Below are 98,883 nucleotides of genomic sequence, written 5' to 3' on the forward strand. Positions count from 1 at the left end.
GAAGCACATATTTAGTGGTAGTTTGAGTCAGTTTGCGCAGCGAACCTTCCTGCTGATCAAACAGGTCAGTCCCAACCGCCTGATAGGCAGATTGAAACTGTTTGAAATCACCGCCGAGGTTGTCTTGCATGATTTTGACCAGCTCTGCAGTCTTGCCATCGGACTCCTGAAAAATCTTGGTCAAGCGGTCGAGCTTACCGGATGCCGCGCCTTCCATCAGCACGGCGGCAGAAGATGAGGCTTCCTCGCCGAAAATGGTTTTCATGTACTCCGCGCGCTGGGCGGTGCCGAGCTTGTTTTTATCAAAACTCTTTTGCATTTCTTTGAGAATGGTAAACAACGGGCGCATATTGCCTTTGCGGTCTGCGGTTTTAACCCCTAACTCGCCGAGCGCATCATGGGCTTTACCAACCGGTGCCTGTAGTCGGGTGATAACCGCACGGCTTCCCGTTCCCGCCATTGAGCCGGTAATTTTCGCATCTGCTAACGCTCCCGCCATCGCGGCGGTTTCTTCAACGCTGATACCGGCATTTTTTGCCACCGGTGCGGCATAGGTCAGCGTGTCGCTTAAGCCCTCAAAGTTGGCAGCGGTTTTGTTCATCGCCGCCGAGATAACATCACCAATGTGCGCGGTTTTGTCGTTACTTATACCAAACGCAGACTTAACCCCCATCAACAAGGTGGCGTTTTCTTCCATGCTCTTTTTATTAGCAAGCGACATATTCAGCGTGACCGGCGTTGCGGCCAGAATGCCTTCTTTGTCTGCGCCAGATTTGGCGATAATGATTTGAGCGGCGGCGGCATCATCAGCAGAAGCAGCGGTGGTGTCACCGAGCTGGCGCGCCTGCGTACGCAGTGCTTGCATATCGGCGCTGGATTTCTCCAGACCAAGTACCGCCTGTAACTCAGAGTTTTTCTGTGCAAAATCAAAACCGGGCTTCAAGATAGCCGCACCCGCTACCACGCCAGCGGTCGCCATACCGACACCGGCAGCCCCTGCTCCAGCAAGATTTCCAGCCAGCGCTTTACCCCCCTGATAACGCTGATTAATACGATTGAGTTTGGCCTGTTGCTGGCTGTTGCGAGCAAGTGCCTCGCGCTGACGGTTAAGGCTGGCTGTAGTCTCATTAATCGATGCTTTAAGCCGACGCTCATCGTTCGACAAAGTACGAGTATTGATTCCCGCCTGTTGTAGTTCTTGGCGCTGGCGCTGCACCGATTGACGCAATCCGTTGTATTTGAGTTGCATCTCAGAGGCGACACGTTTAGCGGCTTCCATCGCCTGAGTCTGTGCGCGAGTCGGTCTTTCGGTATTTCTAAACTGTATAGCCAGCTCGGCGGCTTCCTGCTTGGCTTTCTGCAACGCTTGGCTTGTCACCGCTAGCTGTGCGCTCGTTTTACGAAAACCCTCAATGCGCCCGGATTGGGTACTTAACTCTTTGAGGGTTTTCTGCGTAGTGCGAATATCACCAGACAGGGATTTACTCGCTGCCTGAATCGCTTTAAACGGGCGGCTAGCTCGATCAACGACGTTGAGAAGCACCTGCAACTTTAGATTATTGCTCATCAGTGTTTCCGCTTCGTTGTAGCGCTTTATCACGCCAGAGAATGAGTTCGGACAAACTCAGAGAATAAAGCTCTGATGGCGGCCAGTGGAAAATCACCGCGATATCCGCCATCAAATCATCGACCGACAAACGCGGTGGAAAGGTTAACGTTCCGAGCTCGGCGACAAAAAACCAATTACCTTACTCGCCAGCAAAATCATGTCGGGTAACTCCAAATTAACCACTTCGCTCTCGGTTAATGACGGATATGTCATGCGCGGCAACACCTTAATCAACGCGTTAACCTCTGAGGTTGCTACATCCTGCAAACTCACCCCGCGCAAAGTGCCGGTGTTAGGTTTAATCAGAGTGATAGTTTCAATCAGGGTGTCGCCGCGCTTAATGGGGTTTTCCAGCGTAACTACATTTTCGTTTTCGATATTCACTTTTTCTGTTGCTCTGCTTTTAGTTCTAGCCATGATTTTTCTCTCAAAAATAGGGATTGACCGGCCAGCGATTTATCTGACCGGAGATAGCATTACAGACCGATGTTTTTGCGGTGCTGCTCCAGACGATCGACGCCGTTGACCTTCTCAATCATGTTGACGACGTCAATCTCAATCAGCTCTTTGCCATCAAGGGTCATTTTGTAGTAGGTGCATTGAGTCGAGATTTTTGTTTCGGTGTTCTCGCCTTGCTTGTTATCACCGCCGTCAATTTCTTTGTGACGGCCACGCATTACAATTTCTACCGCCACCGTCTCGCCGGTGTCGTCGCGCTGGTAGGAACCAGCAAAGCGCAATGGAACATCTGACGCACCCGGCGTCGCGTACTGCGCCCAAATAGCTTCATCCGGCAGACCGCCGACCGTCCACTCCATTGAGAGCGCATCATCATCCAGCCCTAAATCCACCGGAGCGGAGCCGTTCATCCCACCGCCGCGATAATTTTCCAGCTTGCGAGTCAGCTTAGGCAACGTCACCGAGCTGACTACGCCCATGTAGCTCAAGCCGTCGTTAAACAGGTTGAGGTATTTCAGTTTGCGCGGTAATGCCATGATGTTTCGGTTCCTTAGCTGTTGGCCGTCGAGCCTAAGCTCACCAAATATTTATCGGTGATACGCTGGCGCAGAGTGAGGTCTTCCAACGGTGGTACTGGCGTATAGTCGTAATCTAAAAATAGCTTTCCGGCTTTCAACGTGTCTTTGTCGTTGGCGCTGTCGTCGTACCAGCAATCGCCGTCAATAATCAGCCCGGCAGATTTCATTTCGCGAAACTTGGCTTTGATGCCGCCAATCAGGTCACGCACCAGCGACGGTGTCACCGGGCGGTCAACCGCCCACAGGTGCGCTTCGGCGATAGTGTCGGCCAGCACCTGCGCGGTACGGGCGTAGTTCTCAAAGGCAAACAGCGGGTCGTCCGAACAGGTGCGGGAACCCCAGAATTTAAAGCCGTCTTTACGGATTAAAGTGGTTACGCAGGCTTGGTTAAGCAGGTCGGCGTCGGTGCCGACGGTCTGCAAATCCCAGTAGACGCTGGCCGAGACACCGCTGACGCCGTTCACCCCGACGTTAGACAGGGTTTTGTGCCAACCGATCTGTTGGTCAATCTTGGCGCGCAGCCCCAAGGCACGGGCGGTAGCGTAGGCAATATCGCTGCTGTTGGCGGTGGTATTCCAACTGATAAAATCCGGCCAAATCAGCATCAGTTCACGCTGGCTAAAATTCTCCCGGTACTGAATCGCTTCGGACACGTTCTTGCAGCCAAAGGCGCTGATATAACCGAATGCGCGTAACTGCTGGCAGACAGTCGCCAGTGCCGCGGCAACAGGCAGATTATCCAGTCCCGGCACGCCGAGAATACGTGGTCGGACGCCGGTCACGGTCTGGGCGTCTAACAGGGCTTTCATGCCGGTATAGCGGCCGTTTTCGTCTGCCCCGCCGATAATATTTGATGTGGTTTCGGCCTCATCTTTACCCGTGGCTACACGCACCACAATGGTGACCGGCTTGGTCTGCTCGGCAATGGCTAACAGCGACGCCGCTAATGTGCCTTTTTTCCCGGCTTTCCCAGCGGCGGCTAGCACGTCAGTAATCAGTACTGGCACGTTAAGCGGAAAGGTTTTGGCATCCGCATCAGGTGCGGTGCAGACCATGCCGACAACGGCGGTTGAAACGGTGGAAATAACGCGTGTGCCTTCGTTGATTTCGAGGACACGGACGCCGTGGTGATAATCACCCATGGGGTAACTCTCCGTTGGTGGTTGGTAGAGAGTATGTTGACGGTTTAGCGCGCGGGGGGCATCTGATGAGCGTTCGGAGAGAAACGAAACAACAACGCCCTGTAAAAGGGCGCATATAAAAAGGACATTATCGGTCGGCAGCCACCAGTATCGCCGAAACCTCATTAGACAGCGTAGTCATATCCGCCAGTACGCCGGTGACGCCTTCCGGCTTGACCATGTACGGCAGTACCAGACTGCCATTTTTTACCGCGCTATCAACGCTTGCCAGTGTATCCGCGACGGGCTGCGCCGCCGCTTTAATGTCCGCAAGGGTTTTGGCCTGTGCGATAGACACCGCAAGCTGTGAGACATTCACCAGTATCAGGCTCAGCACATCAGCCAAAACGCCCTCCCGCGAACGGGTATCCGCTATCGTCTCAATCTGCTGACGTACCAACATTCGCACCCGCACCGCGTCCTGAGACTCCAGCCCCCGGCTGGTAACGACATAACCGCCGCTGCGATCAGAGTGCGGCATCATTTCTTTATTGCTTAACGTATTCATTTTTACACCTTTATTGTGTTCTGATGGCTTCGCCGAGGCCGAGATTAAACAGTTGCGGACAACGATGGTCAGGGTTCCATCTGCCCGGGATGATCTGCGGTAAGGCAAGATAAAGTACATCTCCCACCGCAGGATTACCCGCTACCCCAATATCCACATGGCTGTAGTTCCCGGCGGCATTACCACTGAATAAGTGATGAGTATGTTGGTGCCAACGGCCTTTAACCTCGTTGTGGCACCAAGACCAGTCAGCGCCACCGATAATCTTGTAATACAGCACAAAACTCATAAAACAGCCGGTCGGAATATGCTGGCTTGGAATATGGAAAGCGTAAGGGCCAAATCCGTCGATAGTCTTTTTGATGGTGACTTTCATAATGTTGAATGCACCGTGAAAATGGAGCCGATCCATTCCCATGTACTGCAATAATTCGCGCACAATCGGCGCACGGGTTTCCGGCGCTACCCCAGAAGCGACGGGGATCATTTCAATGTCGAACTTATCCCAGAAATGACCGCCGGCATGTAATCCCATACCCACCGGCAACTGTTGCGGTGGTATTCCGGCCAAATCGTTCAGGGCGGCGTTTTTATTAACGGCCAAGGCTGAATGCTCGTGTACCTGCAAATACTGGTCATGAGGGTTAGTGCTGCGAACGTGATCGGATAATGCCGTGACCGAAGCATTAGCCGCAGCCTTAACCGCTCTCGGCGTCGCCGCCTCGGTTTCACTGTTGCTGTCGGTGGCATTGCTCAGGGTGACAAAGCCTTTTTCTGTCTGGCTGGCATCCGGGTGATTACGGGATTTTGCATGGTCAGCCAGTACGTTATCTGCGTACTGCTTAACTTCAATCACCTTATCATCGACATATTTACGTGTAGCCAGTACCACCGAGGGATCGATTTTCAGGGTGACGGCTTCGGTGCTGCTGACAATCAAAATCATCCGAATGGTTTGAGTGCGGCCACTGCCTTCCTGTAGTTGCGGTTTGTAGGTTTCGGCGCAGTTGGCAATGGCGACCAAATCCCCGGCGCTGTCGTACAGGCCGATTTCACGGATCCACCAACCGCCCTCATTCTCCGGGATAACCTGCTCGGCAATAATCTGGCTGGTATTGACCGGGTCAATGCTCAAGGCATTCAGCGCTGCCCGGCGTTTCTCGCCGATAAGCTGGGTTTGTGCTGGATTGGGCGCGGGTAAAGCACCGCCTCCGTCGCCCACGGCCATTTGGGTGATGTCTAATCGGGTGCCGAGCGCGGTGGCGTTCGCCAGTTTGGCCGCCCCGACGTGGGTCAGAAGTGCATAGAATCTAGCGGTCATGGTTCACGCTCATCTCATCAATCATATGAATGGTGCCGCCGGTGTATTCGCTGCCGGTGACGGTGATAACTTCGGGTAAATAGGGGTAAACGGTCAGCTCGTCGCCGCTGTAACAACCCGCACCAACGTAAAACTGGCCGCTGCTGTCCAGATTTATCGACAGGCCAATCAGGTGACGGCTGGCCGGTTTGGCGTCGTCAATCAGGCGCTCCAGTTCGCGGTACATGTCTTCGGTAATACCGGTTTCCAGCACGCCGACATCCAGGCGAAAAGTGCCGGGGATGTCGCCGGTTTTCCACCACTCCAGCACCTTAATCAGATAGCCCAGCGGCTCGACCACGCGACGAATGGCGCTAACAGTGCCTTTGTGGCGGTGAACAAAATGCGCATTCGCCACGACGTTACGCTTTGCCGCTTCCGGCCAGCTCTCATCCCAACGGTCGACAGAAAACGCCCACGCCAAATAAGGCAACAGATTCAATGGGCAGGTTTGCGGATTCCAGAGCTGGCGCAAGGGTATTGGCGTGCGTTCAATCGCGGCGCAGGCTTTGGCGGCAGCGATTTCTAGGAGAGAAGAACCGACCGGCAATAGACGGTTATCACTCATCGGAGCCACCCACTTTCAGCGTATAAGCGGTGCAACTGGAGGCTTGTGATTCACTTAGCACGATATCGGCCAGCGGCTGCGCTAGCTCGACACGCTGTACCCCTTCCACATGTAACGCGGCATAGATAGCGGACAGGCGAATATCCCGCCCGAGCCGGTGTTGGGCGCTAATGTAGGCTTTGAGCTTGGCCTCGGCGGCTTGCCTAATCGGTTCCGCTTCGGGGCTGGGGTAGAGAAATAATGAGGCATCGATTCGGTAAGGGATAATCTCGGCAGATTGCACCGTTACCCGATCGGCTACCGGACGCACCGCCTCAGCATTGAGCGCAGCGGCCACAATCTGGATCAGTTCTTCATTGGCGGTTCCGTCATTTTCGCGGGACAACACCGACACCGTCACACAGGCCGGTGACGGGCTAATCACCGACACATCAGCGACCCGACCGTCAGCACTGCGACCATGAAATTGATAAGCCCCGGCAGAACCGGCCACGCTTAATCCCTCGAAGGCTTGTTGAATTCGAACGCGGAAATCACTATCAGATTCCATCACGGCGGCTACCGGCGGTAACGCACTACTATCGGCAGGGACAATAACCAAACGGGAAACCGTGTAATTTGCGCCGAGCTGATCGAGGTCAGCACCAGTGGAATAAGCCAGCATGTTGGCTCGCGCAGCTTCATTCACCCGCTGACGCCACATCACCTCACGGTAAGCGCTTTCTTCCAGCAACTTTGTCAGCGGCTCAGATTCGAGCTGTAAGGTACGCGCCACCGCTGCGCGCTGACTTTCATCACACAGCGACAACAGCGTCGCCTTGCGCTCGGACAAAATACTTTCGTAATCCAGCAACTCAACCACATCGGGGGCGGGTAACTGGCTCAGGTCAATGGTTGCCATGGGATTAGCTCACTGGAACGTTAAGGGAAAAAGTACCGCCGGTGTCGCTCAGCTGGCCGGTGATATCGACAACCATTTCACCGTTGAATCGGTTATCGAAGGTAATGGCCGTTAGCCTGACACGCGGCTCCCACTTCAAAATCGCCATATAACAAGCAGCCATAATTTGCAGATTGAGAGCGGCGTTTTGCGGTTGATCAATCAACGCGGACAGGAGCGAACCATATTCGCGGCGCATGACTCTAGTGCCGACAGGAGTGATTAGAATGTCGCGCACGCTTTGCCTGATATGGCCGACGTCGTCGAGCTGCGTCCCCGAATTGCGATTCATGCCTGAATATCGAGATGTCATTTTGTCCCCTCCGTTCGACTGCCACCGCGCTGAACGCCGCCGTGATCGTGGCTATCCAACTGCACGTTATTAGATTTAAACGTCCCGCCGCTGTGCTCAATGTTGCCCTTCATTACGCCACCTTTTTGTACCTCCAGCGTTGCCGTGGTCAGCTTGTTGGTGCAAACCACCTCGGGCGTATCAAGGGTGATTTTTTTGCTGGCAGTAACGGTGACTGACGGCGAGGTGACAACCACAGAAACCGACGCACTCACCTCGGCGGTTTTAATTCCGCTAACAATTAGCGCGCTGGTATCCGGCTCATACTCAATAACCGCCCCATCAGGAAAAGTGACGTGATAGGCATCAGGTGAGCTGGATGGCGGCGGGAAATCATCACAATGAATTCCAGGCAGCACAAAAGCGGTATCTAACTCACCGCCAACCGCCAGTAATAACACCTGCTCACCCACCGATGGAGCCCACCAGTCACGCGAACGGCCAGCGCGACGTGTCAGCCAGTTAAGCCAACCGGTTTTAATCTCACCGGTTTCAACGCGACATAAGGCTCCATCGGTATCGACTTCGGAAACGACACCGGTGCGGATAAGGTTGCGCAGTAAGCGCTGAATTTCAGAAAGTTGGGATTGTGTGCTCATGAGGGAAGGATGCCGCCAATAGAAACAGGCAGCAATTAGTGACCGTTTTATGTTGGATGAAACAACATACTGAATTACTCTTATAAAAAACCAATGTAATAGGGATGTAACATATGCTCGAATTATCCGTTGAATTATATAAGCTAATATTGATTATTTTAACCGCACTGTTTTTAACAATTAGATTCGGAGGGATTTCTTTCTTCTTCAGGCTTTTCACTCGAGTTTTCAATTTATCTTACTACAATAGTAAATTAAAAAAATCCGAGAGCATTGCATATGACCTACAACTCTTTAAAGTATTGGATGGTGCTAACGTTAGAAATATTAATGATGCAAATTTGATTAGAAATGAAATGAATCTCGGTAAGATACAAAGGACTGGATTGTTTTTTACATCCATTTTCGGATACATAGGGGATAGAAAGCGTTCGCGTTCATTTTTTGCATTTTTCATATGCGCTATAATTATATTTTCTACTTTTTCTTTTTACTCTATTTATACAACATCTTCTTATAAGATTGGGTATTACCGTATTAATCCCGTTAGTAATAATGAATTTGTATCTTTAGAACACATAACAGACAAAAATGAAAATTTTTTTATGACCAAGAGCGGCTGTAAAAGGTATCAAGCTGGTGGATATCATAACACCATCAGAGCTAAAAGTTGCTCCTATCTATTGGATTCGGAGAAAGAAGAGAATTTATGGTTGTCTAAGCAAATAGAAAAAAATGACTTGGAATATCGGATTTTTTATTGGGGTGGAGTTTTTTATTTATTAGTCTCCCTCTATTTCCTAATCGGATTATTTAACTTCTATCAACTCAATAAGTATATATTAAAGATAAAAGAAGAAAAATTATAAAAAAAACCACAAAACTGACAACTACGCAATCATCTAACACGTTGATATTATTTATAAAAATTCATTTTATTAGATTAATATCGCCATTACAGAGATCAATTAAATGGTGAGGAACGCGGTCATAACCTCCTCAACGATATGCTTATCTGCCGGGCTTAGCCCTAATAATGGACGCTCGTCGTATTTCACCAGCTTACCTTTTGGATGAGGTCTATCCATTAAGCCATATTGATGAACACGCACCATACGCCGCACACCGGTAGTAAACGCAATTAACGCGGCGTTTGGCGTGCCTGCGGCATCCATAAATTTATTAGTACTCAATTTAATAAACATGGCTCGGCGCACACGGCCATTTTTACTTCGGGCAGTTTGGCGCTTTCTAGCAGAGTACGGCATCCCATCGGGGGTCTGCTGGCGTTTGATGCGTTGCTGCTGACTGGTTCGCAAACGCTTTGCTACCTCAAAGGCTATTTTTCGCCGCTGCGGAGGGGTCAAATTAGCGATAAGCCCAGCGAGCCTGTCCTCACAAAGTTTAAGCTCACTCATCCCAATGACTCACTAATTCACCGTTGATATAAAGTTCCGTCGGACGCTCCACCCACTGTGGAATTGGCGGTTCTTCCAGATGATTTACATGCAATGCTTTACCAACCTGTTTGACGATCACCCGTTCAGTGAGTCTGAGACTAAAACTGATATCAATACTGCCGTTATTATTCAGGTCAGCAAAATGGGTGAAGCCGTTCTGTTTGCCTTCATCGGTGGTCATTATGTCCGGCTGGTTTTCTCTCAGCCACGCATTTATCGGCACAATAAGTAAATCCAGATCGCTATGCCAATCGGTCACAATCAGGTTCAGCGTGTACTGATGTTCGAACGACAAAGACGCGGCCAACGTGGTCGCTATCGTACCGTTATCAATAAATATACGTAGCATATCCGGGTTATTACGCAGCACTGGCGCGGCCTTTTCTAACGCACTACGCAGGCTTTTCGGCTTTAACATCCGGTGACTCCTGACACTGTTTGAGGGTTTCAACTTGTAGCGCACAACTCACCAGTGCGCGCTCCAATTGGCGATTATCTTCACTCAGATCGCCGTTAGTTTTGGGTTGGCTGGACGGTATCGGACAACTTGTCACCTTCGGACAACCAACGTAAATAATCGGCTGGATTGTCGAATCCAGGGCGCGTGTGCAACCGGGCAATATCGTCAGGCAAAAGAGACTGATACCAACGGCGCAAAGTTTCATTTTCATTGAGTAACCTTGTAATTCGTTGATTACGGTGTTGGTCGAGTTGCTGGGCAGCGACAAGCTGCTGACGCAATGCAACCTGTGCCAGCTCGTTACGCTTGGCGCTTTCAGCTAACGCGTTGAGCTGGTTTCTTACGGTACTGAGATCTTTTTTCTGCGTGGCGATGGTCTGGTTAGCCGTGCTAAGTCCATGCGATAGCTCGCTATTCTCGCGACTCATCCACCACAGCCCGATCGCGGCCAGTAACAGCAAAACAAACAGCGTTTTCATTGAATCCCCTTAATGCAGTGAGCCAGCTCGGCGGCGCGGCGATTATTCACACCGCGATTCCATACGCCGTTAACGTATGACCAACGAGGTAATTGCTGACAGGCTTCACGCCACTGTTGCCGCTTGATAAAGGTTGCCAGCGTTGAACGGCAAGCCGCTCCAGTACCGACGTTAAACGCAAAACTGACCACTGCGTCATACACCGGCGGCGGCATAGCAACCGGCATACACTGATCGACGCGCCGCTCTACCAAAATGACGTCGGCCACTAGATTGGCGGCAGCCTGCCGTTCTGATATGGCATTAGCCGGTTTGACGCCTGCGGTGTGACCGATGCCTGACGTCCATACTCCCGCGCTGCACTGGTAAGGTTCCAGGCGACACCCTTCCAGATTGGCAATCAACGCCAGCCCGTTCGCAGAGGTTTTTATTTGCTGATAATTAGGCAGTAATGCCGCCAGCGCTAACACTACGGCGACACTGCAACGCTTAACGATTGAGTTCATCAAACACCTTCCTATCGAGGGCTACGCGCTCTAGAAGACGGTAACTTTTGCGGCGGTAGTACCAATTGACAAAGAAGGTGCCGACCGCCACGGCGGCACCAATAAGCAAGGCAATATCTTGCGGCGTTAGCGCGCCAATACATGCCAGCACCGCCGCGACAAGGTAGGCGATGGCCGAGCTGATTCGCTCCATACTCAGTCCCATAAATTGACAGTCTCCCGTTGGGGCGCGGTGTTAATAGCAGGAAGTTCGATAGCGGTACCGTAGGGTAAAACGGCACCGAAATCGGCTAACCCTGGATTGGCTACGAGTACCACCTCAACCACGCTCTCAGTACGGCCATAATGCCGAAAACAGAGTGCGTCGAGCGTGTCCCCTTGCGAGGCGATAACTATCATCAGATTTGCCCGATGATGGCGCGTGGACGACCTTGCAACCGACTGACCGCCCAACGAGCATCACGCCACAAGGTATCGGCGGTGCTCTCAGTTGCATCGGCTTTTTTGTCACCTTTGGCGCTGGCATCGTAGCCGCGATAGCGCTCGTAAACGCTAGCACTGGCAAAAGCCGACACGGCGCGCAAGTAGTGAAAACACTTCTCGCTTTCGCCGTCGATTCTCTCGGCAGGAACCTCAGCCAAGCAGGAAAAACCAGCCGCAATATTGCGCTCGCGGAACAGATATAACTCGGCGTTGGTTTCAGCGATCCCCATGCGAATCGCTTCCCGCAGGCGTTCAGGCGTCACCACATACTCAAGCCGCATCAGCTCACGAATGCGCACCGGGTCGATATCCGGCCAAAAATAAGTATTTTTTATGACAGGTTCGCGCTGTTCTGACACTGGAATAACGATCCCCGGTTTATTGGTACTGCTTTCTGGCGCAGGGATAATGATTGTCGTCATGACAAATCCTTGTAATGGGTGGGCGGTGAACGCAGAGAGCCAACAAGGCAAAGCCTGTTTTATCTGCGTGCCGCCCGGCGCGGGGCGCGTTCTGTTAACGGCTGGCGGTTGGCGCAGCCTTTTTCCGCAAGCGAGTAGCCGGTTTAGCCGGTGTTCGCACACGCTTAGTTGTCTTGGGTTTAGCTACGGGTTTTGGCAGCACTGGCGGCGCAGTGGCAGCTTTGAGAGCACCCTCTAACCGCTCAATGTCTTTCTTCACCCCAGCCAGCCGATCGAGTTGCATCGCTCGTTTGAGATGCGCCAATGCCTGCACTAACTGGCCGATATCACGCAGCACCAGACCGGTGATTTTGTGGAGTTTGGCGCGGACTTTGTCTGGCATATCTGCGGCGTCGGTCAGTGCCATGGTTTCCAGTAGAAGCGATACTTCAACCGGTTCACCGGCGGTACGTAAGCGGTCGGCAGCGATAGCCACATCTTCAGCTAGAAAATAGGCCGTAGGTCGGTTGTGTTTCGTCGGCATGGCAAGACGATGTTTTAAGGCATAACGAGCAATATCCAGCGCACCGGCTATGTCACCGGCGTCGAGCTTCCACACCATCACCGTCATCAATACCGCATCCTGTGCGCCACGACCTTCGGCCAATACACCGGCCACCCATGGCGCGTACTCCGGTAACATCCCACGTTTAATCACCGCCTTGCGCTCAACGGAACGCACGCCCTTTAAGGTGCGCATATCGCCGGATAATCTCATCAGCATCAGCTCGTAGCCGGTGGCATGGCGCAACGCGGTGTTCCCGCGCTGCGCTTCCTCCTCCGCTGACACCCGCATCATGTGACGCTGTGCAGGGCTAGCCATGACTTATGCCTCCGTTTTCTCGTCTACGTTTGGGTCAGATACCGGTGCCGAGGCTTGCGCAGGTTCTTCTGGCTTTTTGAAGGTACCCACTTCGATATTTTCAATCAGGCAGGCGCAGCCGTAATCCTCGACCACAAAGTCAATTTTTAGCGACTCATAGTTTTCGACACGGTCGCGCTTGGCGTTCTCTTCGATATGACGACGGTGGGCACTGTCCATGATGTAGATAGACAGGTTATCCAGACGGGTGATCATGATGGCATCCGCAGGGAAGTACGGCACGCGAACCGCTGGTAAGTTACCGATACGCTTTTGGCTGATAATCACATCTGCCGCCATAGCTTCGGTGTTAGCCTGCTCCTGATTCACTAGCGGGAAATACTTATCTGCCAGCAACTGACGACCGCAGATAACCACAAGGTCGGGATCTTCCTGATGCCACGGTTCAATCATGCTGTTGGTAGCATCCATCACCACCGCATCAAGATTGACATAATCGCCGTTTTTACCGATGCGAATGACGTCCGAGACCGTGCCATCTTCGTGGGTGTAACTATCCATCACGCGTTTAGGTGCTTCATTACGCAACTTTTGCAACCAGCCGACCGCCACGTCCTGCAACATCGGGTTTTTACTGCGATCGGACTTAGGCGCTCGCGCAATACCATTAAACCCGGTCATGATGTAATCCAACGCCTGCCGCTTAGCGATGGCATCACGTAAACGGATTTGGAAATCCTGATAACGCGCCCACAGGTCAAGAGTGTTGTAGCGAATATGGAAATCGAAATTGACCTGTTCGCAGGTGTATTTACGCGATTCCAGCGCGGCAAAATCAGCGGTTTCACGCTCGCCGCCATTATCTGTGTCGGCAGTGCTGGCGATCGAACCAGTGACACCGAGGCCAATCTTTTCGCCGGTCTGCTCATCCACTGGCACCATATTGATACGAGTCAGAAAATCAGAGGTCTCCTGTACCGTAGTGATCAGGGTTTGCGTCACGGACGGTTCAACGGTGAATTTTTTATCAATATCACCGACGTCAATGCTGTTCAGCATCGCGACTTGAGTCAGGAAGGCGTTAAATTTAAAGCGGGTATTCGGGCGCATAGTCTCTCTCAATCAAATAGGATTTGGTTGGTGCGCCACGGCGCACCGGTTAACAGGCACGCGATTAACAATTGGTTTGGTATGTCTCTTCACCATTGCCACCATTGGCCGCCGGGCGGCGCTGTTGGCTAAAACTTTCAGTCGTGCCTAGCTGTTCTTTCAGGGTTGAAAACTCTTGTTTGTCAGAGAGCGCCTGCGTGGTCAGGTACTGGATTTTTTTCTCGAGGGTGGAAAAACGCTGTTCGGTACTTTCACCGTTGCTCTGTAGCAGTTCAGACACGGCGGTTACCGCCTCATGCACATCGTTAAAACGCGCATCATCGCTGGCCTGTTTGCGGCTAAAGATGTTTTTGACCTTATCGGTCAGGCTGTTAAGTAAAGTGTCGGGGACGTCTTCGAACTCCAGCGCGGCCAGCGTGGCGACAGAAAACACGTCGTCAGGGTGATCTTTCTTACCGGCGAATGGGTTCACTTTGGCCTTAGCGCTAAACTCCAGCATTTCAGTGCCGAGGCTGGCCGGATCATCGGTCACCGCCAGACCAACGAGGTAGGATTTGCCGGTATTGGCAAAGTTGCGGCGAATTTCCATGGAGGTGTAAATCTTCTGACTGGCGGCCACCATATCGGTGAGTGGCGTAGTCGGGGTCAGTTTGGCAAACAACGCCAGCTTGCCGTTAAGAATAGAATCATCCTCAATCTGCTCGGCTTTTAGCTCCACCACATCACCCAGACGTTTAAAATCGCCATCAGGATATAAGCCCTTGATGTGCTCGAGGTTAATGCGAGCGCCATAAACGCGCGGATCAAAACTATCAGCCATTTGCTGAATGTCTTTGCCGTCAATTTCCCGACCGTCGCAGGTATCGCCCTCAACGCCAATGCGAAACCATTTCGATACTTTCTTTGCCATTTTTCAGGTGTCCTGAGTGGTGTTTAAGTTCGGGGCTAGTTTCCTCACCCTGACCTCACACCGCCATCAATCACCGTCTGACAACCGCCGACACAACAGCCGCCTAAGGCGCGTTATGCTTGGCTTGCGTAGCCTTGCCCTCATCAAGACTGCGAGAGGCAACCATGACTATTTCAACCGATATTTCTCTAATGCATGACCCGCGACGACAGGCCGCATTGCTTTATTGGCAAGGCTTTTCATCACGCCAAATCGCGGAAACTCTCAGTATCAAAAGACCCACCGTGGACAGTTGGAAACGCCGCGATAAATGGGATGATATTCATCCGATCTCACGGGTAGAAAATAGTATTGAATCCCGGCTGATTCAGTTGATTTCCAAGGCTAAAAAAGAGGGTAGTGATTACAAAGAAATCGACCTGTTAGGTCGCCAGATTGAACGCCTTGCGCGGGTTAACCGCTACAGCCAAACCGGCAACGAGGCCGATCTCAATCCCAATGTGCGCAACCGCAACAAGGGCGAGCGTAAAGCACCGAGAAAGAACACTTTCAGCGAGGAAGCCATCGCCGAACTCAAAGCGATTTTCTTCAAACAATCCTATGCCTATCAAAAGCATTGGTATGACATGGGCTTAAAACACCGTATCCGCGATATTCTTAAATCGCGCCAGATTGGGGCAACTTATTTCTTTTCCCGCGAGGCGTTACTCAAAGCGCTGGAAAGTGGCTGTAATCAAATTTTTCTTTCCGCCAGTAAAACCCAAGCCTATGTATTCCGTGAATACATCATCAACTTTGCTCGTGAGGTTGATGTCGAGCTGACTGGCGACCCTATTGTGCTCGGCAACAACGGCGCAAAATTGATTTTCCTCGGCACCAATTCCAACACTGCGCAGAGCCACAACGGCGATCTATATGTGGACGAATACTTCTGGATTCCCAACTTCCAAAAACTGCGCAAAGTGGCTTCGGGCATGGCCTCACAAAAACACCTACGCACCACTTATTTCTCGACACCGTCCAGTCTCGCCCACGGCGCGTATCCGTTCTGGTCAGGGGAGCTATTCAACAAAGGCCGTCAGGATAAAAGCGAATGTATTGAACTGGATGTCAGCCATCGCGCACTAGCCGCTGGTGCAGTGTGTGGCGATGGTCAGTGGCGACAAATTGTCACCATTGAGGACGCGTTCGCCGGGGGCTGTGACCGTTTCAATATTGATGAACTGAAACGTGAAAACAGCGCCGCCGACTTCCGCAATCTGTTCTTGTGTGAGTTTGTGGATGATAAAGCCTCGGTATTTCCGTTTGAGGAGCTGCAAGCCTGCATGGTCGATTCTTTGGTGGAATGGGAAGACTTCGCGCCGTTCTCCGACCGACCATTCAGCTATCGCCCGGTGTGGATCGGTTACGACCCATCGCACACCGGCGACAGTGCTGGCTGTGTAGTTATGGCTCCGCCATTGGTACCGGGCGGCAAGTTCCGCATTCTGGAGCGTCACCAATGGAAAGGCATGGACTTCGCCGATCAGGCCGAATCCATCAAAAAACTGACTGAAAAATATATCGTGGAATACATCGGGATCGACGCCACCGGCATCGGGCAAGGGGTTTATCAGTTGGTGCGTAATTTCTTCCCGGCAGCGCGAGAAATTCGCTATAGCGCCGAGGTAAAAACCAACATGGTACTGAAAGCGAAAGACCTGATCACCACCGGTCGCTTGGAATATGACATCAGCTATACCGACATTACGCTGTCGTTTATGGCAATCCGCAAAACCATGACCGCCAGTGGCCGCAGCACCACCTATGAGGCCAGTCGTAGCGAGGAAGTCAGCCACGCCGATATCGCTTGGGCAGCGATGCACGCCATGATTAACGAACCTCTCACCGCTGGAAACGGCAACGTTACCCCATCCATTCTGGAATTTAACTGATGAGCAAACGCAAAGGCCAGCGCGCCAAAGCGGTAACCATGACGCAAAAGCCTAACCAGGCGATGCAGGCATTTACCTTCGGCGAGCCCTCAGCGGTATTGGATCGCCGCGACATTCTCGACTATACCGAATGTATTGGTAACGGCAGATGGATAGAGCCGCCGATCAGCTTTGCCGGTCTGGCAAAAAGCCTGCGCGCCGCCGTTCACCACAGCTCACCGATTTACGTAAAGCGCAATATTCTTGCCAGTACCTTTATCCCACATCCGCTATTGAGTCAGCAGGTGTTTAGCCGCTATGTATTGGACTATCTAGTCTTTGGTAATGCGTTCTTAGAAAAACGGTTTAATCAGTTAGGGGATATTTTGCGACTTGAATGCTCACCAGCGAAATATACCCGCCGAGGCGTTGAGGAGGAGGTTTATTGGTTCGTGCAATCCTTCAAAGAACCGCACCGCTTTGCACCGCGTTCAGTGTTCCATTTGATTGAACCGGATATCAATCAGGAACTGTACGGCCTGCCAGAATATATAAGCTCGCTTAACTCGGCGTGGCTCAATGAATCGGCGACGCTGTTCCGCCGCAAGTATTACCAGAATGGCGCACACGCTGGTTACATCATGTATGTCACTGACGCAGCGCAAAGTAATACCGATGTTGAGGCACTGCGGGAAGCGATGCGCAGCTCGAAAGGATTGGGGAATTTTAAGAACCTGTTTTTCTACGCTCCTAATGGTAAGCCAGACGGGATCAAGATTGTGCCGCTCAGTGAGGTGGCGACGAAAGACGATTTCTTTAACATCAAGAACGCCACCCGCGACGACCTGCTCAGTGCGCACCGCGTGCCGCCGCAGATGATGGGCGTGCTCCCCAACAATACCGGCGGATTCGGTGACGTAGTCAAAGCCGCGCAGGTGTTTGTGCGTAACGAACTGACGCCACTACAGGAACGGATCAAAGAGGTTAACGACGGGATAGGTCAGGAGGTAGTACGCTTTAAGCCTTACGAACTGCCGAAAAACAAGTAACCCATCAAGCTAAACCATCGCCGCCGCTTGGCGGCATTTTTATACCTGCGATACGCGCCCCGCAGGTGACAGCAGGCCACCGAGGCACAAAGACACATCAACATTCATCCGCACGCGCATATCAGCACCACAACGCCCTCAGACGATCTGCGAATACACCAATAACACCGCCAGCGCGCAATGCTATCCCCGCCACGCCTGCCCGCTTTATGGGGCGGTTTTAATGCAGGTGCCTGACCACGCTGGAGCAGCGCCAACACTGATGCCACAAGCCCAAAAGAATTATAAATTTTGCATGCTATCCGATTCACATATATGCGTACAATCCCATAGCATCACGATTAGGGAAATAATACGAGTATGAACTGTATTAAGGTCTTCGATTGAAGATCCTATTTGTGGCAGTAAATAACACTACTTTGCTTTGTAAGCATACAAAATTAATTTACTGAAAAATTTCAACTTCATAACTGATGAGAAGATACTGCCAATGCTATTTCTAATTTCGTCCCCTCTATCAATTCCTCATATATAACAAGATCATTAATTATAAGACTTAAAAGACCTTTATCTATCGCTCCATCAGCTACCCATACTGCAATGTTTTCCATTTCTCTAATAAAAAATTTTACGCAATGACCAAACCCATTAATCTCAAGAAAATATGTAGATAGAGCTATTCCAGCGCGTTTATTTCCATCACTGAATGCATGAAACTTATTAATTGAAAAAAATAAATGACTCAGTTTATCAATGAAATCAGGATAGTACATATCGTTTTGTATATGATCTAAAACACTTTCTAATATCCCTTTATCACGTATACCATGCAGCCCACCAGAATTATCTATAATCCAAGCGTGCACCGAAATAGCATGATCAATATCAAAATAATTGAATTGTATTTCACCCATAACTAGCGTTCCTTAAGTCTTTTGAAAACCGCTAGCGTTTCTGGATCATTCAATCTTTCTTCTAATGATTTACTTTTTTCACCCAAAAAACGCTCGAAATCGCCTGCGGGCACAGCTTTTACATACGCTTCAAGTTTTTCATGAAAAGCATCTCTAAAACACAGATCCCGGCTAGCCATTTTGGTTCTGACGTCTACCAACATTGGTTCGTAAAGTGGATGTCTTTCCATTTTCCCTAATATGGCTTCAGCTTCTTTATAGGTTAGCTTTCGTCCTAATTCATTGAATTTTACTTTTAGCTCATGAGCCAAACCGGCTTCAAAACTTGCAATTAGCGTAAGCACCTCTGAATACATGGTGCCTCTAATTTTATCGTTTTGATGCAGCTTCAAAACATTTCTATATTCGGTAGCATTTTCGTGGAAAATACTTTGGTAAATTTGGTTGGTGAGCCTTCCATACTTCCAGCCATTACCTTCCACGCACTCATCCAAAGCATCAGTAAACTTCTTACGATAGCTCTCTTCTTTGAATGCCGCGACTAAGTAATCTTCATCCCTCTGATTGATATACTTAGTATGTCCTCCAGAGCGTTCAGCCAAGGTATCGATTACAATATCTAACAAACGGGTTCGTATAGCTTTAGCCTGCTCACTCTCAACAAGTAGCATCGCAAGATTCAGAACAGCCCTAAATTTAAACACACCAAGTATTGAAGTTTTGGTACCCTCACCAATGAGGGTACCATCAACAACCTCTTTGAAATCTTTGAGATTTTTACCTTTAAGGAGCATATATCCGTTGTTTTTTAACTCATCACTATGGCTGGTTACATATCTCTCAATTGTCGCATCACTAATACCAAAAAGCTCAACTAGTTGATTTTTAGTGAATACTTTTTCACCATTGAATTCAATTCCACCCAACGCAAGATGTGTTTCTGCGTGTTTAAGTGCATAAGAGTTATTGAGGATGTTCTGTCGGTCGTGTACTGAGGTAGTCAGATCTTTAGCCATACCCATCGCCTTAAAAGGGAGCATATAGAATAAATGGTTTGTTACCCAAGAGTATCATCTATCTATACTTATTGAACCGATAAGGATCTTATTTGTCGTACAAAGATTTGATATTCTTCAAGTAACCCCAAAACAATATGCAAAAGTCGAATAATAAAGAATGCAACTGAATTCATTCACTTAATCCGGTATTCGCCACTCCCCAGAAAAACTTGCATCAGAAGACCTAGGGCCCGGCACAGCCTCATGAATCGATAGACGCACTGGTAAATTAAACGCGGAGCCGAATGCAATAGCATCTCCACGTGGAAGCCCCGAAATCTGTCTCAAAGTATGTTCGTTGCCATTTTCCATAGCATGTCTCAACGCCATAATATCTCTTTCATTAGTCAATCGTAAAGCCACCCAATTAGCGCACATTGCTAACACAGTTGAAGATAATTCCGACGGTCTTTGGGTACTAACAATTAATGAACATTTAAATTTCCGCCCCTCTTTTGCTAAACGCTCATAGGCTTTTACCTGAGCATCAATTTCAGAAAAGGGATCTCTAAGGTAATGATGGGCCTCTTCCAGTAGAAGGACTGTTGGAAATGACTTTTGCTGTCCACGCTTAAATAATACCTCCGCAAACATCTCTAGCAGGGCACTCAAAATCATTGGCGCATGATCTTGAGAAAGATTTTTTAGATTGACTATGTGTACATTCCATAAATTTTCAATACCTTTTTCTTTTCCGAAAAAATAATCAACTTCATCACCCATTGCTTTATCCCAGTGTTTGCCATCAGCTATTAAACTTTGCCCTCCCTTTATATCCACGATATTTTTAAATCGATTATCTTCTGATAACTGCTGAATTATCTTAACGAGCGGCAGGACATTCCCATAACTAAAGGCATCACGTTTACTTCCAACTCGATTACTATTTGAGGCAACACAACCAAACTCCGCAACTAAATTTGATAGCGCCTTAAAAGGAGGCCACCTATCCGTTTTTACAAGCTGTTTTCTTCTTAAAAGATCTAACCAAGAACCTAACTCTGACTGAGACTCTTCACGACAGTCATTAAAAATATCAAATTCTTCATCGCTCTTTTTTTTAAGAAAAATATGTCTCCCTTCATGATGTGTTCTATTTATTGCCTCAAGCGCACTTCGTAAAGAAGGTAATTGAGTTTTGTCACTAGGCCGAAGCATTTTTATAAGACCAGCAAACCCTAAAGCCTGATAAGGTATTTTCTTATAACTGAAGTAATTTTCAGAATAGGTTTCATCTTTAAGCTGCGGTGGAATTATCGGTGGTTCTTCTGTAGAAAGATCTCCTAAAATGGTATGTTTAACATTAGGCACACCTACAAATGCCTGAGCATACTCACCATTAACATCAAATATTACAATTCTTGATTTTGGATATTCTTTTGCTATTTCTCTTGTCAATAACGCATTGAAATTTGACTTTCCATAACCTGTACTTCCTAACACTGCTACATGCCTAGATAATAGTTTATCTATATTTACATTGATTCTCACACTTTCCGTTCTAGAATCTAAACCCAGCTCAACTGCATTTTTTGAGTCTTCATCACCAATACTATAGATTACATTAAGGAACTCACTAGATAATGGGACTGCTGAGGACCCTAGTGCTGGTAGTCTCCAATCTTCAGAAGTGAATACATATTTATCATCTACTCGTTGTATAAAGCCAATTGCATATGCGATAACTTGGCGCAGAGGCATATCAACTATATTTTGAGTTCCAACATTAGCTTTATGCGCTTTATCTGCCTCTAAAAATGCCATGTCAGTCACTCTTGCAATAACTAATATATTACCAGAGTCGAATCCTATTAGATCGCCGGGTTGAGTAACTGAGCTAATACCATCTCTATGAGATGCTAAACGACCTTGCAGTCCTTCATGAAGATTAACTCTTATTTTATCACCTTCTAAACCTACGACGTATCCAATTGCAGAAAGTTCTTTGAAATTAAAAAAACTCATTTTTTTTGCTCTTGTGTTAAATCAACAATGGCTTGAACCAAATCATCAACTCCATTTATTCTAGGGAATAACACCGGATAAGGCAGATCTTTTACAAAACTACTAAAGTATGCTCTCTCCCCACCACCAACAACAGTAATCTGCTTTAATGCCATATTCTTAATTCTTACTATAGTTTTCTCACCCTCAGATGCTATGTTTAATCCAACATTGGCTTCTGCTGATTCTAAGTTAGGATAATAAATTACAACATGTAGAGAAGGATTTAGTAATGCACCTAGGATTATTCTATTTATATGATAATCGCCGAATCCAAAACCATTGATAAAAATAGCAGTCTGTGGTTTTGATAAAAACTCACTAAATCTACGGAACATTTCCCCATAAACAAAACCTATAGTATGACTATATTTATTAGCTCCTGGATAAATTAAATATTGACCTAATTGTAATTCCTCTCCCTCGATCACCTTCTTTAAATAGCTATCATAAGCTTGAGACGCGCTAACTTCCGTAATAGATAAACTATCATCCTGATGCCATGTTAATGAGCCATGCAACTTGTAAAGGTAAGAATGATAATGACCAAATCTTGCCTCCCCCTTCGCATTAACATTTCTGAATGATAAATCAAAGTTCTGAGGATAAAACTGCCTAGTATGTAATCCAGAGAATCCATTAAATAATTGAACACCAATATCTTCAGCAGCCCATTCAAGAGCTAAATCATAGTTTGTTGTAAACAACGCTGGCGCTGATTGTCCTGGTTGTCTGTTAGACATTAATTTCGAAATCAATTCCTTATGGTCATTAAACTTATCATTTCGACCTTGATTTTTATCTGGGAAGTCATCCCCAGTAAGTAAAGCTGCTTTTGTAACTGCTTTATATAACTCTTTAAGGATAGAATTAAAATCATATATAACATCGTCTTGCTTTCTAGTTTTTGCGACAGAAAGAAATTTAGATGCCTCATCAATGAGTAGCTCAACATTAACCAAATCATTTTCTGACTCAAGTGGATCTACAAGATAATACGTATTAATTAACTTATTAACCTGTTCAGTATGATACTTTTTAAACTCCTGCCAAACTTTTTTCATCGTCCATCCGCCACAGCCTGTAGATGAACCGGCTCCTAATAGAACACCTACATTATCCAACTGGCATAATGAGTACACATGAGATTGATAATCTTTCTCATCTAAAGGGATTCCGCCTTGATAAATAGTCATTCGTTCCTGCTAATTTTCATGAACTCAGTGACATAAAAGATACTAATGTTTTCTGGAGAGGGCAAAGCTATAACTCACAAAAATCGAGATTGCTCCCTAATTCAGGATACGAAAGTTCTCTCCCCCAAAAACTCACTTTCCCCCCTCGCACCAAAACCTCCAGCTCCCACCTCTCAGCCACTATCCCTTGCTGTAACAGTTCCCGCCCAATTTGCCACGCCCTATCCTTTTCACGCTGGGTAAGCCGCTCTGATGGAGCACGATCGCGCGCTTTGCTTGGGTTATAGCTTTGTTGTTGTCGCTTTATGCTGGATGGCTGCGCTTTTATTGCATCCCTTAACGTCTTGGCAACGTCTGGCTCATCCCAGCCAACATCGCCGCTCTCTATCAGTTTTATCACCGCTGCGGCGTACTCAGACGGTGTAACTGGCGTTTCTATGTCATTACTGTGCAGAGCCTGCCCACAGTTATTGACAGGACTCCGAGGCGCGCCGGGGGCGCTTTTTAAAGTCAAAGAATCAAGGTCAACAGCCTTGCTCACAATGCGCCATTTCGTCTCGCGGGTTTTATGGATGTGATCGGCACCAAGGTGAGGGGCAAAAATACCAACGACCTTCTGCACTTCTTCGTCGTATTCATTGAGCTCTTCGGTAATCTCGCGCATGACACGCACCGTCTGTAAATCACGTGGCACATTGGCACCGCCTTGCGCAACGATATAAGTGGCAAAATCACCGGCATCGGCTGCGGCGCGTACCGCCTCAACTCTCTCGTCAAAACTTTCGGCCAGACTAATACCGCGCAGGCTTTGGCTACGGCACTCGCGATATGCGCCCATGGTTGGAACGCCAATGGGATGAAATTGTGGAATACGCCAGATAGACGCCCACGCAGTGACAGCGGCGGCGGCATCAGATAGTGGCTTGCCGGTTTCAAAATCCAGCTCACCCTCCAGCGCATAGCCGTCGATATTCTTGGCAATGTATTTCGCGATATATCCCGCCGCGCAGCCCTTATACATATGCTTGCACTGGAATCGGTTTTCTTCGGCACCGCGCTCGTCACCATCTTCTTTCAGCGCGTATTTACGCATTACGGCGATCACTTCCCGACGCTGTTTCGGATGGCAAAAAAGCAACATATGCCAGTGTGGTGTACCGTCGTGGTGAGGCTCCACAACGCGCATCCCATAAACTTTCAGTTCCCGATCTTTAAACGCGGTGCGCATTTTGCCCCAGATGCCACATAGATAACGCTGACCGTCTTTGGGTGAATACGCTTCGCCATCCCATTTATGGTTAAGCTGAACGCGCTTATCGGCCTTCTTACCGATTTTGCGCGTTGGGTGATATTTGGAAGGCGTGGTGATGGTGACAAATAGCCCACAATGATGCTGGCTTGCCGCAAAACCTTCGATCCCGGCGATATTACTCATCAACTCCATGCGGCGGATTTTTGGGTTAGAAACACTCGCCAACACTTTATCAATAAGGTCGAAACGCTCGCCGGTCTCGACGTTCTCCAGCTCTTGCGATTTCAGATACTCCAGATTAGCTAAACGGCGCGACTGAACATCCCGGATGGCGACTTTGCTGGCATATTCTGACCGCTGGAAATTAACCTCACCGGCTGCAATCAGTAACGCTTCACGCCATTGCATACGCAGCGCTTTAAGTTTACGTATCCACCACTCCTCGTTAACCAAACGCATGATGCTACGTAGCGCCTGTTGCTTATTCAGTTCACCCTTGCAATAACGCATCCAGTATTTAGGCGTAATATTGAATGACGACCGAGCAGCGCCTGCCACCAGACCGTAAATTTCAGCCTGTGCCTCATCGCTAAATAATAAATTTTTGTCGCCATCGTGTTCACTGACATATTGGTCACTGGCATGTTCATAAGCCGTAGACAGGATCGAGGAAATATTACCGGCCAATCTTTTGAGTTCTTTATCGTACAGCCCTGGTAAGCGTGAGTATTGGCTCGCCTCACCGATAAATAGTCCATAGGTATAACCGCTTAACTTCATTTCATACTTAGCGTTAATTTTGGTGATGCGCGGCCAGATACGCGGCATAAAAACGTTGAGCAAAAAACGATGAGCGGTCAGCAGCCCTGAGTTTTTTAATAAGTAGGCGTGTCGGCCAGAAAATATCCCGCCGAGAAAATGAGGAAGCGAGCTGATTTTACGCAAAGCATCTTGCCCCTGACGGTATTCATCACGGGTAAGAGGCTTTTCTTTGCCAATGGCTTCGCGGGGAGCATTCCAACTATAAGCGCCAACAAAGGGCGCAGGTTTTTCAGATATAAATGGTGGGGTGGATGTGGGGGCAACTCGCCCCCTGGTTGACTCATTCATTTAACGACTTTCGCCAAGATGTGAATGATGACCGTAATCATGAATAACGCCGCGCCACTTAAAAGTGCTTCGGCGGGTAAAATCCATAATGGCGCAGTTACCACCCACCACGACCAAGCGGCTAGAATACCGGTTAGCTTTAAGGTGATAAAAATAAGCGCCAGCACAGTAGTAAAAAAATTAAGCGGAGTAAATTTCATTGTTTTAGCCTGAATGGTGGGTTGAAAAAGCTTCCTGACAGAGCTTGCCAATACGCTCAATCTCAGCGACCAGCCCTGCGATACTGGTTGCCGTTGAATTGCGAATATGGTGATGCGCTAAACCTGTCACCAGTTGATTGACGGTTGGGTAATAACCGATAGGATCGAGCCAATCCTCACCAGCTCTTGCACCTGATTTAGCCACCTTCTTCTGATTTAAAATGAACTGATAGTTATCTGCGGTAACGACCCACTCTTTACCGATTGGAATGCGAACCATAATTAGCCTCTGAAATGTTTGCTTTGATGTTCGTGATCTAACTGACAGGAGATACAACGAATCACGCCCGGCATTGCGGCGCGACGTTGGGCGGAAATAGGCTGATCGCAATCCTCACAAATTGAGGCCGATACACTCGGTTTCATGCGCGCGGCGTTGATGCGGCGCGCTAATATGTCTTGCTGATGCTGTTGGATCGCATCCATTAAATCTGGCATGGTGTTGCCTCCATTTGGCTATCAAGCTGGATTAATGCCTTTTGGCTTAATTCATTAAAATGGTGGCTCTCACGCATCAACGCTGATGCCGTGGTGATGGTTTTTAAATACACACAGCGCTTTACGCACAGGCTGGTAATATCTGCGATTAAATTCAACGTCTCTGAATATACGGCGCGCGTCAGGTAATATGTTTTACCGCTTTCTTTATCTACTCGAATATCGGCCAGAATAAATGTGTCGTTTTCACCCTTCGCAACAGCAAACCAATTATTGATAAAAACCCATTTCAATTCCTTCTTCATTAATACACTCCCCCATTACTTAATCCTTGGTTATGCAGAGAAACCGACTCCTGAGTCAGTAATTCGATAAGCTCTACTTTCGATAATTCTTCTTTTTGTGCATGAACCAGTATTGAGTCCAGTCGTGATGAGAAACTGACAGCAGCATCTGCTTTAGCTTGGTTACGCGCCTTATTTAATAGCCGCTCTTGCATTTCTGCTTCGGCTCTACGGTGCATATCTTGGCCGACCGTTTTATACATGTGCATATAAACCTCAGGTAATAGAAAGCCCGACGCAGTAAAGCGCCTATTAAATAGCTAGGTTATTTAATTAGTGGAGATATTGCTCAGGCTTAACCGCCGTTAATATAGTTGGCGCATGTTTAAATAAACTGAGTAACTCTCGCAATGCACGGAATAGTTTTTCACGCCATAAACATGATTCATCATTTAAGCGCCAATAAGGCTGGTTAAATTCTTCTTCGGTTAATTCAGCATGAAGAAATAAAGTTTTACGCTGGCTAACAGTTAAGCGACCAACAAAAGCCGAGTCATCAATTCGCTCTTTACGACACTCTGCAAATGCTTCACTCAATTCGCCAATCGCGCAAACAATACGCTCACGGTCGCTATCGTTCATTTCCTGCAATTGCATCACCGCATGGCGTTGCTTTAAGTGCGCATGGAAACACATGGTCAGGCGCTCGCGCTCACTCATCCGATTATAAAAACCGCAGGTTTCATTCCAACGCGGCAAGGCTAAATGGTTGGCGATAGCGGTACGCAGCCCGGCGGGTAACTTGCGGGTAAGCTCTAAGGTCACAACTGTCATTTTCTTCCCCACACTTTTGAATGCTTAATCGCTTCGATAATGTTTGAACGGCGACGACGGATAATGATCCCTTTGCGGCCTTTTCCGTGGGTAATTCGAGTATCCAGACAACGAGCCGCCTGATGGTTACAGAGCAGCGGTGCGATTGATATTGGTTGTTGCATACACCCTCCTTATAAATCCATTGGTAACAGCCCACGTAGTAGACGGTTGCAAATAGATGCCGAGTTTTAGCCATGATCGGCACATGGTATTTTGTGGTAGGATCGGATCGCCAAAAACAATCAGCCACAAAAGAGGTAATAAATGAATAATAAAAAAGCTAATGAATTAATCACTTCTCTCGAAAAAGCATTAATATTAGCCGATGCAATTCCTTCAACTATCGAAAGTCGGGAGCTGGCAGATAAAGCTAATAGATTGTCAATTCAGTTAAGAGAAGTAATTCAATCAAAAATGCCGACCACACATAAAAGCTTTATTGATATAAACTAATTATCTAGGCTGTGCTGTGTGGCCTTTTCACTTCGGTATGGTCGCACAAGCACATTAAAGATATCGTCCCAATCATCTTTGCTTATTAATTTAATACCCAACTCACGCCCTTTTTCTTTTATGCATTGAGCCAATGCTAATCGATAGTCAGTACTCATGCCGATAGCTTTTACCTTTGCTCGCATATAGCCATCTTCAAGTAAATATTTCAAATCCAAACGAAGGATTTCTACTGACCCATCAGTACTGCGAAAAACTAAATCATCACCATCGATAAAAATAGGTTCACTTAGAAGCTCCTCAGTGGTTTCCCATTTCCTTGGGTTCTGAGGAACGGCTAGACTATTTGAGGGGGATCTTTTTCCCACATCGCCACGAAAAAGAATTACGGTTAGTTCACTTGATACCTGCTCCATATTTTCTCCTTATGCCACACGGCTTGATTTACTTATAGTGACTTAAAGCCCCATCCATAACAGCCATGCATCGCGCTGTTCAATTGGCCGATTATAGAAAGCCTCTCTCACTCCTCGGTTAAACTCAGGAATGTAAATCCACTTATCACCGGCACGCGCGTTTACCTTAGTTGGATCGCGTAACTCAATGAATGGCAACTTACTATTCTTAGTCATTTCTCTAATTGCGGTCTCTGGTTTCCCGATCAGTTCCGCAAACTTAGATTCATGAACTGCATCAAGCGGGTACCGAATCACATAATCTTCAACTTTCATCTGTGCTAACCTCTTTTGATCCAACCCTTTAGAAACCGTTTAAAAACGCTTATTGGGTGGTGTTTCACGACCTTAATTGCTCCTATATAGGATCAATAGAGGTAAATCTAACTCCTAAATAGGAACAGGTCAAATGAAATTGAGTGAAAAGATAAAAGCGATGCGTATTGCTGAGGGACTTAGTCAAAATCAGTTATGCGAAATTATTGGCTTACCCAGAAGCACCGTATCGAAGTATGAAAGTGGGTTATTCGAGCCCGGTGGTGCTGCATTGGTGAAATACACAACACACCCGCAGTTTGAAAAATATACCCTTTGGCTGATGACTGATAAAACCGCACCGGAAGCGGGGCAAATAGCACCGGCCATCGCACACAGTGGGCAAGAGAAAACCACCTCAGGCCGTTAAGGCAGGAGAACTGGTTAGATATTTGTTATCAATATGCAGACTGGCTGTGGTTTGAGGCAGGCTGTTACATCGGAGGGCTTCGCTATGGCGATTAAGAAGCTCGATGATGGTCGTTATGAAGTGGACATTAGACCTTGCGGACGCGAAGGACGTCGTATTCGTAAGAGATTTGAAAGAAAGGCGGAAGCTATCGCCTTTGAGCGATATGTCATCGTAAACGCCAGTAGAAAAGAATGGGCGAACAAGCGAACAGATCGCCGCAATTTGAGTCAGTTAGTCGAGGTTTGGTGGCTATACCACGGCCAGAATCTCAAGAATGGCGCGATTGAAAAACGTCACCTGATCAAAACCATATCAGCGATAGGTGACAAGACCGTAAATCAGCTCACTAAACGCGTATTAATGGAACATCGCAGCCTGCGCCTGACTAACGGCATTAGCGCAGCCACGATAAATCGCGATCTCTATCGGTTTTCAGGGATGTTTTCTGCACTGATAAAGCTCGAGGAGTTTGCAGGGCAGAACCCGTTACATGGTTTACCGCCATTAGCTGAAAAGAATCCGGGTATGACGTTCTTAGATTCGGATGAAATTAATCAGCTGTTGTCGGTGTTATCTGGAGACGAACGGCTTATTGCGCTGTTGTGTTTAAGCACTGGCGGTAGGTGGGGAGAAGTCAGTACATTAACCCCCGCTCAAGTCATGAATGGCCGCATCACATTTTTAGAAACTAAAAATGGCAAGAAACGCACAATTCCAATATCCGCAGAGTTGGAGAAAGAAGTGAAAGACAAAGCCAGTGGGAAACTCTTCGACGTGGATTACGTGAAGTTCTGTAAAACACTGCGAGATGTAAAACCAGACCTGCCACACGGTCAGGCCACCCATGTGTTACGTCACACTTTCGCCAGCCATTTTATGATGAACGGCGGGAACATCATTGCACTCCAGCAAATACTCGGACATGCCAACATTCAGCAAACAATGGCCTATGCGCATCTGGCGCCGGATTACCTGCAAAACGCCGTTATACTTAACCCATTAAAGGGGGGATTAGCGGCCGAAACGCGTCCACAAACTGTCCACATTTAATCACATTTGGAAATGACACCGCCCTTTGAGAAAATCGTAAGTGACTGTTTTTAAAGCTAGCGTTTCTCAATAGGCAAAAAAAAGCCCTCCATCATGGGGGGCTAAAAGACAGGGATGGTGTCTATGGCAAGGAAAACAGGGTATTACTGGGTAGTACCTTACGGTACTGGATAGTACTTTACTTCTGGGCAGAAGCCGGTTGTGCTGCTGGAGCCTGCTGCACTGTAGCCATCCGCTGTTTATGCATCTGGTTTAAGGCAGTTTTTTGCTCTGGCGTCAGCAGGTTGTACATTTGGTTGCGTACTTTGGCCATTTCGACCTGACGCTCAACTTGTTGTTTAGACATTTTTTCAGCCTGCGCTCGAACTGCGGCTTCATCAAATTTATCTGCGGTAATCAGACTATGCATTGCTTCCCGATCAGCGACAGGCATTGCCGTTTTAGTTCCGCGATGCTGACGCATCAGATCGCGCATCTGCTGACGCTGTTGCTCAGTCAGGTTCAAGCCTTCAAACATGTTATGGTGGCCGCGACCACCTTTCATCATTTTGCCGTCGAAGTCGTGACACCAGTTGCCAGCGGTTGCAACAGTATCAGCGGCAAATGCGGCGGTAGAGCCGAAGGCCAACATTGACGCTATAACTAACGTTGTTACTTTACGCATGATTAACTCCTGGATTCACTCTGCTATGCAATTCAATGTTAAGCAGTGTATAGGTCTGGCTGAAAACTAGCGTCAGTGCATGTAAAACTGAGGTCAGGGGATGTAAATCTAGGTAAAGTCATAGAATCGCGGCAATTGTTAACGTATTTTGCGTCTAGAGGTGAAATAACTATGCATAAAATTCTACTTGTTGATGACGATCGCGAACTAACTTCGCTATTGAAAGAATTACTTGAAATGGAAGGCTTCAACGTTGTTGTTGCCTATGACGGCGAGCAAGCGCTAAACCTGCTGGACAGTTCGATCGACCTGCTTTTGCTGGACATTATGATGCCGCGTAAAAACGGTATCGAAACCTTAAAAGAGCTACGTCAACATCACCAAACGCCGGTGATTATGCTGACCGCGCGCGGCAGTGAATTGGACCGGGTTCTGGGTCTGGAGTTAGGCGCAGATGACTATTTGGCCAAACCGTTTAACGATCGTGAATTGGTAGCACGCATACGCGCTATTTTGCGTCGTTCCAATTGGAGCGAACAGCAGCAGAATGTAGATCAAGGCGCACCAACGCTAGAAGTTGACTGCCTGCAACTGAATCCGGGTCGTCAGGAAGCCAGCTTTGAAGGTCAGGTACTAGATTTAACCGGCACAGAATTTACCTTGCTGTATTTACTCGCTCAGCATCTGGGCCAAGTGGTTTCGCGTGAACTTCTCAGCCAGGAAGTCTTGGGCAAACGACTGACGCCATTTGATCGCGCCATTGATATGCATATTTCCAACCTGCGTCGTAAGTTACCGGAACGTCAGGATGGTTTACCTTGGTTCAAGACCTTGCGTGGCCGCGGATATTTGATGGTATCTGAAACATGATCAACAGTTTGACGGCGCGAATCTTCGCTATTTTCTGGTTTACTCTAGCGCTAGTGCTCATGCTAGTGCTGATGGTGCCTAAGCTGGATTCGCGGCAGTTAACGCCGTTATTAGAAAATGAGCAGCGGCAGGGCGTCATGCTGGAACAGCATATTGAAGTTGAACTGGCCAACGATCCTGCCAATGATTTGATGTGGTGGCGGCGGCTGTATCGCGCCATTGAGAAATGGGCCCCCCCCGGCCAGCATCTGGTGTTAGTGACCAGCGAAGGCCGGGTGATTGGCGCTGAACGTCATGAAATGCAGATTGTACGTAACTTTATTGGCCAATCGGATAATGCCGATCAGCCGAAAAAGAAAAAGTATGGTCGATCAGAAATGGTCGGGCCATTTTCTATTCGTGATGGTGATGACAACTACCAACTCTATTTAATTCGACCAGCAAGTAGCCCACAGTCCGACTTTATCAACCTGATGTTTGATCGGCCGTTACTGTTACTGATTGCCACCATGTTGATCAGTGCGCCTCTGCTTCTCTGGCTGGCATGGAGCCTGGCTAAACCGGCTCGTAAACTGAAAAATGCCGCCGATGACGTGGCTCGCGGAAATCTGAAACAGCATCCTGAACTGGAATCCGGCCCGCAGGAATTCCTAGCCACGGGTGCCAGTTTCAACCAAATGATCAGTGCGTTGGAACGAATGGTTGCCGCACAACAGCGGTTGATTTCCGATATTTCCCATGAGCTTCGCACCCCGCTGACTCGCCTTCAGTTGGCGACAGCGTTGATGCGCCGTCGCCATGGAGAGGGAAAAGAGCTGGAACGCATTGAAACAGAAGCTCATCGGTTGGACAGTATGATCAATGATCTGCTAGTGCTTTCCCGTAACCAGCATAAGAATGAGCTAGCACGAGAGCCGATTAAAGCTAATGACCTTTGGTCTAACGTGCTGGAAAATGCGCAATTTGAAGCCGAACAGGTGGGTAAAACGCTGGAAATCTCTGCTCCACCGGGCCCTTGGACGCTATTTGGTAATCCGTCGGCGTTGGATAGCGCGTTGGAAAATATTGTTCGTAATGCTCTGCGGTATTCTCACCACCATATCGCAGTAGCGTTCCAAGCTGATAATCAAGGCGTAACCATCACTGTTGATGATGATGGCCCTGGCGTCAGCGCAGAAGACCGCGAACAGATTTTCCGTCCGTTCTACCGCACTGACGAAGCCCGCGACCGCGAATCCGGCGGTACAGGCCTAGGTTTAGCCATTGTTGAAAACGCCGTAAGCCAGCATCGTGGCTGGGTTAGGGCGGAAGATAGCCCGCTTGGCGGCCTGCGCTTGATTCTCTGGCTTCCTCTACACCCATTCAAAGCCTAGTCATTTGGCCGATCCCACAGGTTCGGCCAGATCGTCACATTTTCTCACTGGCCAAATCTGCCCATATCAACGGATGCCCACTGCACCAAATCGGAGTTTCTGGTATCCTGCGCCCCTCTTTACTGGGGGGCCTATGCTGAATATTGTTTTATTTGAACCGGAAATCCCACCGAACACCGGCAATATCATTCGTCTGTGCGCCAATACCGGCTGCCAGCTTCATTTGATCAAGCCCTTGGGCTTTACCTGGGATGACAAAAGGCTGCGCCGAGCGGGCCTCGATTATCATGAGTTTACGAATATTAAGCATCATCATGATTATCAGGCTTTTCTCGACAGCGAAAAACCCGAGCGCCTGTTCGCACTGACCACCAAAGGTACGCCAGCTCATAGTGCGGTGAGTTATCAGGATAAGGATTTTCTGTTATTTGGCCCAGAAACTCGCGGTTTACCTGCCAGTATTCTGGATGCGTTACCGGCACAGCAAAAAATCAGGATTCCAATGCAACCAGATAGCCGCAGTATGAATCTATCGAACGCAGTTTCTGTGGTGGTATATGAGGCATGGCGCCAGCTGGGATATAACGGCGCATTGGTGAAAGAGTAAGAAATTTGTCAGAAAGGGGCTCAGAGTGGCCCCGTTCGATTAATAGCAGGAATCAGATACCGTCGCCGTATTCAAAACCTTGGCTGACGCCGTTGAAGTGCTGGTCCATATCCAGGGAGGGTTTATCACTGTCCGGTTTACCCACGATCCGAGCCGGTACACCCGCCGCAGTGGTATGAGGCGGAACCGCTTGCAATACCACAGAACCCGCACCAATTTTAGCCCCTCGACCTACCTCAATATTGCCCAGAATTTTCGCCCCGGCACCAATCATCACGCCTTCGCGAATTTTAGGATGTCGATCGCCGCTGGTTTTACCGGTACCGCCCAAGGTGACGGATTGCAAAATAGAAACGTCATTTTCAACAACTGCCGTTTCACCAATCACAATACCTGTGGCGTGGTCCAGCATGATGCCGCAGCCAATGGTTGCCGCAGGGTGGATATCAACACCGAAAGCCACAGAGACTTGATTTTGCAGATAAATAGCCAGCGCTTTACGCTCTTGCGCCCATAACCAATGGCCAATTCGATAGGCTTGTAATGCGTGAAAACCTTTCAGATACAGCAGTGGCGTAGAGTATTTATCCACCGCAGGGTCACGCAAGCGCACAGCCAAAATATCGCGCGCGGCGGAAACAATCATATGGGGATCGCTGCGGTAAGCGTTTTCGACCACTTCCCGGATAGCAATAGCAGGCATTATGGGATCGGCTAATTTATTCGCCAGAATATAGCTTAGGGCACTGCCTAAATTCTCATGCTTTAGCAATGTCGCATGAAAAAAGCTGGCCAGCATGGGTTCACAATCAGCCAGCGCCCGCGCTTCTGATTTAATGCTGCTCCAGACCTGCTCTAATTCTTCTGACGACATGCCTTACTCTCCCTATGATACAAACAAGTCACCCCGAGGAAACCCCAAGGTGACTTAGTACGCATTGATCTAACGGGTTAAACGCCGCTTTTTTCGTCTTTTTTGGTGCGCCCTAATAAGGTCAGGGCAGCTTCGCGGGCATTTTTATGGCAGTACAGCACCTGATAGATCTGTTCGGTAATGGGCATTTCAACACCATACCGTTGCGCCAGAGCTAATACTTCCTTGGTATTTCGATAACCTTCGACAACCTGGCCAATCTTGTCCTGCGCTTCTTGAACCCCTGCGCCCTGGCCCAGCATGATACCGAATCTGCGGTTGCGAGATTGATTATCCGTGCAGGTTAGCACCAAATCACCCAGCCCCGCCATGCCCATAAAGGTGGAAGGATCGGCACCCAACGCGGAACCCAAACGGCTCATTTCGGCCAAACCACGGGTAATCAGCGCCGTTCGCGCATTCGCGCCAAAACCGATGCCGTCAGACATACCTGCACCAATGGCAATCACGTTTTTCACCGCGCCGCCGAGCTGCACGCCGATAAAATCTGGGTTGCTGTAAACCCGGAAACTTTTACCGCAGTGGAGCAGCGCTTGCAGGTCTTCGCTGAACTGAGCGTCCGTTGAAGCCAATGCAATCGCCGTGGGCATTCCTGCCGCCAGCTCTTTAGCAAAAGTCGGCCCGGAAACAACCGCCAGCGGAATTGTATCGCCGAGGATTTCCCGTGCTACATCCTGTAGCAAACGCCCGGTTTCAGCTTCCAACCCTTTGGTTGCCCAAACGATACGCGCATCGCTGCGTAAATGGGGTTTTAACTGATGTAAAACGTTGCCAAAAACGTGGCTCGGCACTACCACCAGAATATTACGACTGACCGCCAGTGCGCGGGACAAATCGGTTTCTAGCAATAATGTGTCGGGGAAAGGGACGTCCGGTAGAAAAGCCTGATTACAGCGAGCATCCTGCAACGCCTGAATGTGTTTGGGATCGTGTCCCCACAACACAACGGTGTGACCATTACGCGCTAACGTGATGGCTAATGCGGTGCCGTAAGATCCGGCACCGATTACAGTCATTGAAGCATCAGTGGTGTTCATCAGGCATCCTGACGTTGTTCGGCACCTTCGCCTTCAGTTTGAGCCTGCTGCTGCAAATAGTTCATGAACAGGGCATCAAAATTAACCGGTGCCAGATTCAGCTGAGGGAAAGTACCGCGGGAAACCAGGCTGGTGATACATTCACGGGCATACGGGAACAAAATGTTCGGGCAGTATGCGCCCAGGCAATGTGCCAATTGGGTGCCATCGATGCCAGCAATGGAGAAAATACCGCCTTGCTGAACTTCACACAAGAATGCAGTTTCTTCGCCCAGAGAGGCCGTTACTGTTACGCGCAGTACCACTTCATACACATCTTCAGCCAGCTGACTGGAAGCAGTATCAAGATCAAGTTTAACTTCTGGCTGCCAATCCTGCTGGAAAACCTGCGGTGCATTTGGCGCTTCGAAAGAGATATCCTTGGTATAAATACGTTGGATCTGGAAAGCCATCTCTGTGTTGTTTTGTTCTGACATGTGTAAAAGTACCCTTAGTTAGACATCCTTATTAAACAGCACTACCGCCGTGGGAATCCCCATCGACGAGTTTAAAGCAGTGGGTCAAGCCCACCGCGCGCATCCAGCGCATGTAAATCATCGCAGCCACCTATGTGCTGCCCATCAATAAATATCTGAGGTACGGTGGAACGTCCGCTGCGTTCAATCATAACTTCACGCGTCGCCATATCACCATCAATCGCGATTTCCTCGAACGCTGCACCTTTGCTGTTTAACAGCGCTTTTGCGCGAACGCAAAACGGGCAGGTCGCTTTGGTGTATATCTCAATTTTCGCCATTGACAAAACCTCAGTTATATTAATATTCCGTTGATAAAGCGATGGTTTTATTACTTACCACGTTTTATTTACCGCGAGCCAGAGGCAGATTTTCACCGCTCCAGCCAGAGATACCCTCTTTCAGAGTAAATACAGGTTCAAAACCGGCTTTGTTCAAATTTTCGGCAGACGTACGAGACGCAGTACCGTTAGCACAAACAACAATAATAGGCTGCGCTTTATGCTTTTCCAACTCGCCCAAGCTGCCGTTTTTAATTTCAGTCGGCGTTAGGTTAATGGAGCTGGCGATATGGCCCTTGCGGTAATCTTCGCGCGAACGGGTATCGACAACAACCGCATCTTCTTTGTTAATCAAACGCGTAGCTTCACCACGAGTGATTTCTTTTACTTTAGACAGGCTGCTTTTAAAGGTGGTGACGATCACGGCAACCAGCAAAGCCACCCAAGCCAGACTCAAAATAGGATGCTGGCTAATGAATTGCATAATTTCTTGCAACATAGGGGGAAAAACTCCCGTTAGTTAGGGGTCAATATTCAAGGTCACAGAGTATACCTGCGCGTTGCAGCAAATACAGCCAGTAAGCAAGTGGTATTGCAGAAACTGAGAGGGATCGCGGAAAGTTTTCATCATTTAAACCACCACAATCACGCCCATCCCACGCCAACCTTGATCTCTTTGGGCTATTTTTAACCTGCTTTGTAGTAAAATTACGAAAGCGATAAGTGTCAATAGCCATGAGCGACCCACGTATAACCCATGCCTATTAACACTTGGACTTATAAGAAAATGAGGTTAAGCAATGTCGAGCAATAAAAAACCATTAGTTCTGACTATTCTGGATGGCTATGGCCACCGTGAAGACCATCAGGATAACGCTATTTTGAATGCCAAAACGCCAGTGATGGACCGCTTGTGGCAGCAAAATCCGCACACGCTGATTGCTGCTTCCGGTCTGGACGTCGGGTTGCCAGACGGTCAGATGGGTAACTCTGAAGTTGGCCACGTCAATCTGGGCGCGGGTCGCATTGTTTATCAGGATTTAACCCGCCTAGATAAAGAGATCAAAGAGGGCGATTTCTTTGTTAACCCGACGCTGACCGCCGCCGTTGATAAAGCAGTAAAAGCTGGCAAAGCGGTACACATCATGGGCCTGCTATCCGCCGGTGGGGTTCACAGCCACGAAGCGCATATTCTGGCGATGGTCGAGCTGGCTGCCCAACGCGGTGCCGAGAAAATCTACCTGCACGCCTTCCTCGATGGCCGTGATACGCCGCCGCGTAGCGCCGAGTCCTCTTTGAAAATGTTTAGCGATAAATTTGCTGCATTAGGCAAAGGCCGTATCGCCTCCATTATTGGTCGTTACTACGCAATGGATCGCGATAACCGCTGGGATCGCGTCCAACTGGCTTATGACCTGCTAACTCAGGCCAAGGGCGAGTTTACCGCAGCCAACGCCATGCAGGGTTTGGCTGATGCCTATACCCGCGGCGAAAACGACGAATTTGTAAAACCGACGGTGATTCAAGCCGCTGGCGAACCCGATGCCGCTATGAATGATGGCGACGCGCTGATCTTTATGAACTTCCGCGCCGACCGCGCTCGTCAGATCACTCGCACCTTTATTAATCCAGACTTTGACGGCTTCAAGCGCGATAAAGTAGTTAACTTCGGCGATTTCGTGATGTTGACCGAGTATGCAGCCGATATCAATGCTGCCTGCGCTTATCCGCCAGCATCACTGGTTAATACCTTTGGCGAATGGTTAATGAAGCACGATAAAACCCAGTTACGCATTTCTGAAACTGAGAAATATGCTCACGTCACCTTCTTCTACAACGGCGGCGTTGAAGAACCATTTAAAGGTGAAGACCGTATTCTAGTGAATTCACCGAAAGTGGCGACTTATGATCTACAGCCAGAAATGAGTTCTGCCGAGCTGACCGAAAAACTGGTCGGGGCGATCGGCAGCGGTAAATACGATGTCATCATCTGTAACTATCCAAATGGCGATATGGTTGGTCATACCGGTGATTATGATGCGGCAGTAAAAGCGATCGAAACGCTGGATGGCTGTATTGCACAGGTTGTTGATGCAGTTAAAGCTGCTGACGGTCAGTTGCTGATTACCGCAGACCACGGCAACGCCGAGCAAATGCGCGATCCGGCGACAGGTCAGGCTCACACCGCCCACACCAGCCTGCCGGTTCCGCTGATTTACGTCGGCAATAAACCGGTTGCCGCGGTGGCTGGCGGTAAGCTTTCTGATATCGCGCCAACCATGCTGTCACTAATGGAAATGGAAATCCCGCAAGAGATGACTGGTAAGCCGCTGTTCATCGTGGAATAATCCTTTCTTATGAAGGATAAGGCGTTATTTGCACGTTTGATGGTGACTGAAAACGCAACCCCCGGCAGCAGCCAATCCCCAGTGGGCCTGCTGCCAACCCGGTTTACGCGTCGTCCGTTAGCCATACTGTACGCCAGCGTTTTTTGCGCTGGCGTCTTGCTATTGCCATTATCCAGCCAGGCTGCAGATGCTCCCGTTGCTGCAAAAACGGCCGATAACAAGAGCCAATTGAAAACTATTCAGCAAAATATTGCTGAAAAAGAGAAAAGCGTTCAGCAACAAAAACAGCAACGCAGCGCACTGCTCGATCAGCTGAAACAACAAGAAAATACTATTGCCCAAGCCAGCCGTAGCCTGCGCGACACCCAAGCCACTTTGACTGAGTTGGGTAAAGACGTCGCCAAGCTCAACGGCTCGATTGAAAAACTGCAAAGTCAGCAGTCACTCCAGCAAAATATTCTAGCTAAACAGTTGGATGCAGCCTTTAAACAAGGGCAGCACAGCGGATTGCAACTCATTCTTAGCGGTGAGGAAAGTCAGCGTAGCGAACGCATTCTGGCCTATTTCAGCTATCTGAATGAAGCCCGTCTCAAATCAATCAATACGTTAAAACAGACTCGAAGCGATCTCGCGGCGCAGAAAAAAACGCTGGTAGAAAAACAGCAACAGCAGAAATCCCTATTGAACGAACAACAGTCTCAGCAACAGAAGCTGGAACAGGCTCGTTCAGCACGTAAAAAAACGCTGATTTCTCTGGAAGCCTCGCTGGAAAAAGACCAGCAGGGTCTGGCGGAACTGAAACAGAATGAAACCCGTCTGCGCGATCAAATAGCCAAAGCAGAACGGGAAGCCAAAGCCCGCGCTGAACGAGAAGCCAAAGAGGCCGCGCGGGTTCGAGAGCAGATTAAGCTTAAAGAGCAACAAGCGAAGAAAACCGGCTCTAGCTATAAGCCGAGCGAAAGTGAGCGCTCTCTGATGGCACGTACCGGCGGTTTAGGTCGCCCAAGTGGGCAGGCTTTGTGGCCAGTACGCGGTAATGTTACACATAGATTTGGTGAAGCATTACAGGGAGAACTACGCTGGAAAGGTATGGTTATTTCCGCGCCAGAAGGCAGCGAAGTCAAAGCCATTGCCGATGGCCGCGTCCTGCTGGCCGACTGGTTACAGGGCTACGGTCTCGTCGTCGTCGTTGAACACGGTAAAGGCGATATGAGTTTGTATGGTTATAACCAAAGCGCGTTAGTCAGCGTTGGGACTCAGGTTAGAGCCGGCCAGCCGATTGCTCTGGTCGGTACCAGCGGGGGCCAGGGTGAGCCTTCTCTGTATTTCGAGATCCGTCGTCAGGGACAGGCGGTCAACCCACAACCCTGGTTAGGAAGATAGGGAATTGAATTAGGGAAAAAGCATTGCGCTATTTTAAAGCTCGCTCACTGTTTGTATTCGGCACTTTGCTGATAGCCTGCTCCGCGCAGGCAGGAAAATTATCTATTGTTATCGATGACTTCGGTTATCGCCCGCAGAACGAAAACAAAATTCTCCAGATGCCGTTACCGATCTCGGTGGCCATCTTGCCTAATGCTCCCCACGCCAAAGAAATGGCCATCAAAGCCCACAGCCAAGGGCGTGAGGTTCTTATCCATCTGCCGATGGCACCCTTGAGCAAGCAGCCATTAGAACGGGATACTTTGCAGCCTAATATGAGCAGCGAAGAAATTCAGCGCATTATTCGTCAGGCGGTAAACAACGTTCCTTACGCCGTAGGTATGAATAATCATATGGGTAGCGCAATGACTTCCAGCCTGTCCGGAATGCAAAAAGTCATGCAGGCGCTGGAACATTATCAGCTGTATTTTCTGGATAGCGTGACAATCGGCAATACTCAGGCCAGCCGGGCAGCGGAAGGCACTGGCGTTAAAGTCATAAAACGCAAAGTTTTTCTGGATGATGTGCAGAATGATGCGGCTATTCGTCAGCAGTTCAATCGCGCCATTCAGCTAGCGCGTAAAAATGGTTCGGCTATTGCCATCGGGCATCCTCATCCCTCTACCATTCGGGTATTGCAGCAGATGCTGCCGGAATTGCCGTCAGATATCGTATTGGTTCGCCCTAGTGCGTTACTGAATGAACCGGTGCAGCATAATTCAGGCACGCTGACGCCAGTCAAGCCGGTTAAACCACGCGATCCGTTTAAAGACAGCAGGTTAAAAGCCATTAAGCAATGTAAAATGAAAGCGGGACATACGCCAGAGAAAATCTACGCCGACGAGATGTTTAAAATTCTGGGGGAAAGTCTGATACAAAGCCCAGTGGCGACTTTCGTGCAGCAGCGCTGGCATTTCTGGTTTAACAAAACCAAATAAAACAATGCCGGGTCATCATGCCCGGCATTGTTTATCTACCTGATAGAATCTCAGTTAGCCGTTAATCCCAGCTCAATACGACTTTCCCTGATTGACCAGAGCGCATAGCGTCAAAGCCTTTCTGGAACTCATCGATAGAGAAACGGTGGGTAATGATTGGTGTTAAATCCAGACCAGACTGAATTAATGCAGCCATTTTGTACCAGGTTTCGAACATCTCGCGACCGTAGATACCTTTAATAAACAGCCCTTTAAAGATAACCTGATTCCAGTCGATAGACATATCGGATGGCGGTATCCCTAGCATGGCAATGCGGCCGCCGTGGTTCATCGCATTCAGCAAAGTACGGAAAGCTGGCGGCGCGCCGGACATTTCCAGACCCACATCAAAACCTTCGGTCATACCCAGATCAGTCATCACGTCGTTCAGGTTTTCTTTACTAACGTTTACCGCGCGAGTGACGCCCATTTTGCGCGCCAAATCGAGGCGATATTCATTCACGTCAGTAATAACCACGTTACGCGCACCGACATGTTTACACACCGCTGCGGCCATGATGCCAATAGGACCAGCGCCGGAAACCAGCACATCTTCCCCCACCAGATCGAAGGACAATGCAGTGTGAACCGCGTTACCAAACGGATCGAAAATGGCGGCCAGCTCATCGGGAATGTTGTCAGGAATTTTGAACGCATTGAAGGCAGGAATCACCAGATATTCAGCGAATGAACCCGGGCGGTTAACACCGACGCCAATGGTATTACGGCACAGGTGAGTGCGGCCTCCGCGACAGTTACGGCAATGTCCGCAGGTAATATGCCCTTCGCCAGAAACGCGATCGCCAATGGAAAAACCTTTAACTTCCTGACCGATAGCGACAATTTTACCGACGTATTCATGCCCTACAACCATAGGAACCGGGATAGTTTTTTGTGACCATTCATCCCAGTTATAAATATGCACATCCGTACCGCAAATCGCCGTTTTAGCGATTTTGATCATAATGTCATTGTGACCCAATTCAGGCTGAGGCACATCGGTCATCCAAATGCCTTCTTCCGCTTTCAGCTTAGATAGTGCTTTCATTGAAATTCCTTATGCAATAACGCCTAGTTGTTTACCAATGCGCACGAATGCATCGATGGTACGTTCAACCTGCTCAGTCGTGTGTTCAGCAGACATTTGGGTGCGAATCCGCGCCCGACCTTTCGGCACGACCGGATAAAAGAAACCGGTAACGTAAATACCTTCCTTCAGCAACGCGTTAGCAAATTCCTGCGCTAATTTAGCTTCGCCCAGCATTACCGGAATAATCGCATGGTCGGCTCCTGCCAACGTGAAACCAGCCGCCGTCATTTTTTCGCGGAATAGACGGGCGTTAGCCCACAGGCGTTCCCGCAGAGCATCCCCTTGTTCCAGCAGAGAAAGGACTTCAATGGACGCTGCAACAATCGCCGGAGCCAATGAGTTAGAGAACAGGTACGGACGTGAACGCTGGCGCAGCCATTCCACCACTTCTTTACGGCCTGCGGTATAGCCGCCGGATGCGCCGCCCAACGCTTTACCCAAAGTACCAGTGATAATATCAACACGACCCATCACTTCGCAGTATTCATGGGTGCCGCGCCCGTTGGCACCAACAAAGCCTACTGCGTGGGAATCATCAACCATCACCAGCGCTTTATATTGATCGGCCAAATCACAAACGCCTTTCAGGTTAGCAATCACGCCGTCCATAGAAAACACGCCATCAGTGGCGATCATGATATGACGAGCGCCGTCCGCTTTTGCCTGCTTCAGTTGGGTTTCCAGCTCAGCCATATCATTGTTAGCGTAGCGATAACGCTTGGCTTTACACAGACGCACGCCGTCAATAATTGACGCATGGTTTAACGCATCGGAAATAATGGCATCTTCCGGCCCCAACAGCGCTTCAAACAGCCCGCCGTTGGCATCAAAACAGGAAGAATAGAGAATGGCATCTTCCATCCCCAGGAAGCTGGCGATCTTCTGCTCCAGGTGCTTGTGGCTGTCCTGCGTACCGCAAATAAAGCGCACGGAGGCCATACCAAAACCGTGTGTGTCCATCCCTTTTTTCGCGGCAGCGATCAGCGCCGGATGGTTAGCCAGCCCCAGATAGTTATTAGCACAGAAATTGATTACATGACTTCCATCAGCTACAGCGATATCGACTTGCTGGGCGGAAGTGATAATCCGCTCTTCTTTATACAAACCTTCAGCACGGGTAGTAGCCAGTTGTTGTTCTAGTTGTTGATAGAAAGACGCGGGCATTCGGTTATCTCCAGATTTGGCAATTTCGCCTCACATTTTACTAAGTTGCTGGCTTACTGACGAGAAACCTTGTTAGAGAATGTAAGAAATGCAGCATATATCACGGGGAACTATCCTAAAGCCCCATACAAAAAGGGCGATTACCCCCCTTCCGGCTGTGCGCTTACGCATGAAATGTTATGATGGCACCAAATAATGTGTAGGGCATTGTGCCCAACCAAGCAGATTAATAAGGGTGAACCTGATGATTATCGTCACTGGCGGCGCCGGTTTTATTGGCAGCAACATCGTTAAGGCACTGAATGATATAGGATATAAAGATATTCTAGTGGTAGATAACCTGAAAGACGGCACTAAGTTCGTCAATCTGGTCGATCTGGACATCGCGGATTACATGGATAAAGAAGATTTTGTCGCTAGCATTGTTGCCGGTGATGATATGGGCGATATCGACGCCATCTTCCATGAAGGCGCTTGCTCCTCTACCACCGAGTGGGATGGCAAGTACATGATGGATAACAACTATCAGTACTCCAAAGACATTCTGCATTTCTGTCTGGATCGCGGTATTCCATTCCTGTATGCCTCTTCAGCTGCAACTTACGGTGGCCGAACCGATAATTTCATCGAAGATCGCCAATATGAGCAGCCACTGAACGTTTACGGCTACTCAAAATTCCTGTTCGATCAATATGTTCGTGAAATTCTGCCGCAGGCGGATTCACAAATTTGTGGCTTCCGCTATTTCAACGTCTACGGACCGCGCGAAGGCCATAAAGGCAGCATGGCGAGCGTTGCTTTCCACCTGAACAATCAAATCAACGCTGGTGAAGCACCTAAACTGTTCGCTGGCAGCGAGAACTTTAAACGCGATTTCATCTATGTCGGTGACGTAGCTGCGGTCAATCTGTGGTTCTGGCAGAACGGCGTTTCCGGTATTTTCAACTGCGGAACTGGCCGTGCCGAATCCTTCCAGGCAGTGGCGGACGCCGTGGTGGAATACCATCAGAGCGGGCCAGTGGAATACATTCCATTCCCGGAAAAACTGAAAGGTCGCTATCAGGCATTCACTCAGGCCGACCTGACCAACCTACGCGCAGCCGGTTATGACAAACCGTTCAAAACCGTCGCCGAAGGGGTAAAAGAGTATCTGGGCTGGTTAAATCGCCCTATTTAAGTCATTCGCTGCAAGGAATTGATAACGGTATGAGAATACTGGTCATCGGCCCTTCTTGGGTTGGCGATATGATGATGTCGCAAAGTTTGTACCGCACCCTGAAGGCCGAATATCCGGCAGCAGAGATTGATGTGATGGCACCCGCGTGGTGCCGTCCACTTCTGGCCAGAATGCCAGAGGTGCGCCGCGCTATCCCAATGCCGCTCGGTCACGGGGTATTTAATCTGGAAGGCCGTCGCCGTTTGGGTATCGCTTTGCGCGAGGAAGCCTATGATCGCGCCTATGTCTTACCCAATTCGTTCAAATCTGCGTTAATACCTTACTTTTCCGGTATTCGTCAGCGTACAGGCTGGCGCGGTGAAATGCGTTATTTCCTGCTCAACGATATGCGCATTCTGGATAAACAGGCTTTCCCGCTGATGGTTCAGCGTTATGTTGCGCTGGCTTACGATAAGTCGCGAATTACTTCCGAAGCCGATCTGCCGCAGCCCATTCTCTGGCCGCAGTTACAGGTGCAGGATGAAGAAATTGCGGAAACCACCGCCGCTTTTAATCTCAGCGATAATCGGCCAATCATCGGTTTTTGTCCCGGTGCCGAATTTGGCCCAGCCAAACGTTGGCCGCACTACCATTACGCCACTTTGGCACAAAAACTCATTGATGACGGTTATCAAATCACCCTGTTTGGTTCTGAAAAAGACCATAAAGCGGGAGAAGATATTCGTCAGGCACTTCAGGCAGAAAGTCGCGATTTCTGCCTGAATCTGGCTGGGCAAACGACGCTGGATCAAGCGGTAATACTGATTGCCGCCTGTAGCGCCGTGGTGAGCAACGATTCCGGCCTGATGCACGTTGCCGCCGCGTTGAACAAACCTTTGGTGGCCTTATATGGCCCAAGCAGCCCAGCCTTCACACCGCCACTTTCAGATAAAGCGACGGTTATTCGTTTGATTACCGGCTACCACAAAGTGCGCAAAGGAGATGCCGATCAAGGCTACCACCAAAGCCTGATCGACATTCAGCCAGAGCAGGTTTTGGCCGCACTACAGCTGCAGTTGGCAACACAGTCTTCAACGGTAAATGAGGCGCACTGATGCACGTATTGATCATTAAAACCTCATCGATGGGTGACGTTTTGCATACGTTACCCGCTCTGACCGATGCAATGAGCGCCATTCCCGGAATCCGTTTCGATTGGGTGGTAGAAGAAGGGTTTACTCAGATTCCCAGTTGGCATCCGGCGGTGGATAAAGTGATTCCGGTGGCCATTCGCCGCTGGCGCAAAAACTGGTTTGGTAGTGATACACGGCAAGAACGCTGTGACTTCAAACGAATCGTGCAAGAGCGCAGCTATGATTTGGTGATCGATGCTCAGGGCCTGATAAAAAGCGCGGCGCTCATCACCCGCATTGCCAAGGGCACCCGACACGGCCCAGATTGCAAAAGCGCCCGGGAACCCTTCGCCAGTTGGTTTTATAACTGCCGTCATGAAATAGACAAGCAGCTACATGCCGTTGAGCGTACTCGCCAGCTCTTTGCTAAAAGTCTGGGTTATACCAAGCCGGAAACCGTCGGTGATTACGCTATCGCTCAGCGTTTCCTCAGCCAGTTACCGCCAGACGCTGGGCAATATCTGGTTTTCCTACATGCGACGACCCGTGACAGTAAGCACTGGCCGGAAAGCCATTGGCGTCAGTTAATTCAGTTGGTTCAACCTACTGGGCTGAAAATTAAACTGCCGTGGGGCGCAGAGCATGAATATCAACGCGCAGTTCGTCTGGCCGATAATTTCCCTCACGTGGAAGTGCTGCCAAAACTGAGTTTACAGCAAGTTGCCGAGGTATTAGCCGGTGCCAAAGCTGTGGTTTCCGTTGATACCGGGCTAAGTCATCTAACGGCAGCGTTAGCGCGGCCTAACATCACGCTGTTTGGCCCAACCGATCCCGGATTAATTGGCGGTTATGGTGAAAATCAGGTATCCGTTATCTCTAAAGAGAAAAGCATGGATACCATTCAAGCCAAAATTATCATGGCAGAATTGGATAAAATCATCGTCTAAGTGACCGAATTCCCTCATCTGCGCAGCCTCTCTCGCTGCGCAGTTTTCTCTTAACTCTCACTGATTACCCTTTATCAGACGAATATTTTGCCGCTCGCTTCGCTGCGGAAAACATTAATAATATGCTGTTAGTTTTTACCGTGATAATTAACTATTACATGCATGAGAAAATGATATTTAAGTAAGAATAAGTCATTTATCCGCAGCGATATTCCGGCGATTAACGAAAGTAATTAAAGGAAATCTCTAATAAAGGCGATCATCTTCATAACGACCAATGGGTTAAGCAATGTCATGAAGCACTCAGATATTTTATCTCTCTGTAATACGGATATTTTCAGGTTAATAGATAAAAAATAATCACCAATAAACTTCTCACTCTTATATGCTGTTTTTCGCCTTTTTACTGTAATCAGTCTTATTCTCGATAAGATAAAAATACCCGTTCAAACCAGGGAACGGGTTCGGTTTTTATACTGATTAATATATGAGCGGGTAAAATAGATCGGCGCTAGCCACCATTGGACATTACATAACCGGAAGAGAGCCTTTCTTCAGCAGTTATGGTATTATTCTGAATAACTCATATAAATGAATTTGATAGAATGTTGCTGCGTTTATATCAGGTACTCCTCTACCTAATCCAACCTTTGATTTGGCTGCGATTGTTGCTACGTAGCCGTAAAGCCCCTGCTTACCGTAAGCGCTGGGGAGAACGTTATGGTTTCTGTGCCGGTAAAGTGGTCTCTGGCGGCATTATGCTGCATTCCGTTTCTGTCGGTGAAACTCTCGCGGCTATTCCGTTGGTTAGAGCTTTACGCCACCGCTATCCCTCATTGCCGATTACGGTAACGACCATGACGCCAACCGGTTCTGAGCGAGTGCAATCTGCCTTTGGCAAAGACGTTCATCACGTTTATCTCCCTTATGATCTTCCCGGTTCCGTAAATCGTTTTCTCGATCAGGTTAATCCTAAGCTGGTTATCATCATGGAAACCGAGCTATGGCCAAACCTGATTAATGCGCTGCACCACCGTAAAATTCCATTAGTTATCGCCAATGCGCGACTTTCTGCACGTTCAGCCGCAGGTTACAAAAAGATTGGCGGTTTTATTCGCAATATATTGCGACGTATCACGCTGATTGCCGCGCAGAATCAGGAAGATGGTGAGCGTTTTATCGAATTGGGTCTGAAACGATCTCAGTTGACCATTACTGGCAGCCTTAAGTTTGATATTTCGGTCACACCAGAACTGGCCGCACGAGCAATAACCCTACGCCGCCAGTGGGCTGCCCATCGCCCTGTGTGGATTGCAACCAGCACCCACGACGGCGAAGAAGCCATTTTGCTGGAAGCTCATCGTCAATTGTTATTACAGTATCCAACCCTATTATTGATTCTGGTGCCACGTCATCCAGAACGTTTCCCGAAAGCGATTGAACTGACCCAAAAGGCCGGATTCAGCTACACCTTACGCAGCGGTGGCGAAGTGCCATCCAGCAGCACTCAGGTGGTGATCGGCGATACCATGGGTGAACTTATGCTTTTATATGGAATTGCCGATATGGCATTTGTCGGCGGTAGCCTGATAGAACGCGGTGGGCACAACCCACTCGAAGCCGCTGCCCACGCGATTCCAGTGATGATGGGGCCACATACTTTCAATTTCAAAGATATCTGTGCCAAGCTTGAGCAGGCCGAAGGGCTCATCACCGTCACCGATGCAGCCTCGCTGGTGAAGGAAATTAGCGTACTGCTCACCGACGAAGATTGCCGCCTCTACTATGGCCGCCATGCGGTTGAGGTTCTGCATGAGAACCAAGGGGCATTGCAGCGATTATTGCATCTGTTGGAACCTTATTTGCCGCCGCGGAGCCACTAATGAGCGCCAAAAAACGTCTGTCTGTGGTGATGATCACCAAGAATGAAGCGGATCTGCTCCCAGAATGCCTGGACTCCATTTCCTGGGCTGATGAGGTTGTCGTTTTAGATTCTGGCAGTGAAGACGACACTTTGGATTTAGCTCGTCAATACGGCGCGCAGGTATACAGTAACGTTCAGTGGCAAGGTTTTGGCAAACAGCGGCAGCGAGCGCAGCAATACGCTACCGGTGACTACATTTTGATGATCGATGCCGATGAGCGCGTCACACCTGAATTAAAAGCCTCTATCGACGTGGTATTAGCGTCTCCGGATGATGATGCCGTGTATAGCTGCGGCCGCAGAAATCTGTTTTTGGGGCGTTTTATGCGCCATAGCGGCTGGTATCCGGATCGGGTGACGCGTCTGTATGCTCATCATCGATATCAATATAACGATAACCTGGTGCATGAATCTGTTGATGCCGGAAATGCGAAAGTTATTCCGCTGAAAGGGGATTTACTGCACTTAACCTGTCGTGATTTTTTTGCTTTTCAGCGTAAACAACTCAGCTACGCCGAGGCTTGGGCTACACAACGCCACCAACAAGGTAAAAGCTGTAGTTATTTCTCTATTCTTAGCCATACTCTCGGCGCTTTTTGCAAGACCTGGCTGTTCCGCGCCGGATTTTTGGATGGTAAACAAGGGTTATTGCTGGCCGTAGTTAATGCGCAATATACTTTCAATAAATACGCCGCCCTGTGGGCACTCAACCAAAAATAACGCAAAAGCGAGACGCCATGATCACCAGAGCCATTTATCCGGGCACCTTTGATCCTATGACCAACGGTCATCTGGATTTAGTCACTCGTGCGTCTTCCATGTTTGGCCATGTCATTTTGGCCATTGCCGATAGTTCACATAAAAAACCGATGTTCACACTGGATGAGCGCGTTGCATTAGCCAGCGAAGTGACAGCGCATTTGACCAACGTGGAAGTGATCGGTTTTAGCGAATTGATGGCAACCTTCGCCCAGCAGCATAAAGCGAATATTCTGGTTCGGGGTTTGCGCTCGGTATCGGATTTCGAATATGAATGGCAGTTAGCGAATATGAATCGTCATTTGATGCCTACGCTGGAAAGCGTATTTTTACTGCCATCAGAGAAATGGTCATTCATTTCCTCTTCGTTAGTAAAAGAAGTGGCGCGTCACGGCGGCGATATCACACCATTCCTTCCCGCGCCAATTACCAAGGCTTTACTGGATAAACTCTGAGTTTACCTCTGATTTAATGCTGGCAGTGACGGCAGAAAAACGTGCTGCGCTGCCCATGTTTCGCACTTTCAATCAGATGACCACAGCGCCTGCACGGCTCACCGGCTCGACCATAAACCTGTAATTCCTGCGCAAAGTACCCCGGTTTGCCATCCGACTGCAAAAAATCACGTAGCGTTGTGCCGCCCTGCTCGATAGCGCGCAGCAATACCATTTTGATAGTTGCAACTAATAATCCGACTTCTGCTTCAGTTAGCGAACCCGCTGGGCGATCGGGAGCAATACCGGCGACGAACAGCGATTCACTGGCATAGATATTCCCCACACCCACCACAACTTTATTATCCATAATCCACTGTTTAACCAAGGTTCGCTTATTGCGAGACAGGTTAAACAGGTAGGAAGCGCTAAATTCATCGCTTAACGGCTCAGGGCCGAGATGAGCCAGCACGTTGCTGGTTGCCAAATCCGAAGCCCATAGCCATGCACCAAAGCGGCGCGGGTCGGTATAGCGTAATATTTTGCCGTTACTGATCACCAAATCCACATGGTCATGTTTTTCTGCCTCGGTTTCCTCCGGCAAAATCCGCAAACTGCCTGACATACCCAAATGAATGATAATCCAGCCTTTTGGCAATTCCAGTAACAGATATTTGGCACGGCGTTGCACACTCAGTACAGGTTGATCGCTCAGAGCCAGTATTTCATCTGAAACCGGCCAGCGCAGACGGGAATTTCTGACGATGGCATATTGAATGCTGTGGCCGACCAGGTAGGGTTCAATCCCACGTCGACTGGTTTCAACTTCTGGTAATTCAGGCATTTAACCTCCGATTCAACGTGTTTACCGACCTTTATATAACAAAAAACCCGGCCGAAGCCGGGTTTTTTATTAATCCACTAAAATTATTTAATTTTAGCTTCTTTGTAGATCACGTGTTGACGGACAACTGGATCGAATTTCTTCAGTTCCAATTTTTCCGGCTTAGTACGCTTGTTCTTCGTGGTGGTATAGAAGTGACCAGTACCAGCAGAAGAAACCAGCTTGATCTTCTCGCGAACACCTTTAGCCATGATTCAGTTCCTTAATACTTCTCACCGCGGGCACGAAGTTCGGCCAAGACCGTTTCGATACCCTTCTTATCAATAACACGCATACCTTTAGCAGATACACGCAGAGTTACAAAGCGCTTCTCGCCCTCAACCCAAAAACGGTGAGAGTGCAGGTTCGGCAGAAAACGGCGTTTGGTCGCGTTCATTGCGTGGGAACGGTTGTTACCGCTCACCGGGCGCTTGCCAGTAACTTGGCAGACTCGGGACATGTCTATTCTCCAAAAATCAAATCAGCTCGAGCTTCGTATAGGGTATGGCCGCCTCGTCAGGCTTTAGAGCCCATCTCAGCAAATTCACTGAGAAGACTCAATGTCATCAGGTCAGAAACCCCTGTCACCAGGTATAAACCTGCTGAGATAGGCTCTTCACGCCAAACCCAAGATTCTCAAAGGTGGCGTAGTATACGCTCTGAAGCGTAAGTGCTCAAGTCCCGAACAGCTAAAGATCCCGAAAGGATCGAGAAAATATCTCTAAATCCAGCCTCGTTCAGCAAAAGAGACACATTCGCCACGGCCAACCACTAAATGGTCGAGCACCCTAATATCTAATAATGAGCAGGCTTTTACCACCTGCGCAGTGATTAAACGGTCGGCTTGGCTCGGTTCAGCCTTCCCCGACGGGTGATTATGCGCCAGAATCAACGCAACAGCATTAACCTTTAGCGCTTCACGCACAATTTCCCGTGGATGGACCTCTACGCTGGTGATGGTACCAGTAAACATCTCCTCATGGCGAATAACACGATGCTGGTTATCCAAAAACATCACTAAAAATATTTCCCGCTCACGTTCTGACAGCAAATTTTGCAGGTATTTTTGCGTCATTCGCGGATTTAACATCGCATTCTCTTTAGTCATATGGTCAGAAAAACATCTGGTGGCCAATTCGGAAATGGCATGAATCTGACTATATTTAGATTTTCCCATGCCTTTTTGTGCACAAAGCGTCGGATAATCCGCCGACATCAAACGATATAGAGAGCCAAATTCGGCAATTAGGTGCTCCGCCATCGCCATCACATGCAGACCCGGAATGCCCGTTCGTAAAAATATGGCCAGCAATTCAGCATCACTTAACGCCTCAGCGCCATACTTCAGTAATTTTTCTCTGGGTCCATCCCCTTTCAGCCATAGTTCCATCCTAGAACTCCCCTATTCTCAATGCCGGAGTATCATGCCATGGCCGGATTATCCTCACGACAAGCATCAATAAATCCTGCGTGACGCCACGCAAATTTCAGATTGATCGCTAACCTACGTTGCCCCCTATAGCAAAACTGCCGATGGGTTATGCTAAAATATCGCCTCTTTCGGCTTTCATTCGGACAATCATGATGACGGGACTTTCCGGCAAACATATTGTGCTCGGTATCAGTGGTGGCATAGCCGCCTACAAATGTCCCGAGCTAGTACGCCGCTTACGCGATAAAGGCGCAGACGTGCGGGTAGTGATGACAACGGCTGCCAAAGCCTTTATCACTCCGCTAACCTTGCAGGCCGTTTCGGGATATCCCGTCTCTGATGATTTGCTCGATCCTGCCGCAGAAGCCGCTATGGGCCATATCGAGCTGGGGAAATGGGCCGATCTGGTCATCATCGCTCCGGCCACCGCCGATTTACTGGCTAGAGTGGCTGCAGGCATGGCCAACGACCTGCTGACAACGCTTTGTCTGGCAACCGCAGCCCCAGTTGCCGCCGTTCCCGCAATGAATCAGCAGATGTACCGCGCGAGCGCTACACAGGCCAACCTGCAAACGCTGGGAAGCCGTGGCGTTTTGCTTTGGGGACCGGACAGCGGTAGTCAGGCCTGTGGCGATATCGGCCCTGGCCGCATGCTTGACCCATTGGAAATCGTGGCATTGGCGGAAAATCATTTTTCTGTAAAACAAGATCTGCAACATCTTCATGTCATGGTGACCGCCGGTCCTACTCGTGAAGCGCTGGATCCGGTACGTTTTATCAGTAACCACAGTTCAGGGAAAATGGGGTTCGCCATCGCTCAGGCGGCAGCGCAGCGCGGCGCTCACGTCACTTTAGTCGCTGGGCCGGTCAATCTGCCAACGCCTGCCGGAGTCACGCGCATTGATGTGATTAGCGCTCTTGAAATGCAAAGCGCCGTTCAGCAAGCCGCCCCTCATCAGAATATTTTTATTTCCTGTGCGGCCGTAGCGGATTACCGGGCGGAACAGGTTGCTGATGAAAAAATAAAAAAACAGGGTGATGAAATCACGCTGAAAATGGTGAAGAATCCAGATATTGTTGCTGGCGTCGCCGCAATGACGAAAAAACGTCCATTTGTCGTCGGGTTTGCTGCCGAAACCCAGAATGTGGAAGAATATGCGCGACAAAAACTGGTGCGGAAGAATCTGGACCTGATTTGCGCCAATGATGTTTCGCTCGCAGAGCATGGTTTTAATAGTGATACCAATGCATTGCACCTTTTTTGGCCGAACGGAGAGAAACGCTTGCCCCACAGCGATAAATCCCTGCTTGGTCAGCGTTTAATAGACGAGATTGTCAGCCGTTATGATGAAAAAAATCGACGTTAAAATTCTGAATCCACGTATTGGCACCGAATTTCCATTGCCGACCTACGCCACACCTGGCTCAGCTGGCTTGGATCTACGTGCCTGCCTGGATAGCGCAGTAGACCTGGCTCCGGGGCAAACGACTCTGCTGCCAACCGGTCTGGCTATCCACATTGGCGATACTGGTCTGGCGGCGGTAATTCTGCCGCGCTCAGGTTTAGGCCATAAGCACGGCGTGGTGTTAGGTAATCTGGTCGGCTTGATCGACTCCGATTATCAGGGGCAACTGATGGTTTCCGTGTGGAACCGTGGCCAGCAGTCTTTCACTATCGAACCGGGCGAACGTATTGCCCAGATGGTGTTTGTGCCTGTAGTACAAGCCGAGTTCAATCTGGTCGAAGATTTTGACCTCAGCGAACGCGGCACCGGTGGTTTTGGTCATTCTGGACGCCAATAACCTACCCTAAACCTCGATACCGTAAAAAAGCTATCACATAAGCCGCCTGGGCATTGTATCCAGCGCGGCCGGTGTTCAGGTTTTTGTTAATTAAGTCATTTTTAGCAAGGGTCTAATCGGACATGGCAGAGAAAGAAAATACGAAAAGGAATCGGCGCGAGGAAATATTGCAAGCTTTGGCGCAAATGCTGGAATCCAGCGATGGCAGCCAGCGGATCACCACCGCGAAGCTTGCCGCCAACGTTGGTGTTTCTGAGGCTGCGCTATATCGGCATTTCCCCAGCAAAACCAAGATGTTCGATAGCCTGATCGAGTTTATTGAAGATAGTCTTATGTCCCGCATTAATTTAATTCTGCAAGACGAAAAAGAAACTTTTAATCGTCTCAGGCTTATTCTATTGCTGGTTCTTGGGTTTGCCGAACGCAATCCAGGGCTAACCCGAATTATGACCGGACATGCTTTGATGTTTGAGCAGGATCGTTTACAGGGCCGGATTAATCAGCTATTTGAACGTATTGAAGCTCAGCTACGTCAGGTATTACGAGAAAGAAAGCTACGGGAAGGTCAGGGCTTTGCACATGATGAAACCCTGCTGGCGACGCAATTGCTGGCTTTTTGTGAAGGGATGCTGTCTCGCTTTGTTCGCTCCGAATTCCGCTATTTGCCAACGCAAGAGTTCGATGCCCGCTGGCCGCTAGTGATGGCGCAATTACAATAGGTGACGGCCAATAGTCAGTCACCGCAAAAAGTAAAAAGGGCCAATTGGCCCTTTCGTCTTTGCACTTTGTTTTCAGCAAAATGGCTTAAACGCCGTAATTCTCGCGATAAACACGAACCGCGGCCAGATGATCGGCCATTTCCGGTTTTTCTTCCAGATAGGTAATCAAATCATTCAAAGTCACGATAGAAATGACTTTGCAGTGATAATCCCGTTCCACTTCCTGAATAGCTGAAATTTCACCGCGGCCACGTTCCTGACGGTCTAACGAAATCATCACGCCCGCCAGAGAAGCGCCCTGCGCGCCGATAATCTCCATGGACTCACGAATAGCGGTACCCGCGGTAATCACATCATCAACCAGCATCACACGCCCTTGTAACGGGCTTCCCACCAGGCTGCCACCTTCACCGTGATCTTTCGCTTCCTTACGATTAAAGCAGTAAGGAACATCGCGCTGATGGTGTTCTGCCAATGCTACCGCCGTTGTGGTAGCAATAGGAATCCCCTTGTACGCAGGGCCAAACAGCAGATCAAACTCTACGCCACAATCCATCAGGGCTGCCGCATAAAAACGCCCCAATAACGCCAGATCCAGCCCGGTGTTAAACAGTCCTGCATTAAAGAAGTAAGGACTGATCCGCCCTGACTTCAGGGTAAACTCGCCGAACTTCAAAACCTGTTTGTTAAGCGCAAACTCAATAAAATCGCGCTGATAGGCTTTCATTGGTGTATCTCCTTTCCAGATTAGTGACTGCTGTGGTCAGTTACCGCATCTATCCTCGATAAAATGCTCTCAGGCAACCGGGTATAAAAAAGGCGACTATCAGGTCGCCTTTATAAAAATTATTGTTCCAACGCCGCTTTCTGCGCCTGGAAGATGGTTTCTATTCCTCCCCGCGCCAAAGCCAGCAACGCCAGCAACTCTTCATGGCTGAACGGTTCGCCTTCTGCGGTGCCTTGCACCTCAATCATTCGACCATCTTCCATCATCACCACGTTCATATCGGTTTCTGCTGCAGAATCTTCCACATATTCCAAATCGCACAGGGCCTCACCTTTTACGATACCGACAGAGACAGCGGCGACCAGCCCTTTCATCGGGTTAGCTTTCAGTTTACCTTTGGCAACCAATGCATTAAGCGCATCGGCCAGTGCCACACAGGCACCGGAGATAGACGCAGTACGAGTGCCACCGTCAGCCTGAATCACGTCGCAGTCTAAAGTGATGGTGAATTCACCCAGTTTTTTCAGATCTACCGCCGCACGCAGTGAGCGGGCGATCAGACGCTGGATTTCCAATGTACGACCACCCTGCTTGCCTTTAGCGGCTTCGCGCGGGTTACGGCTATGCGTTGCACGCGGCAACATACCGTATTCAGCGGTGATCCACCCTTGTCCCTGCCCTTTAAGAAAACGCGGTACGCCTTCTTCAACGGTCGCGGTGCACAATACTTTGGTATCGCCAAACTCAACCAACACGGAACCTTCAGCGTGTTTCGTGTAATTACGGGTCAGGGTTAATGGACGTACTTGTTCTAGTGCTCGGCCTGCTGGGCGCATGGGAATTCTCCGGCGTTAAATCGATATTGGTCGCGCATTATACGGCCTTAGTGATGTAATGCCTATCCTGCCTGAGGCTGCGAGGCTATAATCCCTGCATCTTTTCTTTGAAACGGGTACGCAACGATGATCCGCAGCATGACCGCCTACGCCCGGCGTGATATTAAGGGTGAATGGGGCAGCGCAGCCTGGGAGCTGCGTTCCGTTAACCAACGTTATCTAGAAACCTACATTCGCCTGCCAGAACAGTTCCGCAGTCTGGAACCGGTCATTCGCGAGCGTATTCGCTCCCGTCTGACTCGAGGCAAAATTGAATGCCATCTGCGCTTCGAGATGGATCCTACAGCACAAAGTTCACTGATCCTGAACGAAAAACTGGCTAAACAGCTGGTTGAAGCGGCGAACTGGGTCAAAATGCAAAGCGACGAAGGCGAAGTCAATCCGCTGGATGTGCTGCGCTGGCCGGGAGTGATGTCTGCTGAAGAACAGGATTTGGATGCTATTAGCACCGAACTGTTGCAAGCGCTGGATATTGCTCTCGATGACTTTATTGTTGCCCGCGAATCTGAAGGTGCAGCGCTGAAAGCCATGATTGAGCAGCGCCTGGATGGCGTAAGCGCGGAGGTGGTTAAAGTCCGAGCTCATATGCCAAACATCTTGCAGTGGCAGCGTGAGCGTCTGCTAAGCAAATTGGAAGAAGCACAGGTTCAACTGGAAAACACCCGTCTGGAGCAAGAGTTGGTGCTGATGGCGCAGCGTGTCGATGTCGCTGAAGAGCTGGATCGCCTGGAAGCTCACGTGAAAGAAACGCATAATATTCTAAAGAAGAAAGAGGCCGTTGGTCGCCGTCTTGATTTTATGATGCAAGAATTCAACCGTGAATCGAACACGCTAGCGTCAAAATCTATTAATGCGGAAGTCACCAATTCAGCAATTGAACTGAAAGTACTTATAGAGCAAATGCGCGAGCAGATTCAGAATATCGAGTAACTTCTCACCGCATGGCAAGATAATAGAAAGCCTCTAAAGCCCGTAATCTGGACTGACCCTATAAAAAGTTGGACAGTCCAGATTACGGGCTCATTAATATCCAGATTGACTTTATTCACCGATAAAACGTAAGTTCCAATTAAATACGCTGTAGTTAAACATGTAGCGTATGGCGACATACGTAATAATCAGGGTAGCGACGACAGCCTCAAAGGTAGCCAGATAATAAAGTTGGTAGCTGTAATCTTGTACTAATTCATACTTGCTCACCAAATCCGCTAATTTATATAACGCTGTCGCACCAATTGCCATTGGGAAGGTAAACGCAGCATAACCCGGGCTAAACGGCAATTTTAGTAAACGGAAGAATGACATGTAAATTACGCAGGTCATTAATATCGCAATACCGAACAGTAATGCACATACCAGTAAAGAAGGATTTGGCACTACGGTTAAATAACCTGCCAAACTAAGGCTCGCAGGAGCAGCCATAATCGCAATGGTTGGCTTCGCTGCATCCGGAACTTCGCGGCAGAACATAAAACGATAGATCATCAGCGGCAGCATACATGCGTAACTCAACATACCGATGACTAACAATAAATACGCAACACCCATAAAGGCCTGATTAGGCACCGCAACGTCAGCCACAATAATCCCAACGGGCGGAACAAACCAACTCGGCACCATATGATGCATTTCTATTTCTTGGATCCGATGATAAATAAATACCGCAAGAAAAATCAGGTGCACTACTACCGCCAGTGACCACAAGATCTCACCCGCCAACATACTCAAATTGCCCAAGGCTTTGGAAACCACCATACACCCCATGGTAAAGGTAGGAACCACGCTACCCACCACAGGATGTTTTAAATCTGATAATAAAACTCTGAAGTGAAAAATAAATTTACTGGCTACGGCAAGTAGCAGCACCGATGCGATTATCGCCCCGATATTTTGACCTAAACCGTTTAAGGGTAATGCATTTTCCAGGCACCAACCTATACTTGAAATACCCAGTGCCAGACCGGCGATAGGCGTCGGTAATCCTCTGATTTTCCTATGTATAATTTCTAACATGTTACCGCCAAAACCATAATCTACGTAAATGAATAGGGCAAATATAGATACTCACCTTTGTTTAGGATATCCTTTTTTTATTGACTTAGCGTTTAGAAGAAATAAACAAATGGATATCACGTTGAAGCAATTGAAAGTTTTCCTAGCGGTAGCGCAAAGCGGCAATTTAACGGTCGCAGCCTCCCAATTGTTTATGACGAAAGGAGCTGTCTCTCAAACCTTGGCTGAGTTAGAAAAACGTCTGGGCCAAACCCTATTCGATCGTCACCACGCTCGTATATTTATTAATCCGGAGGGGGAAAAATTAATCTCAGTGGCTGATGAGCTGCTTTCAAGAATGAAAGACATCAATACATTATTTTCCGACAGCGCCAGCGTTCACAATTTATTTTTGGGTTGTAGTAAAACCATTGGCAGCTATATTTTGCCTGCACTTTTAGGTGAGTTTAGAAATAGCTATAACTGGTTGCCTAAAATAGCTATTGAAAACACTAACGATATTCTGAGTAAGTTACTCAAATTTGAAGTAGATTTGGCTATTCTTGAGGGAAATATCAATAATAAAGATATCTTGTCTACCCCATGGTTAACAGATGAAATGGTCGTTATCGCAACCAAAGATCACCCTCTCGCATCCGAAAAATCAGTCCCGTTCTCAGTATTGAGTCAGCAGTCATGGATATTGCGTGAGCAAGGTTCGGGTAGCCGCAGTTATTTTGAAAATCATCTGGCACCATTGTTATCGCAGCCGAAGGTCATTTTATCTTTGGATACTTTCGATTCAATTTTATTTTCTGTTCAACAAAATTTGGGAATCACCTACGCTTCCCGGCTTATCATCCAAAATCCTTTTTTTCACGACCATTTCTCAGTAATCAAAACAGAAACCCGTTTTTTCCGCTCGATAAGCCTCTGCCACCATCGACAAAAATATCTATCTAATGGTGCTCAACAGTGGATCAATTTTCTGATTCATGCAGGTAAACGACTTGAGTTTGCACGAAATAATCAGATAGAGAATTGATTATTAGTTATGTCCAAAACTGGATATAAAATAGCAAAAAATATTACCTGTATTCTCAAAATTCATAGGCCAGATAAGGGATATCCCATCTTCGGTAAGTCAGTAATATTCGAATTCTTTGGAAGATCTCGGTCAATTAGTTTGTTTATAAAAGCAGCATAATTAATAAATCAGCAACAAAAAAATGAACCAGTAGTATCTATGGCTAAATTAATAATCTTAATCGATATTAAATTTATCTTTAAGCCAAAAAGATCGTAGAATAATCTATAGAGAACCAATGGAAAAACCTGTCAAAAAGGCGTGTTTCAAACGCTGATTTATTGCTCTTTATTGCATTAGGATTTTAGGTAACCAAATAAAAAATAATGTTTTTCTCCAAGTATTCCTCCCAATCAATCTGTGTCAGTCTACAAATCCGTAGGCCTAAAGGCAATTCGTTCATTTACGGCTACTATTTATGGTCAGGCAGAGTAAGAAATTAAATAAACATTTTATTGGCTTGAGCCTAATCATCCTGCACTACTATTAATCAGTACGGCAGATTATCACTATGACAGGGCATGTCTTGGCGAAATGTATCTTTTCATACAGGTTGCTGTATCCAAGATGCATATGAACTTTTCGGGGTATCTCTCATGTTCGTAGATCAAGACACATCGATCCTGGACACTTACTTTGGCACCCATAGCCCCTATTGGCGCTTGGCTTTTGATAGCCAAGCCTTGGAACTCTCCGCCGTAAAAGGCACGACCAATATTGCCGTTCCTCTTGATTCACTTCAAACAGCGAAAGTCCGCGCACTGACAGCCATTACTTCCAGCCTGGAAATCAGTATTTCTATCTATGGCAATCCAGTTCATTTGCATCTGGTAGGACGAAAAATTAATGACAAGGAATGGGGAGGAACAGCTTCAGCATATTCAGATACTGAAGCTGTCGCGCGCGATCTGGTGATGGGATTGTCCTTTGCCGAACAAGTCGTTTCCGAAGCTAACTCGGTTATTGTCATTCTGGATAAAAATGGCTCCGTACAACGCTTTAATCGTTTGAGTGAAGAATACACTGGCAAAAAAGAACAAGACGTCATCGGTAAGAATGTTTTTGAATTATTTATGACACAGAAAGAAGGCGCATCCTCGCGTAAAAACATTGAAGGTTTTTTTAAAAGAGGTGCTTCTTATGAAGTGGAACGCTGGGTTAACACGGTAAAAGGAAAACGCCTGTTTCTTTTTCGTAATAAATTCGTGCACAGCGGCAGCGGTAAAAACGAACTTTATTTAATCTGCTCAGGTACAGATATTACTAAAGAGAGACGAGCACAGGAACGCCTGCGTGTGCTGGCGAATACCGATATGATTACCGGTTTGCCTAACCGCCACGCTATTCATGAGCGAATCAACAGTGCGATTCAAACTCGCGGAGACGACGCCGTAGGGATTATTTATCTTGATCTGGATAACTTCAAAAGAGTTAACGACCACTATGGCCATATGTTTGGCGATCGGCTGCTAAAAGATGTGTCACTTTCGATATTGAGCTGCTTGAAAGAAGATGAAATGCTCGCCCGTTTGGGGGGAGATGAGTTTATCGTTCTTATTGAAGATACGACGCTTTCTGCCCTCGAAAATGCCGCCCAACGTATTCTCGACCAAATGCGAGCCCCCTTCCGTATCGGATTGATTGAAGTTTATACCGGATGTTCCATTGGGATTGCGTTATGCCCACAGCATGGCGAAACGCTGGAAAATATCATCCGCAGCGCGGATACCGCGATGTACACGGCAAAAGAACTTGGCAAACGGACTTATTCTGTCTTTTCTCCGGAAATGAATAAGAAAGTGTCTGAATACATTTGGCTGGATACCAATCTGCGTAAAGGCCTGGAACAACATCAGCTTGTCGTATTTTATCAGCCAAAAATCTCAACTCGAACCGGTAAAGTCCTCAGCGTAGAAGCATTAGTTCGCTGGCGATCAACCGAGCGGGGTTTAGTTCCACCGCAAGAGTTTATCTCATATGCGGAAGAATCCGGTTTGATTGCTCCTTTGGGTCAATGGGTATTACAAACGGCTATGCAGCAAGCCGTTGACTGGCAAAAGAAAGGCATATATTTAAGAATTGCAGTCAATGTTTCAGCCCGCCAGTTGGTGAATGAAGCGATTATTACCAGCTTTATTAAATCGCTGGAAACCTGTGAATTGACCTCCAGCTTAGTTGATGTCGAATTAACAGAAAGCTGTCTGATTGATGATGAAAATGCAGCGATTAACATTATCAAAAAGCTCAAAGAATTGGGTGCTGAAGTCCATCTGGATGATTTTGGTACCGGCTATTCTTCACTTTCCCAGTTAGCACGTATTCCTATTGATGCGATTAAATTAGATCAGAGCTTTGTGCGCGGAATAGATAAAAATCAGGTCGCGCAGTCTTTAGTTAAGGCAATCTCCGTTGTCGCCGAAACGCTCCAAATGCGAGTTATTGCAGAAGGCGTTGAAACAATAGAGGAAGAGAATTTCCTAGATTTGTTGAGCATAGATGAAAAGCAGGGATTTCTTTATGCCAAGCCAATGCCCGCAGAAGAACTGGAGCATTGGCTGAGCAAACATACCCCGCACTTTCCAAGTAATTTAACGGGAAAAACCTAACCTAAATCGCTTTTGGCATGGTGGATGTATGCCGATCCTGTAGCATGACCAGGCGTTCAATATAAGCCAGATCTTTAGCTTCGATGGAGAAAACAGAGTCCACCCAATCTTCGGTTATATCCATCAATTCTGAACGCGTCAGCTGCAAAACGCGTTGGCGTGTTCGTATCATTGCGCGCATACCGTTTAATTTTGGTCGAATAGTATCAATGAAGGTGCGAGTAGCCATATAAGCATCCCCCGGCTGAAATAATTTATCCACCAATCCGCGACTTTCATACCATTCTGCCGCATGTGATTCCCCGCTCCAGATAAGCTCCTCGGCAACACGCATACCGGCTTTTCTAGCCACCAGCGAGTATCCTCCCATGCCTGGGAACAGATTAAAGGCTATTTCCGGAAACCCCATTCGGGCAGTGGTCTGCGCTAAAACAAAGTGATGTGCCAGCGCAGCTTCAAAACCACCACCTAAAGCGCTACCTTCAATCATGGCGATTGAGATTGCTCCGGTATCAAACCCGCGGGAGGCGGAATGAACGCAATCCACGCAGGCTCTAGCGTAAGCCATTAATGTTTCACGCTTGCGGTTTTTTATCATCTGAGCAAAGAAACTTAAATCACCTCCAACATTAAACATATGTGGAACAACCGAACCTGTAACCCAGAAGTCGATAGGCAGTTTTGACTCTTTTGCTGCCTGCGCCAGTGTCATAATATTTTCAATTAACTCAAGGTTAAAACACGGACGTGGATTCGCTCGTAACAGCATCCACATGGTATTTCGCTCTTCTTCATAATAAGCAGAGACTTGCGATAGATGCCCAGCTTCGGTAAATGGGCGGCAGCTTGGGAGATTAATCATTTTCATATATTCCATCCAATAAGTGATTTCAACACAGGTAAGCCTCTCGGCTAATTCAGCTTGCTTGAGGTCGATTTCCCCTCAAATAAGGCAAGCAAATAAATAGTGAGTCACTGGATGAAAAAAGGGAGGATATATCGATATATAAAAGAATAATGGTCAGTTAGATACGACATTTAAATATAAAAACACAGTTTTAAAATCCACCCTCGGAAATTTTGTTGGCATTTTCTACATCGCAACAGGCTTTAATCGAATTAGTTTTATACTTCTTTGGCTTGTAAATTAATCTATTCAATCTAATAAAGCCCAACATTGAGGTTATTTTTATGTGAAAGTTATAAGACATTATGGATAGAATGCTGAAATATTTTCACTTAACGTTAAATGGGCTTTGTATGCTGCAAATACTACATTTTCTTTTGGCTTTGATAATCATCACGCTACTGGCCTTAGCCGCGAGCAATGATCGCAAGCAGATTCGCCTACGGTATATTCTTCAACTTTTAGCTATTGAAATTGCCTTTGCCTACTTTTTACTGCATTCCGACATTGGGCTTGGCGCGATTCAACACTTCGCTGGTTTCTTTGAAACGTTGATGAAATTTGCCGCAATTGGTACCAGCTTCGTATTTGGTAATATGAACGAACAAGGTCTCGCGTTTATATTTCTCAATGTTTTATGCCCGATTGTTTTTGTTTCAGCTTTAATAGGAATATTGCAACATTTCCGGATCTTGCCTTGGGTAATTCGCGGTATAGGTACGGTGCTTTCAAAAGTAAACGGTATGGGAAAGCTTGAATCTTTCAATGCTGTGAGCACCTTGGTTCTCGGCCAATCAGAAAACTTTATCGTCTATAAAGGCGTGATTGCCGATATTTCTCAGCGCCGTATGTATACGCTCGCCGCTACGGCCATGTCGACTGTTTCGATGTCAATCGTCAGCGCATATATGACAATGTTAGAGCCGAAGTTTGTTGTGGCAGCCTTAATACTCAACATGTTCAGCACATTCATTGTTCTTTCCATTATCAACCCTTACCCAACGGGCGATGAGCCTGAGATAAAATTAAATAAGCTACATGATGATCAAAGTTTCTTTGAGATGTTAGGGGAATACATCCTGGCTGGATTTAAAATCGCCATTATCATCGCCGCAATGCTGATTGGTTTTATTGCGCTAATCGCCGCTATTAATGCTTTGTTTACCAGCATATTTAGCGTTAGCTTCCAGGAGATTCTCGGCTATGTGTTCTACCCCCTTGCCTGGCTAATAGGTATTCCAGCGCCGGATGCGCTAAAGGCAGGCAGTATTATGGCGACCAAATTAGTGTCTAACGAATTCGTTGCCATGATCGAGCTTAAAAAAATAGCGATTGATATGTCCCCGCGTGGCCTAGGCATTCTATCGGTGTTTCTGGTCTCTTTTGCTAACTTTGCCTCAATCGGCATTATCGCCGGCGCGATTAAAGGGTTGAATGAAAAACAGGGCAATGTGGTTTCCCGTTTCGGGCTGAAGCTAGTTTATGGCTCTACATTGGTTAGTTTATTATCAGCAACAATCGCTGGTTTAGTGCTTTGATGAAACGGTTGGCCTTAGAGTGCAATGCCTGAAGGCCAGCCATCATTGAAGATTAAAAATCGACACAGACGGGCGCATCAATACGCATTACTGACTCTTGTGAAAACTGCGCCTTGTACTTATCTCTCAGCAAGTTAACCGCGAGATCACTGTCTTTGCTTTCGGCATGAATCAGCATCAGCGCTTTGCTATTTTCTTTTGCTACTATCCCGTCATGCCCCAGCCATTGCCCTTTGGCTTCAAACACGGTTAATCCGTCTTTAAATTTCGGAGTAACCTCTGAGTCAACAAATGATTGCCACTCAGCGGGAGCAATCACCGGGCCTTGCGGGCGATTCATACCGAAATAAAGCGTTGTTTGCACCATAGGAACACCCTGCTGACAAACAGAGGGAACAGCCTTTATCGTAGCCGAATTCGCCGCTGACTCAGGACGTATAACGCATCCGTTTAAAATAAACCCCGAAGCAATTATTCCTAGAATAAAGCCGGCACGCCGACATAAGTAATTTCTGCTGTTATCCATATAGATAGGATTCTCTTTAGAATAGAAAATGACGCTGCATGAAATTAGCATTTAGCGGCTAACTGCTGCAATGGCGAAATCATTACGCCATTACGCCATTACGCCATTACGCCATTACGCCATTACGCCATTACGCCATTACGCCATTACGCCATTACGCCATTACGCCATGCAGAGTTTAAATAATCTAACTCACTCATCAATAGAAATAATAACCAACCACTGTAATACATAGCATAAAACCCCACATCGGATTAATAAATCTAATGCAAAACATACAGGGTTAGAAAATCTCAGTCGCGTTTGAATTGTGCGGCCATTACCCTTGATCTTTTGCCGCCCCCTTGTGTGAAAGACTATGTTACTTAGCGTTCTCTATATTATTGGTATTACCGCAGAAGCTATGACCGGCGCGCTAGCAGCAGGCCGTCGCCAAATGGACATGTTTGGCGTCATTATTATCGCCTCCGCCACGGCAATTGGCGGTGGTTCAGTCAGGGATATGTTGTTAGGGCATTATCCGCTGGGTTGGGTCAAAAATCCTGAATACATCGTTATCGTTGCTATCGCCGCAATAGTAACCACCTGGGTAGCACCTCTGATGCGCCATTTACGTCACCTTTTCCTGGTACTTGATGCTATCGGCCTCATCGTTTTCTCAATTATCGGAGCACAAATTGCGTTAGATATGGGCCATAGCTCTATCATTGCCGCTATCGCTGCAGTCATTACCGGTGTCTTTGGTGGCGTACTTCGCGATATGCTTTGTAACTGTATTCCCTTAGTTTTTCAGAAAGAAATCTATGCTGGAGTATCCTTTGCCGCAGCATGGATTTATATCGCTCTACAGTACACGCCGCTTTCTCATAATTGGGTTGTCATCATTACATTGGTTACTGGCCTGACTGCCCGGCTGCTTGCTTTGCGTTACCGTTTAGGATTACCCGTCTTTAAATATGAGCATCAGGATCATTGATTCTCTGTAGCTGCTAGCGCTCTATAAATTCAAACCCCTTTATTTGATGGTGCGACAACGTAGCTACAAGTTGCCGCACCTCCGAATCAGCGGCAAATGCCATTATTTGTTTTACACGCTTCTTACCTATATTCGCCAAAGATAGCCATTCTTGGTTCGAGCGCCGTAATAAATCTGTCCAGCGTTCTGGATAGTCTTCTTTTTTAGCTAGCTTGGGGAAACCCAACGCCGCCAACCACTCGCCAAACGGCCGCTCTCTTGCTACCTGAAACTGTTGATAAATCGTCTTTGCTTTCGCCGCTCCTATACCTGGTACAGCGGCAATATCATCCGGTGTAAATTCAAGCCATTCAACGAGATTACTCATCAAGCCATGGTCGATAAAGGCCTGCCAAACACCCGTACTAATACCTGCCATATTCAGTCCTGAACGGCTACTTAACCAACTCAAACGGGCAATAAATTGCTCATTACAAGAAGCGGGTTGACGGCGAAAACAGCTTAACGAATGAAATAAAGCGGAATCGGGGGGGTTAACGACATGCCGATTCTCCACTCGCCAGACAACGTTATCCAAGCGAGGGATACCTTGCCCCGCTAACGAAACTGTTATTTGATCGCCGGGAATGACGTCCCAGTACCGCCAGCGTTCAACCGATCCAACATTGACATTTTTCACCCATTTGTCATCCAGCCGAATAGGCTCTAGAGATAAAATAGCGCTGACCTTCCCTGTTCGGCCTATGGTGAAATTAACTGATTTCACCTGCGCGACTTGCTGAAAAGGAGAGTATTTCCAGGCAATAGACCAGTAACCGGGCTGTGATTGCCAATGATGCCCCGCAGGTTCTTGCTCTTGCCGGATAACAATTCCGTCGGTCACAAATGGCAACGGTGATTCAAACCAGCGTTGTCGCCATGCAACAATATCACTCGCTGAAGTGACCGGCATACTGAACTCTTTAGTCAGCGAAAATCCCATCCGCCGTAACTCACGCAGCTTCTCGGTCATAATCGCGGGTCCATCAGGCCATGCCCAAATGAAAATACCTATATCGGACAACAATGCCGAAGGTGACTTTTTCATCATTGCTCCCGCCACCAAAGCCCGGGCATTAATACCGCCAGCTTCTTTCTGTTTATGGTGAGTTACCTTTAGGAAAAGTTCGCCGTGCAGGACCAGTAACGGCGGAGCCTGAGAAATAAAGTGGGGAATTGCAGGTATATATTTCACTTTATCCGTCCAGTTCTGGCCTACTGCACCGTCGCCTCGGCTGATCGCTTGCGTCAGGTTTCCTTGAACATAGGTTAACGTGACCGCGACACCATCAACTTTAGGCTGAACCCAAAGGTTTTTTCGTTCGGCGAGCCATTCAGATAAAGCCCCTTTCCCCTGGAGTTTTTTTAATCCCGTATGAGCAACGGGATGAGATAATCTATTCTGCAAACTGATGGTAGGAGAAAGAGCGTTATTAACTCTTTTCTCGGGTATTGCTATGCATCGCACCCAGTGATTGAGCCGATACCTAAGCTGATCGTAAATATCATCTTCAATCAGGCTATTACCCTGTTGAAAATAAGCGACATCCCATTCTTCTAGTTGCTTTTCCAGTCTGGAGATCTCTGTTTCGAATTCGCTGAGCGTCCATGACGGGCAATCTACCGAAGCTGACGATCTGCCATAGAAAATAGAAACCAAGAGCATCCCCAATATGATTAACTTATCCATGTTCTTTCCCTCGCCGTCCTTGGTGAACATGAGTTAATCCGCTAGCAACGAATAATTAAATAGCCCAAAAGTGAAAATGCGGCACATCTCGAAAAATACTTTTTTCGTTACTGCAACAACTTGAAATTGCTGAATCCCCTACGCAAAGTATGTAATTTGAGCTTTTTAAATACGAAACCTTGTAGTGAAATGTGTTGTAACGCTGCATGACGCGGTTAGCCCGTGTATACTGTGCGAAGATTCACACTTCTGCTTTTTATACATCAACCCTAATCAACTGAAACGTCATCATGGTTCAAGGCACGCTATACATTGTTTCCGCTCCAAGTGGGGCTGGAAAATCAAGCCTGATTCAGGCTTTACTGAAAACACAGCCGTTGTACGACACGCAGGTATCCATTTCGCATACTACGCGTGCAAAACGTCCCGGTGAAAATCATGGTGAGCATTACTATTTTGTTTCCGAACAAGAGTTTTGCCAGATGATTGAGGATGATGCCTTCCTTGAGCATGCCAAAGTTTTTGAAAACTACTACGGCACCTCACGTTTGGCCATCGAGCAAACTCTGTCTACCGGCGTTGATGTCTTTTTAGATATTGACTGGCAAGGTGCACAGCAAATTCGTAAAAAGATGCCGGCAGCGCGCAGTATATTTATTCTGCCTCCTTCAAAAGACGAGCTGGATCGTCGTTTACGAGGCCGTGGGCAGGATAGCGAAGAGGTTATTGCCAAACGAATGGCACAGGCCGTCGCAGAAATGGATCACTACGCGGAATACGATTATTTAATCGTAAATGATGATTTCGATTTGGCATTGTCCGATTTGAAAACCATTATTCGCGCCGAACGACTGCGTTTAGACCGCCAAAAACAGCGGCATGACGCTTTAATCAGCAAATTATTGGCAGACTGAACCGAGTTTCAGTATCATGCCCAGTCATTTCTTCACCTGTGGAGTAGCAGAATTATGGCACGCGTAACTGTTCAAGACGCTGTAGAGAAAATTGGTAACCGTTTTGACCTGGTGTTGGTCGCTGCTCGTCGGGCGCGCCAAATCCAGTCTGGCGGTAAAGATGCACTGGTTCCAGAAGAAAACGATAAAGTTACCGTTATCGCACTGCGTGAAATCGAAGAAGGCCTGATCACTAATCAGATCCTTGATGTTCGTGAACGCCAAGAGCAGCAAGAGCAAGAAGCCGCAGAAATTCAAGCGGTTACTGCCATTGCCGAAGGTCGTCGTTAATTAGTAATTAGACTGTGAGTCTGCCTTGTACCTGTTTGAAAGCCTGAATCTGCTGATTCAACGTTACCTGCCAGAGGAGCAGATTAAGCGCCTCAAACAGGCATATCTTGTTGCGCGTGATGCTCACGAGGGTCAGACACGCTCCAGCGGTGAGCCTTATATTACTCACCCGGTTGCCGTGGCCTGTATCCTGGCGGAAATGCGACTCGACTACGAAACCCTGATGGCGGCGTTATTGCATGACGTCATCGAAGACACGCCTGCGACATATCAAGATATGGAGCAACTGTTCGGGAAAAGCGTAGCTGAGTTGGTCGAGGGCGTATCCAAACTCGATAAATTAACCTTCCGCGACAAGAAAGAGGCCCAGGCGGAAAACTTCCGCAAAATGATCATGGCGATGGTGCAGGATATCCGCGTCATTTTGATCAAACTGGCAGACCGCACGCACAATATGCGCACTCTGGGTTCTTTACGCCCAGATAAACGCCGCCGCATAGCTCGTGAAACCCTCGAAATTTATAGCCCTTTAGCCCATCGTTTGGGTATTCATCATTTGAAAACCGAGCTTGAAGAGCTGGGTTTTGAAGCGCTATATCCCAATCGCTACCGCGTCATCAAAGAAGTGGTAAAAGCCGCTCGCGGTAACCGTAAGGAAATGATTCAAAAAATCCTGTCGGAGATTGAGGGTAGGTTAACCGAAGCGGGTATACCTTGCCGGGTCAGTGGACGTGAAAAACACCTCTATTCGATCTATTGCAAGATGAATCTTAAAGAGCAACGTTTTCACTCCATTATGGATATCTATGCTTTTCGCGTCATTGTGAAAGAAGTGGATACCTGTTACCGGGTTTTAGGCCAGGCTCATAGCCTGTACAAGCCGCGCCCCGGCAGAGTAAAAGACTACATTGCCATTCCCAAAGCTAACGGTTATCAATCGTTACATACCTCATTAATTGGCCCTCACGGCGTTCCTGTCGAAGTACAAATTCGTACTGAAGATATGGACCAAATGGCCGAAATGGGTGTTGCCGCACACTGGGCTTATAAAGAACAGGGCGAATCCGGCACCACGGCTCAAATCCGCGCCCAGCGCTGGATGCAGAGCCTGCTGGAATTACAGCAAAGCGCGGGCAGCTCATTTGAATTTATCGAAAGCGTAAAATCCGATCTGTTCCCCGATGAAATTTACGTTTTCACCCCAGAAGGTCGCATCGTCGAACTACCGGCGGGCGCAACGCCGGTAGACTTCGCCTACGCGGTACACACCGACATTGGCCATGCCTGCGTCGGTGCCCGTGTAGACCGCCAGCCTTACCCTCTTTCGCAGGCGCTTAGCAGCGGCCAAACCGTTGAGATTATTACCGCTCCGGGAGCCCGCCCTAACGCTGCATGGCTGAATTTTGTTGTGAGTTCAAAAGCCAGGGCCAAAATTCGTCAGTTGCTGAAAAACCTGAAACGCGATGAGTCCGTTAGCCTTGGCCGACGTTTACTGAATCACGCTTTGGGCAATGGCCGTAAGTTGGCAGATATTTCTCCGGAAAATATCCAGCACGAACTGGATCGCATGAAACTGGCATCGGTAGACGATCTGCTGGCTGAAATCGGTTTAGGCAATGCCATGAGCGTAGTGGTTGCGAAAAATCTACTGGGTGACCCTGCTAATATCGCCGCGTCAGGCACCAGAAAACTGCCAATTAAAGGCGCTGATGGTGTGTTGATTACCTTCGCTAAGTGTTGCAGACCTATTCCGGGCGACCCGATCATTGCGCATATTAGCCCAGGCAAAGGCTTGGTGATTCACCATGAATCCTGTCGGAATATCCGTGGCTATCAGAAAGAGCCAGAGAAATTCATGGCGGTTGAATGGGATAAAGTCACCGAGCAAGAATTTATTGCCGAAATTAAAGTCGACATGTTCAATCAGCAAGGCGCTCTGGCTAACCTAACTGCGGCTATTAATGCGGCTGAATCAAACATTCAGAGTATGAATACCGAAGAGAAAGATGGCCGAATCTACAGCGCCTTTATTCGCCTGACAACGCGAGATCGTATCCATTTGGCGAATATTATGCGTAAAATTCGTATCATGCCGGACGTAGTCAAAGTCAGCCGTAACCGCAATTAAGGCCTATGAATCCCCAACGCTATGCGCGGATTTGTGAAATGCTTGCCACCAGACAGCCGGATTTAACCGTCTGTCTGGAGCAAGTACATAAACCCCACAATGTTTCCGCAATCATTCGTACCGCTGATGCCGTAGGCATTCATCAAATCCATGCAATTTGGCCCACCGCAGAAATGAATACCCTGCTGTCTGCTGCCGCTGGCAGCAATAGTTGGGTTCAGGTTAAAACACATCCCGAAATTAGCGGTGCGGTCCAACATTTCAAAACCCAGGGTATGCAGATTCTGGCGACACATCTTTCTGATAACGCCGTTGATTTCAGAGAAATTGATTACACTCGCCCAACCTGTATTCTGATGGGGCAGGAAAAAACCGGTATTTCAAAAGAGGCCTTAGCGCTGGCCGATCGCGATATCATTATTCCGATGATCGGGATGGTGCAATCTCTAAACGTTTCCGTTGCCTCTGCGTTGATTCTGTACGAAGCTCAGCGACAGCGGCAAAATGCCGGAATGTATCAGCGTGCAGCTAGCGTGTTGGATAAAGATGAGCAGCAACGGCTGCTGTTCGAAGGCGGTTATCCGGTTTTGGCACAGGTTGCCAAACGCAAGGGTCTGCCTCCTCCTCATATCGATGAGCATGGCCAGATTATTGCCGAGCCGCAATGGTGGTCTGCTATGCAAGCAACGGAGTCGTAAATGAAAGGCCACCTGCTCGATGCCGTTCCCCTGAGTACACTCTCCGGCGTTGGCGCAAGTCAGGCTGGCAAGTTGGCGAAAATGGGGCTGGAAACCATTCAGGATCTGTTGCTCCATCTACCTCTGCGTTACGAAGACCGCACCCGCCTTTATCGTATCGGTGACCTGCTACCTGGCATTTTTGCAACCGTGGAAGGCGAAGTGCTGCGCTCTGATATTAGCTTTGGCCGCCGTCGAATGCTGACCTGTCAGATAAGCGACGGCAGCGGTATTCTTACCCTACGCTTCTTCAATTTTAACGCTGCGATGAAAAACAGCCTGTCCCCCGGCAAGCATGTTATCGCCTATGGAGAAGCTAAGCGCGGCAACCACGGGCCGGAAATCATTCATCCGGAATATCGAGTACATGGAGAAAATACGGGTATTGAATTACAAGAGTCTCTGACTCCAGTTTATCCCACGACTGAAGGTATTCGTCAGGCAACGCTGCGTAAGCTCATCGATCAGGCACTAGCCTTACTTGATATCAGCGCTATCGCAGAGTTACTGCCGCAGGAACTCAGCCGCACGCTTATCAGTTTGCCAGATGCTATTCATACCCTGCATCGCCCACCAGCAGATATTCAGTTAACCGATCTGGAGCAAGGGAAACATCCGGCACAGCGCCGATTAATATTGGAAGAACTGCTGGCTCATAATCTCAGTATGCTGGCTGTACGGGCGGGAGCACAAAGCTACAAGGCTTTGCCGTTGCTCGCTGAAGAACAGCTAAAGCAACGTTTTCTGGCTAATCTCCCCTTTAAACCAACCTCTGCTCAACAAAGGGTTGTGGGTGAAATTGAACAAGATCTGACTAACCCTTTCCCCATGATGCGATTGATTCAGGGTGACGTGGGCTCGGGTAAAACACTGGTTGCCGCTCTGGCGGCGCTGCGGGCTATCGCTCATGGCAAGCAGGTCGCGCTGATGGCACCGACGGAATTATTAGCAGAACAGCACGCAAATACCTTCCGCCAGTGGTTCGAACCACTGGGGCTGGAAGTCGGCTGGCTGGCTGGTAAACAGAAAGGCAAGGCGCGGCTGGCACAGCAGGAAGCCGTTGCCAGTGGACGGGTTTCCATGGTGGTGGGTACTCACGCTATCTTTCAGGAACAGGTGCAGTTCTCAGGGCTGGCGCTGGTTATTATTGATGAACAACATCGGTTTGGTGTTCATCAGCGTTTGGCGTTATGGGAAAAAGGCGAGGAACAAGGTTTCCATCCTCATCAGTTGATTATGACCGCCACCCCAATTCCTCGCACATTGGCGATGACCGCATATGCTGATTTAGATACTTCGGTTATTGATGAATTACCTCCGGGAAGAACGCCGGTCACTACCGTTGCCATTCCGGATACCCGGCGCAGCGATATTATTGCCAGGGTGAAAAACGCCTGTCTGGAAGAAGGCCGTCAGGCTTATTGGGTCTGCACGTTGATTGAAGAATCAGAATTACTGGAAGCGCAAGCAGCGGAAGTGACCTGCGAGGAGTTGAAAGCAGCCCTGCCGGAGATAAAAGTCGGTTTAGTACATGGCCGAATGAAAGCCGCGGAAAAACAATCGGTTATGCAATCATTCAAACAAGGGGAATTGCAGCTGCTGGTTGCAACCACGGTGATTGAAGTGGGTGTCGATGTCCCTAACGCCAGCCTGATGATTATTGATAACCCGGAGCGCCTCGGTTTAGCTCAGTTGCACCAGCTGCGTGGTCGGGTCGGGCGCGGTGCAGTGGCCTCTCACTGTGTGCTGCTGTATAAAACTCCGCTCAGTAAAACGGCTCAAATGCGCTTGCAGGTTTTACGAGACAGTAACGATGGGTTTGTTATTGCGCAGAAAGACTTGGAAATACGCGGCCCCGGCGAATTATTAGGTACGCGGCAAACCGGTAGTGCAGAGTTCAAAGTTGCTGATTTAATGAGAGATCAGGCTATGTTGCCTGAGGTTCAGCGCATTGCCCGTCACCTTCAACAGCAATATCCTGAAAGTGCAAAAGCGCTGATTGAACGTTGGCTGCCAAAGCGATCTCGCTACACCAACGCTTAAATATTATAAGGGAAAGCCATTGCGGCTTTCCCTTTAAACACCGACTTTAGCCCGCAACTGCTGGGAATATTGGCAGCAACAGATAAAGTTTTATCACAATCGCATTGACGATATCGATGAAGAAAGCACCAACCATTGGCACAACCAGGAATGCCAAATGAGAAGGGCCGAAACGATCGGTAATCGCCTGCATATTAGCGATTGCCGTCGGCGTCGCGCCTAAGCCGAAACCACAGTGACCCGCAGCCAACACAGCCGCATCATAGTTTTTACCCATCACTCGGTAAGTCACAAAGATTGCGTATAGCGCCATCGCCAACGCCTGAACCACCAGAATAACCAGCATTGGTAAAGCCAGGGAAGCCAGCTCCCAAAGTTTGAGGCTCATCAGCGCCATTGCCAAAAACAGCGACAAACTGACGTTACCCAGCACGGAAACCGCACGGTCAAACACCTTGTAAAAGCCAACCATAGCCAGACCGTTGCTAAGGATCACGCCAACAAACAGCACGCAAACAAAGGTCGGTAATTCAAACATTGTGCCCTGTAGCAAGGCTGCAATGTGATGCCCTGCCATCAAACAAATGGCAATCATCGCAATGGTTTCGACCATCACCAACGGCGTAATCAGACGGCCAGTAGATGGTTTTTCAAATGCAGATGGCAGCTCGCTATCTTCCGGTTTTCCATCCGGCGTAGAAGAATGCTTCACCAGATAACGGGCCACAGGGCCGCCGATCAATCCACCTAAAACCAGGCCGAATGTGGCACAAGCCATTGCTACTTCGGTAGCATTTTCAAAACCATAACGCTCGACGAACAGTTTACTCCACGCCGCACCGGTTCCGTGACCACCGGAAAGCGTGATAGAACCCGCCAATAGGCCCATCAAAGGATCTAGCCCCATCAGCTTCGCTAACGCGATACCGATGGCGTTCTGCATTAATAGCAGGCCGACTACCACAAAAACGAATACGCTTAACGCTTTCCCGCCGGCACGCAGGCTGGCCAGATTCGCGTTCAAGCCTATGGTGGCAAAGAAAGTCAGCATTAGCGGATCTTTGAGGGACATATCAAAGCTGATTTCCCAGCCAAGAGTTTTTTGCACTAGCAATAACAGCAGAGCTACCAGCAAACCACCGGCAACAGGTTCGGGAATTGTATATTTAGTTAGGAAGGGAACCGATTGTACGAGTTTACGCCCTAGTAACAGAACCAGTGTGGCCGCTACGAGCGTGCCATAGGTATCGAGATGAAACATCCTGGTACTCCATGTAATTAAAATATCTAATAAAAATATGACGTTAGCCGAATCCTTAAAAAACGCCAAAGCAGGTTAGGGTGGATTAGAAAAAAAAACGCTGAGAATTACAAGTTTGGTGAGATAAAAATGCGAGCAGGCAACAAATGCGTATTTTGAAAAAATCGAAGCGCAACCGATTGCTTTTGTGAAGCGGATCATTAAAATGCCCCCTTTGCCGATTCTGGAATGCCAACCCATGACCACGCAATCCGCCGAGCTAAAGACCTCACGGCCGGCCTCTCATACTAATGCACCCAGCGAACTGATTTACCGATTGGAAGATCGTCCACCGTTGCCACAAACCCTATTTGCCGCTTGTCAGCATTTATTAGCCATGTTTGTGGCGGTGATCACTCCCGCGCTGCTTATCTGCCAGGCTTTAGGTTTACCGGCGCAGGATACCCAGCGAATTATTAGTATGTCCCTATTTGCGTCAGGACTCGCCTCTATTTTACAAATAAAAACCTGGGGACCCGTGGGTTCTGGTCTGTTATCGATTCAGGGCACCAGTTTCAACTTTGTTTCTCCGCTGATTATGGGCGGGCTGGCGTTGAAAAATGGCGGTGCCGATATCCCGACCATGATGGCCGCGCTGTTTGGTACGCTAATGGTCGCGTCTTGCACCGAGATCCTGCTATCTCGCGTTTTGCATTTGGCTCGTCGCATTATTACGCCGTTGGTTTCCGGCATTGTCGTGATGATTATCGGCCTATCGCTGATTCAGGTTGGCCTGACATCCATTGGTGGCGGATATGGCGCGATGAGCGATCATACCTTTGGCTCACCGAAAAACTTATTACTCGCCGGCGCGGTGTTGGTCGTTATTATCCTGCTAAACCGTCAGCGCAATCCGTACCTGCGCGTTGCTTCATTAGTCATAGCAATGGCCGTTGGCTATCTGTTGGCTTGGGCTATGGATATGCTGCCAGCCAGCCAACCTGCTGCCGAAACGGCTCTAATAACCATTCCAACGCCGTTTTATTACGGTTTATCCTTTGACTGGAACCTATTGATTCCGCTGATGCTGATCTTTATGGTGACTTCACTGGAAACAATCGGTGATATCACTGCCACTTCTGACGTTTCCGAACAACCGGTCAGCGGCCCGCTATATATGAAGCGTTTGAAAGGCGGCGTATTGGCGAACGGTTTGAATTCAATGGTTTCAGCCATCTTCAATACCTTCCCAAATTCATGCTTCGGTCAGAATAACGGCGTTATTCAGCTCACCGGCGTAGCCAGCCGTTACGTGGGGTTTGTCGTTGCTCTGATGCTGATTCTGTTGGGCCTGTTCCCTGCGGTAGCCGGTTTTGTACAGCATATCCCTGAGCCAGTATTAGGCGGCGCGACCATCGTCATGTTCGGCACTATTGCCGCATCCGGCGTACGCATTGTCTCTCGCGAAACCCTAAATCGTCGGGCGATTATGATTATGGCTCTTTCATTGGCGGTAGGTATGGGCGTGGCTCAGCAACCGCTGATTCTACAGTTTGCTCCTGATTGGATTAAAACCTTGCTGTCTTCGGGCATTGCCGCCGGTGGCATCACCGCTATCGTGCTGAATCTGATCTTCCCGCAGGAAAAGTAGCTTCCCTGGAAGTGACCCCCATAAATAAATCCAAATGGTCGATGCTATTGCAGCATTGACCATTTTTTATTCCTGATTAAAGGATTGTCTATTGAGGTCAGGGTCGAATTGCGGCATAAACGGAGATAACTTCACGCCAACAGACTGAGATTTACCAGATGAAAACTATCGGAAAAGTACTCCTGACGCTGTTACTGCTCCTGATGTTGCTGGTAGCCATCGCTTATTTACTGTTGCAAACCAGTTGGGGAGCTAAAAACCTCAGCCGCTGGGTGAGCGATAGCAGCCAATATCAGCTATCTCTGGGTAAAATCGATCACGATTGGTCTCAGCCGGGGCAGATTACCTTCAGCGATGTCATGATTTCGCAAACCAACAAGCCCGTCTTTCTTAACGCTGGGCAGGTTGTTTTTGGGCTCAGCTGGCGTCAAATTACCGAGCCACGACACTTCCGCAGCCTACTGTTACAACAGGGCAGCCTAAATCTGGACGCGCCTTCCCCAGCGTTAAATATTCAGGCCGATACGCTACGGCTGGCAAATATGGCGCTAAATACCGCTTCGCCCGGTTCAAGCATTCAAGGTAAGAATATCACTGGCGGTATTATTCCGTGGCAACCCAAAGCTGGCGATCGCTTGGGTGAGAACAACCAATTTCAGCTTAGCGCCGATGAGCTAACCATCGGTGGGAATGCTTTCGAAAATGTCTTTGTACAAGGTACAAAAAACAAACAGGCGCTTAAACTCACTAACTTCGGTGCCAATATCGCCCAAGGGGAACTGACCGGTGAAGCGAGTCGCGAGCAGGATGGCCGCTGGCAGGTAGAGCATTTGCGTCTCAGTAATGTGCGCCTGCAAACCGCGAAGACGCTGGACGATCTGTGGCATAGCTATACGCAACTGCCGCCGGTCACGGTTAAACGTTTCGATTTGATCGATGCGCGAGTCGAAGGCAATAACTGGGCGTTTAACGATTTGGATCTCACGCTAAAGAATGTGGCGTTTGAAAAAGGTGATTGGCGTAGCGCCGACGGCGAGCTAGCGCTTAATGCGGGGGATATTATCAAGGGTGATATCCATCTGATCGACCCTATGCTGACGCTGGAACTTTCCGATAACGGTGCGGCGATTAAACAATTTTCTACCCGCTGGCAAAACGGGCTGATCCGAGCTACCGGTAACTGGAACCGAGCCAATCATCAGTTACAGCTTAATGAGCTGGCGATTGTTTCTCTAGAATATACGTTGCCGGAAAACTGGCGGCAGCTCTGGCAAAAGCCACTACCGAGCTGGCTAGCAGCAGTACAGATCAATAAGCTATCCGCCAGCCGTAACCTGCTGATTGATATCAATCCTGATTTCCCATTCCAGCTCACCGCGCTGGACGGTTTTGGCAGCGATCTGGTACTGGCAAAAAATAGCCAGTGGGGAGTTTGGTCTGGTTCACTAACGCTTAATGCAGGTAATGCTACCTTCAACCGCAATGATTTGCGCCGCCCATCATTGGCTCTCACCGCTAATGATCAGCGAATAACCTTCAGCGATCTCAGCGCATTCACACCGGAAGGCTTACTGGAAGCCCAAGCTGAAATCGGGCAATCCGCAGAGCGCCCATTCTCTCTAACGCTGACGGGGCGTTCGGTGGATGTAAATTTCTTGCACAATTGGGGGTGGCCAAAACTGCCGTTCGAAGGCAAAGGAAATCTGAATGTGCAGCTAAAAGGCAGTCTGGCTCAGAGCATTCCCTTTAAAAGCTCGCTGAACGGCTCTTTAAAGGCGATAGAGAACGGCGGGCAACAAGTTGACCAACTGATGCAGGCTGGCGAAGTGAACGGCGTGACAACGCCCTGAGGCAATATAATTCGGGTTCTAACTGCTATTCTAACAACTAACCGACGTCGCACGAGGTTGTAGCCGTGATCTGCTGCAACCTCGCGCAAGAGGGGATAAGCGGCGGTTAACCTGCTTCGGCGTCCCCTGGCGTTACCGGCAACACCATATAAGTGCCTGAAAATACGGCTCCAGCATTTTCATCACCAAATAAATTCACTTCCAATTGCACCCGCGCCCTACGTCCACGCGCCAAACGATCCAGATCGCCACTGATCGAGCCTAAATCGGCAATGGCTCTTGGCCGTCCGGTCACTGGCGCGCTGTAGCGAATATGGGCATCGGCCAGAATAATGGTACCGCCGAGCTGGCGTTCACGCAGTAACAGCCAGATCAAACCCCATCCAGTCAGCGTTGCCAGTGAAAATAAACTACCGGCGAACAGCGTATGGTGGGGATTTTGATTGCCAGCCTCGGGCATGGTCGTCACAAAACGCTGCCCGGTGTATTGGCTGATACGCACGCCCATTTTCTCACTGAGCGGAATATGGTCGTACCAAGCCTGCTGTAGCTGACCACACCAGTCTGGGCGATGCAGGATATCATCCATGGTCGCCACCGGCTTAATCATCAAAAAGTGACGTACCGGCGTGGTTTGCGGCGCGGTAATTTCTCCCTGACTGACAAACCCCAGCTTGCCGAAGAACTCCACCGCATCTTCACGGGCGCTACACACTACCCGCTTAACCCCTTCCTGACGCGCTACGGATTCCAGCGTCATCGCCACCAGCGTGCCTAATCCTTTGCCCTGTACAGCCGGATCCACTGCTAAAAACCGAATAGCAGCCTCATTATCAGCATTGATATATAAACGACCAACGGCAACGGGTTTCCCCTGCTCGTCCACCACCATTTGGTGATGCGCCATTGCATCATAGGCATCCTTTTCGGAGCCAACAGGTTGATGCAGTGGTTTGCGTAACATTTCCCAACGGAATTGATAATAATCTTTAAGTTCTTGTTCTGTTATGGGTACGCGTAGGTGATACATAGAAGCTATCTCTCTTAGAAATCCATCAACAAAATGTATTCCGCTACCCTCAGTAATAACAGAGCCAGAATATCCCCACCCTAAACCTGTAGCCAGAAAGTCACCGGGCCGTCATTGACCAGACTGACTTTCATGTCCGCAGCAAATTGTCCTGTTTCAGTTTTTACACCACGCTCGCGACACTGAGCAACAAAATACTGATAAAGCCTGTCGGCTTCTTCTGGAACCGCACCGCGCGAAAAACTCGGCCTCATGCCTTTTTGGGTATCCGCCACCAGCGTGAATTGGGAAACCACCAGCAGGCTACCGCCAGCTTGCTGAACGTTGAGATTCATCTTGTCGTTTTCGTCACTAAAGATACGGTAGCCCAACACTCGTTCACACAAACGCTGCGCTTTTTGTTCGGTATCTCCTTGCTCAACGCCCAGTAACACCAATAATCCCGAGCCAATCGTGCCAACGGTAACGCCATCCACATCCACGCTGGCGCTTTGCGCTCGTTGAATCAAAGCAATCATAACAACCTACATCTCCTGATTTTGCGTTTCGTCACCCGGTTCCTGCTTTCGTAATGATCGATGCTCACCTAATGTTACGGTGATTTCTGCTCCCAACAATACGATGCACCAGCTCCAGTAAACCCATAAAAATAAAATGGGTATGACCGCCAAGACACCATAAATTAACTGATAGGAAGGAAATAGCGTGATATACAGCGTAAATCCCTTCTTTCCTAATTCGAACAAAACTGCCGCCACCAGCGCGCCAACCAGCGCATCTTTGACCGGCACCGGTACCGTTGGCACCACGCTGTACAGTAACCAGAATGAAATCCAGGACAGTATTAACGGAAAGATTCGTAATACCTGATCGATAAAACTATTCACTCCGGTGGTTGCCAGCCAGTTCAATGAAAGTAAATACGAACTGATCGCCATACTGGCACCGACCAAAATCGGCCCCAGCGTCAACACCATCCAATACACTGCGAAGGAAAAGACGATAGAACGCTTATTCTTGCTGCGCCAAATGGTATTCAGCACGCTATCCACCGAGTAAATCAGCAACAGCGCGGTGACAATCAGGCCACAGGTACCCACGGCCGTCATGCGGTTAGAGTTGGCGACAAACCGCTCAATATAGTTTTGGATAACATTGCCAGCAGATGGCATAAAGTTAGCAAAAACGAAATTCTTCAGTTGAATACTTATATCCGAAAACATCGGAAATGCGGCAAACAGCGCAAAAATCACCGTAATCAACGGGACTAAAGACAGTAATGAGACATAGGCTAGATGTCCAGCCAGCATAGTTAAGCCATCGTGATCTATGCGTCTGAAGAGCATTCGCCCAAAGCTGGCGCTGGGTTTTAACGGCGACGGTAAACGAAAGCGCGGAAATCCTGCCATATTCACCTCGAGGTCAAAAATGGGATTGAGAGCGAAGAGTGAGTCAGAAAAGGGTTAACCCTAATGCGTTAACCCGTGATCTCATTAGGAAAAATAGGCTGGAATAACGGTTTTGTCAGTTACATGAACCGCATTAATACCCAAGGCCTCCGCCGCTTCGATATTTGCAGCCACATCGTCAAAGAACACCGCCTGCTCCGGAGGGTAGTTTTCATTATTTAAAACATGGTGATAAATATCGGCATCCGGTTTACGCATCCCTAAATCCTGCGACAAATACATATAGTCTGCCGCTGCAGCGACCTCAGGATAATGTTGCGGCCAATAATTGCAATGCAAACGGTTGGTATTAGAGAGCACCACAACTCTGTGACCTTGCTCGCGCAGCTTTTTCATTATCTCAATAACTTCAGGGCGCAAACCAACAAAAATCGCCTGCCAACCGGTGGCAAACTGTTCAAAACTCAGGGAAAGCCCCATTTCGTCACTAAAGCGGCGCGCAAAATCTTCGTCGCTGATTTCACCTCGCTCATGCTGCTGAAAAATATCACCCATGGTGAAACGTTCGGTCAAAGTTGCCAGGGGCACACTGCTCAGTTTGCTCCAGACACCCAAAACGCGTTTGAAGTCGATATCAACAATCACATTCCCCAGATCAAAGATATACAGCATAGCGCTCTCCCAAATTTGAAGGTGAGTTCACTGTAACGGTAAAAAAGAAGGCTGAACAGACGGAGGAAGAAAAAGGAAAGGATAGAATTGAATATACGGTGGGGTATAAAAAGAACTCAGGGCGCCAATTGCGCCCTAAGTGTCTGTTATAGCTTAAAAAGGATTAACCTTCTTTGCTACCACGGCCAGCACGCTTACGATCGTTTTCCGTCAGATGACGCTTACGGATACGGATAGATTGCGGGGTTACTTCAACCAGTTCGTCGTCATCGATGAACTCCAGCGCTTGCTCCAGGGTTTTCTTGAGGAAAGGAACCAGAGTGGTTGCTTCATCAGTACCGGAGGCACGCATGTTGGTCAATTGCTTACCAGTCAGGCAGTTTACAGTCAGGTCGTTAGAGCGTGAGTGAATACCGATGATCTGGCCTTCATACACTTCGGTGCCGTGACCGATGAACAGCTTGCCGCGATCCTGCAATTTGTACAGTGCGAACGCAACAGCTTTACCCTGACCGTTAGAGATCAGTACGCCGTTCTGACGTTGACCGATTTCGCCTGGACGCACATCATCGTAGTGACTGAATGTGGAGTACAGCAGACCAGTACCAGAAGTCATGGTCATGAATTCAGTACGGAAACCGATCAGGCCGCGGCTAGGGATGGAGTAATCCAAACGGATACGCCCCTTGCCATCTGGAACCATGTCTTTCACGTCGCCTTTACGCTCACCCATGGCTTGCATTACTGCGCCCTGGTGTTGCTCTTCGATATCCAGCGTTACGTTTTCGAATGGTTCTTGGTTACGACCGTCAATCATACGGTTGATAACTTTAGGACGAGATACAGCCAGCTCGAAACCTTCACGACGCATGTTCTCGATCAGAACCGACAGGTGAAGTTCACCACGGCCTGAAACGCGGAATGCATCAGCATCTTCAGTTTCTTCAACACGCAGCGCCACGTTGTGGATCAATTCTTTGTTCAGACGGTCAAGAATCTGACGTGATGTCACATACTTACCTTCTTTACCACAGAATGGAGAGGTGTTAACGCAGAAGTACATGGTTACGGTTGGTTCATCAACAGACAGTGCTGGCAATGCTTCAACAGCATTCACATCACAAATAGTGTCAGAGATGTTCAACTCGCCCAGGCCGGTAATCGCGATGATGTCACCGGCTTCTGCCAGATTGGTCTCGATACGCTCCAGGCCCATGTGGCCCAATACTTTACCGACTTTACCGTTGCGAGTTTTACCTTCGCTATCGATAATGGTCACTTGCTGGTTAGGCTTAACAACGCCACGTTTGATACGGCCGATACCGATAACACCAACGTAGTTGTTGTAGTCCAGCTGGGAGATTTGCATCTGCAGTGGACCGTCACGGTCAACTTTTGGCGCAGGTACATGATCAACGATAGCTTGGTACAGCGGGGTCATGTCTTCCGCCATATCGTTGTGGTCTTCACCAGCAATACCCATCAATGCAGATGCATAGATGATAGGGAAGTCCAGCTGCTCGTCAGTCGCATCCAGGTTTACGAACAGGTCGAATACCTGATCCACAACCCAGTCAGGACGCGCGCCCGGACGGTCAACTTTGTTGATAACCACGATTGGTTTCAGACCATGAGCAAAGGCTTTCTTGGTCACGAAACGGGTCTGCGGCATCGGGCCATCCATTGCGTCGACGACCAGCAGCACGGAGTCAACCATTGACATCACACGCTCAACCTCACCACCGAAATCGGCGTGTCCTGGGGTATCCACGATGTTGATGCGGTAGTCTTTCCAATTAATGGCAGTATTTTTTGCGAGGATGGTTATACCACGCTCTTTCTCCAAGTCATTGGAGTCCATTACACGTTCGGTTGCTTCAGTACGTTCGCCGAAAGTACCGGATTGTTGCAGCAACTTATCGACCAGGGTAGTTTTCCCATGGTCAACGTGCGCAATAATGGCGATGTTACGCAGATTCTCGATCACAGCTTTTTTGCCTCAGGCATTTAGAAATAGCGCGCTATTGTACACGTAATAAGCGAGGGACTAAACAAGATCACAACCATCTCTTATAAACAACCTGACATCGGTTAGATTGTGATCCTATTCACGGTGCAAAAATCGCCTTTCGGCGCACTCTTGCACCAATATGGTGCCCAATGGCGCATAGGAAGCACCAAAATAGTGCAATATAACTATCCTGGTGCATACTGAATATCAGCAGACCCCCATGATATGGCATAAATGGGTGGTTTGAAAAGTTGGCACAGTTTTCGCAATACTCTTTTTAAGCTAAAAAAGTCTTTTTCCAGACAAAAATGGCAGCTAGCCACAACCTCAGTACATAACGGTAATCGTTCCACGACGACGACTATGACAAATCCGGGAGATATAAGTATGTCCGCTGAACATGTTTTGACGATGATCCATGAGCACCAAGTGAAATTTATTGATTTACGTTTCACCGATACCAAAGGGAAAGAGCAGCATGTCACCATCCCGGCTCATCAAGTCAACGCTGACTTCTTTGAAGAAGGCAAAATGTTTGATGGCTCCTCGATTGGCGGCTGGAAAGGCATTAACGAATCCGACATGGTATTGATGCCGGATGCCAGCACCGCAGTAATGGACCCGTTCTTCGCTGATTCTACCCTGATTATCCGTTGTGACATTCTGGAACCAGGTACCATGCAGGGTTATGACCGCGATCCGCGCTCTATCTCTAAACGTGCTGAAGACTTCCTAAAATCTTCCGGTCTGGCTGACACCGTACTGTTCGGGCCAGAGCCAGAGTTCTTCCTGTTTGATGACGTGCGTTTTGGCAACGACATCTCTGGCGCTTACTATCATATCGATGATATCGAAGCGGCGTGGAACTCCGGTACCAAATACGAAGGCGGTAACAAAGCTCACCGTCCCGGCGTGAAAGGCGGCTACTTCCCGGTGCCACCGGTCGATTCCGCTCAGGATCTGCGTTCTACCATGTGCCTGACCATGGAGGAAATGGGTCTGGTGGTTGAAGCTCATCACCACGAAGTGGCAACCGCTGGTCAGAACGAAGTGGCAACCCGCTTCAATACCATGACCAAGAAAGCTGACGAAATCCAGATTTACAAATACGTGGTGCACAACGTGGCTCACGCATTTGGCAAAACCGCGACCTTTATGCCTAAACCACTGGTTGGCGATAACGGTTCTGGTATGCACTGCCATATGTCACTGGCGAAAAACGGGACTAACCTGTTTGCTGGCGACAAATACGGCGGCCTGTCTGAAATGGCGCTGTTCTACATCGGCGGTATCATCAAACACGCTAAAGCAATCAACGCCTTCGCTAACCCAACCACCAACTCTTACAAGCGTTTGGTTCCGGGCTATGAAGCTCCGGTTATGCTGGCCTACTCTGCCCGTAACCGTTCTGCGTCAATCCGTATTCCAGTGATTGCCAGCCCGAAAGGTCGTCGTATTGAAGTTCGCTTCCCAGATCCTGCGGCTAACCCGTATCTGGCGTTTGCTGCCCAGTTGATGGCTGGTTTGGACGGCATTATCAACAAAATTCATCCTGGCGATGCTATGGATAAAAATCTTTACGACCTGCCGCCAGAAGAAGCGAAAGAGATCCCAACCGTTGCCGGTTCTCTGGACGAAGCACTGGCTGCACTGGATGCAGACCGCGAGTTCCTGACCCGTGGTGGTGTATTCACTGATGATTCCATCGATGCTTATATTGCATTGAAACAGGAAGAAATGGATCGTGTGCGCATGACTCCACACCCAGTTGAGTTCGAACTGTATTACAGCGTCTAATTTTAAGTAGCCGTTTTTTGTTGCCGTGGAAACTTTTAGCCCATCTTCGGATGGGCTTTTTTCTCCACTTTATCTTTCTTTAATAATAACCTGACTCGGCAATTACGCTGATTTTTCAGGATAAATGCACTGAACCGGTGTTGGAGTCTGCTATATGGCAACAGGCACGCTGCCCGATGCTGGGCAGATACTCAATTCTCTCATTAACAGCATTCTGCTGTTAGATGATGACCTGGCTATTCACTACGCCAATCCCGCAGCTCAACAACTGCTGGCGCAAAGCTCCCGTAAACTTTTTGGTACACCTCTGCCAGATTTATTAGGCTATTTTTCGCTCAACATTCCGCTAATGCGGGAAAGTCTGATCTCAGGGCAAGGTTTTACCGATAATGAAGTGACGCTGGTAGTCGATGGGCGAGCACATATTTTATCGCTGACGGCACAATCGCTACCCGAAGGTTTTATTCTGCTGGAAATGGCGCCGATGGATAATCAGCGCCGCCTCAGTCAGGAGCAACTCCAGCACGCTCAGCAGGTGGCAGCGCGAGATCTGGTACGAGGATTAGCCCACGAGATTAAAAACCCGCTCGGTGGCTTACGCGGCGCAGCACAGCTATTGGCGAAGGCTCTACCTGACCCATCGCTACTGGAATACACCAAAGTGATTATCGAACAAGCCGATCGTCTGCGTAATCTGGTGGATCGCCTGCTTGGCCCTCAACGTCCCGGTCAGCATATCAACCAAAGTATTCATCAGGTTGCTGAACGGGTTTGCCAGTTGGTATCACTGGAAAAACCGAATAATGTCACCCTGATTCGTGATTACGATCCCAGCCTGCCGGAATTGGCTCACGATCCGGATCAAATTGAACAGGTATTACTGAATATCACCCGCAACGCCTTACAGGCCTTGGGTGAAAAAGGCGGCAATATCACTCTGCGTACCCGCACGGCGTTTCAGATAACGCTTCACGGCGTTCGCTACCGTCTGGCCGCTCGAATTGATATAGAAGATAACGGCCCCGGTGTACCCGCGCAGCTTCAGGATACTCTGTTCTATCCTATGGTCAGCGGCCGCGAGGGAGGAACTGGCCTCGGCCTGTCCATAGCACGCAGCCTTATCGATCAGCATTCGGGTAAGATTGAATTTAACAGTTGGCCGGGACACACCGAATTTTCGGTTTACCTGCCTATTCGCCAGTGAGGTTTCCATGCAACGAGGGATAGTCTGGATCGTCGATGACGATAGCTCCATCCGCTGGGTGCTTGAACGCGCACTGACTGGAGCAGGTTTAAACTGTGTCAGTTTCGACAACGGCCATGCCGTGTTGGATGCATTGGCCACACAAACTCCGGATGTGTTGTTATCAGATATTCGTATGCCAGGAATGGACGGTTTAGCGCTGCTCAAGCAGATTAAACAGCGCCACCCGATGCTCCCGGTCATCATAATGACAGCGCATTCCGATTTGGATGCGGCGGTCAGCGCCTATCAACAAGGTGCTTTCGATTATCTGCCAAAACCTTTCGATATTGATGAGGCTGTCGCGCTGGTTGAACGCGCTATCAGCCATTATCAGGAGCAGCAACAACCGCCGCGCAGCCAACCTGCCAGTGGGCCGACGACTGATATTATCGGTGAGGCACCGGCAATGCAGGACGTATTCCGCATTATTGGCCGCCTTTCCCGCTCATCCATTAGCGTTTTGATTAATGGTGAGTCTGGAACCGGCAAGGAATTAGTCGCTCATGCTCTCCATCGCCATAGCCCACGGGCAAAAGCGCCGTTTATCGCCTTAAATATGGCGGCAATTCCGAAGGATTTGATTGAATCCGAGCTATTTGGTCACGAAAAAGGCGCTTTTACCGGCGCAAATCAGGTGCGTCAGGGACGATTTGAACAGGCCGACGGCGGCACCTTATTTCTGGATGAAATCGGCGATATGCCGATGGACGTACAAACTCGCCTACTGCGAGTGCTAGCTGACGGCCAGTTCTATCGGGTTGGCGGATATGCGCCAGTGAAAGTAGATGTGCGTATTATTGCAGCTACTCACCAAAATCTGGAGTTGCGGGTTCAGGAAGGGAAATTCCGCGATGATTTATTCCATCGCTTAAACGTGATTCGGGTTCATTTACCGCCGCTGCGAGAACGTCGGGAGGATATTCCTCGTCTGGCGCGCTATTTCTTACAAGTTGCAGCCAAAGAATTGGGCGTGGAAGCCAAAAATCTTCATCCGGATACAGAAACGGCCCTGACTCGTTTACCCTGGCCGGGTAACGTCCGTCAGTTGGAAAATACCTGTCGTTGGCTAACGGTGATGGCAGCTGGACAGGAAGTACTGATTCAGGATTTGCCGGGAGAGCTGTTTGAAACCGTCTCGCCAAATGCCGAAGACCAGAAACAGCAGGATAGCTGGGCCACACTACTGGCTCAATGGGCAGACAGAGCTTTGCGTTCTGGTCATCAAGATTTGTTATCGGAAGCACAGCCAGAAATGGAGCGCACTTTGCTCACCACCGCTTTGCGCCATACTCAAGGACATAAGCAAGAAGCCGCACGGTTATTGGGCTGGGGACGTAACACTCTAACCAGAAAGCTAAAAGAATTGGGAATGGAATAGTCGAGAAATAACGCCCTCAGTCGCAGCCATAGCTCTGAGGGCGATTAATCATCAGATAACGCGGGAGAATTGCTGTTTACGTGCCTGTTTTCGCAAATAAATATCAAAACACATACAGATATTGCGAATCAGTAAACGACCTCGAGATGTCACCCGAATGCCCGTTTCGTCTCGCTCCACCAGCCCATCGTCTTCAAACTGCGCCAGCAAAGCCAAATCTTCGGCAAAGTAATCAGCAAAACGAATACCATACTGTTGCTCAATCGGTGCGTAATTCAGCTGGAAATGACAAATTAGCGTTTTAATCACGTCACGACGAATGCAGTCATCCTCGGTCATCGCCAGCCCGCGCCACAACGCATTTCCTCGTTCCTCAACCTTTGCGTAATAGGTTTTCAGATCTTTTTCATTTTGCGCGTAGCTATCGCCCAACATGCTAATCGCCGAAACGCCCAGCCCCAGCAGATCACTTTCACCTTGCGTGGTATAACCCTGGAAATTTCGATGTAATGTCCCTTCCCGCTGCGCCACCGCCAGTTCATCATCCGGACGAGCAAAGTGATCCATACCAATAAATTGATATCCTGAATCTGTCAGGAAACTGATCGTGTGCTGCAAAATGTCCAGACGCTGTTCCGGGCTAGGCAAATCTTCATCTTTGATTTTTCGCTGAGCCGCGAACAATGAAGGCAAATGAGCGTAATTGAACACGCTCAAGCGATCTGGGCCAAGCTCTGCTACCCGTTTTAGCGTGAAAGCAAAACTTTCTGGCGTCTGCTTCGGTAAACCATAGATCAAATCAATATTGGTCGATTTGAATCCCACCGCTTTAGCGCGAGCAATCAGCGCAAAGATAAAGTCTTCGTCCTGTTCACGGTTGACCAATCGCTGAACTTCTTTATTGAAATCCTGCACCCCCATGCTCAGGCGGTTAAAGCCTTCGGCACGCAGGTGATCGATAACGTCTAGCTCAATTTCACGCGGGTCGACTTCAATGGATTGTTCCGCTTCGGGTAAAAAATCAAAATTATCCCGTAGCAAATTCATTAACTGCGTGATTTGTGTGTTATTCAGATAGGTTGGCGTCCCGCCGCCCCAGTGCATCTGACTGACCTGACGCCCTTTGAATAAGCTTGCGCGCTGACGAATTTCTTTTTCCAGTACCGCCAGATATTCATCAGCCTTATGCTGCTGGCGAGTAACCAGCTTATTACAGCCGCAAAAGTAGCAAAGCTTATGACAAAACGGGATGTGGACATACAGCGAAAGCGGTCGCTCAGGGTAACGGCCAACCGCCCGTTCATAAGCCGCATCATCATAAGATTCGCTAAACTCAAGGGCGGTGGGATATGAGGTATAACGTGGACCTGAATAGTTATATTTTTGAATTAGGGCCAGATCCCAAACAACAGCGTTCTCAGACATTGTTCATTCCTTCCGATATTTTTTTCTACCGGGCCGGTTAAAAGGCGATTGTTTACGTTGTCTGGCCGCGGAAGCGCTGCGCAGGCGGGATTTCCGCTGCGACAGCCGCCATAGTTTACCCAATAACCACACTAGATAACATGTAAGTAGTAGGGTTATCGTCGGGATCACCCAATTCATAGCTTAGAATGCGTCTTTATTACCGCGTTTCAGTAACTGTAAGATATCTTCCTGCTTCTCTTCAGGCTTTTCATCATCTTCGTCATCACCAAGTTCAATACCCAGCTGTTCCATCAATGCGTCGATGCGATCCAACGTCAGATCGACATAAGCCTGATCTTCTTTGCTCAATACTTCGTCATTATCCAGACGATCCAGTAATGCATCCAGGCGTTCGTCATTTTCCAGCTTAGCCAGCTCTTCTTCCGGTGTCAGACGTGGTTTGGCTACAGGCTTAGGCGCAGCAGGCTTAGCTTTAACTTTGCCTTCAACCACCAGCGGTACAGGCACTTTACTGCCGATACGCGGATCTTTTTCCTGAACCTGAGTCTGGCCTTTCTTGTTGTTGGCCTCTACGTTGGTTCTCGCACCTGAGCGATTACCGCTGTGTCTTTTCTGACGTTTACGTTCGCGAGCTTCAAGATCAAGCTCTACGCGTGTCTTTTTATTACGCTTTGGTGTTGCGGTTTTGCCGCGCGGTGCTTTCGTTGGCTGGTTCATAACCTGTGCTCTTAAATTAGGTAAATAAATATAGGATTGGATTTAGTATAGGATTGCGGCGGAATCTAGCAGAAAGCAGACAAAGAAAAAAGGCGGCAGGTTGCCCTGTCGCCTTTTTTCGCACCTTCTGCGGAAGGATATCCTTACAGCGCAATCCGTGCGCTTATCCAACTTCCCTGTTTATCCCTTGACTACACGACACTCCATGTCGGTCTGTCCGTAAAATTTACCGCTCCTTGCAGCCTTCCTTTGCTCCGCCCGATCCTGGCATTTACTCGTTCTTCCTTGCCGACTTGAAAGTCACCATCCTGACTCATCCGTGGGTCATCGTCCTTAATCTCTGCTGATTCCTTTCGATTCCCTGAGACAACAACCCATCCCGAGTCGCTGATAATTTCCTTTTGGTACATCCCAGTACCGGCGATAACTTTACTAGCCCGTTGTTTTTACTCAAGACACTTACACCAATGCGGACTGGTTCAATTATCACCGTATTGATAATAGATTGTTTTTAAAGCAAGATTTCTTAACAATACTTAAAAAATAAGACATCGCCGCAGCAAAAAATGGGCAATCGCTTACAAAACATCAAGTTCCAGAGCCATTTTTCTCGCATACTGAGTTAATCGAGATAAACCCCCCGCTTTCCCGCCGATGTAGTTATAATCCCCCCATGTTAGCTATCTCTTACGGAGACGAAAAATTTTGACCATTAAAAACTATAACTATCATATGACCCATTTCGTCATCAGTGCTCCGGATATTCGCCATCTTCCGCGCGACGAAGGCATTGAGGTCGCATTTGCGGGCCGTTCCAATGCGGGTAAGTCCAGCGCGCTTAACACATTGACCAACCAAAAAAGTCTGGCACGTACCAGTAAAACGCCGGGACGTACTCAGTTGATCAACCTGTTTGAAGTGACCGATGGTATCCGTCTGGTGGATTTACCGGGTTACGGTTACGCAGAAGTACCTGAAGAAATGAAAATCAAATGGCAGCGCGCGCTGGGTGAATATTTACAGAAGCGTAACTGCCTGAAAGGGCTGGTTGTGTTGATGGATATTCGCCATCCATTGAAAGATCTGGATCAGCAAATGATTACCTGGGCCGTTGCTGTAGGTACGCCAGTGATGCTGTTACTGACCAAAGCCGATAAATTGGCTTCCGGTGCGCGTAAAGCCCAGTTGAATATGGTTCGCGAAGCCATTATTCCTTTCATGGGTGATATTCAGGTCGAAGCGTTCTCTTCACTGAAAAAAATTGGCGTTGATAAACTGCGGGAAAAACTGGACACCTGGTTCAGCGAAATTCCGCCGGAAGTGATGGAAGAACTGGAAGACGACGGCGAGTAAGCAAGATTCCGCACTGTGATTAACCGGTTTATCTCTTAATCCTCCACTCTACGGGCGGCAGCCTCTGGTTGTTGCCCGGCATTGCTTCCCAGACTTAACCCCGCGTCCCTGTTTCTTCCCCAAATTGCATTCTAACGCTGAATAAATCGGCCAATGGCCGGATTGCGCCCATAAAAAACGCCCCAGTCAATAAATGACTGGGGCGGCTAAAATATTCAGCCAAATCCGATTACGTGAAGTAAAAGGTCTGAAAGATAGAACATCTTACCTCTGTACCCTACATCTGTAACTCTACATCATTTTTTCGCAGGGCAAAAGAATTTTTTGTTGTATAGTTACACAAATTGGCACGATTCAGCGGTGAGGAACCGAGCATAATCGGCACCTAATGTAGCTTAATTACATAAAACGCTTTAATAATCGCCACTTAGTGAGCCTGATCCCAATTCTTACCCACGCCGACATCAACCTTCAACGGCACGTCCAATTCCATGCTCTGTTCCATCAGATCGCGAATCTTCTGAGTGGCACTTTCCAGCACGCTTTCATGCACTTCAAACACCAACTCATCGTGTACCTGCATGATCACACGAACTAGAGGCTCTTCCTGCTGTTGTAACCAGTTATCTACTGCAATCATTGCTCGCTTAATAATATCGGCAGCGGTGCCTTGCATAGGCGCATTAATCGCTTCACGCTCCGCAGCTTTACGACGAGTGGCATTACGGGAGTTAATATCGGGCAGGTACAAGCGGCGCCCATCCAGAGTGGTCACATAACCTTGCTCGGCCGCTTGTTTACGCGTTCTTTCCATATATTCCAGCACCCCCGGATAACGCTCAAAATACAGATCCATGTAACGTTGAGCTTCCCCACGCGGAATATTCAGCTGACGCGCCAAACCAAAGGCGCTCATACCGTAAATCAAACCAAAGTTAATCGCCTTCGCGCTACGGCGCTGCTCTGAGGTTACATTTTCCAGCGCCACGCCAAAGACTTCTGCCGCCGTTGCCCGGTGAATATCTTTACCCGCAGCAAAAGCCGCCAGCAGGCCTTTATCCTGTGAAAGATGCGCCATAATTCTCAGTTCGATTTGAGAATAATCGGCAGCCAGAATGCTGTAATCGGTTGGTGCGATAAATGCCTGACGAATTCGTCGACCTTCCTCATTTCTTACAGGAATGTTTTGCAGGTTAGGATCGCGAGAAGATAAACGGCCGGTAGCCGTTACCGCCTGATGATATGAAGTATGTACTCGCCCGGAAACCGGGTTAATCATTAAAGGTAACTTATCGGTATAGGTACTTTTCAGCTTGGCCAGGCCACGATATTCGAGAATAACCTTCGGCAGCGGGTAATCCAGCGCCAGTTCTGCCAACACTTCCTCATTGGTGGACGGCGCGCCGCCCGGCGTTTTTTTCAAAATGGGCAGTTTCTGCTTTTCATACAAAATGGCCTGTAGCTGCTTCGGCGACGCCAGATTAAAAGGTTCGCCTGCCAATTCGTGCGCCTGTTTCTCCAATTCAGCCAAACGAATGGTTAATTCTTGAGAATGCGTAGAAAGAATAGATTGGTCGATTAACACGCCGGTGCGTTCTATATGCGACAAAACCGGCAGCAGCGGCATTTCAATTTCTCGGAAAATACGCAGTAAACCTTCGCTTTCCTGTAGCTTCGGCCACATGGCTAAATGCAATTGTAGAGTCACATCCGCATCTTCTGCCGCATAAGGCGAAGCCTGTTCCAGTGCAATCTGGTTGAAAGTCAGCTGGTTCTTACCTTTTCCGGCAATTTCTTCAAAAGTAATGGTTTTATGATTGAGATAACGCTCAGACAGGCTATCCATATCATGGCGGCCAGCAACGCTATTCAACACATAAGATTCCAGCATGGTGTCAAATTCGATGCCACGCAGATCGATATCATAACGAGCCAGCAGGCTTTTATCGAACTTCAGGTTCTGCCCGACTTTATGCGATTTCGCGTCTTCCAGCAGCGGTTTAAGGTGTGCCAATACCCAATCACGATCCAGCTGCGCTGGCGCGTCCAGATAATCATGAGCTACGGGCAGATAAGCCGCTTCACCGGGAGCAATAGCGAAAGAAAGCCCGATGAGATTGGCAGTCAAAGTGTCTAAACCGTCAGTTTCTGTATCAAAAGCAAAGACATCAGCCTTTTTCAGCCGCTCAAACCAATCGAAGAAAGTTTCTTCATCCAAAATGGTCTGGTAGTTTTCTTGTGAAAGCTGTGCCGTCACCTCAGCAATCGGAGCAGCAATATCTACAGCGGCGGCAGCTTTACTATCACTCTTACCCGTCCCCGTCGGGCGCGGTTTATTGCCCTCCAGCCACTTTCCGCCTTCTAAATCAACCAGCCAGCGTTTGAATTCATAACGCCCAAATAATGTATGCAGCTGATCGACATCGGGAGCCGAAACCGTCAACTCGCTACAAGTCACATCCAGCTCAACATCAGTTTTAATCGTAGCCAGTTTATAAGAGAGGTAGGCAACGTCTTTGTTCTGTTCCAGCTTGGCAGCCATGGTTTTCGCGCCGCGGAAAGTCAGGGTCGCGATTTTATCCAGATTGCTATAAAGCGTATCCAACCCACCTAAGCCTTGTAATAACGCCTGCGCGGTCTTTTCTCCCACGCCCGGCACGCCAGGAATGTTATCCGACGCGTCCCCCATCAGCGCCAGAAAATCGATGATCAGTTCTGGAGGTATGCCATATTTTTCGCATACTTCTTCTGGACCAAGGATGGTGTTGTTCATGGTATTGATCAGGGTGATATTTTGCGTGACTAACTGCGCCATATCTTTATCACCGGTGCTGATTAATACTGAGTGGCCGGCTTTCTCGGCTTCCTGCGCCAAAGTGCCAATCACGTCATCAGCCTCAACGCCAGAAACCGCTAACAGCGGCAGCCCCATCGCTTTCACCATTTGGTGTAACGGCTCAATCTGCGAGCGCAAATCATCAGGCATCGGCGGGCGGTGAGATTTATATTCAGCAAATAGCTCATCACGGAAGGTTTTACCTTTGGCATCAAAAACTACCGCAACATGGCTTGGATGGTACTGTAGCAGCAGGCTGCGCAGCATGTTAAGCACGCCATACATCGCACCTGTTGGTTCCCCGCTGGCGTTGGTCAGTGGAGGAAATGCATGGTAGGCGCGATAGAGGTAAGAGGAGCCGTCAACCAGGATTAAGGGGTTTTCTGCGATTTGTGCCATAAGGTGTCTTCATCTTTAATTGCTGAGTCTGGTGCTAAGAATGCCATAGCTGACAGCAAGAGACGAATCTTAGCGGCCTTTCTTGTGTGATTTTCGTGAGCGATCGCTACATGATCGAACCGATCCGTTCTGTGGATAACTTTGTGAGTAAAAGAGTAAAGAGGATCTATTTTAATAACATTACCCATCGAGAGTATTATTAAAATACATATAAATCATTGAGTTAAAATAATCTACATTCACAATTATCGTCATGAAATTTTTATCGTAATTGTGGATATTAGTTAATTGAACTTTTTATATAGGGAATTAATATTGGTGTATTTTCCTGGCGGAGAATATTGGATATCAAAATTTTAAAAACGGTGGATAGCTTTTCAGGCCCTATGGATGTGACGCTGGTATAAATTAAAACACCTTACTGTAAAATGCTTAAGCGATATTTCTATAATCGATAGATTGGTTTTTAGGAATTTTCTTAAACTAATTGAATCAATTGAATATTCAATGAAGGAAAATCGTCATTTTATTCCAGCCTAGTTAATTAAACGTTGTCACTTTATATTGATAATACAAATTTATTCCATGTTTATCATAGTGTTTTTTTAAGGTAATAAACCGACCGAAGCCGGTTTATTATCACTGAATTATCATTACTTTTGTTTAATCAAAAAGTTAACGACATCAGAATATTGTTTAGCGTAGGCTTCTTGTGAAGAGGTATCAATACCGTCGTTTTTGATTTGGTATTTACCATTCACGAACATAGCAGGAACGCCGCGTAATCCGAGGTCTTCAGCCGCTTTTTGTTGTTGCGCGACCAATGATTTAACGACGAAGCTATTGATAGCACTATCATACTCTTCTGCAGGAACACCGGCTTTGATAAACACATTACGAATATCAGATGGAGTCTGAACAACCTGAGTTTTCTGCACACCTTCAAACATCAATGGAGTAATTTTATCTTCTACACCCAATGCCAAGGCAACAGCCCATGCCTGAGTTAACTCTTTACCTAGAGGCCCCAAAAAGTCTACATGATAACGAGTCATTTTAGTGCCTTCTGGCAGTGACTTCTTCACTGTTTCAGGCACTTTATATATCTCTTCAAACTGATAGCAATGTGGGCAATAGAATGAGAAGAACTCCAAAACCTGCGGCTCGCCTGTTGCCGGTTTATCTAAAGTCACATATTGGGAACCATCAGAAAATTGTGCCGCTGAGGCACTAAATGCCATCACCATACCCACTAATGCAAGCCATACTTTATTCATACAATAAAAATCTCCATTATCTTAACATCAATACATTGGAATCAGCTGTAGAGGGGGTGCCTGCAACAACTTAACCTGCTCTGCAAATACCGAAGTCTGCTGTAACCAAAAATCAGGCTCCGCCATCCACGGAAAACTTTTAGGAAAAGCTGGATCTTGCCAACGTCTGACGACCCAAGCCAGGTAATAAACCATACGCATAGCGCGTAAAGGTTCGATCAACGTTAATTCCCGCTGATCAAAATCTGCAAATTCGCCATAAGCCTCCAGCAATATATCCAACTGAATAAGCTGCTCGCTACGTTCTCCATGTAATAACATCCAGAGATCCTGCACTGCCGGGCCATTACGCGAGTCATCCAAATCAACAAAAAATGGGCCGTCACGCCAAAGAATATTACCTGGGTGACAGTCTCCATGCAGACGAATAGGCTGCCAGTCAGTACGCCAGTACTGTTTGATAGTATCAATAAGCAAATCTGTTGCAGCTAAAAACTTATCTTTCTGCTTGGTTGGAACCAACTCACAGTCTGCCAGCAGGCTTCGCGGTTCAGTCAGATATTCTTCAACGCTCATCGTTGGTCGGGTTATAAACCGGCTTTTGCTACCAACCCGATGTATTCGCCCGAGAAAGCGCCCGACCCACTCTAATTGATCCAGATTATCGATCTCATACTGACGCCCGCCCACGCTGGGGAATACAACAAAGAAAAAACCGCAGTGGATATGCAAAGTCTGGCCATTCAGCGCTAAAGGCGCTACGGCCGGAATTTCTGCTTCCGCTAGATCGAGAGAAAAACGGTGCTCTTCCTCAATTTGGGCGGCATTCCAGCGCTCAGGTCGATAAAATTTCACGACATAACGCTTCCGGTCTTCATCCATAAACTGATAAACCCGGTTTTCATAGCTGTTTAACGCCGTTAAACCTGAATCCACTCGCAATCCGACGCCTTCAAGGGCATCCATGATCAGGTCTGGAGACAATGACTGAAAATTAAAAGCAGAGTTATTTAGAACAGCATTTTTAGGCATCAGTTATTCACGGTGATCTATTGATAGCAGAAGATAACATCATTCAAAAAACGTCGGCATTCATTGCCATGACTAATCTTTAATGATGCCACGAGCCCGTAACAACGCCGTTTTGAAATCTTCTTCATAGTCTTTTTTCAAACCTGGAATGGTTTCTGTAGCGGCAGAACCTCGCATCTTCAGATGATAAATGAGAATATCGTCCGTCAAATCTGAAAAATCGCCTTTAAAACCCGCTTCTATTGCCAGCTTTTGCAGGAACTGAATGAGATTCAGATCGGGTTCTTGTTGCCAGGCCGGATGTAAAAGTTCAATCAGTTCATTTACGCGATGACATTTCATAGAAAAACTATCCTATTTGAAAATATGAAGACAAAGTAGCAGGGTTAGCCAGGTAGTGAAAGAGACCTAACTGTCAATAAAGGTAAATCCTTACTCCGTCACTGGTTTAGTTATACAATTCCTGAATCGCTTATTGTAATAAGGTCGGCCAATGCAGCCAATGATTACCGGAATAATTCTCGCAGGAGGGCGCTCAACTCGAATGGGGGGGGAAGATAAGGGATTGCTTCAACTGAGCGGAAAATTGCTGTACCAGCATGTCGCAGATAAATTGGCTCCTCAGGTTAAGCATTTACTGATTAATACTAACCGCAATATCTCTTGCTATGAGAAATCCGGGATTCCAGTTTTTAGCGATATCACTGACGACTTTTCCGGCCCTTTGGCGGGAATGCTAGCAGGATTAAATATAGCCGCGACTGAATGGTGCATTTTTGTGCCTTGCGATGTCCCAGATATTCCATCAAATATGGTTGAGAAACTTTGGCAAGGCCGAAATAACACGCTGGCCGCTTATGTGAACGATGGTGAAAGAGATCATCCAACGCTGGTTTTACTGCATAAAAGCCTGATAACAACATTAGAGAACTATCTGGCAAATGGAGAAAGAAAACTAATGGTCTTACTCCAAAATATTCATGCTCAACGGGTTATATTTAATGAATCAGCAGAGATGTTTTGTAATTTAAATACGCCTGAAGACTGTGCGTTATGGGAAGAAAGGAATACAGAAAGACAATGAGCAAGCCAATTCCCCCACTCCTAGGAATAGCGGCATACAGCGGCACAGGGAAAACGACGTTACTGAAGCAACTTATTCCCCTATTACGACAGCGTGGCGTTCGGGTAGGGCTAATTAAGCATACTCATCATAATATGGATGTCGATACGCCAGGTAAAGATAGCTATGAGCTACGGAAAGCCGGTGCAGACCAGACATTAGTTGCTAGTGATAAACGTTGGGCGCTAATGACTGAAACGCCAGATAATCCGTCATTGGATCTCCAATATTTAGCAAGCCGATTGGATGCAAACAGTATCGATCTCGTATTGGTCGAGGGGTTCAAACATGAGCCTATCAATAAGATCGCCCTATATCGAGCGGCTGTAGGAAAACCTTTTACCGGAGTAATCGATAAGCATGTTATTGCGCTAGCAAGCGATGAACCGGCACCTACAGATTTACCGCAATTGGATATTAATCAACCCTATCATATTGCTGATTTCATCTGTTCCTGGCTGAAAAGTCAGTCTTAACTGCTGCTGATAGTATAAAGCTGGTCACGCCATTAGGTTGGCTCGAAGATGATGACTTAGCTGACTTTTCAACAGGACGCTTGCGCCTGACAGCCCACACTCTTGCCGCTAAAACCACTTTTCAAACAGCCACTTATTCACACCGTTAATAGCATCTTATAATACCCTGATAACTGGGCTAATTTGGGGTAGGGTTGCATCACATTGCCTAAAACTTCGGCAAAATCACCCTCATTGCAAGTTAACAACACAACAATCTAGATGATAAAAAAGGTTATTTGGTATGTAGCCTGACTCGTCAGTCACCGCCAGAGTTTTAACCAGCAGTTAAAAATCTTCTGTCTGTTACTCTTCGCAGTGAGGCCGGTAGTGTATCAGAGGCCTCAGCATCCCGACTGGCGACACGTTTTATCCCCTTACGCCCCACCGGATGCAAGCCTGGCTATTGAGCTACCGCCGAGTGTG

Annotated in this window: 106 protein-coding genes (1 of these 106 cut by a window edge); 40 read left to right on the forward strand and 66 right to left on the reverse strand. The window is 48.2% G+C overall.

The genetic code is table 11. From position 1 onward, the window contains the following. The 11 genes from ACQ4OC_RS12025 to ACQ4OC_RS12075 all read right to left on the reverse strand — a co-directional run. A protein-coding gene (locus ACQ4OC_RS12025; protein ID WP_120806889.1) for a phage tail tape measure protein crosses the window boundary here: on the reverse strand, positions 1-1,567 show its 5' portion. The gene continues 878 nt to the left of window position 1, outside the view; the window shows 1,567 of its 2,445 coding nt (coding positions 1-1,567); its start codon is at positions 1,565-1,567; its stop codon lies off the left edge, out of view. After that, on the reverse strand, positions 1,557-1,679 hold the full coding sequence (locus ACQ4OC_RS12030) for a GpE family phage tail protein (RefSeq protein WP_120806890.1): 123 nt from the start codon (positions 1,677-1,679) through the stop codon (positions 1,557-1,559). Before ACQ4OC_RS12030 ends, ACQ4OC_RS12025 begins: the two co-directional genes overlap by 11 nt. A 32-nt stretch (positions 1,680-1,711) precedes the next feature. Beyond that, positions 1,712-1,987 carry a phage tail assembly protein gene (locus ACQ4OC_RS12035; protein ID WP_162975234.1) on the reverse strand — a complete coding sequence of 92 codons (276 nt, stop codon included), beginning with the start codon at positions 1,985-1,987 and terminating at the stop codon, positions 1,712-1,714. 98 nt (positions 1,988-2,085) lie between these two features. Further along, positions 2,086-2,604 carry a phage major tail tube protein gene (locus ACQ4OC_RS12040; RefSeq protein WP_042526575.1) on the reverse strand — a complete coding sequence of 173 codons (519 nt, stop codon included), beginning with the start codon at positions 2,602-2,604 and terminating at the stop codon, positions 2,086-2,088. Positions 2,605-2,618: 14 nt separating this feature from the next. Beyond that, positions 2,619-3,788 (reverse strand): phage tail sheath protein, encoded by a 1,170-nt coding sequence (locus ACQ4OC_RS12045; protein WP_430971193.1) that lies wholly within the window; start codon positions 3,786-3,788, stop codon positions 2,619-2,621. A gap of 127 nt (positions 3,789-3,915) precedes the next feature. After that, positions 3,916-4,335 carry a hypothetical protein gene (locus ACQ4OC_RS12050; RefSeq protein ID WP_430971194.1) on the reverse strand — a complete coding sequence of 140 codons (420 nt, stop codon included), beginning with the start codon at positions 4,333-4,335 and terminating at the stop codon, positions 3,916-3,918. A 10-nt stretch (positions 4,336-4,345) separates the two neighbouring features. Continuing rightward, on the reverse strand, positions 4,346-5,656 hold the full coding sequence (locus ACQ4OC_RS12055; protein WP_430971195.1) for a phage tail protein: 1,311 nt from the start codon (positions 5,654-5,656) through the stop codon (positions 4,346-4,348). Next, positions 5,646-6,263: a phage tail protein I gene (locus ACQ4OC_RS12060; RefSeq protein ID WP_430971196.1), complete on the reverse strand. Its 618-nt coding sequence runs from the start codon at positions 6,261-6,263 to the stop codon at positions 5,646-5,648. The genes ACQ4OC_RS12055 and ACQ4OC_RS12060 overlap by 11 nt, the downstream gene beginning before the upstream one ends. Then, positions 6,256-7,164 (reverse strand): baseplate assembly protein, encoded by a 909-nt coding sequence (locus ACQ4OC_RS12065; protein ID WP_120806637.1) that lies wholly within the window; start codon positions 7,162-7,164, stop codon positions 6,256-6,258. Before ACQ4OC_RS12065 ends, ACQ4OC_RS12060 begins: the two co-directional genes overlap by 8 nt. Positions 7,165-7,168: 4 nt before the next feature. Further along, a complete protein-coding gene (locus ACQ4OC_RS12070; protein WP_042526585.1) occupies positions 7,169-7,516 on the reverse strand; it encodes a GPW/gp25 family protein in 348 nt (115 codons plus the stop codon). Continuing rightward, complete coding sequence (locus ACQ4OC_RS12075) at positions 7,513-8,154, reverse strand: phage baseplate assembly protein V (protein WP_042526586.1); 642 nt, start codon at positions 8,152-8,154, stop codon at positions 7,513-7,515. The genes ACQ4OC_RS12070 and ACQ4OC_RS12075 overlap by 4 nt, the downstream gene beginning before the upstream one ends. A 113-nt stretch (positions 8,155-8,267) precedes the next feature. Here ACQ4OC_RS12075 and ACQ4OC_RS12080 point away from each other — a divergent pair, with 113 nt between their 5' ends. Further along, the gene (locus ACQ4OC_RS12080; protein ID WP_267262874.1) at positions 8,268-9,023 is read left to right on the forward strand and encodes a hypothetical protein; all 756 of its coding nucleotides are present in this window, start codon (positions 8,268-8,270) and stop codon (positions 9,021-9,023) included. 99 nt (positions 9,024-9,122) lie between these two features. Here ACQ4OC_RS12080 and ACQ4OC_RS12085 read toward each other — a convergent pair whose 3' ends face one another. The 11 genes from ACQ4OC_RS12085 to ACQ4OC_RS12135 form a co-directional block, all read right to left on the reverse strand. Continuing rightward, positions 9,123-9,572 (reverse strand): phage virion morphogenesis protein, encoded by a 450-nt coding sequence (locus ACQ4OC_RS12085; RefSeq protein ID WP_267262875.1) that lies wholly within the window; start codon positions 9,570-9,572, stop codon positions 9,123-9,125. Beyond that, complete coding sequence (locus tag ACQ4OC_RS12090; protein WP_042526592.1) at positions 9,565-10,032, reverse strand: phage tail protein; 468 nt, start codon at positions 10,030-10,032, stop codon at positions 9,565-9,567. Before ACQ4OC_RS12090 ends, ACQ4OC_RS12085 begins: the two co-directional genes overlap by 8 nt. After that, positions 10,007-10,234 (reverse strand): Rz1-like lysis system protein LysC, encoded by a 228-nt coding sequence (gene lysC, locus ACQ4OC_RS12095; protein WP_230675763.1) that lies wholly within the window; start codon positions 10,232-10,234, stop codon positions 10,007-10,009. The genes ACQ4OC_RS12090 and lysC overlap by 26 nt, the downstream gene beginning before the upstream one ends. Further along, on the reverse strand, positions 10,128-10,553 hold the full coding sequence (gene lysB / locus ACQ4OC_RS12100) for an Rz-like lysis system protein LysB (protein ID WP_120806634.1): 426 nt from the start codon (positions 10,551-10,553) through the stop codon (positions 10,128-10,130). The genes lysC and lysB overlap by 107 nt, the downstream gene beginning before the upstream one ends. Next, a complete protein-coding gene (locus ACQ4OC_RS12105; protein ID WP_042526596.1) occupies positions 10,550-11,059 on the reverse strand; it encodes a lysozyme in 510 nt (169 codons plus the stop codon). The genes lysB and ACQ4OC_RS12105 overlap by 4 nt, the downstream gene beginning before the upstream one ends. After that, positions 11,043-11,252, reverse strand: coding sequence for an HP1 family phage holin (locus tag ACQ4OC_RS12110; RefSeq protein WP_042526598.1), 210 nt, complete (start codon positions 11,250-11,252; stop codon positions 11,043-11,045). Before ACQ4OC_RS12110 ends, ACQ4OC_RS12105 begins: the two co-directional genes overlap by 17 nt. A gap of 2 nt (positions 11,253-11,254) precedes the next feature. Beyond that, positions 11,255-11,458, reverse strand: a complete 204-nt coding sequence (locus ACQ4OC_RS12115) for a tail protein X (RefSeq protein WP_120806633.1) — start codon at positions 11,456-11,458, stop codon at positions 11,255-11,257. Beyond that, a complete protein-coding gene (locus ACQ4OC_RS12120) occupies positions 11,458-11,964 on the reverse strand; it encodes a head completion/stabilization protein (RefSeq protein WP_120806632.1) in 507 nt (168 codons plus the stop codon). The genes ACQ4OC_RS12115 and ACQ4OC_RS12120 overlap by 1 nt, the downstream gene beginning before the upstream one ends. Positions 11,965-12,058: 94 nt before the next feature. Further along, positions 12,059-12,826 (reverse strand): terminase endonuclease subunit, encoded by a 768-nt coding sequence (locus tag ACQ4OC_RS12125; protein WP_042526604.1) that lies wholly within the window; start codon positions 12,824-12,826, stop codon positions 12,059-12,061. Positions 12,827-12,829: 3 nt separating this feature from the next. Beyond that, entirely contained in the window at positions 12,830-13,936 is a 1,107-nt protein-coding gene (locus ACQ4OC_RS12130; protein WP_042526606.1) for a phage major capsid protein, P2 family, read from the reverse strand. A 64-nt stretch (positions 13,937-14,000) separates the two neighbouring features. After that, positions 14,001-14,846, reverse strand: a complete 846-nt coding sequence (locus tag ACQ4OC_RS12135; protein ID WP_049689794.1) for a GPO family capsid scaffolding protein — start codon at positions 14,844-14,846, stop codon at positions 14,001-14,003. A gap of 164 nt (positions 14,847-15,010) precedes the next feature. Here ACQ4OC_RS12135 and ACQ4OC_RS12140 point away from each other — a divergent pair, with 164 nt between their 5' ends. Both ACQ4OC_RS12140 and ACQ4OC_RS12145 read left to right on the forward strand, forming a co-directional pair. Further along, complete coding sequence (locus tag ACQ4OC_RS12140; protein WP_120806631.1) at positions 15,011-16,780, forward strand: terminase ATPase subunit family protein; 1,770 nt, start codon at positions 15,011-15,013, stop codon at positions 16,778-16,780. Then, complete coding sequence (locus tag ACQ4OC_RS12145; RefSeq protein ID WP_120806630.1) at positions 16,780-17,808, forward strand: phage portal protein; 1,029 nt, start codon at positions 16,780-16,782, stop codon at positions 17,806-17,808. The genes ACQ4OC_RS12140 and ACQ4OC_RS12145 overlap by 1 nt, the downstream gene beginning before the upstream one ends. A gap of 464 nt (positions 17,809-18,272) precedes the next feature. Here the strand turns inward: ACQ4OC_RS12145 and ACQ4OC_RS12150 are convergent, their stop codons facing one another. The 12 genes from ACQ4OC_RS12150 to ACQ4OC_RS12205 all read right to left on the reverse strand — a co-directional run bounded on the left by ACQ4OC_RS12150 (position 18,273) and on the right by ACQ4OC_RS12205 (position 27,322). Continuing rightward, positions 18,273-18,722 carry a type II toxin-antitoxin system death-on-curing family toxin gene (locus tag ACQ4OC_RS12150; RefSeq protein ID WP_430971197.1) on the reverse strand — a complete coding sequence of 150 codons (450 nt, stop codon included), beginning with the start codon at positions 18,720-18,722 and terminating at the stop codon, positions 18,273-18,275. Positions 18,723-18,724: 2 nt separating this feature from the next. Continuing rightward, the gene (locus ACQ4OC_RS12155) at positions 18,725-19,738 is read right to left on the reverse strand and encodes a DNA-binding protein (protein WP_430971198.1); all 1,014 of its coding nucleotides are present in this window, start codon (positions 19,736-19,738) and stop codon (positions 18,725-18,727) included. A 180-nt stretch (positions 19,739-19,918) separates the two neighbouring features. Continuing rightward, complete coding sequence (locus tag ACQ4OC_RS12160; protein WP_430971199.1) at positions 19,919-21,745, reverse strand: ATP-binding protein; 1,827 nt, start codon at positions 21,743-21,745, stop codon at positions 19,919-19,921. Next, the gene (locus ACQ4OC_RS12165) at positions 21,742-22,980 is read right to left on the reverse strand and encodes an SIR2 family protein (RefSeq protein WP_430971200.1); all 1,239 of its coding nucleotides are present in this window, start codon (positions 22,978-22,980) and stop codon (positions 21,742-21,744) included. Before ACQ4OC_RS12165 ends, ACQ4OC_RS12160 begins: the two co-directional genes overlap by 4 nt. A gap of 67 nt (positions 22,981-23,047) precedes the next feature. Further along, a complete protein-coding gene (locus tag ACQ4OC_RS12170; protein ID WP_430971201.1) occupies positions 23,048-25,342 on the reverse strand; it encodes a replication endonuclease in 2,295 nt (764 codons plus the stop codon). Next, entirely contained in the window at positions 25,339-25,542 is a 204-nt protein-coding gene (locus ACQ4OC_RS12175; RefSeq protein ID WP_042526619.1) for a hypothetical protein, read from the reverse strand. Before ACQ4OC_RS12175 ends, ACQ4OC_RS12170 begins: the two co-directional genes overlap by 4 nt. 4 nt (positions 25,543-25,546) lie before the next feature. Beyond that, positions 25,547-25,822 carry a DUF5405 family protein gene (locus ACQ4OC_RS12180; RefSeq protein WP_415843082.1) on the reverse strand — a complete coding sequence of 92 codons (276 nt, stop codon included), beginning with the start codon at positions 25,820-25,822 and terminating at the stop codon, positions 25,547-25,549. 2 nt (positions 25,823-25,824) lie between these two features. Continuing rightward, a complete protein-coding gene (locus ACQ4OC_RS12185) occupies positions 25,825-26,040 on the reverse strand; it encodes a TraR/DksA C4-type zinc finger protein (protein ID WP_042526621.1) in 216 nt (71 codons plus the stop codon). Continuing rightward, complete coding sequence (locus tag ACQ4OC_RS12190) at positions 26,028-26,345, reverse strand: DUF5405 family protein (RefSeq protein WP_120806624.1); 318 nt, start codon at positions 26,343-26,345, stop codon at positions 26,028-26,030. The genes ACQ4OC_RS12185 and ACQ4OC_RS12190 overlap by 13 nt, the downstream gene beginning before the upstream one ends. Then, the gene (locus ACQ4OC_RS12195) at positions 26,345-26,587 is read right to left on the reverse strand and encodes a DUF2732 family protein (RefSeq protein WP_173425051.1); all 243 of its coding nucleotides are present in this window, start codon (positions 26,585-26,587) and stop codon (positions 26,345-26,347) included. Before ACQ4OC_RS12195 ends, ACQ4OC_RS12190 begins: the two co-directional genes overlap by 1 nt. A 70-nt stretch (positions 26,588-26,657) precedes the next feature. Then, a complete protein-coding gene (locus ACQ4OC_RS12200; RefSeq protein ID WP_042526625.1) occupies positions 26,658-27,158 on the reverse strand; it encodes a hypothetical protein in 501 nt (166 codons plus the stop codon). Next, the gene (locus ACQ4OC_RS12205; RefSeq protein ID WP_162975204.1) at positions 27,155-27,322 is read right to left on the reverse strand and encodes a hypothetical protein; all 168 of its coding nucleotides are present in this window, start codon (positions 27,320-27,322) and stop codon (positions 27,155-27,157) included. The genes ACQ4OC_RS12200 and ACQ4OC_RS12205 overlap by 4 nt, the downstream gene beginning before the upstream one ends. Before the next feature lie 142 nt (positions 27,323-27,464). Between ACQ4OC_RS12205 and ACQ4OC_RS12210 the strand changes: the two genes are divergently transcribed. After that, positions 27,465-27,653, forward strand: coding sequence for a hypothetical protein (locus ACQ4OC_RS12210; protein WP_120806623.1), 189 nt, complete (start codon positions 27,465-27,467; stop codon positions 27,651-27,653). Here the strand turns inward: ACQ4OC_RS12210 and ACQ4OC_RS12215 are convergent. Next, positions 27,650-28,069 (reverse strand): hypothetical protein, encoded by a 420-nt coding sequence (locus ACQ4OC_RS12215; protein ID WP_120806622.1) that lies wholly within the window; start codon positions 28,067-28,069, stop codon positions 27,650-27,652. The two genes, ACQ4OC_RS12210 and ACQ4OC_RS12215, sit on opposite strands and share 4 nt — an antisense overlap. A 42-nt stretch (positions 28,070-28,111) precedes the next feature. After that, a complete protein-coding gene (locus ACQ4OC_RS12220; RefSeq protein WP_042526629.1) occupies positions 28,112-28,384 on the reverse strand; it encodes a Cox family DNA-binding protein in 273 nt (90 codons plus the stop codon). 133 nt (positions 28,385-28,517) lie between these two features. Between ACQ4OC_RS12220 and ACQ4OC_RS12225 the strand changes: the two genes are divergently transcribed. Continuing rightward, positions 28,518-28,793, forward strand: a complete 276-nt coding sequence (locus tag ACQ4OC_RS12225; RefSeq protein ID WP_120806621.1) for a helix-turn-helix domain-containing protein — start codon at positions 28,518-28,520, stop codon at positions 28,791-28,793. Positions 28,794-28,877: 84 nt separating this feature from the next. Beyond that, positions 28,878-29,885 (forward strand): phage integrase, encoded by a 1,008-nt coding sequence (locus ACQ4OC_RS12230; RefSeq protein WP_120806641.1) that lies wholly within the window; start codon positions 28,878-28,880, stop codon positions 29,883-29,885. Between the two features lie 178 nt (positions 29,886-30,063). Here ACQ4OC_RS12230 and cpxP read toward each other — a convergent pair whose 3' ends face one another. Then, positions 30,064-30,549 (reverse strand): cell-envelope stress modulator CpxP, encoded by a 486-nt coding sequence (gene cpxP / locus ACQ4OC_RS12235; protein ID WP_064514570.1) that lies wholly within the window; start codon positions 30,547-30,549, stop codon positions 30,064-30,066. Positions 30,550-30,720: 171 nt separating this feature from the next. On the opposite strand from cpxP, the gene cpxR reads away from it, so the two are divergent. From cpxR to trmL, 3 genes are all read left to right on the forward strand, one after another. Further along, the gene (cpxR, locus tag ACQ4OC_RS12240; protein ID WP_064514572.1) at positions 30,721-31,419 is read left to right on the forward strand and encodes an envelope stress response regulator transcription factor CpxR; all 699 of its coding nucleotides are present in this window, start codon (positions 30,721-30,723) and stop codon (positions 31,417-31,419) included. Continuing rightward, a complete protein-coding gene (gene cpxA / locus ACQ4OC_RS12245) occupies positions 31,416-32,792 on the forward strand; it encodes an envelope stress sensor histidine kinase CpxA (RefSeq protein ID WP_064514574.1) in 1,377 nt (458 codons plus the stop codon). The genes cpxR and cpxA overlap by 4 nt, the downstream gene beginning before the upstream one ends. A gap of 133 nt (positions 32,793-32,925) precedes the next feature. Continuing rightward, on the forward strand, positions 32,926-33,399 hold the full coding sequence (trmL, locus tag ACQ4OC_RS12250) for a tRNA (uridine(34)/cytosine(34)/5-carboxymethylaminomethyluridine(34)-2'-O)-methyltransferase TrmL (protein ID WP_064514576.1): 474 nt from the start codon (positions 32,926-32,928) through the stop codon (positions 33,397-33,399). A gap of 52 nt (positions 33,400-33,451) precedes the next feature. On the opposite strand, the gene cysE is transcribed toward trmL, so the two are convergent. The 5 genes from cysE to ACQ4OC_RS12275 form a co-directional block, all read right to left on the reverse strand. After that, the gene (cysE, locus tag ACQ4OC_RS12255) at positions 33,452-34,273 is read right to left on the reverse strand and encodes a serine O-acetyltransferase (protein ID WP_064514578.1); all 822 of its coding nucleotides are present in this window, start codon (positions 34,271-34,273) and stop codon (positions 33,452-33,454) included. A 77-nt stretch (positions 34,274-34,350) separates the two neighbouring features. Beyond that, positions 34,351-35,370: an NAD(P)H-dependent glycerol-3-phosphate dehydrogenase gene (gpsA, locus tag ACQ4OC_RS12260; protein WP_064514581.1), complete on the reverse strand. Its 1,020-nt coding sequence runs from the start codon at positions 35,368-35,370 to the stop codon at positions 34,351-34,353. Next, positions 35,370-35,846 (reverse strand): protein-export chaperone SecB, encoded by a 477-nt coding sequence (secB, locus tag ACQ4OC_RS12265; protein WP_049601518.1) that lies wholly within the window; start codon positions 35,844-35,846, stop codon positions 35,370-35,372. The genes gpsA and secB overlap by 1 nt, the downstream gene beginning before the upstream one ends. A gap of 71 nt (positions 35,847-35,917) precedes the next feature. Next, entirely contained in the window at positions 35,918-36,166 is a 249-nt protein-coding gene (gene grxC, locus ACQ4OC_RS12270) for a glutaredoxin 3 (RefSeq protein ID WP_064514583.1), read from the reverse strand. A gap of 64 nt (positions 36,167-36,230) precedes the next feature. Continuing rightward, on the reverse strand, positions 36,231-36,665 hold the full coding sequence (locus tag ACQ4OC_RS12275) for a rhodanese-like domain-containing protein (protein ID WP_064514585.1): 435 nt from the start codon (positions 36,663-36,665) through the stop codon (positions 36,231-36,233). A 301-nt stretch (positions 36,666-36,966) separates the two neighbouring features. Here ACQ4OC_RS12275 and gpmM point away from each other — a divergent pair, with 301 nt between their 5' ends. From gpmM to ACQ4OC_RS12290, 3 genes are read left to right on the forward strand one after another with little or no spacing between them, the layout of a single operon-like run. Then, complete coding sequence (gene gpmM, locus ACQ4OC_RS12280) at positions 36,967-38,514, forward strand: 2,3-bisphosphoglycerate-independent phosphoglycerate mutase (protein WP_064514587.1); 1,548 nt, start codon at positions 36,967-36,969, stop codon at positions 38,512-38,514. A 9-nt stretch (positions 38,515-38,523) separates the two neighbouring features. Continuing rightward, complete coding sequence (gene envC, locus ACQ4OC_RS12285) at positions 38,524-39,897, forward strand: murein hydrolase activator EnvC (protein ID WP_430971202.1); 1,374 nt, start codon at positions 38,524-38,526, stop codon at positions 39,895-39,897. A gap of 23 nt (positions 39,898-39,920) precedes the next feature. Next, complete coding sequence (locus ACQ4OC_RS12290; protein ID WP_120806618.1) at positions 39,921-40,874, forward strand: divergent polysaccharide deacetylase family protein; 954 nt, start codon at positions 39,921-39,923, stop codon at positions 40,872-40,874. Between the two features lie 61 nt (positions 40,875-40,935). On the opposite strand, the gene tdh is transcribed toward ACQ4OC_RS12290, so the two are convergent. Then, positions 40,936-41,961 carry an L-threonine 3-dehydrogenase gene (tdh, locus tag ACQ4OC_RS12295; protein WP_064514592.1) on the reverse strand — a complete coding sequence of 342 codons (1,026 nt, stop codon included), beginning with the start codon at positions 41,959-41,961 and terminating at the stop codon, positions 40,936-40,938. A gap of 9 nt (positions 41,962-41,970) precedes the next feature. Beyond that, on the reverse strand, positions 41,971-43,167 hold the full coding sequence (locus tag ACQ4OC_RS12300; protein WP_430971203.1) for a glycine C-acetyltransferase: 1,197 nt from the start codon (positions 43,165-43,167) through the stop codon (positions 41,971-41,973). Between the two features lie 244 nt (positions 43,168-43,411). Between ACQ4OC_RS12300 and rfaD the strand changes: the two genes are divergently transcribed. From rfaD to coaD, 6 genes are all read left to right on the forward strand, one after another. Further along, on the forward strand, positions 43,412-44,344 hold the full coding sequence (rfaD, locus tag ACQ4OC_RS12305; protein WP_064514596.1) for an ADP-glyceromanno-heptose 6-epimerase: 933 nt from the start codon (positions 43,412-43,414) through the stop codon (positions 44,342-44,344). A 29-nt stretch (positions 44,345-44,373) separates the two neighbouring features. Beyond that, positions 44,374-45,438: an ADP-heptose--LPS heptosyltransferase RfaF gene (gene rfaF, locus ACQ4OC_RS12310; RefSeq protein ID WP_064514598.1), complete on the forward strand. Its 1,065-nt coding sequence runs from the start codon at positions 44,374-44,376 to the stop codon at positions 45,436-45,438. Continuing rightward, a complete protein-coding gene (rfaC, locus tag ACQ4OC_RS12315; RefSeq protein WP_064514600.1) occupies positions 45,438-46,403 on the forward strand; it encodes a lipopolysaccharide heptosyltransferase RfaC in 966 nt (321 codons plus the stop codon). Before rfaF ends, rfaC begins: the two co-directional genes overlap by 1 nt. A gap of 605 nt (positions 46,404-47,008) precedes the next feature. Beyond that, positions 47,009-48,286 (forward strand): lipid IV(A) 3-deoxy-D-manno-octulosonic acid transferase, encoded by a 1,278-nt coding sequence (waaA, locus tag ACQ4OC_RS12320; protein ID WP_064514602.1) that lies wholly within the window; start codon positions 47,009-47,011, stop codon positions 48,284-48,286. Further along, positions 48,286-49,047 carry a glycosyltransferase family 2 protein gene (locus ACQ4OC_RS12325; RefSeq protein WP_120806616.1) on the forward strand — a complete coding sequence of 254 codons (762 nt, stop codon included), beginning with the start codon at positions 48,286-48,288 and terminating at the stop codon, positions 49,045-49,047. Before waaA ends, ACQ4OC_RS12325 begins: the two co-directional genes overlap by 1 nt. A gap of 17 nt (positions 49,048-49,064) precedes the next feature. Further along, the gene (coaD, locus tag ACQ4OC_RS12330) at positions 49,065-49,541 is read left to right on the forward strand and encodes a pantetheine-phosphate adenylyltransferase (RefSeq protein WP_064514607.1); all 477 of its coding nucleotides are present in this window, start codon (positions 49,065-49,067) and stop codon (positions 49,539-49,541) included. 13 nt (positions 49,542-49,554) lie between these two features. Here coaD and mutM read toward each other — a convergent pair whose 3' ends face one another. The 4 genes from mutM to radC all read right to left on the reverse strand — a co-directional run bounded on the left by mutM (position 49,555) and on the right by radC (position 51,793). Next, positions 49,555-50,364, reverse strand: a complete 810-nt coding sequence (gene mutM, locus ACQ4OC_RS12335; RefSeq protein ID WP_120806615.1) for a bifunctional DNA-formamidopyrimidine glycosylase/DNA-(apurinic or apyrimidinic site) lyase — start codon at positions 50,362-50,364, stop codon at positions 49,555-49,557. Positions 50,365-50,447: 83 nt separating this feature from the next. Then, a complete protein-coding gene (gene rpmG, locus ACQ4OC_RS12340) occupies positions 50,448-50,615 on the reverse strand; it encodes a 50S ribosomal protein L33 (protein WP_004392084.1) in 168 nt (55 codons plus the stop codon). An 11-nt stretch (positions 50,616-50,626) separates the two neighbouring features. Beyond that, on the reverse strand, positions 50,627-50,863 hold the full coding sequence (rpmB, locus tag ACQ4OC_RS12345) for a 50S ribosomal protein L28 (RefSeq protein WP_032816691.1): 237 nt from the start codon (positions 50,861-50,863) through the stop codon (positions 50,627-50,629). A gap of 261 nt (positions 50,864-51,124) precedes the next feature. Continuing rightward, positions 51,125-51,793: a RadC family protein gene (gene radC, locus ACQ4OC_RS12350; protein WP_064514612.1), complete on the reverse strand. Its 669-nt coding sequence runs from the start codon at positions 51,791-51,793 to the stop codon at positions 51,125-51,127. Between the two features lie 191 nt (positions 51,794-51,984). Between radC and coaBC the strand changes: the two genes are divergently transcribed. From coaBC to slmA, 3 genes are all read left to right on the forward strand, one after another. Continuing rightward, a complete protein-coding gene (gene coaBC, locus ACQ4OC_RS12355; protein ID WP_064514614.1) occupies positions 51,985-53,202 on the forward strand; it encodes a bifunctional phosphopantothenoylcysteine decarboxylase/phosphopantothenate--cysteine ligase CoaBC in 1,218 nt (405 codons plus the stop codon). Then, positions 53,180-53,638, forward strand: coding sequence for a dUTP diphosphatase (gene dut / locus ACQ4OC_RS12360; protein ID WP_064514616.1), 459 nt, complete (start codon positions 53,180-53,182; stop codon positions 53,636-53,638). Before coaBC ends, dut begins: the two co-directional genes overlap by 23 nt. Before the next feature lie 122 nt (positions 53,639-53,760). Beyond that, positions 53,761-54,357 carry a nucleoid occlusion factor SlmA gene (gene slmA / locus ACQ4OC_RS12365; protein ID WP_049601457.1) on the forward strand — a complete coding sequence of 199 codons (597 nt, stop codon included), beginning with the start codon at positions 53,761-53,763 and terminating at the stop codon, positions 54,355-54,357. An 85-nt stretch (positions 54,358-54,442) separates the two neighbouring features. On the opposite strand, the gene pyrE is transcribed toward slmA, so the two are convergent. Beyond that, positions 54,443-55,084, reverse strand: coding sequence for an orotate phosphoribosyltransferase (gene pyrE / locus ACQ4OC_RS12370; RefSeq protein WP_064514618.1), 642 nt, complete (start codon positions 55,082-55,084; stop codon positions 54,443-54,445). Positions 55,085-55,203: 119 nt separating this feature from the next. Next, entirely contained in the window at positions 55,204-55,920 is a 717-nt protein-coding gene (gene rph, locus ACQ4OC_RS12375) for a ribonuclease PH (protein WP_049601453.1), read from the reverse strand. Between the two features lie 126 nt (positions 55,921-56,046). Here rph and ACQ4OC_RS12380 point away from each other — a divergent pair, with 126 nt between their 5' ends. Beyond that, positions 56,047-56,910: a YicC/YloC family endoribonuclease gene (locus ACQ4OC_RS12380; protein WP_120806613.1), complete on the forward strand. Its 864-nt coding sequence runs from the start codon at positions 56,047-56,049 to the stop codon at positions 56,908-56,910. A gap of 111 nt (positions 56,911-57,021) precedes the next feature. Here the strand turns inward: ACQ4OC_RS12380 and ACQ4OC_RS12385 are convergent, their stop codons facing one another. After that, entirely contained in the window at positions 57,022-57,993 is a 972-nt protein-coding gene (locus tag ACQ4OC_RS12385; RefSeq protein WP_430971205.1) for a TDT family transporter, read from the reverse strand. Positions 57,994-58,102: 109 nt separating this feature from the next. Between ACQ4OC_RS12385 and ACQ4OC_RS12390 the strand changes: the two genes are divergently transcribed. Beyond that, positions 58,103-59,017, forward strand: a complete 915-nt coding sequence (locus ACQ4OC_RS12390) for a LysR substrate-binding domain-containing protein (RefSeq protein ID WP_120806611.1) — start codon at positions 58,103-58,105, stop codon at positions 59,015-59,017. A 638-nt stretch (positions 59,018-59,655) separates the two neighbouring features. Then, positions 59,656-61,665 carry a cyclic di-GMP phosphodiesterase gene (pdeR, locus tag ACQ4OC_RS12395; RefSeq protein ID WP_430971213.1) on the forward strand — a complete coding sequence of 670 codons (2,010 nt, stop codon included), beginning with the start codon at positions 59,656-59,658 and terminating at the stop codon, positions 61,663-61,665. A 1-nt stretch (position 61,666) separates the two neighbouring features. Here pdeR and ACQ4OC_RS12400 read toward each other — a convergent pair whose 3' ends face one another. Then, on the reverse strand, positions 61,667-62,533 hold the full coding sequence (locus tag ACQ4OC_RS12400) for a crotonase/enoyl-CoA hydratase family protein (RefSeq protein WP_430971206.1): 867 nt from the start codon (positions 62,531-62,533) through the stop codon (positions 61,667-61,669). A gap of 392 nt (positions 62,534-62,925) precedes the next feature. Here ACQ4OC_RS12400 and ACQ4OC_RS12405 point away from each other — a divergent pair, with 392 nt between their 5' ends. Continuing rightward, a complete protein-coding gene (locus ACQ4OC_RS12405) occupies positions 62,926-64,110 on the forward strand; it encodes a NupC/NupG family nucleoside CNT transporter (protein WP_064518324.1) in 1,185 nt (394 codons plus the stop codon). A gap of 52 nt (positions 64,111-64,162) precedes the next feature. Here ACQ4OC_RS12405 and ACQ4OC_RS12410 read toward each other — a convergent pair whose 3' ends face one another. Next, positions 64,163-64,636 (reverse strand): DUF3574 domain-containing protein, encoded by a 474-nt coding sequence (locus ACQ4OC_RS12410; protein ID WP_064514628.1) that lies wholly within the window; start codon positions 64,634-64,636, stop codon positions 64,163-64,165. 70 nt (positions 64,637-64,706) lie between these two features. Here ACQ4OC_RS12410 and ACQ4OC_RS12415 point away from each other — a divergent pair, with 70 nt between their 5' ends. Next, positions 64,707-64,871: a hypothetical protein gene (locus ACQ4OC_RS12415; protein WP_430971207.1), complete on the forward strand. Its 165-nt coding sequence runs from the start codon at positions 64,707-64,709 to the stop codon at positions 64,869-64,871. 123 nt (positions 64,872-64,994) lie between these two features. Beyond that, positions 64,995-65,612 (forward strand): trimeric intracellular cation channel family protein, encoded by a 618-nt coding sequence (locus ACQ4OC_RS12420; RefSeq protein ID WP_049601436.1) that lies wholly within the window; start codon positions 64,995-64,997, stop codon positions 65,610-65,612. Between the two features lie 13 nt (positions 65,613-65,625). Here the strand turns inward: ACQ4OC_RS12420 and ligB are convergent, their stop codons facing one another. After that, the gene (ligB, locus tag ACQ4OC_RS12425) at positions 65,626-67,341 is read right to left on the reverse strand and encodes an NAD-dependent DNA ligase LigB (RefSeq protein ID WP_430971208.1); all 1,716 of its coding nucleotides are present in this window, start codon (positions 67,339-67,341) and stop codon (positions 65,626-65,628) included. A 290-nt stretch (positions 67,342-67,631) separates the two neighbouring features. Between ligB and gmk the strand changes: the two genes are divergently transcribed. The 5 genes from gmk to recG are packed head-to-tail and all read left to right on the forward strand — an operon-like array spanning position 67,632 to position 73,493. Beyond that, positions 67,632-68,255, forward strand: coding sequence for a guanylate kinase (gmk, locus tag ACQ4OC_RS12430; RefSeq protein ID WP_049601430.1), 624 nt, complete (start codon positions 67,632-67,634; stop codon positions 68,253-68,255). A gap of 54 nt (positions 68,256-68,309) precedes the next feature. Beyond that, complete coding sequence (gene rpoZ / locus ACQ4OC_RS12435; protein WP_004392061.1) at positions 68,310-68,585, forward strand: DNA-directed RNA polymerase subunit omega; 276 nt, start codon at positions 68,310-68,312, stop codon at positions 68,583-68,585. Between the two features lie 25 nt (positions 68,586-68,610). Continuing rightward, a complete protein-coding gene (spoT, locus tag ACQ4OC_RS12440; RefSeq protein ID WP_064514632.1) occupies positions 68,611-70,713 on the forward strand; it encodes a bifunctional GTP diphosphokinase/guanosine-3',5'-bis pyrophosphate 3'-pyrophosphohydrolase in 2,103 nt (700 codons plus the stop codon). A 5-nt stretch (positions 70,714-70,718) separates the two neighbouring features. Beyond that, positions 70,719-71,411 carry a tRNA (guanosine(18)-2'-O)-methyltransferase TrmH gene (trmH, locus tag ACQ4OC_RS12445; protein WP_071889792.1) on the forward strand — a complete coding sequence of 231 codons (693 nt, stop codon included), beginning with the start codon at positions 70,719-70,721 and terminating at the stop codon, positions 71,409-71,411. Further along, complete coding sequence (gene recG, locus ACQ4OC_RS12450; RefSeq protein ID WP_430971209.1) at positions 71,412-73,493, forward strand: ATP-dependent DNA helicase RecG; 2,082 nt, start codon at positions 71,412-71,414, stop codon at positions 73,491-73,493. Between the two features lie 46 nt (positions 73,494-73,539). On the opposite strand, the gene gltS is transcribed toward recG, so the two are convergent. After that, positions 73,540-74,754: a sodium/glutamate symporter gene (gltS, locus tag ACQ4OC_RS12455; protein ID WP_064514638.1), complete on the reverse strand. Its 1,215-nt coding sequence runs from the start codon at positions 74,752-74,754 to the stop codon at positions 73,540-73,542. 238 nt (positions 74,755-74,992) lie between these two features. Here gltS and ACQ4OC_RS12460 point away from each other — a divergent pair, with 238 nt between their 5' ends. After that, on the forward strand, positions 74,993-76,384 hold the full coding sequence (locus tag ACQ4OC_RS12460) for a nucleobase:cation symporter-2 family protein (RefSeq protein WP_064514640.1): 1,392 nt from the start codon (positions 74,993-74,995) through the stop codon (positions 76,382-76,384). A gap of 158 nt (positions 76,385-76,542) precedes the next feature. Continuing rightward, positions 76,543-78,234, forward strand: a complete 1,692-nt coding sequence (locus ACQ4OC_RS12465; RefSeq protein WP_064514642.1) for an AsmA family protein — start codon at positions 76,543-76,545, stop codon at positions 78,232-78,234. A gap of 106 nt (positions 78,235-78,340) precedes the next feature. Here the strand turns inward: ACQ4OC_RS12465 and fabY are convergent, their stop codons facing one another. The 5 genes from fabY to typA form a co-directional block, all read right to left on the reverse strand. Continuing rightward, complete coding sequence (fabY, locus tag ACQ4OC_RS12470) at positions 78,341-79,264, reverse strand: fatty acid biosynthesis protein FabY (RefSeq protein ID WP_049601414.1); 924 nt, start codon at positions 79,262-79,264, stop codon at positions 78,341-78,343. An 80-nt stretch (positions 79,265-79,344) separates the two neighbouring features. Further along, complete coding sequence (gene dtd, locus ACQ4OC_RS12475) at positions 79,345-79,782, reverse strand: D-aminoacyl-tRNA deacylase (RefSeq protein WP_064514644.1); 438 nt, start codon at positions 79,780-79,782, stop codon at positions 79,345-79,347. A gap of 6 nt (positions 79,783-79,788) precedes the next feature. Further along, entirely contained in the window at positions 79,789-80,673 is an 885-nt protein-coding gene (locus tag ACQ4OC_RS12480) for a virulence factor BrkB family protein (RefSeq protein WP_064514646.1), read from the reverse strand. 84 nt (positions 80,674-80,757) lie between these two features. Continuing rightward, positions 80,758-81,345: a glucose-1-phosphatase gene (gene yihX / locus ACQ4OC_RS12485; protein WP_064514648.1), complete on the reverse strand. Its 588-nt coding sequence runs from the start codon at positions 81,343-81,345 to the stop codon at positions 80,758-80,760. Between the two features lie 163 nt (positions 81,346-81,508). Beyond that, positions 81,509-83,332: a ribosome-dependent GTPase TypA gene (typA, locus tag ACQ4OC_RS12490; RefSeq protein WP_049601403.1), complete on the reverse strand. Its 1,824-nt coding sequence runs from the start codon at positions 83,330-83,332 to the stop codon at positions 81,509-81,511. A gap of 411 nt (positions 83,333-83,743) precedes the next feature. On the opposite strand from typA, the gene glnA reads away from it, so the two are divergent. From glnA to glnG, 3 genes are all read left to right on the forward strand, one after another. Beyond that, positions 83,744-85,153 (forward strand): glutamate--ammonia ligase, encoded by a 1,410-nt coding sequence (glnA, locus tag ACQ4OC_RS12495; protein WP_430971210.1) that lies wholly within the window; start codon positions 83,744-83,746, stop codon positions 85,151-85,153. Between the two features lie 154 nt (positions 85,154-85,307). Next, positions 85,308-86,357 (forward strand): nitrogen regulation protein NR(II), encoded by a 1,050-nt coding sequence (gene glnL / locus ACQ4OC_RS12500; RefSeq protein ID WP_064514651.1) that lies wholly within the window; start codon positions 85,308-85,310, stop codon positions 86,355-86,357. Between the two features lie 7 nt (positions 86,358-86,364). After that, entirely contained in the window at positions 86,365-87,777 is a 1,413-nt protein-coding gene (gene glnG / locus ACQ4OC_RS12505; protein ID WP_064514653.1) for a nitrogen regulation protein NR(I), read from the forward strand. A gap of 51 nt (positions 87,778-87,828) precedes the next feature. Here glnG and hemN read toward each other — a convergent pair whose 3' ends face one another. Both hemN and yihI read right to left on the reverse strand, forming a co-directional pair. Then, positions 87,829-89,202 (reverse strand): oxygen-independent coproporphyrinogen III oxidase, encoded by a 1,374-nt coding sequence (gene hemN, locus ACQ4OC_RS12510; protein WP_064514655.1) that lies wholly within the window; start codon positions 89,200-89,202, stop codon positions 87,829-87,831. A gap of 183 nt (positions 89,203-89,385) precedes the next feature. Next, positions 89,386-89,922 (reverse strand): Der GTPase-activating protein YihI, encoded by a 537-nt coding sequence (gene yihI, locus ACQ4OC_RS12515; RefSeq protein WP_064514657.1) that lies wholly within the window; start codon positions 89,920-89,922, stop codon positions 89,386-89,388. A gap of 705 nt (positions 89,923-90,627) precedes the next feature. Here yihI and yihA point away from each other — a divergent pair. Further along, on the forward strand, positions 90,628-91,275 hold the full coding sequence (gene yihA / locus ACQ4OC_RS12520; RefSeq protein ID WP_049601387.1) for a ribosome biogenesis GTP-binding protein YihA/YsxC: 648 nt from the start codon (positions 90,628-90,630) through the stop codon (positions 91,273-91,275). A 427-nt stretch (positions 91,276-91,702) separates the two neighbouring features. Here yihA and polA read toward each other — a convergent pair whose 3' ends face one another. The 4 genes from polA to ACQ4OC_RS12540 all read right to left on the reverse strand — a co-directional run bounded on the left by polA (position 91,703) and on the right by ACQ4OC_RS12540 (position 97,161). Continuing rightward, positions 91,703-94,510, reverse strand: coding sequence for a DNA polymerase I (gene polA, locus ACQ4OC_RS12525; protein WP_430971211.1), 2,808 nt, complete (start codon positions 94,508-94,510; stop codon positions 91,703-91,705). A gap of 653 nt (positions 94,511-95,163) precedes the next feature. Then, a complete protein-coding gene (dsbA, locus tag ACQ4OC_RS12530) occupies positions 95,164-95,787 on the reverse strand; it encodes a thiol:disulfide interchange protein DsbA (RefSeq protein ID WP_064514663.1) in 624 nt (207 codons plus the stop codon). Positions 95,788-95,814: 27 nt separating this feature from the next. Next, positions 95,815-96,819, reverse strand: coding sequence for a serine/threonine protein kinase (locus tag ACQ4OC_RS12535; protein ID WP_430971212.1), 1,005 nt, complete (start codon positions 96,817-96,819; stop codon positions 95,815-95,817). Between the two features lie 72 nt (positions 96,820-96,891). Continuing rightward, positions 96,892-97,161: a YihD family protein gene (locus ACQ4OC_RS12540; protein ID WP_049601376.1), complete on the reverse strand. Its 270-nt coding sequence runs from the start codon at positions 97,159-97,161 to the stop codon at positions 96,892-96,894. Positions 97,162-97,312: 151 nt separating this feature from the next. Here ACQ4OC_RS12540 and mobA point away from each other — a divergent pair, with 151 nt between their 5' ends. Both mobA and mobB read left to right on the forward strand, forming a co-directional pair. Beyond that, positions 97,313-97,903 carry a molybdenum cofactor guanylyltransferase MobA gene (mobA, locus tag ACQ4OC_RS12545; RefSeq protein WP_064514665.1) on the forward strand — a complete coding sequence of 197 codons (591 nt, stop codon included), beginning with the start codon at positions 97,313-97,315 and terminating at the stop codon, positions 97,901-97,903. Further along, positions 97,900-98,418: a molybdopterin-guanine dinucleotide biosynthesis protein MobB gene (mobB, locus tag ACQ4OC_RS12550; RefSeq protein ID WP_064514667.1), complete on the forward strand. Its 519-nt coding sequence runs from the start codon at positions 97,900-97,902 to the stop codon at positions 98,416-98,418. Before mobA ends, mobB begins: the two co-directional genes overlap by 4 nt. Positions 98,419-98,883: the final 465 nt, after the last annotated feature.

It is taken from the genome of Yersinia sp. J1 (genome assembly GCF_050586585.1).
GTDB lineage: Bacteria > Pseudomonadota > Gammaproteobacteria > Enterobacterales > Enterobacteriaceae > Yersinia > Yersinia entomophaga.

Excerpts from the sequence above, each read along its gene's own strand:
- ACQ4OC_RS12030 (WP_120806890.1), bottom strand. The coding sequence starts at position 1,679 with ATGGCGGATATCGCGGTGATTTTCCACTGGCCGCCATCAGAGCTTTAT.
- ACQ4OC_RS12040 (WP_042526575.1), bottom strand. The coding sequence starts at position 2,604 with ATGGCATTACCGCGCAAACTGAAATACCTCAACCTGTTTAACGACGGC.
- ACQ4OC_RS12045 (WP_430971193.1), bottom strand. The coding sequence starts at position 3,788 with ATGGGTGATTATCACCACGGCGTCCGTGTCCTCGAAATCAACGAAGGC.
- ACQ4OC_RS12050 (WP_430971194.1), bottom strand. The coding sequence starts at position 4,335 with ATGAATACGTTAAGCAATAAAGAAATGATGCCGCACTCTGATCGCAGC.
- ACQ4OC_RS12055 (WP_430971195.1), bottom strand. The coding sequence starts at position 5,656 with ATGACCGCTAGATTCTATGCACTTCTGACCCACGTCGGGGCGGCCAAA.
- ACQ4OC_RS12060 (WP_430971196.1), bottom strand. The coding sequence starts at position 6,263 with ATGAGTGATAACCGTCTATTGCCGGTCGGTTCTTCTCTCCTAGAAATC.
- ACQ4OC_RS12065 (WP_120806637.1), bottom strand. The coding sequence starts at position 7,164 with ATGGCAACCATTGACCTGAGCCAGTTACCCGCCCCCGATGTGGTTGAG.
- ACQ4OC_RS12070 (WP_042526585.1), bottom strand. The coding sequence starts at position 7,516 with ATGACATCTCGATATTCAGGCATGAATCGCAATTCGGGGACGCAGCTC.
- ACQ4OC_RS12075 (WP_042526586.1), bottom strand. The coding sequence starts at position 8,154 with ATGAGCACACAATCCCAACTTTCTGAAATTCAGCGCTTACTGCGCAAC.
- ACQ4OC_RS12080 (WP_267262874.1), top strand. The coding sequence starts at position 8,268 with ATGCTCGAATTATCCGTTGAATTATATAAGCTAATATTGATTATTTTA.
- ACQ4OC_RS12085 (WP_267262875.1), bottom strand. The coding sequence starts at position 9,572 with ATGAGTGAGCTTAAACTTTGTGAGGACAGGCTCGCTGGGCTTATCGCT.
- ACQ4OC_RS12090 (WP_042526592.1), bottom strand. The coding sequence starts at position 10,032 with ATGTTAAAGCCGAAAAGCCTGCGTAGTGCGTTAGAAAAGGCCGCGCCA.
- lysB (WP_120806634.1), bottom strand. The coding sequence starts at position 10,553 with ATGAAAACGCTGTTTGTTTTGCTGTTACTGGCCGCGATCGGGCTGTGG.
- ACQ4OC_RS12105 (WP_042526596.1), bottom strand. The coding sequence starts at position 11,059 with ATGAACTCAATCGTTAAGCGTTGCAGTGTCGCCGTAGTGTTAGCGCTG.
- ACQ4OC_RS12110 (WP_042526598.1), bottom strand. The coding sequence starts at position 11,252 with ATGGAGCGAATCAGCTCGGCCATCGCCTACCTTGTCGCGGCGGTGCTG.
- ACQ4OC_RS12115 (WP_120806633.1), bottom strand. The coding sequence starts at position 11,458 with ATGATAGTTATCGCCTCGCAAGGGGACACGCTCGACGCACTCTGTTTT.
- ACQ4OC_RS12120 (WP_120806632.1), bottom strand. The coding sequence starts at position 11,964 with ATGACGACAATCATTATCCCTGCGCCAGAAAGCAGTACCAATAAACCG.
- ACQ4OC_RS12125 (WP_042526604.1), bottom strand. The coding sequence starts at position 12,826 with ATGGCTAGCCCTGCACAGCGTCACATGATGCGGGTGTCAGCGGAGGAG.
- ACQ4OC_RS12130 (WP_042526606.1), bottom strand. The coding sequence starts at position 13,936 with ATGCGCCCGAATACCCGCTTTAAATTTAACGCCTTCCTGACTCAAGTC.
- ACQ4OC_RS12135 (WP_049689794.1), bottom strand. The coding sequence starts at position 14,846 with ATGGCAAAGAAAGTATCGAAATGGTTTCGCATTGGCGTTGAGGGCGAT.
- ACQ4OC_RS12140 (WP_120806631.1), top strand. The coding sequence starts at position 15,011 with ATGACTATTTCAACCGATATTTCTCTAATGCATGACCCGCGACGACAG.
- ACQ4OC_RS12145 (WP_120806630.1), top strand. The coding sequence starts at position 16,780 with ATGAGCAAACGCAAAGGCCAGCGCGCCAAAGCGGTAACCATGACGCAA.
- ACQ4OC_RS12150 (WP_430971197.1), bottom strand. The coding sequence starts at position 18,722 with ATGGGTGAAATACAATTCAATTATTTTGATATTGATCATGCTATTTCG.
- ACQ4OC_RS12155 (WP_430971198.1), bottom strand. The coding sequence starts at position 19,738 with ATGGCTAAAGATCTGACTACCTCAGTACACGACCGACAGAACATCCTC.
- ACQ4OC_RS12160 (WP_430971199.1), bottom strand. The coding sequence starts at position 21,745 with ATGAGTTTTTTTAATTTCAAAGAACTTTCTGCAATTGGATACGTCGTA.
- ACQ4OC_RS12165 (WP_430971200.1), bottom strand. The coding sequence starts at position 22,980 with ATGACTATTTATCAAGGCGGAATCCCTTTAGATGAGAAAGATTATCAA.
- ACQ4OC_RS12170 (WP_430971201.1), bottom strand. The coding sequence starts at position 25,342 with ATGAATGAGTCAACCAGGGGGCGAGTTGCCCCCACATCCACCCCACCA.
- ACQ4OC_RS12175 (WP_042526619.1), bottom strand. The coding sequence starts at position 25,542 with ATGAAATTTACTCCGCTTAATTTTTTTACTACTGTGCTGGCGCTTATT.
- ACQ4OC_RS12180 (WP_415843082.1), bottom strand. The coding sequence starts at position 25,822 with ATGGTTCGCATTCCAATCGGTAAAGAGTGGGTCGTTACCGCAGATAAC.
- ACQ4OC_RS12185 (WP_042526621.1), bottom strand. The coding sequence starts at position 26,040 with ATGCCAGATTTAATGGATGCGATCCAACAGCATCAGCAAGACATATTA.
- ACQ4OC_RS12190 (WP_120806624.1), bottom strand. The coding sequence starts at position 26,345 with ATGAAGAAGGAATTGAAATGGGTTTTTATCAATAATTGGTTTGCTGTT.
- ACQ4OC_RS12195 (WP_173425051.1), bottom strand. The coding sequence starts at position 26,587 with ATGTATAAAACGGTCGGCCAAGATATGCACCGTAGAGCCGAAGCAGAA.
- ACQ4OC_RS12200 (WP_042526625.1), bottom strand. The coding sequence starts at position 27,158 with ATGACAGTTGTGACCTTAGAGCTTACCCGCAAGTTACCCGCCGGGCTG.
- ACQ4OC_RS12205 (WP_162975204.1), bottom strand. The coding sequence starts at position 27,322 with ATGCAACAACCAATATCAATCGCACCGCTGCTCTGTAACCATCAGGCG.
- ACQ4OC_RS12210 (WP_120806623.1), top strand. The coding sequence starts at position 27,465 with ATGAATAATAAAAAAGCTAATGAATTAATCACTTCTCTCGAAAAAGCA.
- ACQ4OC_RS12215 (WP_120806622.1), bottom strand. The coding sequence starts at position 28,069 with ATGGAGCAGGTATCAAGTGAACTAACCGTAATTCTTTTTCGTGGCGAT.
- ACQ4OC_RS12220 (WP_042526629.1), bottom strand. The coding sequence starts at position 28,384 with ATGAAAGTTGAAGATTATGTGATTCGGTACCCGCTTGATGCAGTTCAT.
- ACQ4OC_RS12225 (WP_120806621.1), top strand. The coding sequence starts at position 28,518 with ATGAAATTGAGTGAAAAGATAAAAGCGATGCGTATTGCTGAGGGACTT.
- ACQ4OC_RS12230 (WP_120806641.1), top strand. The coding sequence starts at position 28,878 with ATGGCGATTAAGAAGCTCGATGATGGTCGTTATGAAGTGGACATTAGA.
- cpxP (WP_064514570.1), bottom strand. The coding sequence starts at position 30,549 with ATGCGTAAAGTAACAACGTTAGTTATAGCGTCAATGTTGGCCTTCGGC.
- cpxR (WP_064514572.1), top strand. The coding sequence starts at position 30,721 with ATGCATAAAATTCTACTTGTTGATGACGATCGCGAACTAACTTCGCTA.
- cpxA (WP_064514574.1), top strand. The coding sequence starts at position 31,416 with ATGATCAACAGTTTGACGGCGCGAATCTTCGCTATTTTCTGGTTTACT.
- trmL (WP_064514576.1), top strand. The coding sequence starts at position 32,926 with ATGCTGAATATTGTTTTATTTGAACCGGAAATCCCACCGAACACCGGC.
- cysE (WP_064514578.1), bottom strand. The coding sequence starts at position 34,273 with ATGTCGTCAGAAGAATTAGAGCAGGTCTGGAGCAGCATTAAATCAGAA.
- gpsA (WP_064514581.1), bottom strand. The coding sequence starts at position 35,370 with ATGAACACCACTGATGCTTCAATGACTGTAATCGGTGCCGGATCTTAC.
- secB (WP_049601518.1), bottom strand. The coding sequence starts at position 35,846 with ATGTCAGAACAAAACAACACAGAGATGGCTTTCCAGATCCAACGTATT.
- grxC (WP_064514583.1), bottom strand. The coding sequence starts at position 36,166 with ATGGCGAAAATTGAGATATACACCAAAGCGACCTGCCCGTTTTGCGTT.
- ACQ4OC_RS12275 (WP_064514585.1), bottom strand. The coding sequence starts at position 36,665 with ATGTTGCAAGAAATTATGCAATTCATTAGCCAGCATCCTATTTTGAGT.
- gpmM (WP_064514587.1), top strand. The coding sequence starts at position 36,967 with ATGTCGAGCAATAAAAAACCATTAGTTCTGACTATTCTGGATGGCTAT.
- envC (WP_430971202.1), top strand. The coding sequence starts at position 38,524 with ATGAAGGATAAGGCGTTATTTGCACGTTTGATGGTGACTGAAAACGCA.
- tdh (WP_064514592.1), bottom strand. The coding sequence starts at position 41,961 with ATGAAAGCACTATCTAAGCTGAAAGCGGAAGAAGGCATTTGGATGACC.
- ACQ4OC_RS12300 (WP_430971203.1), bottom strand. The coding sequence starts at position 43,167 with ATGCCCGCGTCTTTCTATCAACAACTAGAACAACAACTGGCTACTACC.
- rfaD (WP_064514596.1), top strand. The coding sequence starts at position 43,412 with ATGATTATCGTCACTGGCGGCGCCGGTTTTATTGGCAGCAACATCGTT.
- rfaF (WP_064514598.1), top strand. The coding sequence starts at position 44,374 with ATGAGAATACTGGTCATCGGCCCTTCTTGGGTTGGCGATATGATGATG.
- rfaC (WP_064514600.1), top strand. The coding sequence starts at position 45,438 with ATGCACGTATTGATCATTAAAACCTCATCGATGGGTGACGTTTTGCAT.
- waaA (WP_064514602.1), top strand. The coding sequence starts at position 47,009 with ATGTTGCTGCGTTTATATCAGGTACTCCTCTACCTAATCCAACCTTTG.
- ACQ4OC_RS12325 (WP_120806616.1), top strand. The coding sequence starts at position 48,286 with ATGAGCGCCAAAAAACGTCTGTCTGTGGTGATGATCACCAAGAATGAA.
- coaD (WP_064514607.1), top strand. The coding sequence starts at position 49,065 with ATGATCACCAGAGCCATTTATCCGGGCACCTTTGATCCTATGACCAAC.
- mutM (WP_120806615.1), bottom strand. The coding sequence starts at position 50,364 with ATGCCTGAATTACCAGAAGTTGAAACCAGTCGACGTGGGATTGAACCC.
- rpmG (WP_004392084.1), bottom strand. The coding sequence starts at position 50,615 with ATGGCTAAAGGTGTTCGCGAGAAGATCAAGCTGGTTTCTTCTGCTGGT.
- rpmB (WP_032816691.1), bottom strand. The coding sequence starts at position 50,863 with ATGTCCCGAGTCTGCCAAGTTACTGGCAAGCGCCCGGTGAGCGGTAAC.
- radC (WP_064514612.1), bottom strand. The coding sequence starts at position 51,793 with ATGGAACTATGGCTGAAAGGGGATGGACCCAGAGAAAAATTACTGAAG.
- coaBC (WP_064514614.1), top strand. The coding sequence starts at position 51,985 with ATGATGACGGGACTTTCCGGCAAACATATTGTGCTCGGTATCAGTGGT.
- dut (WP_064514616.1), top strand. The coding sequence starts at position 53,180 with ATGATGAAAAAAATCGACGTTAAAATTCTGAATCCACGTATTGGCACC.
- slmA (WP_049601457.1), top strand. The coding sequence starts at position 53,761 with ATGGCAGAGAAAGAAAATACGAAAAGGAATCGGCGCGAGGAAATATTG.
- pyrE (WP_064514618.1), bottom strand. The coding sequence starts at position 55,084 with ATGAAAGCCTATCAGCGCGATTTTATTGAGTTTGCGCTTAACAAACAG.
- rph (WP_049601453.1), bottom strand. The coding sequence starts at position 55,920 with ATGCGCCCAGCAGGCCGAGCACTAGAACAAGTACGTCCATTAACCCTG.
- ACQ4OC_RS12380 (WP_120806613.1), top strand. The coding sequence starts at position 56,047 with ATGATCCGCAGCATGACCGCCTACGCCCGGCGTGATATTAAGGGTGAA.
- ACQ4OC_RS12385 (WP_430971205.1), bottom strand. The coding sequence starts at position 57,993 with ATGTTAGAAATTATACATAGGAAAATCAGAGGATTACCGACGCCTATC.
- ACQ4OC_RS12390 (WP_120806611.1), top strand. The coding sequence starts at position 58,103 with ATGGATATCACGTTGAAGCAATTGAAAGTTTTCCTAGCGGTAGCGCAA.
- pdeR (WP_430971213.1), top strand. The coding sequence starts at position 59,656 with ATGTTCGTAGATCAAGACACATCGATCCTGGACACTTACTTTGGCACC.
- ACQ4OC_RS12400 (WP_430971206.1), bottom strand. The coding sequence starts at position 62,533 with ATGAAAATGATTAATCTCCCAAGCTGCCGCCCATTTACCGAAGCTGGG.
- ACQ4OC_RS12405 (WP_064518324.1), top strand. The coding sequence starts at position 62,926 with ATGCTGCAAATACTACATTTTCTTTTGGCTTTGATAATCATCACGCTA.
- ACQ4OC_RS12410 (WP_064514628.1), bottom strand. The coding sequence starts at position 64,636 with ATGGATAACAGCAGAAATTACTTATGTCGGCGTGCCGGCTTTATTCTA.
- ACQ4OC_RS12415 (WP_430971207.1), top strand. The coding sequence starts at position 64,707 with ATGGCGAAATCATTACGCCATTACGCCATTACGCCATTACGCCATTAC.
- ACQ4OC_RS12420 (WP_049601436.1), top strand. The coding sequence starts at position 64,995 with ATGTTACTTAGCGTTCTCTATATTATTGGTATTACCGCAGAAGCTATG.
- ligB (WP_430971208.1), bottom strand. The coding sequence starts at position 67,341 with ATGGATAAGTTAATCATATTGGGGATGCTCTTGGTTTCTATTTTCTAT.
- gmk (WP_049601430.1), top strand. The coding sequence starts at position 67,632 with ATGGTTCAAGGCACGCTATACATTGTTTCCGCTCCAAGTGGGGCTGGA.
- rpoZ (WP_004392061.1), top strand. The coding sequence starts at position 68,310 with ATGGCACGCGTAACTGTTCAAGACGCTGTAGAGAAAATTGGTAACCGT.
- trmH (WP_071889792.1), top strand. The coding sequence starts at position 70,719 with ATGAATCCCCAACGCTATGCGCGGATTTGTGAAATGCTTGCCACCAGA.
- recG (WP_430971209.1), top strand. The coding sequence starts at position 71,412 with ATGAAAGGCCACCTGCTCGATGCCGTTCCCCTGAGTACACTCTCCGGC.
- gltS (WP_064514638.1), bottom strand. The coding sequence starts at position 74,754 with ATGTTTCATCTCGATACCTATGGCACGCTCGTAGCGGCCACACTGGTT.
- ACQ4OC_RS12460 (WP_064514640.1), top strand. The coding sequence starts at position 74,993 with ATGACCACGCAATCCGCCGAGCTAAAGACCTCACGGCCGGCCTCTCAT.
- ACQ4OC_RS12465 (WP_064514642.1), top strand. The coding sequence starts at position 76,543 with ATGAAAACTATCGGAAAAGTACTCCTGACGCTGTTACTGCTCCTGATG.
- fabY (WP_049601414.1), bottom strand. The coding sequence starts at position 79,264 with ATGTATCACCTACGCGTACCCATAACAGAACAAGAACTTAAAGATTAT.
- dtd (WP_064514644.1), bottom strand. The coding sequence starts at position 79,782 with ATGATTGCTTTGATTCAACGAGCGCAAAGCGCCAGCGTGGATGTGGAT.
- ACQ4OC_RS12480 (WP_064514646.1), bottom strand. The coding sequence starts at position 80,673 with ATGGCAGGATTTCCGCGCTTTCGTTTACCGTCGCCGTTAAAACCCAGC.
- yihX (WP_064514648.1), bottom strand. The coding sequence starts at position 81,345 with ATGCTGTATATCTTTGATCTGGGGAATGTGATTGTTGATATCGACTTC.
- glnA (WP_430971210.1), top strand. The coding sequence starts at position 83,744 with ATGTCCGCTGAACATGTTTTGACGATGATCCATGAGCACCAAGTGAAA.
- glnL (WP_064514651.1), top strand. The coding sequence starts at position 85,308 with ATGGCAACAGGCACGCTGCCCGATGCTGGGCAGATACTCAATTCTCTC.
- glnG (WP_064514653.1), top strand. The coding sequence starts at position 86,365 with ATGCAACGAGGGATAGTCTGGATCGTCGATGACGATAGCTCCATCCGC.
- hemN (WP_064514655.1), bottom strand. The coding sequence starts at position 89,202 with ATGTCTGAGAACGCTGTTGTTTGGGATCTGGCCCTAATTCAAAAATAT.
- yihI (WP_064514657.1), bottom strand. The coding sequence starts at position 89,922 with ATGAACCAGCCAACGAAAGCACCGCGCGGCAAAACCGCAACACCAAAG.
- polA (WP_430971211.1), bottom strand. The coding sequence starts at position 94,510 with ATGGCACAAATCGCAGAAAACCCCTTAATCCTGGTTGACGGCTCCTCT.
- dsbA (WP_064514663.1), bottom strand. The coding sequence starts at position 95,787 with ATGAATAAAGTATGGCTTGCATTAGTGGGTATGGTGATGGCATTTAGT.
- ACQ4OC_RS12535 (WP_430971212.1), bottom strand. The coding sequence starts at position 96,819 with ATGCCTAAAAATGCTGTTCTAAATAACTCTGCTTTTAATTTTCAGTCA.
- ACQ4OC_RS12540 (WP_049601376.1), bottom strand. The coding sequence starts at position 97,161 with ATGAAATGTCATCGCGTAAATGAACTGATTGAACTTTTACATCCGGCC.
- mobA (WP_064514665.1), top strand. The coding sequence starts at position 97,313 with ATGCAGCCAATGATTACCGGAATAATTCTCGCAGGAGGGCGCTCAACT.
- mobB (WP_064514667.1), top strand. The coding sequence starts at position 97,900 with ATGAGCAAGCCAATTCCCCCACTCCTAGGAATAGCGGCATACAGCGGC.